The organism is Pseudomonas hamedanensis (assembly GCF_014268595.2).
In the GTDB taxonomy this organism is placed as follows: domain Bacteria; phylum Pseudomonadota; class Gammaproteobacteria; order Pseudomonadales; family Pseudomonadaceae; genus Aquipseudomonas; species Aquipseudomonas hamedanensis.
Genome location: NZ_CP077091.1, coordinates 4,978,820 through 5,094,162, shown reverse-complemented (window position 1 = coordinate 5,094,162; position 115,343 = coordinate 4,978,820). Strand labels below are relative to the sequence as shown.

The window sequence follows — 115,343 nt, the reverse complement described above, 5'->3', positions numbered from 1 at the left end:
CCGGCCTTCACCGACGAACGCAATTTGTCCACCGAGTGCAGCGGTTGCAGGCGCGCGCTGACAATCAGCTTGCTGCGCACACAGACCCACAGCGTCGAGACGTCCGAGGAGACCATGCTGCTGAGGTTGAACACCACGTCATTGACCACCGCCAGCAGCGCCGAATCGACATGCTCGATGCGTGTCGAACGCGAGCCTTCGTGCAGCGCTTCGAAGAACTCCTCGGGCAATTGCAGATGGCTTTTCATCCAGCGCTCACACGCGGCATGGGCCAGGTTCAGGTGTAGCCAGAGAAATTCGCCGTTGTCGTGGTCGTTGTCGTCCTGCAAGCAGCGCAGCGCGGTCGCCGAATCGATTTCACGGCCACGCTCGCCGGGCAAAAAACGAAAGCCGTACAACAAGCCAAACAGGTCCGGATCGCGATGGCTGATGTCGAGGCTGTGGTTCATGGCGGCTCGCTGCGAGAAGGGTGTCTGGTGCGGGATTTTCAGGTTCACCCGTGCGGCATCATCGCAACCTGACATGACCGTTTTATGACAACAAAATGACGTCAAATCAAAGCGTTACCGACTGTCGGAAGTTTCTCAAGAAACGCTCTGGCGCGCCGACTTCAGGTGCGTTAGGTTGCGCGCCATTGGCTTTCGCCAAGGTTCGTCGACAGGGAAGTCCGGCCCTTTTTCACGCCCGTTCGAAGCGTGTCTCATCCCTGTCTTGAGTACCTTGCAATGCTGCAAAAATCCCTGAGAGCGCAAATTCTCGCCCTGCTGAGCGGTAGCCTGTTGGCGGTGCTGTTGATCGCGCTGGCCTGTTTTCATTTCCTGTCCAGCGGCGTGCACAGCTATAGCCAGTTGATCGCTGGACCGCTGCACACCTCGCAGCTCATCGATGAGGCCAACCTGCAATTCAAAGTGCAGGTGCAGGAATGGAAAAACGTTCTGCTGCGCGGCAAGCAACCGGCGGACCTGGCCAAGTACTGGGGCCAGTTCGAAGAACGCCAGCGCGATGTGCAGAACCTGCTCGGCGAACTCGCCAGCCAGAAGGGCATCGACCCAAGCCTTAAAACGCGCATCGACCGTCTGCGTGACGAGCACCGTCAGTTGGGCGGCGCTTACCAGAAGGGCCGTGACGCCTACGTGGCGGCCGGTGGTGAAGCGGCGGCCGGCGACGCCGCTGTCAAAGGCCTCGACCGTGCCACCAGCGAGCAAATGAGCGAGCTGGTCGCCGAGTTGCGTAAGCAAGGCACCGCGCAGTCGGCGCTGATCAGTGCCAACGCCGATCGTACGGTGTGGCTGGGGCTGCTGGTGATGCTGGCGTCGGGTCTGCTGATCGGGTTGCTGAGCCTGTGGCTGATCAATCGCAATCTGATCGAGCCGATCGGCAAGCTGATTGATTACGTCAGCCGATTGAGCCGTGGCGAACTGGCCGAACGAGTGGTCAGCGACCGTCGCGATGAGCTGGGTAATCTCGCCGCCGCCGCGAACACCCTGCGTGATTTCCTTGCCGATACCTTCACCCGATTGCAGCGCAGCGCCAGCGAGCTGGACAGCGCCAGTGGCGAGTTGAACGCGATCGCCACGACCATGGCCGGCGGCACCAACGAGCAGTTCAACCGTACCGATCAAGTGGCCACGGCGATGAACGAAATGTCCGCCACGGCCCAGGAGGTTGCCCGTCACGCCGCCGATGCCGCGCGTGCCGCTGACGATGCCGATCAGTCGGCGCAGCAGGGTGAAAAGGTCATGCAAACCACCATTCGCTCTATCACACAGATGCGTGGCGAGATCGCCAACACCGCGACGGTCATCCGTCGTCTGGAAGCCGACAGCGGCCGTATCGGCAAGGTGCTTGAAGTGATTCGCGGCATCGCCGAGCAGACCAATTTGCTGGCGCTCAACGCGGCGATTGAAGCCGCACGGGCCGGTGAGGCCGGGCGTGGTTTCGCCGTGGTCGCCGATGAAGTGCGCAACCTGGCGCAGCGCACCGCCGAGTCGATCATCGAGATCAACCAGATCATTCAGAACGTGCAGACGGGGGCGGTGGACGCCGCGCAGGCAATCGAAAGCGGCCAGTCGCGCAGCGATGAAAGCGTCGAGCAGGTGACGCAGGCCGGAGCGATGCTGGAGCGCATCACCCTGGCGGTGGAAGCGATTCGCGACATGAACCGTCAAATCGCCACGGCGGCAGAAGAGCAGACTTCGGTGGCCGAGGACATCTCGCGCAACCTGACTGAAATCACCGCGATTGCCAGCACTAACCTGGACAACGTGCAGCGCACCGAGAGTGCCAGTCAGAATCTGCACGGTTTGTCGGGGCAGTTGAATGAGGTGACGGCGCGGTTGAGTGCTTGATTGCGAGTCTAAGCGTCTGCGCAACCCTTTGTAGGAGTGAGCCTGCTCGCGATAGCGGTGGAACAGTCAATACTGATGTCGCTGACTTACCGATATCGCGAGCAGGCTCACTCCTACAATGATTTTTGCCGGCCATAAAAAAACCGCACGATCATTAAATCGTGCGGCTCTTTTTATCAGCGGTCTATCAAGTGTCTTGCTTGTCGCTCAGCACTTTACCGGTGGTGGCATCAAAGTCTACGTCGAACTCTTTGCCGTCAGCGGTTTTCAGTTCAACTTCGTACTCATAACCGTTGAAGTGGTTATCGATATCGGTGTCGGTAATCGTGGCGCCCGGGTGCAGTTTCAGCGCTTCGGCGTTCATCGATTCCAGCGATTTGATTTTGCCGTCCTTGACCAGTTGCGGCACTTGGTCGATGCGAACATCAGCCTGAGCCAGGCCAGCGGTGAGGGTCAGGGCAGCGGCAGTAAACAGGGCAGTCAAAGTTTTCATCGGGTCATTCCTTGGTTGTGCGTTGAAGTGGTTGATCTGTGTAAGTGGGTTCAGATTAACCAGCGCAACTTAATTCACCCTTAATCCCGGCATCGCGAGCAACTTGCTCTTGTGGGAGCGAGCCTGCTCGCGAAAACAGGCAACTCGATTGCTGATCAAAAACCGTTGTTCTTCAATACCTGATCAACGCTGCTAAACGCTGGACGCTTATAAAACTTCAGCAGTTCGCTGGCGCGATTAGTAAAGATGCCGTCGACGCCGGCGGCCATGACTTTCTCGAAGTCCACCGGCTCGTCAACCGTGTAGACATGCACCAGCAGGCCTTGGTCATGGGTGTACTGGTTCATCCACGGTTGCACCAGATCGGCGTAACTCTGATCGCCGCCATGGGTCAGCTTCGCCGACGGGCCGGTGCCGATGGCGCCCTGGGCCTTGGCGTAATCGATCCATTGCTTGAACTCGGCTTCGGATTTCGGCTCCTGCTTGCCGTAGAACACGTCTTTGTCCTTTTCGCCGGACGCGGCAAAGGTCACGCTGGATTTCGGCTCGATGCTGCCTTCGCCGACCCACAGCAGGAGGATTTTCGGCACTTGCGGCATTTCTTTTTCCAGCAGTTCGAGGCTGGACTTGTCGAAGGTCTGCAAGATCACCTTGCCTTTGCCCTGACCGACGCCTAATGCGCTTTTCGCCAGTTTGGAACCGGCCGGGCTGAGCCAGCCGCGATCCTGCAGCTTTTCCTTCAGGTCATGTTCGATGCCGGGGAACAGTTGCGGCTCTTTGGTTTCGATGTACAGGCCCGGCTTGTGCTGCGGATTGGCGCGGGCGATGTCGATGATTTCATCGAGGGTGAGGATTTTCAGCCCGGCGTAGGACGCACGCGCGCGATCCGGGTACTTGGTGTTGAACCAACTGCCGGCATCGAGGGTTTTCAGTTCGGCCATGGTGAAGGCCGTGGCCGGGCTGTCTTTGCGCTCTGGAAACTTGCTGGCGACGTCAGTGGTGCGTTGCAGGTTGTCGTCGTGCAGGGCGAAAAGCACGCCGTCCTTGCTGCGCTGCAAATCCAGCTCCAGATAATCGGCGCCGAGGTCGCGGGCCAGCCGGTAGGCGGCCGCGGTGGACTCCGGAGCATCGAAGGACGCGCCACGGTGGGCGATCACCGCCGGGTGTGGGATGCCATGCGTCGCAGCGATGGCCTTGGGCTCGGGGTGGGTGTCGGCGTGCGCCTGACCGAGGCCGAGCAACAGACTCAGCACCAAGGCGCTTTGGGTAAAAGTGGCAGGCATGGTCGAGTTCCTTTCGCAGGTTTTTTCAAGACGTACGTTTTAACAACTGAATCGATGGCGTGCTAGCGCAGGACCGACATAAACGTATTAAAAGCGATTTTTCCTGCACTTTTGTGGCGCCGTTTGCAGTACGCTTGCCCTCGGCAGACGCCCCGGCAGAGGGCGCGCCGCAGTTGCCCTGCGTGTAAACCATCGATCATCTTTCGTGAGGTTTACCATGCGCATCACCTCCCAACTCATCTGCCAGGCCGCCGACGATCTCAAGGGCTTCGTCGGCCTCAACCGCAAGACCGGCCAGTACATCGTGCGCTTCAGCGAGGATTCGTTCGGCATGGACGTGGCCGATGACGGCATCATTGCGGCCAGTGAATTTGTCTGGGCGCCCGTTTCGGCAACGACCATGACGTTGAAGCGTGAGTTGATTCAGCTACTGCTGGACCAACACATCGACGACCGAATCAACATCACCGAGCCGTTGCGGGTTTACATGAGCAAAGTCGAGGTGCCGGAGATCGTTGCGGTGCGCAGTCTGGTGCGGGGCTGAGGTTTTGTAGTGCGGATGCGGGCCTCTTCGCGAGCAGGCTCGCTTCCACAGTGGATCTGTGGCGTTCACAAAAATCCCTGTGGGAGCGAGCCTGCTCGCGAAGGCGGCTTGGTTGGCGCCGCCATCCTTACTGTCCGAATGCATACTCCCGCTCAACCCGGCACACCCGCGTATGAAACGCTGAATACCACTGCGAGCGCCCACGCGCCTGGATCAACCGATGCTCGGGATGATCCCGCCACGCCAGAATGGCCGCCTCGCTCTGCCAATACGACACGGTGATGCCATGGCCGTCCGCGCCTCGAACCGATTCCACGCCAAGAAAACCCGGCTGCTCGCGCACCAACTCAGCCATGCGCTGCGCCGCCGCAGCATAACCGTTGTCACCCTCGGTGCGGGTCGAGGTGAAAATCACCGCAAAGCACGCCGTCATCAACGTCGCTGCCCGCAGGCTTCGACAAACGCCCGAACCAGCGGCGGCACTTGCCCCTTCAGTGCTGCGCGTTCCGGCTGGAACAGCGTAGCAACAAAGAACGGATAATCTTTCAGTTCGACAGCGCGCAGATCACCTGCCGAATCATGGCCGACCGCATGTAGCCGATCGCTCAACAATGTTTGTTCGAACTGTGGATTCACACCGTAGCGACAGCGATAGCCTTCCTCGATTTCAGACGTTTCGTACGCCTTGGCGATCAACGAACCGGGCCGCAGATGGATGCTGTCCACGGCTTCAACCAGCGAGCAGGCCAGTGGCGTGAGTACCGCGCGTTCTGATTCTGGCGATGTTTCGCCATGTACTGCATCGGCCCAACCCAGAACATTGCGCGAATATTCCAGAATCGCGTGCTGAAAACCGCCGCAGGTACCGAGGAAAGGACGCCGTTGTTCGCGGGCAAAGCGAATGGCGCGCAGTGCGCCTTGTTCACTTTTGTAGGGGCTGGCCGGCACGCACCAAAAACCATCGTAGAGATCGAGTGCTGTGTCGGCGTTAATCTGATCGGTGGCCAGCCACTCAAATTGCACGGTGTGCCGCCGATCTTCGGCGATCCGTTCGAGAGCAACCGGGATGGCTTGGTGGGCGGTGACCTGCGGGTCGTAGTCGCCAATCAGGGCGATGCGAATGGCGCGATTTTCCATAGGATTTCCCTGCGCTTGCTGATGGATGGTGCTCCACTATAGATTGGCGTTCACGCACTCAATATTGGCGTTTACCCAAGTGATCAATGCACCGACGCACTATCGACTCGACTATGCCGACCTGGCGCTGATTCTCGCATTGGTACGCGGCACCTCACTGGCACGCGCTTCCCAGTTGCTGCGCGTTGACGTGTCGACGGTGTTTCGCGCCGTACGCCGACTGGAGTCAGCGCTTGGCCAGCAACTGTTCGAAAAAAGCCGCGCCGGTTACCTGCCCACCACCCTGGCGCAAGCGCTCGCCGAGCAGGCCGAACGCGCCGAGCAGGCACTGGAAGCGGCGCGGATCGGGGTTGAGCAGGGCGGACGGGTGGTCAGTGGCACGGTGCGCCTGACCTGCACCGATTCGGTGTTGCAAGGCTTGTTGCTCCCGGCGCTGGCGCAGTTCATGCCCAACTACCCGGCGCTGACGATCGAATTGAGTACCTCGAACGATTTCGCCAACTTGAGTCGTCGCGATGCCGACATTGCCTTGCGCTTGACGCGTACACCCCCGCAGCATCTGGTCGGACGGCAATTGGCGGAGATTTCCTACCGGGTCTGCGCCAGTCAGCGTTATCTGGAGAATGTTGAGGGGGCGGATCTGACGACGCTTGCCTGGATTGCCCCGGACGAGTTCTTGCCGGATCACCCAACCGTGGCCTGGCGGCGCCAGCACCTGCCCGGGGTGGTGCCGGCTTATCGCTGCAACAGCATGCTGAGCGTGACGCAACTGGTGCGCGCCGGCCTCGGCGTGGCGGCATTGCCTGACTTTCTGATCAACGACGGATTGCAGGCGTTGAGCGAACCCCTGCACGGTTACGACACGGCGCTGTGGCTGCTGACCCGGCCCGATTGCCGGGCGTTGCGTTCGGTGGTGACCCTGTTTGATGAACTGGGGCGGGCGTTGCGCCTGCCATAAAGCGTTGCTCATGCTGGCCTCTTCGCGAGCAGGCTCGCTCCCACAGGGGATTTGTGGACGCATGTGGGAGCGAGCTTGCTCGCGAAGGCGGCACCTCGGTTGATTGCTGGCCACCCTCTTGATCCCACCTGCGAACCCAAGCCAGTCCACGTCAGCCCGGCACTCGCTCGTTGGCAAACATACTCACCGCATCCACCGCCTCACTGGCGCCATCGCGAATCTGCAGAATCACCGTCCCCGCCTGATTCGCCAGCGCCACGCCTTCAGCCGCGCGTTCGCGGGTGCCTTCCATGCTCTTGATGGCCTGCCGGGTTTCGCTCTGGATCAAGCCGATCATGCTGGATATCTCGGCCGTGGAGCCGCTGGTGCGCGCCGCCAGTTGGCGCACTTCATCGGCGACGACGGCAAAACCACGGCCCTGTTCACCGGCGCGCGCGGCTTCGATGGCCGCGTTGAGGGCGAGCAGATTGGTCTGGTCGGCGATCGCACGGATGGTATTGACGATGGCGGTGATCTGCTCGGAGCGCTCGCCGAGTTGCGCAATCAGGGTTGAAGACTGGCTGATGTCGTCGGCGATTTCGCGCATTTCGCTGGCGGCTTGCTGGATGACCTGAGTGCCTTGCTCGGCGACTTTCCGGGTCGCTATCGATATGTGATAAGCGGCGCTGGCGCTGCGCGCGTCCTGTTCGTGCTGGACGACGCGGGTGGTTACGTCGGAGGCGAATTTAACCACTTTGTACAGCCGCCCCGAGGCGTCGTAGACCGGGTTGTAGTTGGCCTCCAGCCACACGGTCTGGCCGCGTTTGTCCACGCGCTCGAATTGCCCGTGGAAGAATTCGCCGAGATTCAAACGCCGCCAGAAGTCCTGATAAGCGCTGCTGTTGACCATTGCCGCTGGGCAGAACAAGCGGTGATGCTGGCCGCGGAGTTCGGCCAGGGTGTAACCCATGCGCGTCAGAAAATTCTGATTCGCGGTAAGGATATTGCCGTCGAGGTCGAATTCGATCACCGCCATTGCCCGGTCGATGGCCTGCAGCTTGGCATTGGCTTCGTTTTCCTGCTGGACCTTGGCGGTGACATCCATCGCGTACTTGACCACTTTCGTCACCCGTCCTGCCGCATCCTTGATCGGGTTGTAACTGGCTTCCAGCCAGATCGGCTGGCCTTTGCCGTTGACCCGCTCGAACGTGCCGGACTGAAATTGACCGTTCTTCAGGCGAGACCACAACTCACTGTACTGGGCGCTGCGGCCGAATTCCGGGGTGCAGAAATGCCGGTGCGGCTGACCGATGGCTTGGTCCGCGGTGTAACCCATGGTCTTGAGAAAATTGTCATTGGCCCGTAACACCACGCCATCAAGATCGAATTCGATCACCGCCATTGAGCGGTTGATGGCTTCAAGCAGTCCGGATTGCTCAGTGAGGGTGCGCTGCTGATCTTCGAGGGCGGCTTTGTAACGGTTGAAAAACATGCTTGCGATACTCGGAAAGTGGGGGAAATCGAAGGATTCAGTCCCTATTCCTGCGCCGGCAGACCGAAGTGCGCACAGGGCATTCGGCGATGACTGCTCAATGCCAGCGTTCCGTTACTGGCAGTTGGCTACTTATACAAAACTTCATAAACTTGTACAAGAAAGGAATTTTTCGCGAGTTTGTATAACTTTTTGCGAATTTAGTTGTACACCATCGGACCTTTCCTTGGCGACAAAATGATTCAGCGCTGATAACGCGCCAGGAACATGTCCAGTGCCGATTCCGCCACGCTGTGCTGCATCTCGATATCAAGCACCGCGCGCCCCATCGACACCTGTGGCCAGAACGCGAAGGTCTTGAGCAAGCCCTGCACCTGATGCGCGGCAAACTCCGGATCGACCGCCTGCAAGCGGCCATCGGCCTGAGCGGCGCGAATCCAGACGGTCAATCCTTCCTCACGTTCGCCCATGCGCTCGATCATGTTTTGCGCGCGCTCCGGAGAATGAATGGTCGCTGCAATCGCCACCCGAGCCAGGGTGAGGAAATTCTCATCGGCCATCATCTGCATTTTTTCTCGGAGCATTTGCCGCAACTGCTCGCGCAACGGCTGCTCGCGGTTGTAGCTGACCGATGGCTCGGCAATGATCCGCGCCCACAGCTGATTGAGGATCTCGGCGAACAACTCTTCCTTGCTGGGAAAGTGGTTGTACACCGTGCGTTTGGACACACCGGCGGTGGCGGCGATCTTGTCCATGCTGGTGATTTCGAACCCGTGACTGCGGAATTCGCTGATCGCTGCCTGAATGATGGCTTCGCGTTTACGGTCGGTGAGTCGCTGTGGGGCTGTCATGAGCAGGCTTCGGCAGGGGAAAGGAAATTACACTTGGCAGTTTACTTGGCATCGGCTTTGATGCAACCTAGGAAACTACACCGCTCAGTGTAATGCTGCGTTAATCCGCGCAGTCTAAAAACCGGGCAGTTCGGCCTATGCGTGCAGCTTGGCCTATTATCGTCCCAGCGTGAAAAACCGTGCGTGACACGGTTTTTCTGGAGTCATTCAGTCATGGCCAATCCAGTTTCTCTTCCGGATAACACTTCCACGCCTGAAGCCTCTCGTCAGGATCAGGGGTCGTTTCGCAACCACGCGCCCGTGCAGCGTGAAGGCGTGCGAAAAATGCTGCGGATTCTGTGGAACATGATCTTCCACAAACCACACAACACACGACCTGCTGCGGCGATCCCGGTGCAGCCGTTGACCCGCGAAGACCTGCTGGCAGCGCCAAACCACAGCGTGTATCGCCTCGGCCACTCGACCCTGTTGCTGAAAATGCGCGACAAATTCTGGATCACCGATCCGGTCTTTGCAGAGCGTGCCTCGCCGGTGCAATGGGCTGGCCCGAAACGTTTCCATCAGCCACCGATCAGCATTGACGAACTGCCGCCGATCGAAGCGGTGATCCTCTCGCACAATCATTACGACCACCTCGACTACGAGGCCGTACTCAAACTCGCGGCCAAAACGACTTACTTCCTGACGCCGCTGGGCGTCGGCGACACCCTGATCAAATGGGGCATCGACGCCAGCAAGGTGCGCCAGTACGACTGGTGGCAGGGCACCGAAATCGCCGGCATCCGCTTCATCGCCACGCCGTCGCAGCACTTCTCCGGCCGCGGCCTGTTCGACGGCAACAGCACCTTGTGGGCGTCATGGGTGATGATCGACGCCGACACACGCATCTTCTTCAGCGGCGACAGCGGCTACTTCGACGGCTTCAAACGCATCGGCGAACAATACGGCCCGTTTGACTTGACCCTGATGGAAACCGGCGCCTACAACGTCGAATGGCCTCACGTGCACATGCAGCCGGAAGAAACCCTGCAAGCGCACATCGACCTCAAAGGCCGCTGGCTCTTCCCGATCCACAACGGCACGTTCGATCTGGCAATGCACGCCTGGTATGAACCGTTCGACCGCATCCTCGCACTGGCGTGGGAGCGCAGCGTCGCCATCACCACGCCGCAGATGGGCGAGGCGTTCAACATTGCTCAACCGCAACGCGGCAGCGCTTGGTGGTTGGCGGTTGAAGGGGAAAGTGAGGTGGTGGCTCAGAATGCCTGATGGGTTCGCTTCAAGCGAATACCACCTCAATACGGCCCTCTTTTCGTGATCGGGGGGCCGATTTGACGACGATCTGCACATCTCGTCCGAGACGAGAGAGGCACTCCATCATTTTTGCCTCACTGATTCCGCGAAATTTTCCACGCAGCATTTCGGAAAGCTTGGGTTGTGAGAGTCCCAAGATTTCCGACGCCTGAATCTGAGTGAGATGACGCGCCTTAATGATTGCGCCAATTTTTGCTGCGAGCTGCGACTTGACCTGCATTTCACTTGCATTGGGTAAGTCCAGATCTTGATAGACGTTTGCGCTGCCTACTTCAATTTCCATGGTTTTCTGATCCTTTCGCATGTTCCTGGGCGGCTCGAAGTCTGTTTCTGATCAGATCAATGTCTGACTGGGCGGTTTTGATCCCGCTTTTCGACTTTTTCTGAAAGCAGTGCAAAACGTAGATAGCACTGCCAAAACGAACCGTATAAATGGCGCGGTAGGTGTCAGTGTCGAAGTCTTCTATCAACTCCAGGACACCCGCGCCTCCAAACCCTTTCAATGGTTTTGCATCTGAAAACCTCAAGCCACATTGAGCCAGATCCAGTGCGTGACCAAAGACATCTTGTACCTCTGTGGGCATCTGCTTGAGATCTTTCTTGCTACTGCAGACCCACAAGAGCGGCTTCCTTGCACTCATGCGAAAATATACCTATTTAGGGATAAATACCAACCTTGTCTTTTCAATCAGCCATCGCATAATCTCCACGCCCCACCGATTCCGGATTCACCTCGTTCAAGCTTGCACGACGCCCCGGCCGAAATCCCGGAAAGAACACCAACCCCAGCGCCTCGAAGCGATAGGCCAGCGCCAGCCGCGCTGCATCCGCGACTTCTTGCTGTGCCTCGAATCGTTGAATGTCTTCAACCGGCACCTGCGCCTCGCGCGATAGCTGTTCCACGCTCCAGCCCAGCATCGCTCGGGCCTGGACACAGTGAGTGGGGGTGAACTGGAAAAGGGCAACGCGTTCGAGAATGTGGTTCATCGCAAGAGAGGCCATGGTGTGCTCCGGGCTCAAAAGTGCTGATTGAAAATGTACTGTATTTTTGTACAGTTGTTTTTGGCCGGGATCAAACGCATTTTTTGATTTGCCCTAATTCGCCGCCTCCAACCAGACGGACGGCGCCTGACCAAGTACCCGTCGAAACATCGTCGAGAACGCCGCCGGGCTTTCGTAACCGAAGTCCAGCGCGATCCGTGTCACCGCTTCGCCCGCCGCCAACCGTGCCAGCGCTTGCACGACGCAGGCTTGTTGCCGCCACTGACGAAAGCTGAACCCGGTCTGCTGACGAAACAATCTGTTAAAGGTTCGTAAGCTTATGTGTAACTGCTCGGACCATTGCTGTGGTGATTGATGGGCGTTGGGCTTGTTCAGAAAGGTCTGACACAGACTGAGGAGTTTTCCTTCGGTCGGCATAGGAATGTGCAAGGGCAGGGGCGTACTCCGCTTCAGCTCATGTAACAGCAGGTTGATCAGCGCTCCGTCGCGGCCCGCCAGGTCATAGTTCAACGGCACTTCAACCGCTTCCATCAGCAAATGCCGCAGCAGCGGCGACACGCTAACTACCTGACAACGCCCACCCAGATCCACCGTCCCAGGCTCGATGTACAAGCTGCGCGTACTCACCCCGAGCATCAGCACCTCATGGGCCATGCCCGGCGGAATCCACACCGCCCGCTGCGGCGGCACCACCCAGTTACCGTCATGGGTGCTGACCTGCATCACACCGCTGGCGCCATACAACAATTGCGCCCGACGATGCGTATGAAACGGGAGTAGGTGGCCGTGGGAATAATCCGTACCGATTGCCACGACCGAGCGGGGCGTGTCGTCCAACTGATTGATCGAGATATTGCGCATCGAACGGCTTCCAGCGATTGGCGTGAACGCAAACAGTATTGGCCGACTTGCTGAAGCAGGCCAGCCCTTGTCGGCCTATCGTCGTGCGCTCGCCATTCGCGGACGTTCGCCATGTTCTATCTTTTGCTCACGTTCTTTGGTTGCTTGACCGGTATCAGCGCCGTGCTGTTCGGCTTCGGCGGCGGCTTCGTCGTCGTGCCGCTGCTCTACCAGATGCTCACCGCCAGCCACGCCGTCAACGACCCCATCGCGCAATCGGCGATGCACATCGCCGTTGCCACCTCGACCTGTGTGATGACCGTTAACGCCCTGGTCGCCACGCGCAAACACCACCGCGCGGGTAATCTCATGGCTGACTATCTGTGGCCATTGGGTGGTTTCATCGCTGCGGGCGCAGTCGTCGGTGCAATCGCCGCGATGTGGGTCAGCGGTGCAGTGATCCGTTATGCCTTCATCGCCTACCTGGGCGTGACCATCGTTGACTGCTTGCTACGTCGCGGATTCCTTACGCAGTCCGAAGGTGTCGTACCACGGCGATTGAGCGCAACGGAAATATCCGCGGGCGGCGTAGGCATCGGCGCCATCGCGACGTTCCTCGGCGTAGGAGGAAGCGTCATGACCGTGCCGCTGCTACGCCGTTGCGGGCTGAGCATGTCGCAAGCCACGTCCATGGCCAATCCGCTGAGCGTGCCGGTGGCATTGGCCGGGACGTTGACGTACATGGCGCTGGCCGGGTTCACCGGGCCTGAACTGGGTGTCTGGTATGTCGGGTACGTGGACACGCTGGCGTTTGCGGCGCTGACGCTTGGCTCGTTACTGGGCATCAAATTGGCTGCGCCGTGGATAGGGCGGATACCTGACCGGACACATGCCCGGGTCTATATTGGATTGCTGGTTATAGTGATGCTCGGTATGTGGACACGATGAGCTATCGCTTGATTTCAACATTAACCCGAGGAACCATTCCCGAGGTTAAACAGAAAATGGGGGAAACTCATGTCGATCAGTGAGAGTGACTGGAAGAAATTCAAACAATTGCGCAAGATCGCGCTCGACCGATTTTGCCAGGGCGTGCTCGCCGACACCAAGACAATCACCCAGCACGGTGCGCTGTCGGCCCATGCCCGTTACGGCATGATTTACGGCTTGATCAATGATCGAAACCACGACATGGCCCGCATGTTCGATGGCCTGGCTCGCTCCTCCGCATTGTGGAAACTGACCCTCATTGTCTCGCATGACTTATTGACCGACGCGGAGTTGTCGATTCTGAGCGAAGAAACGCAGAAACTGACCTCCGGTATCGAACGTCGGCAATACGAAATTGAATGGGTAGAAGAGATTGTTCGAGATGACTGACCCAGTGCCACCCGCGCTTCCAAGAGAACCCGTATGTTGATCTTCAATTGCACCGAAGCCGCCGGCAAGTTTTTCAGCCGTGTCCATAAAGGCAAAACAATCACGCCGGTGAGCGCTAAACCGCCGTCGCCAGTTATAGAAGACGATGAACCGAACAGCTTTGACGAACAGTGGCTAGTGCACGCGATCACCGTCCAGCGTAAACATGTGCTGTTTGTCATTCATGTCAGAACGCGTTATTGCATGATCTTTGCCGATGCCAAAAAGGCTGACGCCGAAGGGTTTGTGGCGTGGTTTATCGAGCGCTGGCGGGAAGGGTTGATACGTGATGCGATCAATCATGACCTCATGCAATGGGCTGATGCCGGGTCGATGACGGACCGTTTTGAGCCGAGCTGCGCAGAGCATCGTTTTTATCGCCGCAGCCATCGCGGTGCACAAAAGCACATCGAACAAATCGCCTGGTTTTTCGAGGACTGCGCTGCGGAGTGGGGCTGTTTGCCCCAAGGCGAACGTGCTGCCATCGGTTTCGATGCACAAATGAACGCGCAAATTCGAAACACCAAGGAGCGCAAGGATTACTTCAGGCCGGATGAAGAAATGATCGCCCACTGGTTGCGTCAGTACTGTGCTGTCGATGACGCGGGTGTTCAGGCTGCGCTTGCTCGACGCACGGAAGCAAAGCGGGAGATTAGTGCGTTTGAGGACGGGTTGCGTGTGAACTGATCGAGTGATGGCGCTCGATTCCAGAACAACTCCTCGCCATAATCCGCTTCCTTATTTTCGGCCCCGACGTTCCAGTGTCGGGGCCGCCCTGCCTCTTTCAAGGATCGATCAATGCTCAAGGGATTGATGCGCCAGGCGCTCTGCGTCGCGGCGCTGTTCTCGGTGATTTACACCGCTCATGCTGATGACCGTCAACGCGTATTCACCGGCACACTGGGAAAAACGCCGATCGTGCTCGAACTCAATACCCAGCAACAGGACGAAGTCGTCGGTCGCTACTTTTACGAGAAATACCATCGCGACCTGCTCCTCAGTGGCACGTTGCATGAAAGCACGCTGAGCCTGATAGAAGGTGAAAACCGCTATGGCGAAGAGCAGCCGCTGCCAACGTTAAAGCTGGAAGCGACCGCCGATGGCTTGCAGGGCGAATGGCAAAGTCCGAAGGGCAAGAAGCTCCCTGTGAAGTTGGTCGAGGCCAAAGTTCCTGCGCCGACATCAACAACGTTGCCGTTCATTGCTACGTTGCAGCACAGCAATCCGTACGAGTATTTGCGCTTACAGGGGCTCAAGCTCAAAGCCGCGAAGAAAGAGCACTTCATGGGTTACGAACTGCAGTGGTGGACGGAACCTGAAACAACGATCTCGCTGTTCAGCATTGAGTCCGGGTTACCCAAAGATGAGCGACAGCAAGTCAATCAACAGTTGCTCGCCAGACTCTGGCAAGAGGTTATCCGTTATCACGGTTGCCTGATGCAAGGCGGCGTCAACACCGACTTCCTGCAGCAAGTCGAACCAAAACTGATCTCCCCCGCAGTGGTCAGCCTGAACGTTTCCACCAGTTATTATTGCGGTGGCGCGCATCCGGATTTTGGTGACTCACCGCTCAACATCGATGTAAAAACCGGTCATCCGCTATCGCTGGGCGACGTGTTATGGGCAGGAGAAGGCGCGCCAATTCTGCATGCCGACCGCGACAGCCCAGGTGACCAGCCGCTGAGCACCGCGCAAAGCGATGCTTACTCAACGTATCAGCGCGAAGTGCTGGTGCCTTGGCTGATCAAACAGTTCACCACACTCCACCCCAATGAAATGAAGAAGCCCGCAGAGGGCGATGACAACGCCTGTGACTACAGCGATGAAAGCATCTGGGGCTATTCACCTTGGTACTTCACCGAGAGCGGCCTGTACCTCAGCCCGTATTTCGCCCGAGTGGCCCGCGCCTGCGATGCGCCCGACTGGTCAATCCTGCCGTACTCACTGGTCAAACAACATCCGGGCGCCGTCAAACTGCAACTGCCCTGAACTAACGTTCACTCCAGACCCGGCGCTTCACGAATGATGAAGTGATCCAGGTTCTCGATATCGGCATTGAAGACCTCGAAAGGCTTTTCGGGGTTCTTCTTGCCCGGCACCTGCTTCAACTCCGGCGTCACCCCATAGAAGAAACAGAACAACGCCTTGTCGCTATCCACCGCGTGCTTGATCTCTTCCAGAAACGCCTTGCGCTTGCGGTAGTTGTCGATCAGCTTCTTGTTCAGATAAACGCTGACCGGATACGGCTTCTTCTTACTGTCCTCCGGTTTCTTGAACCAGACCTTGTCCTCGAAATCGATGCGAAAACTGGCACTGTGAAAGTCCTCAATCTTCTTGATCCGCCCCCAATAAATCAGCCCCTTGTTGTCCGTCAGATACTCGATCTTCTTGAAGAACGAACTGTACGGCGCCGTATGCTCGCCAATCTTCAACGGCATGCGCTTGAGCAAATCCTTGTCGGCGAAGTTAGAAACAAAACACTCCACCGGATGCGCAAACACACTGGTCTTGTCGGGCGCCGACTCCCGCCCGGCAGACTCTTTACCACTGTCCACCGCCGCCCGAACCGGATCATCGCGCAACACATCAGCCACGCCCGCCGGCGCGGCAGGCTTGCGCACATACTCACGCCGGGTCAGCAGCAGCTCAGATGGGAAGTGCTCCTCACGACCATCGTCCACCTCACCATCCACCGTCTCAACGCCAGACGCAGACGCCTTCAAACTTACATACGGACAGCCCGCCACATGCTGAGTAGTCGGCAGATTCTTGAAGTGCGGCGTGCGAACGTAATTCACATTCTTGGCGTTGAACGTACCCAACTCATTGGAAGCCTCGAACGCCGAACGACAGGCATCGTTGGGGCACTGGAAATGTTCCTTCGCCGAGTCAAACGCCACCGTCTCATCGAAATTGAGATCGCGAACATCATAGATCGACAACTTGTCGTCGAGGCTGAGGCAGTAGGCGAGATCGAATTTCATGGTGGGGCTCGGATCCTTGAGTGGGGGAGGGGTATTAATAGCGGGAGGCGGGGTGGGTTGCACTGATTGTTTTCGGGAAGATGCGGAATCTGTGGGAGCTAGCGTGCTGGCGATTTTCGGCATCAGCCAGATTTCAATATTCACACCGACATTGCAGGCCACGCTTCACCCTGTGGCGAGGGAGCTTGCTCCCGCTGGGGGGCGAAGCAGTCCCAAGAACAGCAAATACGGTTAGTCAGATAACCCGCGATTATTCCTTTTCGAGTCTTCCAACGTTGTCATACAGCCAAGCAGTGAAAGCCTCTCTGTCGTCAGAATGGTGGCAGCGTCGATGACAGTTTGGGCACAGCGCTACGGTGTTGGTCTTGAAGTCCGTCCCGTTGTCCGACAAATGCTTAACGTGGTGAACCTCAAGGTAAGGTTCTCCATTCATTTCAAACGGACCTGGTTGCCCACATCCCTCACAGACACCCTTGGCGTTGAACAGAATCCAATCTTTGACTTTGGATATGCGGGCGTAGGTTTTGGTTGTCCTGACGATTTGCTGAGGTATCTGCACACCCTCTGGCTCACTCACAAAATCACGTTGTTTCGCTCGTTGTACATTTCGAAGTGATGATTTTTCTTGCGTGGAAGGTGTACCGGAATCCAGTGTAATGAGGCCTTTCGATTCTAGGATTTTGATCAGGCGCGCGGTAATCCCTGAACCGAGATTCACCTTTGGTTTGTAGCTAGAGATCGTTTTCAGCCCAAGATCTTCGAACAGAGCGGTAATGTTCTGCAGTCGATAGTCAATCGACTTTGTGTTTCGCCCGGCGAGTACGCCGCTCTGCAGACGCCTGTGCTCCAAGGACTTATTAAATTTTTGATCATTTGGGTAGCGAGTCTGAATATCGAGATAACCATCAACCGAAGCTTCAAGCTCCTCGTCCGTCCAGCCACTATTTTCCTTTTCCGTATCCATAAAATCGCCGAGGGTTGAAAACCTTCGGACGATACTGAGTGGCCATCACGGCTGTCTAGGAAAATTCCTACAGTAAATAGCGATGGCTCTCACGAGACCTGACAACCACATCGCTAACCCATCGAATGCTTCGAAGACTGAAACACCTGCGCAACCCTCCGCCACCAAGGAACCGCCGCCGTAGCCCGCCGTTGGGACTGATCGTTCAATAGGTAGGGCATATCCCGAAGCCTAATCCAGCTCTCATCCTGCCAATGCAGCAGGCTCAGCGACATTTCGGGCCAGTTCAGCAAGCTCAACATCGGCTGATCTGTATTTACCGAGCGTTCCGCATCGCGCAACGTCGGCACAACCAGATGAGTAAGCCACTCACGCAACAACCGATTTTCCGGGACATAGTGATACACAAGTAGCGCATATACGCCGGACTCGCTGAGCATCAATAGCTTTTCAGGCTGCCGGTAATAATCAATCCACAAAAAACGATGTTGATCTTTGTCCAGCTTGGCGACCATGCGATCACTGAGATGGACGCCCATCAAGCGACCGATGTCGCGGGCGCTGAACCATGGTTCGTTTTCGAGAAGGAGACCGTGCAGATGAAGGCTATGGCGGGTAAATACTGTGGGAGTGTGTGCGTCAGGCATGATCAGCCTCCCGAATAGGAAGCATAATTTCAGCAGCAGAGCTGTAGGCGATTTCCTTCATGCAGAAGAGAAAATACTTAGGCATATCCATTACCTTTACTTGATAGCTTTCTTAGGGCTAAGGCGCCGGGAGTTAAGAAACCCCAAGTAGAAGGCCGGACATATTCCCCTTACGGGTCTTGTATTAGCCCACTCCCGACATAGCAGAGGTGTTTTACGCCCACGAGGAATCCATAGGCACAAAAAAGCCGCATCTTTCGGGAGCGGTCAGGCCGCTACTTGAGGCGTTTCTTAGGCGCCGGAGTGAAGAGAGTATTAAATAGACCTAGATCGGTCAAGTTATCTATTGAGGATGTTTGAAAGTTTTCTATTCGGGTCTGGTATTTCAGAGCTAATTTCCAGGTGGAGCCCGTGCGGGAGTTCCACCTGGTGAGACTTCTTAGTTGACTTCTGATGTAAGTTTTGTTCCTCGAACATATTTCATGCCGAGAGAACTTTTAAATAACCTTCCAACTCGCCATTGCTCGGAAAATCCAGGTCTGAGTTCAAACATGCCTATGTCTTTCATTATATTCATTGACTCCCTGACCAACGACGTCTCAATGCGAGTCTTTTCATGAAGTAGTCGAACACATACTTCAACGTTGAAAGGTGTTGAAAGTCCATTGAAGCCCTCAGTAAACTTTTGAATGTCTACTTCAGGGTTTAACATGTACTTGAGTTCCGCAGAAACTTCGCTGAGGTAATATTCAGAAGCTGCTTGATGTGCCTGTGATATTAGCTTTTGGCCAAGTCGATGGCTTTCAAGTATTTCACTTTCTTTTACTCGGACTTTTTCGCGATCTGTCAAAAATTCTAAGAAGCGATCATAAAGTCTTGGTGAGTAGGTTGAGTCCACAGTGTCGGAAAAATATGTTCGTAGAAAAGTGATTGTTTGAATGTTGCTTGCTCTCAGTTTTAATGGAAAAAACTCCATTAATAAAGGTTCGTACTCATCGGCAGTAATGTTTCCGCTTTTGAGCCTGTCTTCGTGGAGCTTAAGTTTTTCGCATGCCTCTGGGAAACGAGTTCTAAACCAGTTTTTTTGATTTATTCTAAGCAGTACAAAGTTGAATATAGACTGCTCATCCCATACGAGATTTATAGTTCGTCCGTCTAATTGCTGTTCTATGTTTTCTATGGCATTTTTTGCTAAGTCGCTACGAATAAATAAGCGGATCGTAATTTTTTGAGAAAGAAATGAATCCGATTGTATTGTCAGTAAGAAGCTGAATAGTGATTCAATGTTCTTTTTTATTTCGTTCGATGGAAAAGCAGTTTCAATGCCATCAACTAAAAATGTAAAATGATCGGTTTGGTAGTTTTGGTCGTTTAATAGTGTTTTTATGTCTTGAAAAGTTATTTCTCTGTCTATGTTTTTTGTGATTGACTCTTCCATGGTGAGTGTTTGAGCGGTTGCGTAGTTTGATTCAATTGCTGCGTGAAGTAATGCGCACCAAATGGATTGCGGAGATCCTCGGCGGCGATCTACTAGGGTTTTGAAACAGGCAGCAGCAGAGCCAATGCCTCCATCGTGATTGTAATCTGCTGCAGTTAGAATAGGACGCCCCAGTCCGCGAGCGTGCAGCTCTCTAACGAGCCTGGTTTTGCCAGTTCCCTTGCGACCCAAAATGTAATTAATAGGAGAGTTTGGTGAAAGCAGGCGTTTCAAAAAATCTGCTTCTAGATATATTCCAGGATCTGTCGAACCACTGCTGGTTAATGGCTGATCTATTGGCGGGGTCTCAGGTTTACTCAGGTGTGGTGGCTCATTGGAGAGGCCAAGAACGGAGGAGATTTCCCTAATCGCAGAAAGGTTTTCAGGGTTTAATTTTCTTATGTCTGGGATGGTTCCACTAACGAGCGATTTATTGTGGAACCAATCAATCCAGTAACTATCAATGGCATCTTCCACATCCGCGCGAAAGCCCTCCGGGAACTGCATCAGGAGTTCTTCTTGGATCTTAAGTGCTTCTTGGCTTAGGCCGGTTCTTTTAAATTCCGGGTCAAGAGAGAAACTTACATAAATTCCGGGGGGGCCACTATTTAGGTTGAATAGCGATTTAAAAATTCGAGCTCCAGATAGAGACTGAGTGTCTCTTCGAGCAAACGAAATGACCGGGCCCGGAAGGCTGAGTGCGAGAGGGATAACGGAACCAGAGATTCCCGTGCGATGATCTATAAAAACAAAATCGTAGCCAAAACTCTCGGCGAAATCGCCAATTCTTGTTAGCCCATTCTTTAAGATTACGGGATCTAAAGATGTGTGCAGTGAGAAAGTGGAAAAATCAATATCAAATGTTTCGTTGTCAGGTCGGCACGCTATGAGATCAATTTTTCCATTTTTTTGTGTGTAAGCGTTTGCTGTGCTTACTTCTGTTCTGAAGTGACAAATTCCCAGCAAGGTTTCTGAAAGTCTTGTGGTTTTGGTTTGGAAGATTTTGTCGAGGGAAGGTGCTTCAATATCTGCATCTATGATGAGTATTTTATAGCCTTGATCTGCAAGAAATTTTGAAAGAACGCCAAGAACGGTAGAGCGCGCTTGACCTCCTTTGTAACCATAAAAATGCAAGGTTTTGAAGCTTCTTGCAGTATTAGTGTTTTCTTGTTTTGCGCCAGATAGGACTTCGATCCAGTGATGTCTTTTGTTTTCTTCATCTAGGAATGAATAATCAGAGTTACGCTCTTCTGGCGTGACTAAACATAACTGAATACTGCTATTGTGTTCAAGCTCAATGAAATCCTGCGTAGCAATGTTAACTTGCGCTGCAAATAGCTCTATTCTTTGGTCGTTTTCAGTGTTGCTGTATCGCTCGTCGACATTGATGATGTAAAGGTTGGGGTGGAGGTATTTAACAGAGAACTCGACTCCGCTCTCGTTAAGCTTAGCAATAAGTTCGTGAGTAGTAATCATCGTGGCTCTCTAGAAATTTTTCTTTAGAAAGGCTTGAATTTGTTTTGCATCATTTAGTAGAGCAAATATTTCATCTTCGGCTTGGCTTGGTGATGGCCAGTCTGAGTTATGTCTGAAATATCTTATGAATGGGTATGACTCGCTCGGAGCGGGCCGAGAGCCGCCATATTTGTCTTGGACGTAGATTGATTGCAGGGAGTTTCTAAGTTGGCGAGAAAATGTTGTGAGCTGAATTTGGTGTTTCGGTTTTACTGAGCAGGCATTTTTCAACATTGCAGGAATGTCATGATTTCCTGAGATGCTTAAAACTCTTTTTAGTATTAGCTCCACCGTAACCAATGTACAGTAAGTAACGGCCAAGAGAGTTTTTTGATTTTTCCCTGTGGCTGTTTTACCTAATTCATAAAATGAATATTCGTTATATAAAAACATATCCGCCCTCAAAAAAGCGGCCCATAGGGCCGCTTGATTTTATCAATCCCAGCTCAACGCCCCACCAGTCTGATACTCAATAACCCGAGTCTCAAAGAAATTCTTCTCTTTCTTCAAGTCCATAATCTCGCTCATCCAAGGGAACGGGTTAGTCGTCCCTGGATATTCCTCTTTCAAACCAATCTGCGACAAACGACGGTTAGCAATGAACTTGAGGTAGTCCTCCATCATCGCCGCATTCATCCCCAACACCCCGCGAGGCATGGTATCCCGCGCATATTCAATCTCCAGCTGAGTCCCTTGCAGGATCATCTGGGTCGCTTCTTCCTTCATTTCAGCATCCCACAAGTGCGGGTTTTCGATTTTGATCTGGTTGATCACGTCGATGCCGAAGTTCAGGTGCATGGATTCGTCGCGCAGGATGTACTGGAACTGCTCGGCGACGCCGGTCATTTTGTTGCGGCGGCCCATGGAGAGGATTTGGGTGAAGCCGCAGTAGAAGAAGATGCCTTCCAGAACGCAGTAGTAGGCGATCAGGTTGCGCAGCAACTCTTTGTCGGTGTCCGGGGTGCCGGTTTCGAACTTCGGATCGGAGATCGAACGGGTGTACTTCAGGCCCCAGGCGGCTTTTTTCGCGACCGACGGGATCTCGTGGTACATGTTGAAGATCTCGCCCTCATCCATGGCCAGCGATTCGATGCAGTACTGGTATGCGTGGGTGTGGATCGCTTCCTCGAAAGCCTGGCGCAGGATGTACTGGCGGCATTCCGGGTTGGTGATCAGGCGGTACACGGCCAGGACCAGGTTGTTGGCAACCAGGGAGTCGGCGGTGGAGAAGAAGCCGAGGTTGCGCATGACGATGCGGCGCTCGTCGTCGGTCAGGCCTTCCGGATCTTTCCAGAGGGCGATGTCGGCGGTCATGTTGACTTCTTGCGGCATCCAGTGGTTTGCGCAACCGTCCAGATATTTCTGCCAGGCCCAGTCGTACTTGAATGGCACGAGTTGGTTGAGGTCGGCGCGGCAGTTGATCATGCGCTTTTCGTCAACGGCGACACGGGCGGAAGCGCCTTCGAGTTCGGCAAGGCCTTCGGCGACGTCGAGGGAGTTCAGTGCAGCCTTGGCGCGGGCCACGGCGGCCGAGTCGTCGGCGGTCACGGCGCGGGCTTCGAGCGCCGCGGCGCCGCCAGCGTTGTCGAGGCGGTCCATGTTGGCTTCGCTTGCGTGGCCGGCGTTGGCGCCTTTCACGGTTGCGACTTCACTGTCTTCTTTATCGAATTCGTCCCAGCTCAGCATGACGTGTCGTCTCCTGCGTGAGGGCCTGTCGCCCGTGTGAAACCTGATTGGTTGGTTTTTCACACGGTCATACAGACCGCGTTGGATGTCGTTTTTTGCAGCGATGCACGCAGGCAAATAAACAGAAATTTTGACGGGCTCCGAGAGCCTCTGATGGGCGCAATCAGCGTCGGGCGCTGCTGCGGGGCTTCAGATTGGCTTTTGATCCCTGTAAGGGAATATTGCTGACCCGTATAGGGCGGCATTATAGGGAAATTTTTACCGCCGTGGTGCGGCGAATCGGCTCATGGAGGGGCCGAGGAGGGGGGCGATTTGGGTCCGACCGAGGGTTTACAGGGCTTTGCGTGGAGTGGACGCCGTCAGATTTTTTTTTGTTATTTTTTTGGCAAGCGGTTTTTTGCTCAAAAAATAGTCAAAAAATCGCTCGATTCACTACATCTAGTGTTTTGCAAGCCTTTTTGCAGGCTTCAGACACAACTGAGCCCGACCGAAGCCGGGCTGAAATCGACCTTTAATGTTGCGCTGAACGGTCCGATTCGGTGCAGTCTGATTCAATTGGTGCAGCCGTTGCCCATGATGCTGTAGCGCAGAATGTGGCGCTGACCTTTGGAGTCGTCGTATTCCATTTTTGCCGGTACTACTTCGCAGACATTCGGAACTTCACTCATCGAAACAACTTTGGCGATGTCCAGGTGCGTGGAGTAAGTGTATTGCTCGATAACCGGTTGCTGCTGTGCGACATCAGTCTGGGCCTCGTCTGCCATGGCGGTTGCGCACAGACTGCTGAGGGCCAGAACTAATAAAGCTTTCATTTCTGATTCACCTTTTTGAGGTCGAGTGGGGTCACGCAACCTTTTTAGGGTTGCGTGTGGAGCTTCATGCTTGGTGCGTTACTTGGAGAGCTGGATTAACGGCCTTCGTGGGGGCTGTAACGTTGTTAATCGCGTTTGCCTTGTTGGCGAGGTGAATTTTAGGGGGACGAGGCGAGGGTAAACAGAGCGGGTTTTGATAAACACTTTTCGCAGATTTGGTAACAATCGGCTGGGTGGGTTTGTCTGACACACCGTGGTGTTTGCATCGCTTGCAGGCAAGCTCCCACAAGGATCGCATGTGGCTCGAAAGGGTATTTCAAGTCAGCAAAGGTGGATGTCTGGATATTTTGTAGGGGCTTGTTACTACCATCGTCGAATGGTTCTATGGGGCCCACCCGGCTACAACGGGGTTATACAAAAACAACTATTACACCGAGGTAGGAAAGATGAGTGCGGCTTCTCTGTATCCCGTTCGTCCCGAGGTTCTGGCTAACACGCTGACTGACGAGGCGACCTACAAAGCCATGTACCAGCAGTCGGTCGTCAACCCTGACGGTTTCTGGCGCGAGCAGGCCAAGCGTCTCGACTGGATCAAGCCTTTCACCACGGTGAAACAAACGTCGTTCGACGATCACCATGTCGACATCAAGTGGTTTGCCGACGGCACCCTGAACGTTTCCTACAACTGCCTCGACCGTCATCTGGCCGAGCGCGGCGATCAAGTCGCGATCATCTGGGAAGGTGACGACCCGTCCGAAAGCCGCAACATCACCTACCGCGAACTGCACGAACAAGTGTGCAAACTCGCCAACGCCCTGCGCGGTCAGGACGTGCACCGTGGCGACGTGGTGACCATTTATATGCCGATGATTCCCGAAGCCGTGGTCGCCATGCTGGCCTGCACCCGGATCGGCGCGATTCACTCGGTAGTGTTCGGCGGTTTCTCGCCGGAAGCGCTGGCCGGTCGCATCATCGACTGCCGTTCGAAAGTGGTGATCACTGCTGACGAAGGCATCCGTGCCGGCAAAAAGATCTCCCTCAAGGCCAACGTCGACGACGCGCTGACCAACCCGGAAACAAGCAGCATCCAGAAAGTCATCGTCTGCAAGCGCACCGGTGGCGACATCAAGTGGAACCAGCATCGCGACATCTGGTACGAAGACCTGATGAAAGTCGCGGGCACCGTTTGCGCGCCGAAAGAGATGGGCGCCGAAGAAGCGCTGTTCATCCTTTATACCTCCGGCTCGACCGGCAAGCCGAAGGGCGTGCAGCACACCACCGGCGGTTATCTGCTGTATGCCGCGATGACCCACGAGCGCGTGTTCGACTACCGCCCGGGCGAAATCTACTGGTGCACCGCCGACGTCGGCTGGGTTACCGGCCACAGTTACATCGTCTACGGCCCGCTGGCCAATGGCGCGACTACGCTATTGTTCGAAGGCGTGCCGAACTATCCGGATATCACCCGGGTGGCGAAAATCATCGACAAGCACAAGGTCAACATCCTCTACACCGCGCCGACCGCGATCCGCGCGATGATGGCTTCGGGTCAGGCCGCCGTTGAAGGCGCCGATGGCAGCAGCCTGCGTCTGCTCGGTTCGGTGGGTGAGCCGATCAATCCGGAAGCCTGGGACTGGTACTACAAGAATGTTGGCAAGTCGCGTTGCCCGATCGTCGATACCTGGTGGCAGACCGAGACCGGCGGCAACATGATGAGCCCGCTGCCGGGTGCTCACGCGCTGAAGCCGGGTTCGGCGGCGCGGCCGTTCTTTGGTGTGGTGCCGGCGCTGGTTGACAACCTCGGCAACATTATCGAGGGCGAGGCTGAAGGCAATCTGGTGATTCTTGATTCGTGGCCAGGCCAGGCACGTACGCTGTACGGCGATCACGATCGTTTCGTCGACACTTACTTCAAGACCTTCCGTGGCATGTACTTCACCGGCGACGGCGCGCGTCGTGATGCCGATGGTTACTACTGGATCACCGGGCGTGTGGACGACGTGCTCAACGTCTCCGGCCACCGCATGGGTACGGCCGAGATCGAGAGCGCGATGGTGGCGCACCCGAAAGTTGCCGAAGCCGCGGTGGTGGGCGTGCCGCATGACATCAAGGGGCAGGGCATTTATGTCTATGTGACCTTGAAAAACGGTGAAGAGCCGACCGAGCAGTTGCGTCTGGAACTGAAGAACTGGGTGCGCAAGGAGATCGGGCCGATCGCCTCGCCGGACGTGATCCAGTGGGCGCCGGGGCTGCCGAAAACCCGTTCGGGCAAGATCATGCGGCGCATTCTGCGCAAGATTGCCACGGCGGAATACGACGGGTTGGGCGATATCTCGACCTTGGCGGATCCGGGTGTGGTGCAGCATTTGATTGATACGCACAAGACCATGAATGTGGCTTGAGCCATAGCAGTGTGAAAAGCCCTGTCTGGTGATGCCGGATGGGGCTTTTTTGTGGCTGGGTGTTTTATGGTGGCTGGGCTGGCCTCTTCGCGAGCAGGCTCACTCCTACAATGGATCGAGTTTCTTCAGTTGGAATGCCGTCAACTGTAGGAGTGAGCCAGCTCGCGATAGCAATCTGTCAGACACCGCTGTGGCCGCCTGTAGGAAACCGAAACCGCCCAACCAATAATTATCGACCTGCGCTGCAGGACCTTTCCCGTTGTTACCCAGCACAGCCCAATGTGTAACCGCCCGCCCCGCAACGGGGCGAAGGGAAACGCCACGCCCCGGTTTAGAGCCTTAAACCCCCCGGTGAAAAATTAGACATAACGCTACGCTTGCCGGATTAGAAGGGTTTGCGAATAATAGGCCCGCAATTTGCAGCATAGATCGGTTCACTGTCTTTCGCTCTTGCATGAAATTGCAGGGCTGTCAATGAGCTCAAGTCGCTTTCTCAGTGCATCTGTAATTAGTTGTCGCATTGAAGAAATATCGGCTTCGGGCCTGTCGTTAGAATGCCGATCACTCGCTCATCGTGGCTGATGTTGAAACCTCCTTCGGTTTCAATCGGAAATTTCCCACCGATGCGGCACCGATTTCCTGATTCACCATTCGCATATTGGGCTGTTGCTCACTCTGCCGTTTTTGCCCTTTACCGATGGAGTCCCAAGATGAAGAAACTTGTGCTGCTTGGCGCCCTGGCACTGTCCGTGCTGTCGCTGAATGCCGTCGCTGACGAAAAGCCTGTGAAGATCGGTATCGAAGCGGCTTACCCTCCGTTCGCCTCGAAAGCGCCGGACGGCAGCATCGTCGGTTTCGACTACGACATCGGCAACGCGCTGTGCGAAGAAATGAAGGTCAAGTGCGTGTGGGTCGAGCAAGAGTTCGACGGCCTGATCCCGGCACTGAAAGTGCGCAAGATCGACGCGATCCTGTCGTCGATGTCGATCACCGAAGATCGCAAGAAGTCGGTCGACTTCACCAACAAGTACTACAACACCCCGGCACGTCTGGTCATGAAGGCCGGTACTCAGGTCAGCGAAGGTCTGGCTGAGCTCAAAGGCAAGAACATCGGCGTACAACGCGGCTCGATCCACGAGCGTTTCGCCCGCGAAGTGCTGGCTCCGCTGGGTGCCGAAATCAAGCCGTACGGTTCGCAGAACGAAATCTACCTCGACGTCGCCGCCGGTCGCCTCGACGGCACCGTGGCCGATGCCACCCTGCTCGATGACGGCTTCCTGAAAACCGACGCCGGCAAAGGTTTCGCCTTCGTTGGCCCGGCGTTCACCGACGTCAAATACTTCGGCGACGGCGTTGGCATCGCAGTGCGCAAGGGCGACGCCCTGAAAGAGAAAATCAACACGGCCATCGTGGCGATCCGCGAAAACGGCAAATACAAAGCAATCCAGGACAAATACTTCGCCTTCGATATCTACGGCAAGTAAGACGTCTCTGCGACAAGTCCGAAATGGCGCAAGCAACAGAATCTCTGCGGTTTGCGCCATTTTTTCATCCCAACTTTCGAGGACCTGAATCATGTTGAAAGGCTACGGGGCTGTCATCCTCGATGGCGCATGGCTGACGCTTCAGCTCGCCTTGTCGTCCATGGCCCTGGCCATCGTTCTCGGGCTGATCGGTGTCGCGTTGCGCCTGTCGCCGGTGCGCTGGCTGGCGTGGCTGGGCGATTTGTATTCCACGGTGATCCGCGGGATTCCCGATCTGGTGCTGATCCTGCTGATCTTCTACGGCGGTCAGGATCTGCTCAACCGCGTCGCACCGATGCTCGGCTATGACGACTACATCGACCTGAACCCGCTGGCCGCCGGTATCGGCACCCTCGGTTTCATCTTCGGTGCGTACCTGTCGGAAACCTTTCGCGGCGCGTTCATGGCGATCCCCAAGGGCCAGGCCGAAGCGGGCGTGGCGTACGGCATGAGCAGTTTTCAGGTGTTCTTCCGGGTGATGGTGCCGCAGATGATTCGTCTGGCGATTCCGGGCTTCACCAACAACTGGCTGGTCCTGACCAAGGCCACCGCACTGATTTCCGTGGTCGGTCTGCAAGACATGATGTTCAAGGCCAAGCAGGCGGCGGATGCCACGCGTGAGCCTTTTACCTTCTTCCTCGCAGTGGCGGCGATGTACCTGGTGATCACCAGCGTGTCGTTGCTGATCCTGCGTCAACTTGAGAAGCGCTACTCGGTAGGCGTAAGGGCGGCTGATCTATGATCTTCGACTACAACGTCATTTGGGAGGCGCTGCCGCTGTACTTCGGCGGGCTGCTGACCACCCTCAAACTGCTCGCGCTGTCGCTGTTCTTCGGTTTGCTCGCCGCACTGCCGCTGGGCCTGATGCGCGTCTCCAAGAACCCGATCGTCAACGGCGCCGCGTGGCTGTACACCTACGTGATTCGCGGCACGCCGATGCTGGTTCAGCTGTTCCTGATCTACTACGGTCTGGCGCAGTTCGAAGCAGTACGCGAGAGCTTCTTGTGGCCGTGGCTGTCCAGCGCAACGTTCTGCGCGTGCCTGGCCTTTGCGGTCAACACCAGCGCCTACACCGCCGAGATCATCGCCGGCAGCCTCAAGGCTACGCCGAACGGTGAGATTGAAGCGGCCAAGGCCATGGGCATGTCGCGCTTCAAACTGTACAAACGCATCCTGCTGCCGTCGGCCCTGCGCCGGGCGCTGCCGCAGTACAGCAACGAAGTGATTATGATGCTGCAGACCACCAGTCTGGCGTCCATCGTGACCCTGATCGACATCACCGGTGCGGCGCGTACGGTCAATGCGCAGTTCTATCTGCCGTTCGAGGCCTATATCACCGCCGGCGTGTTCTACCTGTGCCTGACCTTCATTCTGGTCAAGCTGTTCAAGCTGGCCGAGCGTCGCTGGTTGAGCTACCTCGCGCCACGGAAGCACTGATATGCAACGCATCGATCACGTATTGCCTTGGAGCCATCTGGGCAGCGAGCGCAAGGTTTCGGTATTCCGCTTCGGACAAGGCGAGCGCAAGGCCTATATTCAGGCCAGCCTGCACGCTGATGAGTTGCCGGGCATGCGCACCGCCTGGGAGCTGAAAAAGCGCTTGGGCGAACTCGAAGCCCAAGGCCTGCTCAATGGCGTGATCGAGCTGGTGCCGGTCGCCAACCCGCTGGGTCTTGGGCAATTGCTGCAAGGCAATTTCCAGGGCCGTTTCGAAGCGGGCAGCGGCAAAAATTTCAACCGTGATTTCGTCGAACTCAGTGCGCCGGTTGCGGCGGCACTGGGCGCCAAGCTCGGTGACGATCCGCATGCCAATGTGCGGCTGATCCGTCAGGCCATGGCCGATCATCTGGCCGCATTGCCTGAGGCGAGCAGCCAGTTGCAAGGTATGCAGCGCGTGTTGCTCAGCCATGCCTGCACCGCCGACGTCGTGCTCGACTTGCACTGCGATGCCGAAGCCGCGCTGCACATGTACGCGTTGCCACAGCACTGGCCGCAGTGGCGTTCGCTGGCGGCGCACCTGAACGTCAAGGTCGGTTTGCTGGCGGAAGATTCCGGCGGCAGCTCGTTCGACGAAGCCTGCTCGCTGCCGTGGCTGCGCCTGTCGCGGCAGTTCCCCGATGCACAGATTCCGCTGGCGTGCCTGGCGACGACCATCGAACTGGGCGGACAGGCCGACACCGGTCGCGTTGAAGCCGAGGCCTATGCTGAGGGCATTCTGGCGTTCCTCGCCGAGCAAGGCCTGATCACCGGCGAGTGGCCGAACCCGGCCTTCGAGCCGTGCGAAGGCATGCCGTTCGAAGGCACCGAATTGTTGTTTGCACCGCACCCCGGTGTGGTGAGCTTTTCCCGCAGGCCCGGCGAATGGGTCGAGGCGGGCGACGAGATTTTTCAAGTGATCGACCCTGTGTCCGATCGGGTCAGCACGGTGTGTGCTGGTACGTCCGGGGTGCTGTTTGCCATTGAACGGCTGCGCTATGCCCAACCCGGTTTCTGGCTGGCCAAGGTGGCGGGGCGCGAAGCGCTGCGTCACGGGCGCTTGCTCAACGACTGACTGACTGTTTTTGTGAGAACCGACCGCATGTACAAACTTGAAGTCCAAGACCTGCATAAACGCTATGGCAGTCACGAAGTGCTCAAGGGCGTGTCCCTGAAAGCGGCCGCCGGCGATGTGATCAGCATCATCGGCTCCAGTGGCTCCGGCAAAAGTACTTTTCTGCGTTGTATCAACCTGCTCGAGCAGCCGCACGCCGGCAAGATCCTGCTCAACAACGAAGAGCTGAAACTGGTGGCGAACAAGGACGGCGCACTGAAAGCTGCCGATCCGAAGCAGCTGCAACGCATGCGTTCGCGCCTGTCGATGGTGTTCCAGCATTTCAACCTGTGGTCGCACATGACCGCGATTGAAAACATCATGGAAGCGCCCGTGCATGTGCTCGGCGTACCCAAGTATGAAGCCCGCGAAAAGGCTGAGTACTACCTGAACAAAGTCGGCGTGGCTCACCGTAAGGACGCCTTCCCGGGGCACATGTCCGGCGGCGAACAGCAGCGCGTGGCGATTGCCCGTGCGCTGGCGATGGAACCAGAAGTGATGCTCTTCGACGAACCGACCTCGGCCCTCGACCCGGAACTGGTTGGCGACGTGCTCAAAGTCATGCAGGCGCTGGCTCAGGAAGGCCGCACCATGGTTGTGGTGACCCACGAAATGGGCTTCGCCCGTGAAGTGTCGAACCAGCTGGTGTTCCTGCACAAAGGCGTCGTCGAAGAAAGCGGCAACCCGCGCGAAGTGCTGGTCAATCCGCAGTCGGAGCGCTTGCAGCAGTTTCTGTCGGGTAGCCTGAAATAAAACAGGGCTGCCGTTGTGCACTTCAATAGTGCATGCTTCGCAGCCCTTGGGGACAAACGAAGTCCCCTGTAGGAGTGAGCCTGCTCGCGATAGCGGTGTAACAGTCAACACACTGGTTATCTGAAAGACCGCTATCGCGAGCAGGCTCACTCCTACAATGGATCTGCATTGTTCGCGATGTGTATTCATTTCCGGGCTAGCATTGGCCCATGCCTTCATCACCGTTGTTCGTTTCGGATTGCCCGCCCATGACTGCCCATCGAATTGGTTTCCTGATTTGGCCCAGCACTAAAGCGTTGACGCTGGCGCTGGCAGAGGAGGCCTTGCGTGTTGCTCAGCGGGTGCACCCGGACGTGGTTTACGAACTTTCGTTTCTGCAGGCCGAGCCGCCGGCCGACGGCGCCTGGCAATTGCCCGGTGAGCCTTGGGCCGGCAAGCTGGAAAACTTCCAGAAACTGTTCCTGCTCGCCGATGAGCCGCCGACCACGCTGGCGCCGGCACTCAGCAGTGCGCTCAAGCAACTGGTGCGTGCTGGCTGTGTGATTGGCGGTCTGTCGGCCGGTGTCTATCCGTTGGCGCAACTCGGTTTGCTCGACGGTTATCGCGCCGCCGTGCACTGGCGCTGGCAGGACGATTTCGCCGAGCGTTTCCCCAAAGTCATCGCCACCAGCCATCTGTTCGACTGGGACCGCGATCGCCTGACTGCCTGTGGTGGCATGTCGGTGCTTGATCTGCTGCTGGCTGTGTTGGCCCGCGATCACGGTGCGGAGCTGGCCGGTGCGGTCTCCGAAGAACTGGTGGTCGAACGTATCCGCGAGGGTGGCGAGCGCCAACGCATTCCGTTGCAGAATCGCCTCGGCTCCAGCCATCCGAAGCTCACCCAGGCGGTGTTGCTGATGGAAGCCAACATCGAAGAGCCGCTGACCACCGACGAAATCGCCCAGCACGTGTGCGTGTCTCGCCGGCAGTTGGAGCGGATCTTCAAGCAATACCTCAACCGTGTGCCGAGCCAGTACTACCTGGAACTGCGCCTGAACAAGGCCAGGCAAATGTTGATGCAGACCAGCAAGTCGATCATCCAGATCGGCCTGTCCTGTGGCTTCTCCTCGGGGCCGCATTTCTCCAGCGCCTACCGCAACTTCTTCGGTGCCACGCCGCGGGAAGATCGCAACCAGCGGCGCAGCAGCAGCCCGTTCGAATTGTCGTCGGTGCCGCCCGAGCGCGGTTAGGCGCCAGACTCTGCGGATGAGACCGTTGAAACGCTCGAGGTGCGTGAACCACTGCTTCCGACGCGAGAGTCAGCGTCTTCGAAACCCTCGACTGGTTCGCTCCGGTCTTGTCCCCCTCTTGCACGTTGCCTTGCCAGGCGCTGATTGGCCACGTATTGCTGGCTCGGCGCAGAGAGATCGTTGCCGCTGAAGTTGAAGTCCACTGTCCTGATGTTCGACAACCTGGAGGGCAGTTCGCTGATGGCGTTATTGGACAAATCTGCATACGTCAGGAACGGGCGATCCAGTAAGCCTGCGGGAAACTCGCGCAATCCGGTGTTGCTCAGGTCCAGCCAGAACAGCGCCGTCATCCGTCGCAGGTCAGGGGTCCGCCCCAACGGATTGTTGCGCAAAGTCAGGCTGCCAAGGTTATTCATGCGACTCATGGAATCGACGGCATGCGGTGTGAGAATAACCGCGCAATCCGGCAGGCTGAGTGTCGTCAGATCCGCCATCTGCCATATCGCTTCAGGGATGCTGCCCAACTGATAACCGTGTATTGCCAGCGTCTGCAAATGCGGGAACCGATCGAGCCATTGGCCAAGGCGCGGGCGGGTCGCCGAGGTGTTGAGCAACGTCAGCCTTTTGACATGGCCGAAGTCTGCAGACAGGCTGGGCAGCTCTCCCCGCAGCGGCAGGTTGAATGAAAATTCGGAGGCCGCTGTACCCTGTGCGACGATCCGTCGCCAGCAGCGCTCCAGGCTTTCCTTGAACTGCAGGCGGTTGGCGGTCTCCTGCTCAAGCATCTCACCGCGCAGCGGCTCACCCGTGACGGGATCAGGTGGCACTGCGCTGGCCCATGATTGAAGGTCGCTGACAAGCATGGCAATTTCGCTTTGCCGACGCAGCAGTTCCGCGCGTCCCTCAGCCAGAGTGCCCGGCAGCTTGTAAACGATATCGCTCAGGCTTTGCGGGCTGGAACGCGGGTAAAGCGTACGGGCCAGCTGAATATCCTCGGGGATCACCCAGACACCGAAATCGCCGCCCTTGTTTTGACGATAGGTTTTGATCCGCTCCCGTGCAGTCGACGACAATGGATTGTTGCTCAAGTCAAAACCCTGACTGACGGCGCCGGGTACCTGGAAAAGCGCGTCCGGAAGCTCGCGGATATTGTTTTCGCTCAATATCGCGGTTTTAAGTTTGCTGCGTTCCGGCAACCCGACGGGAATCTGCTCAATCCCGGTACTGGCGAGGTCGATATATTGGAGTGCCGGCAGCAAGCTTACGTCCGGGACGCCCCGCAATGGATTGTCGTACAGTTCCAGTGTCTCGAGCTTTGTCAGCGAGGACAGTACCGCCTGTGCCGTCTCATCGAACACGATGCCGCAGTTGCTGAGTATCAGCGTGTCGACAGCAGGGGCGATATTGTCGAGGAATCGACCCAAAGCGAAGTCGCGCATTTCCAACGTCTTCAGATCGGTGAAACCGCGCAGGAAACCGTCAACGGCCTTTAATCCTTTATTTCCCGTCAAGACCAATTGACTGACGTGGCTGAAGTCCGCCCCCAGTGCCGGCAAATCACCGTAGAACCGCAACTCGGTGATCGGGTTATCGGGGCCGTCGAGAAACCGATTGCGCCAGAGCTGTTTGACTTCCTGGCTGAAAATCTTCCTGTGCCTGAGTTGTATTGTCCGCTCGGCCAGGCTCATGACTTGTCCGTCAAGGTTGTACAGTGCTGCGCGCTCCGACCAGACATCCAGATCGTTGTGCATTCGAGCGAATTCGTCACGCCAACGCAGCAGTTGCACATGGCTGTCCGCCAAGGTTCCCGGCAGTTGATAGATGATGCGGATGGCGTCGCCATTGCTCAGCCCGGGGAACAGCAATTTAACCAGGTCGACGTCGTGCTGATCGGGCAGCACGCCGAAGTGCAGGCCGGTATCGCGGTAATACGCCTTGATGCGATCACGGGCAGTCACTGACAGAGGATTGTTGCTCAGGTCAGTGTCATTGGCGAGGTCGATGTCCAGCGTGAAAAAATCTTCGGGCAGTTCGCTGATAGCGTTGCCGTCGAGCATGGCGGTACGCAGGTTCGGGTGCAGGGCGATGCCGTTTGGCAGTGTGTCGATTGCCGTGCCGGACAGGCGCAAGTCATTGAGTTGCGGCATATTGACGATATCGGGGGCTTGTCCCAGTACGTTGTGGCTCAGGTTCAGACGTTCGAGATCAGACAGCGCCTCCAGCACTGACTGTCCGTCGGTGGTAAGTGTCAGGTTGCAGTGGGTCAGGGTTACCTCCTTGAGTTCCGGCAAACGGAGAAGGGCTTGCGGTATCTCGCCCAGGGTGAAGCGGTGCAGCTCGAGAACGTCCACATACGGGAACTGTTCAAGGAATGGCCCCACCCGGGTAACGGCCGGGTTGCCGCGCAGGTTGAGTCTGGCCACGTGATCGAAGTTCGCGCGCAGCACGGGCATTTCGCCCTGGAACGTCAGGGTTGCCTCGAAAACGTCTTCGCGCCCGTTGGCATCGCCCGTCAGGCTGCGCCAGAAATTCACCAGTTGTTGCGCGAAATCCGCTCGCGAAGCGCGGTTGGCCTGGATCTCGTAGGCGTCGAGTGCCGCGCCGATCACCGGGTCTCGACGGGGTACCTGATCGGCCCATAAGTTGAGATCAGCCTGCAAGTCGCTGAGCTCGGCGCGCCATGTCGTCAACTGGGCGCGGCTGTCGGCCAGGGTTCCGGGCAACGAATAAATGAGGTCTGTGGCCGTGACCTTGTCGAGGCTGGGAAACAACTGCCGGGCCAGGGCAATGTCGGCCGGATCTGCCAGTACATCAAAGTCCTGCCCGGTCTGGCGGTGGTAGGTCTTGATTCGCTCGCGCGTCGCCGGGCTCAGTGGATTGTCAGCGAAATCCATTCCGTCAGCCTGCGTGGCGGGCAGGTCGAACAAGGCGTCGGGCAGTTCGCTGATCAGGTTGCCGCTGAAATTTGCCACTCCCAGCCCGCTATGATCCGCCAGCCCCGCCGGCACCTGCGACAGGCCGGTGCTGGACAGATCGACGTGGGTCAATTCAGGCATCAGATTGAGATCGGGGAACGTTCCCAGTGGGTTGTTACTTAGCTCCAGCAGGGTCAGGTCCGTCATCGACAAAAGTCTGGCCTGGTTTTCCGGCGTCATCACCACGCCGCAATCGTTCAGCTTCAGCGTGTGAAGCGCGGGCAGGTCAATGATGGACAGCGTGGCCGGGTCAAAGTCGAAGCGGCGCAGATCCAGTAGCGTCAGGTTCTGGAAGCGTTGCAGGAACGCCAGCATGCCGGACACGTTTTTATTGCCGCGCAGTGTCAGGTTCAGCACGTGGCTGAAATCAGTATCGAGGCGCGGCATCTCGCCCATGAAATTGAGGTTGGCCTCCAGAGCGATGCTCCTGGTGTACGGCGGAAAGGACCATCTTTCACGCCAGAAGCCCTGCAGTTTGTCGCTGAACTCGGCCCTGGCGAGCAATTCGCGGGTCTGCTCATCAAGGTTCAGCGGCTCGCCGGTCGCCGGCGCGTATTCAGGAACATCCTTGATCCAGACGGCCAGATCGCTTTGCAACCGGCCGAATTCGCTTTCCCAACTGGCGAGTTGAGCACGGCCTTGCGCCATTGAGCCGGGCAATTGGTAAAACAGCTCAACCGCGTCATCGACACTGAGCGAAGGGAAGAGGCTGATCGCTTGATCGATGTCGATTTGTTCGGGCAAGACCCCGAAGTGTTTTTGTGTGCGCCGATAGTAGTTTTTGATCAGATCCCGGCTGGCGGGGGACAGCGGATTGTTCGCCAGAACGAAGCCGCCGCTGAGCTGGCCGCTCAGGTCGGCAAATGCTTGGGGAATTTCACTGATCCGGTTGCCGGCGAAGCGCCCGGTGACCAGGGCCGGATGTTCCAGCAGGCGCTCCGGCAGGGCGGTAATGCCGGTGTTGTCGAGGTTGAGATAACCCAGCGCTGGCATGGTGTGCACATCAAACGGCATGCCGAGCGGGTTGCTCGCCAGGTCTAGAAAGGACAGCTGCGGCAGCGACGCGAGGATCGAGCGATTGGCCGGCGTCATCGTGATGCCACTGTTCCGGATGACCAGGCGTCGCAATGCAGGCATCGACGTCAGGGCTTGCGGCAAGTCGGGCAGGCGAAGATTGCGCGCATCGATCGATATCAGTTGCGCGAAGCGTTGCAAGAACGGATCGATGGCACCGGTGCTGACACTGCCATTGATCACCAGCGATCTGACATGGCTGAAGTCGGCGTTCAAAGTGGGCAGTTCGCCAACAATCGGGTCGCGAATTTGTAACGAGTAACCATAACCGTCGCGGGTTTCGCGGCGCCAGCAGCGTTCCAGCGCGTCCCTGAGCGCGGCGCGGCTGCGCTGGGCGGCGCGACGTTCCGGCACTGTCAGGCGACGCCGGGTGTGTGGATCGGTCGCCGGAATCTCGGCTTCCCAGCGCCGCAGGCTGGCGCTCATTTCGCTGAACTCGCTGCGCAGACGCGCAAGCTCGTTGGTCAGGCCCCGGGGGACTCGCGTAAACCGGGTGGCAAAGGCCTGGGCTTCTTCGGTGCTGAAACCACGTAGAATTTCCTGGATTCGCTGCGCAAGCGTAGGTTCTCGCGCCCCTTGCCCTGGGCCAGACACGTCGATCCGATGGGGCGTCTGCCCGTAGCCTTCGCGGCCCAGCAGGCGCAGCGTCTCCAGCTCAGGATCACGCACCGGCTCCAGGGCCATCGCCACGCGCAGTTCACTGCGCTCGAACGGTCGGGCGCGGATGGCGTTTTTAAGCTGGTCGCCCTGGCCGATGTGAATGTTCAGTGCCTCACGCTCGGCGTCCGGCAAGGCGTACAAAATACTGGAGTAAAAATCCGTCGCCGAGTGCAAGGACTGGCCGCGGTCATCGAACGGCTGGTAAGTGCCATCGCGCTGGCGCACCAGTACTTTTTGCGCCGGCGCGTCGGCGCGGCCGGTACTGTCGAGCATTCTGCCCTCATACCGGCCCTCGCGGATTTCCAGGCGCACTTCGCCACTCCAGCCTGGCACATACCTGAGACTGTGCAGGGCCAGGCTGTCGGTATCGGGATTGTTCACCGAGTCCAGGTGCAGGCCTTCGAAAGCGCGGGTGACACGCACCTCTTCACTGGCCATGTGCATGAGGTTTTGCTGGCGCTGGGGCAGGCGACCTTCGCTGATCTGAAGCAGTTCGTCGCTGGTGGTGGTATTGAGCAATTCCTGAGTGACGCGCGGTGGCAGGACCGGTTCGAATTCGGCCAGCTTGCTGTGCAGCGGATCGTCAACGGCGGCGAGCGCCTGATAGCGAGCCTCGAACAACGCACCGCGCTGAGCCCTGGCCAATTGCAGCAATTGCGCGCGCAGCTTGCCGGCGCGCACGTCGAGCGGCAGGTCGGGATCGCCGAATGCTTCGCCCAGCAATTCCTTGGCCTGCGCTTCGTCTAGGGAGCGCAGCAGCGTCTTGAGCAGGTCGCCCTCGAACAGGTTGTCCTGGCGCAGGTCGATGAGTGGCAAGCTGGCGTCACTGGACGACTCCCACAGCGTTGCACCTTGGGGGTCGCGTAAGCGCAGGCGTTTATCCGCCGGCCAGCGACCATGCTCGACAAGCAGTTGCAATTGGGTCAGCGGATCGGCGGCGCGATACTGTTCTGCCTGGTCGCTGGCCAGTTGGTCGATGAACTGTTGCAGGTCCTGGTCGATCCGGAAGCGCGCAATGCTGTCGGCCAGCAGTGGCGGCAGTGGTTCCTGATCGACGTGCATCTTGCGCAGGGCGTTTTCGTTGTAGCCGCTGACCTGCAGGATCTGTTCACGGCGGGCGGGGGTGAAACCTTCCATTTCATGGCCGATCCGGCGCAACGCGGTGGCTTTGTCCCATTGCAGCGGCGTTTCGAGTTCAGTGTGCCAGGCGCCGTCGCCGTTGTGCCGCACGACGGGTTTGTAGGCGTCAGGGCGGGTCGGGTGCTCGATGCGATATTGGCCGGGTGTCGCGGATTGGCGCACGGCATAGTGCGCATCCTCCAGCGGCAAGATCTGTTTACCCTGAACCTCATGCAAACCCAGTTTCGACGGTTTCGAACCAGCGGGTGGCAAGGACTTTTGCTGATAACGGCTCAGGTCGGCATCCCAATAGCGGGTTTGCCCGTTGTCGAGTTTGACCGGCTTGAAACGGTCGATGAACGCGACCACTTCTTTGGGCAGCACTTTGCGAAATTCACCCACGGCAATCGCACCGCCGACGGCAAACATGCCCAGTTGCAGCAGCGAGTCCACGGTGCCGATCAGATGCTGGATCGCCTCGGCGGTCTGCCCTTGCGCCCACTCGACGATGCCTTCAAACACTTCGTCGAGAAACTGATACGCCATGTACGCCATCATCATTTCGCCCAGCACGGGTACGAACGGCGCGATGACGAACGCCGCGGCCTGGAGGATGGCCGAGGCAATGTCGACGAAGGAATCCCACAGCGCCCAGCGCGCTTTGCTGTCGACGCTGGCCGTCGCGACGGCAATGACCCGCGCATCATTGAGGATCTTGTTCATTTTGCTCTCGTACAGGTGTTGCCAGAGGTCCGTACTGATCAGCGTCGAATTCAATTGCAGGTCGGGCCTTTCGAACGGTTCGTCGCGCCAGACCGGTTCTGAGCTGCCGTACACAGGGTCGTGCCACTTGATTCGCCCAAGCCGCACGTTGAGGCCGGCGAAAAAAGTGCCGCGGTGTTCGTGATTGATGAAGCGACTGAAGAACATCTGGTAATCGCTGGCGCGCAACTGCCGGGTCAGTTCCTTTTCGAAGTCGGCGGAGGAGGCGTATTCCTTGACCGGATGCAATGGATCGTCCGGCACGTAGGCAATCACCCGTGCCGTCTTGCCGGATGTATCGGCGTCATCAGCCACCGGGCCGAACACGATCGGGCCGGTGAGCGGTGCGGACATCATGGTCAAGCCATGGCACAACAGACGCTGTCCATTGATGCGCAGATGCGGCACGCCGTCGATCAGTGCATTGAGGCTGCGGTAGTAAGTGGCGCTGATGTCGCCGCTGATGCGCGCGAATTGCAGGGCGGTCTTGAGTGCGGCCTTCTGGCTTTTGTCGATGGCGGTGTGCAGGGCCGCGCCTTTCTCGGTGTCGGTGATGCCCAGGTGATCGTCCAGATAGGTCTTGTACTGCGCACCAATGTCCAGCTCCCGGCACATTGCGGTGAAGGCGGCGATGCTCATTTTTGCCTTGACCCAGGGCTGCGTGTCGAACTGCCCGCTCGCCGAGGGTTCGGTGATAAACGTCGACAGGTCTTCGAAGGCGTCCTCGCCGGTCTCCTTTTCTTCAAAGTTATGCAGCGCCGCGTCCAGCAGCGACAGCGTCCAGGTGCGGGCGCCGGTCTTGATCGCAAACAGCCCCGTTGTTTGCGCAACATACAGGCGCAGGAACGTTGACTTGACGTCCAGATCGAGATCGAAGCGGGCCTTGATCTCGGCCTTGAGCAGCGGTTCGGCGAAGGCCTTGACGTCGCGAAATTGCGACAGCAACTGGTCGACATCGTTTTGCACGGTCCAGTGCTCTACGCCCAGTGTGGTCAGTTGCGCAAGCCCGGTCGCCGAAGCTGACTGCAGCTTGGGCGGGAGGGCCGGCTGGGACTCTTTCAGGGCAAGACGTCGGGGCGTCGACGCCTTGTGCAGCCAGGCGGGCAGGCTGGCCTGCCAATGCAGATAGTGGCTGTCAGGCTGGAGCCCGTTGGGTGCGTCGAGGCTCGATTGAACTCGTTCGATTGATGGCATGGGCCAGTCCTTGGCGTTGGGAAAGCATCCAGCAAATCAAAATGTTGCCGCGCCCGTGCGGTACATATGTATGCCAGTGCCGCGCCCGCCAATTGATATCTTCCAAAGCCTGCCGCAAACCGGCGACGGCAGTTTAAACTGCGCCTTTGCGACGCTATATGTCGCATTGCCGTAAACCCGGGAAAATCCGGGGTTTGCGCTATAACAAGTTGTCGCTTGGCGACAAGGCCGGGCCGAAAACTGTCCTTACAATCCCCCCATCGCTCGCCAGTTTCAGGCGGGTGGCCCTCATCAGGAGACTCCGATGTCCGTTGAGCACGCTGCGGTACAACGCGCCGATTTCGACCAGGTAATGGTTCCCAACTACGCGCCTGCCGCTTTCATTCCGGTGCGTGGCGCCGGGTCCCGGGTCTGGGATCAGGCCGGCCGCGAGCTGATCGACTTCGCTGGCGGGATTGCCGTCAACGTACTGGGCCATGCGCACCCGGCGCTGGTCGGCGCACTGACCGAACAGGCGAACAAGCTGTGGCACGTGTCCAACGTGTTCACCAATGAGCCGGCCCTGCGCCTGGCGCATAAGCTGATCGATGCCACATTCGCCGAGCGCGTGTTCTTCTGCAACTCGGGCGCTGAAGCCAACGAGGCCGCGTTCAAGCTGGCCCGTCGCGTCGCGTTCGACCGTTTCGGCACTGAAAAATACGAGATCATCGCCGCGCTCAACAGCTTCCACGGCCGCACCCTGTTCACCGTCAATGTCGGTGGCCAGTCGAAGTATTCCGACGGTTTCGGCCCGAAAATCACCGGCATCACCCACGTTCCCTACAACGACCTGGCCGCGCTGAAAGCGGCGGTGTCCGAGAAGACCTGCGCGGTCGTGCTCGAGCCGATCCAGGGCGAGGGCGGCGTACTGCCGGCCGAGCTGGCCTACCTGCAAGGTGCCCGCGAACTGTGTGACGCGAACGACGCGCTGCTGGTGTTCGATGAAGTGCAGACCGGCATGGGCCGCAGCGGCAAGCTGTTCGCCTATCAGCATTACGGCGTGACCCCGGACATCCTGACCAGCGCCAAGAGCCTGGGCGGCGGTTTCCCGATCGCGGCGATGCTGACCACCGAAGCGCTGGCCAAACATCTGGTGGTCGGTACCCACGGCACCACCTACGGCGGCAACCCGCTGGCGTGCGCGGTGGCTGAAGCGGTCATCGACGTGATCAACACCCCTGAAGTGTTGAACGGCGTGAACGCCAAGCACGACAAGTTCAAGACCCGCTTGCAACAGATCGGCGAGAAGTACGGCCTGTTCACTCAGGTCCGTGGCCTCGGCCTGCTGATCGGCTGCGTGCTGAGCGAAGCCTGGAAAGGCAAGGCCAAGGAAATCTTCAACGCCGCCGAACAGGAAGGCCTGATGATTCTGCAAGCCGGTCCGGACGTGATCCGTTTCGCCCCGAGCCTGGTGGTCGAAGACGCCGATATCGATGCAGGTCTCGACCGCTTCGAGCGTGCCGCGGCAAAACTGACGCAAGCCTGATAGACCCTTCGGCGCTTGAGGATTTTCAGGTGCCGAACCCAATTTTTGATACCGGTCAGTTTCGACTGTCGAAGTGAGCCCTGTGGCGAGGGGATTTATCCCCGCTGGGGCGCGAAGCACCCCCAAAAAAAGGGGCCGCTACGCAGCCCAGCGGGGATAAATCCCCTCACCACAAAGGCTCACTCCTACAAGGTCCGGTGTTTTTTCTGTGATTTTTTTGAAGAGAAAAGGAGTGACACCATGCTGGTGATGCGCCCCGCGCAAATGGCTGATCTGGGCGAGGTACAGCGTCTGGCTGCGGACAGCCCGATTGGTGTCACTTCCTTGCCGGATGACGTGGAACGTCTGAGCGACAAGATCGCCGCGAGCGAAGCGTCGTTCGCCGCCGAAGTGAGCTTCAACGGTGAAGAGAGCTATTTCTTTGTCTTGGAAGACACGGCCACCGGCAAGCTGGTCGGGTGCTCGGCCATTGTCGCTTCGGCCGGTTATTCGGAGCCGTTTTACAGCTTCCGTAACGAGACCTTCGTTCACGCCTCTCGCGAGCTGAAGATTCACAACAAGATCCACGTGCTCTCGCAGTGCCACGACTTGACCGGCAACAGCTTGCTGACCAGTTTCTACGTGCAGCGCGAACTGGTCGGATCGCCCTGGGCCGAGCTCAATTCCCGTGGCCGTCTGCTGTTCGTTGCCAGCCACCCGGAGCGTTTTGCCGATTCGGTGGTGACCGAGATCGTCGGTTACAGCGACGAGAATGGCGACTCGCCGTTCTGGGACGCCATCGGGCGTAACTTCTTCGACCTCAACTACGCCGAAGCCGAGCGCCTGTGCGGGCTGAAAAGCCGCACGTTTCTCGCCGAGCTGATGCCGCATTACCCGATCTACGTGCCGCTGCTGCCGGACTCCGCGCAAGAAGCGATGGGTCAGGTGCACCCGCGTGCGCAGATCACCTTCGACATCCTGATGCGCGAAGGCTTCGAGACTGATCACTACATCGACATCTTCGATGGTGGCCCGACCCTGCACGCACGGGTTTCCGGGATCCGCTCGATCGCCCAGAGCCGCGTGGTGCCGGTGAAGATCGGCGAGCCGGTCAAAGGTGCCGGGCGCCAGTATCTGGTAGCGAACGCGCAGTTGCAGGATTACCGCGCGGTGTTGCTGGAGCTGGATTACGCGCCGGGCAAACCGGTGACTCTGGATCTGCAAGCGGCCGAAGCCCTGGGCGTCGGTGAAGGTGCCAGCGTGCGCCTGGTGGCGGTTTAACGCCTTAGCGAGTTTCACGGGTGGCGCGAGCGGCCCGTTTGAGGAGATAGCATGATTGTTCGTCCCGTACGCAGCAGCGATTTATCCGCGCTGATCGACCTGGCCCGCAGCACCGGCACCGGCCTGACTACCTTGCCGGCCAACGAAGAGCGCCTGACTCACCGGGTCGGCTGGGCCGAGAAGACCTTTCGCGGCGAAGCCGGGCGTGGCGATGCGGACTACCTGTTCGTGCTCGAAGATGACAACGGTCGTGTGGTGGGGATTTCCGCCATTGCCGGCGCGGTCGGTCTGCGTGAGCCGTGGTACAACTTCCGCGTTGGCCTGACCGTCAGTGCTTCGCAGGAGCTGAACATCTACCGCGAGATTCCGACGCTGTTTCTGGCCAACGACCTGACCGGCAATTCCGAGCTGTGCTCGCTGTTCCTGCACGCCGATTACCGCAATGGCCTGAACGGGCGCATGTTGTCCAAGGCGCGCATGCTGTTCATCGCCGAGTTCCCTGAACTGTTCGGCAACAAGATCATCGCCGAGATGCGCGGTGTGTCCGATGACGCCGGGCGTTCGCCGTTCTGGGAGAGCCTCGGTCGGCACTTCTTCAAGATGGAGTTCAGCCAGGCCGACTACCTGACCGGCGTTGGCAACAAAGCGTTCATCGCCGAACTGATGCCGAAATTTCCGCTGTACACCTGCTTCCTTTCGCCGGATGCGCGCAACGTCATTGGCCAGGTGCACCCGGACACCGAGCCGGCACTGGCGATGCTCAAGAGCGAAGGTTTCAGCTATCAGGGTTACGTCGATATCTTCGACGCAGGTCCGGCCATCGAATGCGAAACCAGCAAGATCCGCGCAGTGCGTGACAGCGAAGCGCTGGTGCTGGCGGTGGGCACGCCGGGCGATGACGCCACGCCGTTCATCATCCACAACCGCAAGCGCGAAGATTGCCGCATCACCGCAGCGCCTGCGCGTCTGGCTGCCGGCACGCTGGTGGTCGATCCGCAGACCGCCAAACGCCTTCAACTCAACGCCGGCGATCAAGTGCGCGCCGTGGCGTTGTCCGCAGCACGGGAGTCGAAATAATGAACTCGCTATACATCGCAGGTGAGTGGCTGGCCGGTCAGGGCGAAGCCTTTCAATCGCTGAATCCGGTGACTCAGCAAGTGCTGTGGTCGGGTGAGGGCGCTACGGACGCGCAGGTCGAGTCGGCGGTGCAGGCTGCCCGTCAGGCGTTTCCGGGCTGGGCCCGTCGTACGCTGGACGAGCGCATCAGCGTGCTTGAGGCCTTCGCCGCGTCGCTGAAACACCACGCTGACGAGCTGGCTCGCACCATCGGTGAAGAAACCGGCAAGCCGTTGTGGGAATCCGCGACTGAAGTGACCAGCATGGTCAACAAGATTGCTATCTCGGTGCAGAGCTACCGCGAGCGTACCGGCGAGAAGAGCGGTCCATTGGGCGATGCCACTGCTGTGTTGCGGCACAAGCCGCACGGTGTGGTCGCGGTGTTCGGCCCTTACAACTTCCCCGGTCACCTCCCTAACGGTCATATCGTCCCGGCGCTGTTGGCCGGTAACAGCGTGCTGTTCAAGCCCAGCGAACTGACGCCGAAAGTCGCCGAGCTGACGGTCAAGTGCTGGATCGAAGCCGGTCTGCCGGCAGGCGTGTTGAACCTCCTGCAAGGCGCGCGCGAAACCGGCATTGCGCTGGCGGCGAACCCGGGCATCGACGGCCTGTTTTTCACCGGTTCCAGCCGTACCGGCAATCATCTGCACCAGCAATTCGCCGGGCGTCCGGACAAGATTCTTGCCCTGGAAATGGGCGGCAACAACCCGCTAGTGGTCGATCAGGTCGCTGATCTGGACGCCGCGGTGTACACGATCATTCAGTCGGCATTCATTTCCGCCGGCCAGCGCTGCACCTGTGCGCGCCGTCTGCTGGTGCCGCAGGGCGCGTGGGGCGACAGCCTGCTCAAGCGTCTGGTGGAAGTCAGTGCAACGATTGAGGTCGGTGCATTCGATCAACAACCGGCGCCGTTCATGGGCTCGGTGATTTCCCTCGGCGCGGCGAAAGCGCTGATGGATGCTCAGGAACAACTGCTGGCCAACGGCGCGGTGTCGCTGTTGGCGATGACGCAGCCGCAGGCGCAGTCGGCGTTGCTGACGCCGGGCATTCTCGATGTGAGCGCTGTGGCCGAGCGTCCGGACGAAGAACTGTTCGGGCCGTTGCTGCAAGTGATTCGGTACGTGGATTTCGCCGCCGCGATCACTGAAGCCAACAACACCGCTTACGGGCTCGCCGCAGGTTTGCTCTCGGATTCCGAAGCGCGCTATCAGCAGTTCTGGCTGGAAAGCCGTGCCGGCATCGTCAACTGGAACAAACAACTGACCGGCGCCGCGAGCAGCGCGCCGTTCGGTGGCGTCGGTGCCTCGGGCAACCATCGCGCCAGCGCCTACTACGCGGCGGATTACTGCGCCTACCCGGTGGCGTCGCTGGAAACGCCGAGCCTGGTGTTGCCATCTGCACTCACGCCAGGCGTGAAAATGGCGTAACGGCCGATCGCGAGCAGGCTCACTCCTACAGTGGAATGCATTTCCCTGTAGGAGTGAGCCTGCTCGCGATAGCCGCGACGCGGTCTGACTGAATTGTTACCTGAAGCCTATAACAACAGATTCTCGTGGAGCCTCGCTGATGAAATCCTATGAAGTCAATTTTGACGGTCTAGTGGGGCCGACCCATAACTACGGTGGTCTGTCCTACGGCAACGTCGCCTCGCAGAGCAACAGCCAGCAATCGTCGAACCCGAAGGAAGCGGCGCTGCAAGGCCTGGCGAAAATGAAAGCGCTGATGGACATGGGCTTTCAGCAAGGCGTGCTGGCGCCGCAGGAACGTCCCGACGTGGCCGCGCTGCGCCGTCTGGGCTTCAGTGGCACTGATGCGCAAGTGATCGAGCGCGCTGCCAAAGAAGCCATGCCGCTGCTGGTCGCCAGTTGCTCGGCGTCGAGCATGTGGGTAGCCAACGCCGCCACAGTCAGCCCGAGTGCCGACACAGCCGACGGTCGCGTGCACTTCACCGCCGCCAACCTCAACTGCAAATACCACCGCAGCATCGAGCACCCGACCACCAGCCGCGTGCTCGGTGCAATGTTCGCCAATCAGCAGCACTTCGCCCATCACGCCGCATTGCCGGCGGTGGCCCAGTTCGGCGACGAGGGCGCGGCCAACCACACGCGTTTCTGCCGTGAGTATGGCGAGGCGGGCGTCGAGTTCTTCGTGTTCGGCCGTAGCGCGTTCGACAACCGTTTCCCGGCACCGCAGAAATACCCGGCGCGCCAGACCCTCGAAGCCTCGCAAGCCGTGGCGCGTTTGCACGGTCTGCGTGACGAAGGCGTGGTCTACGCGCAGCAGAACCCCGATGTGATCGATCAGGGCGTGTTCCACAACGACGTGATCGCCGTGGGCAACGGTGAAGTGCTGTTCTATCACGAGGACGCGTTCCTTGAGACCGACAAGATGCTCGCCGAGCTGCAAGGCAAGCTCGCCAAGGTCGGCGGTAACTTCCAGTCGGTGTGCGTGCCACGTTCGGCGGTCACCGTCGATGACGCGGTGCGTTCCTACCTGTTCAACAGCCAATTGCTGTCGCGTCCTGACGGTTCGATGCTGCTGATCGTGCCGCAAGAGTGCCAGGCCAACGAACGTGTATGGGCTTACCTGCAAAGCCTGACCAGCTCCGGCGGCCTGATTCGCGAGGTGAAAGTCTTCGATCTCAAGCAAAGCATGCAGAACGGCGGTGGCCCGGCGTGTCTGCGTCTGCGCGTGGCGCTGAATGAAACCGAACTGGCGGCGGTCAATCCAGGGGTTATCATGACCGCCCCGTTGTACGGTTCGTTGACCGCATGGGTTGAAAAGCACTACCGCGACCGCCTGAGCGAAACCGATCTGACGGATCCGCAGTTGCTGCTTGAATGCCGGACGGCATTGGATGAACTGACGCAAATCCTTAAACTGGGCGCGGTTTATCCTTTCCAGATCAATTGATGGCCGGCGCGTCGCCTGAACGCGACGCGCGGCGTGTCACCCCAAGAGAGTAAAAACATGAGCGATTCCCTGCAGCTGATCCTTGAAGACACCGACGGCACGCAACTGCAAACCTCGTGCACCCGCGTCGCGGTCATGTGGCAAGGCAAAGAGCTGTGGATCCAGCAGGATGGCCGCGGCCAGTTGCTGATCGGCGTGGACGTCGAGGAAGGTGACGACGAGTACGCCAACCTGCTGCTGCGCCCATTGGCGACTAATCTGGTAAGTCTGCAACTGGAAATGGAACCGGCTGACCTCGGCGCTGACGAGGATCATGTACACGGCCCGGATTGCAACCACGACCACTAAGGAAACCGCTCTATGCTCGCCCTCGGCAAACTGCTTGAACTGACCCTCGCCGGCCGCGAACCGGCGGAGAAGACTCAACTGACTGTCGAAGGCGTGCGCATGCGCTGGTTGAGCGAAGGGGCGTTGGAAGTCCGGCCCCCGGAAGCGCGCGACAATGGCCTGGACCTGCTGCTGTCGGCAGGCATCCACGGCAATGAAACCGCACCGATCGAGTTACTCGATCGACTGCTGCACGACATCGCACGCGGTGATCTGAAGCCGCGCGCACGCATTCTGTTTCTATTCGGCAACCCGGAAGCGATTCGCAAGGGCGAGCGTTTCGTCGAGCAGGACGTCAATCGGCTGTTCAACGGCCGTCATGAACAAAGCAGTGGTTCGGAAGCTTTACGCGCCTGTGAACTGGAGCGTCTGGCAGCGAGTTTTTTCAGCAAGCCTGATCGCCAGCGTTTGCACTACGACCTGCACACAGCGATTCGCGGCTCGAAGATCGAGCAGTTCGCCTTGTACCCATGGAAGGAAGGGCGTCAGCATTCCCGCCGCGAACTGGCGCGCCTGCGCGCGGCCGGCATGGAGGCGGTGCTGTTGCAGAACAAACCGTCGATCGTGTTCAGTTCCTACACGTATGACAAGCTCGATGCCGAAGCTTTCACTCTGGAACTGGGCAAGGCGCGACCGTTCGGGCAGAACGACGGCGTCAACGTCTCGCTGCTGGAAACCCGGCTGAAGCAGATCATCGAAGGCACCGAGCCGGAGACTGAAGAAGGCTTGGACGGCTTGCAGCTGTTCAGCGTCGCGCGGGAAATCATCAAACACAGTGATGCGTTCCGCCTGAACCTGCCGGCGGACATCCAGAACTTCTCCGAGCTGGACGTCGGTTACGTGCTGGCCGAAGACATCGCCAACACCCGCTGGGTCATTGAAGAGCAGGGCGCGCGGATTATCTTCCCCAACCCCAAGGTCAAGAACGGCTTGCGCGCTGGCATCCTGATTGTCCCGAGCACGGACGAAAACCTCGCCTGAGCCAATCTTGGCCTGGAAAATACCCAATGTGGGAGCGGGCTTGCTCGCGAAAGCGGTCTATCAGCACCTCATGTGCTGACTGATACACCGCCTTCGCGAGCAAGCCCGCTCCCACATTTTCGTTCGATGTCGGTCGTTACACCGCTACAGCACGCGGCTCGGTTCGGCGCAATGCACGGATCTTCTGCAGCGTATCGGCGCAAGTCCGCGCCGCTTCCTGACCCTTGTGCACAAAGTGCTCGAAGAAGAACTTCTGATGCTCTTCACCCGCATGGAAGTGATGCGGGGTCAGCGATACCGAGAACACTGGCACTTCGGTTTCAAGCTGCACCTGCATCAGGCCGCTGACCACCGATTGGGCGACGAACTCGTGGCGGTAGATGCCGCCGTCGACGACCAGGGCTGCCGCGACGATGCCGGCGTAACGGCCGGTCTTGGCCAGCAGTTTGGCGTGCAACGGCATTTCAAAGGCGCCGCCGACTTCGAAGAAGTCGATGTCCGATTGTTGATAACCCTGCACGAGCATTTCGGCGACGAAGCCTTTGCGGCTCTGGTCGACGATTTCCTTGTGCCAGCAGGCCTGGATGAACGCGACGCGCTCGCCCTGAGGGTGTTTGCTTTTGCTGTCGATAGCGGTGGGTTGCATGTTCTGACTCCTGTTTGTGTGAAAAACAGGGCGTTATGAATCGAAAGGGATTCAAGGGTACGAGCGCACGCACGAATGCCCGCGGACGGCCCTTTGGCGTCAATCCCGTTCTCTCTTCATCCGGACTATGACCGTCGGCCCCGGAATCACACCGGGTCTGCTGACCTTGCCGCCGTTCACCGACCAATGCCGGGTGCGTCGCCAAGCGCTCGCGGGCTATGCGCATTGCGCGCAATTACCGCCGGTGGGGAATTGCACCCCGCCCTGAGAACGTGTTTGCCGCCCATAAGCCGGGCGGCGGCAAGTTTGTAACACATATTTTCCAGCCGTGCACACAACCTGTGGGAGCGAGCCTGCTCGCGAAAGCGGCTTCACATCCAACGAATATGCTGACTGTTACTCCGCTTTCGCGAGCAGGCTCGCTCCCACATGGATTGTGCTTTTTCTGAGGACGGTGATTTTTCCTCGTTGAAGGCTTGATTAATCCGCCCGATGACCGCAGTAATCCCACTTCACAAAGGGATTCCCCCTGCTGACCAGAGGCCAGGTTCATGAGCGTTATCGATCTTCGCAGCGACACCGTTACCCAACCGACTCCCGCCATGCTCGATGCCATGACCGCAGCGGACACCGGTGACGACGTTTACGGCGAAGATCCGACGGTCAATCGTCTGGAGGCCGAATTGGCCAAGCGTCTGGGTTTCGCTGCCGCACTGTTCGTGCCGACCGGAACCATGAGCAACCTGCTGGGCTTGATGGCGCACTGTGAACGCGGCGACGAATACATCGTCGGTCAGCAGGCCCACACCTATAAGTACGAGGGGGGCGGCGCGGCGGTGCTCGGTTCGATTCAGCCGCAGCCGCTGGAGGTACAAGCTGACGGCTCGCTGGATCTGGATCAGGTGGCGGCAGCGATCAAACCCGATGATTTCCATTTCGCCCGCAGCCGCCTGCTGGCACTGGAAAACACCATGCAAGGCAAGGTGCTGCCGCTGGACTATCTGGCGCGTGCCCGACGGTTCACCCAGGATCATGGCCTGCAATTGCACCTGGACGGCGCGCGGTTGTACAACGCGGCGGTCAAGCTCGGTGTCGATGCGCGGGAGATCACCCAGTATTTCGACTCGGTGTCGGTGTGCCTGTCCAAAGGCCTTGGTGCCCCGGTCGGTTCGGTGTTGTGTGGCTCAGTCGAACTGATCGGCAAGGCGCGCCGGTTGCGCAAAATGGTCGGCGGCGGCATGCGTCAGGCCGGGTTGCTCGCGGCGGCGGGCTTGTACGCGCTGGATCACCATGTCGAGCGTCTGGCCGACGACCACGCTAATGCCCAGCGCTTGGCCGATGGTCTGCGTGAGGCCGGTTTCGTCGTCGAACCCGTGCAAACCAACATGGTTTATGTGCAAATGGGCGACAAGGCCGAAGCGCTCAAGGCCTTTGCCGGCGAACGCGGAATCAAGCTCAGCGCCGCTGCGCGTTTGCGCATGGTCACGCACATGGACGTCAAGCGCGCGCAAATCGAGCAAGTGATCGCGACATTTATCGAGTTTTCGCGCCAGTGACAGCGTCAGCCGTCCAATTGAGCGTTTCTATCGTATAAACACGCTGTACCCCGCGCGCAGGGCCGATATAATGCGGCCCTTTGCCGTCGCTTCGTCTGTAGACGTTTCGAACAGGCCTTTGGCCGCAGCCTCCGTGGAAGAACCTAATGAAAAGCGCAGAAATCCGTGAAGCCTTCCTTCGCTTCTTCGAAGAGCAAGGCCACACCCGTGTAGCCTCCAGCTCTTTGATTCCGGGCAACGACCCCACCCTGCTGTTCACCAACGCGGGGATGAACCAGTTCAAGGACTGCTTCCTGGGCCAGGAAAAACGTGCATACACCCGTGCCACCAGCAGCCAGAAATGCGTGCGTGCCGGCGGCAAGAACAGTGACCTGGAAAACGTCGGTTATACCGCGCGTCACCACACGTTCTTCGAAATGCTCGGTAACTTCAGCTTCGGCGACTATTTCAAGCACGACGCGATTACCTTCGCCTGGACCTTCCTTACTGGCGTGCTGAAGCTGCCAAAGGAAAAACTCTGGGTCACTGTCTACGCCACTGACGACGAAGCGTATGACATCTGGACGCAAAAGATTGGCGTCCCGGCCGAGCGCATGATTCGCATCGGCGACAACAAGGGCGCGCCTTACGCATCCGACAACTTCTGGACCATGGGCGATACCGGCCCGTGCGGCCCGTGCACCGAGATTTTCTACGATCACGGCGACCACATCTGGGGCGGCCCGCCGGGCTCGCCGGAAGAAGACGGCGACCGTTACATCGAAATCTGGAACAACGTGTTCATGCAGTTCAACCGCACCGCCGATGGCGTGTTGCATCCGTTGCCAGCGCCGTCGGTGGACACCGGCATGGGCCTGGAGCGGATCAGTGCGGTGATGCAGCACGTCAACTCCAACTACGACATCGACCTGTTCAAGAATCTGCTGAAGGCTTCGGCTGAAGCGATCGGCTGCGAAAACGGCGATCAGTCTTCCTTGAAAGTGGTGTCCGATCACATCCGTTCCTGCGGTTTCCTCATTGCCGACGGCGTGCTGCCGTCCAACGAAGGTCGCGGTTACGTGCTGCGCCGGATCATTCGTCGCGCCTGCCGTCATGGCAACAAACTGGGCGCCACCGGCAGCTTCTTCTACAAGATCGTCGCGGCGCTGGTCGCGGAGATGGGCGAAGCTTTCCCGGAGCTGAAAAAGCAGCAGAGCAACATCGAGCGCGTGCTCAAGGCCGAAGAAGAGCAGTTCTCCAAGACACTGGAACACGGCCTGAAAATCCTCGAACAGGATCTGGCCGAGCTCAAAGGCACCGTGGTGCCGGGCGATGTGGTGTTCAAACTCTACGACACCTACGGGTTCCCGATGGACCTGACCGCCGACATCGCCCGCGAACGCGGCCTGACCGTCGACGAAGTTGGTTTTGAGCGCGAGATGGAAGCCCAGCGTGTTCGCGCGCGTTCGGCCAGCTCGTTCGGTCTGGACTACAACACCCTGGTCAAGGTTGATGTCGCCACCGAATTCACCGGTTACGCGGCCACCAGCGGTTCGGCGAAAATCGTCGCCATCTATAAGGATGGCCAGTCGGTAGACGTTCTGAGCGAAGGCCAGGAGGGCGTGATCGTCCTTAACCAGACTCCGTTCTACGCCGAATCTGGCGGTCAGATCGGCGACTGCGGTTTCATTCAGGCCGGCAACAGCCGTTTCGACGTGCGCGATACCACCAAGACCGGCGGCGCGTTCCTGCACCACGGCGTGCTGGCTTCGGGCAGCCTGATCATTGGCGCGCCGGTGGAAACCCATGTCGATGCCGAAGTGCGTCACGCCACCGCGCTGAACCACTCGGCCACCCACTTGCTGCATGCAGCCTTGCGCCAGGTGCTGGGCGAACACGTGCAGCAGAAAGGTTCGCTGGTCGACAGTCAGCGCCTGCGTTTCGACTTCAGTCACTTCGAAGCGATCAAGCCGGAACAGATCAAGCAACTGGAAGACATCGTCAACGCCGAGATCCGCAAGAACTCCGCGGTTGAAACCGAAGAAACCGACATCGAGACCGCGAAGAACAAAGGCGCGATGGCGCTGTTCGGCGAGAAGTACGGCGACAGCGTGCGCGTGCTGAGCATGGGCGGCGATTTCTCCGTCGAGCTGTGCGGCGGTATCCACGCCAACCGTACCGGCGACATCGGCCTGCTGAAAATCATCAGCGAAGGCGGTGTGGCCTCGGGCGTGCGCCGTATCGAGGCGGTCACCGGGGCGCAAGCACTGGCCTACTTGAACGCTGCCGAAGAACAACTCAAGGAAGCGGCCAGCCTGGTCAAGGGTAGCCGCGACAACCTGATCGACAAGCTCTCGGCCGTGCTGGAGCGCAACCGTCTGCTGGAGAAACAACTCGAGCAGTTGCAAGCCAAGGCAGCCAGCGCTGCGGGCGACGATCTGTCGGCCTCGGCGGTGGACGTCAAGGATGTGAAGGTGCTGGCCGCCCGTCTGGATGGTCAGGATGGCAAGGCGCTGCTGGCGCTGGTCGATCAGCTGAAAAACAAACTCGGCCGCGCAGTGATCCTGCTCGGCAGTGTCCATGAGGAAAAGGTCGTACTGGTTGCAGGCGTAACCAAGGACCTGACTGGCCAACTCAAAGCCGGTGATTTGATGAAACAGGCTGCTGCGGCAGTGGGCGGGAAGGGCGGTGGTCGTCCGGACATGGCGCAAGGTGGCGGGATTGACGCCGCCGCGCTGGATGGCGCGCTGGCGCTGACCGTTCCATTCGTCGAGCAGGGTTTATAAGACGGCCCGCCGGGTCCGCAGTCTAGTGGCGGATCCGGCGGCTGTTCGAAAGATTATTGGGCGCCCTTCATGGGCAGAGGCGGCTTTGAAATGGCTTTGATCGTACAGAAATTTGGAGGCACCTCGGTCGGCACTGTCGAGAGAATCGAGCAGGTCGCCGACAAGGTTAAGAAATTCCGCGATGCCGGCGATGACCTGGTGGTTGTGCTGTCTGCAATGAGCGGCGAAACCAACCGTCTGATCGATCTGGCCAAGCAAATCAGTGGCGAGGCGCAACCGGTTCCACGTGAACTGGACGTGATCGTTTCCACCGGTGAGCAGGTGACGATTGCCCTGTTGGCCATGGCGCTGATCAAGCGCGGTGTGCCGGCGGTGTCGTACACCGGTAATCAGGTGCGGATCCTGACGGACAGTGCCCACAATAAAGCGCGTATCCTGCAGATTGATGACCAGAAAATTCGGGGTGATCTGAAAGCCGGACGCGTGGTGGTTGTCGCTGGTTTCCAGGGCGTCGACGAGCACGGCAATATCACCACCCTCGGGCGTGGCGGTTCCGATACGACAGGTGTGGCGCTGGCCGCAGCACTGAAGGCAGATGAATGCCAGATCTACACCGACGTCGATGGTGTCTACACCACCGACCCGCGTGTCGTGCCGGTCGCTCAGCGTCTGGACAAGATCACCTTCGAAGAGATGCTGGAAATGGCCAGCCTCGGTTCCAAGGTCTTGCAAATTCGCGCTGTGGAATTCGCCGGCAAGTACAACGTTCCGCTGCGCGTACTGCACAGCTTCAAGGAGGGTCCGGGCACCCTCATTACTATTGATGAAGAGGAAACCATGGAACAGCCGATCATTTCCGGCATCGCTTTCAATCGCGATGAAGCCAAGCTGACCATCCGTGGCGTGCCAGACACCCCGGGCGTGGCGTTCAAGATTCTCGGCCCGATCAGTGCCGCGAACATCGAAGTCGACATGATCGTGCAGAACGTCGCGCACGATAACACCACCGACTTCACCTTCACTGTGCACCGCAACGACTACCAGGCCGCACAGACCGTGCTGGAAAACACCGCTCGCGAGATCGGTGCCCGGGAAGTGGTAGGCGATACCAAGATTGCCAAGGTCTCGATCGTCGGTGTCGGCATGCGTTCCCACGCAGGCGTGGCCAGCCGTATGTTCGAATCCCTGGCCAAGGAAAGCATCAACATCCAGATGATCTCGACCTCGGAAATCAAGGTGTCCGTGGTGATTGAAGAGAAATACCTGGAACTGGCCGTGCGCGCCCTGCACACGGCTTTCGAACTGGATGCTCCGGCCCGCCAGGGCGAGTAATTCCAATTCTGTGAAGGGCGCGGTCTGACCGCGCCCTTTATTTTTTGAATGGCGCGAGCCCCTGAACTGTTCTTTTGCTCGCGCTGGTCAATACTCAGGCATGTAGGGCTACGATCGCTCCGGTTGTAGGTCGGGTGCCTTTTTTTTGCAGACTGTTGTCCCTGAACTGAAATGCATTAGGAGAAAGGTATGCTGATTCTGACTCGTCGGTGCGCAGAAAGCCTGATTATCGGTGATGGCGAAATCACCGTGACCGTGCTCGGCGTTAAAGGAAACCAAGTGCGTATCGGCGTCAACGCCCCGAAAGAGGTTGCCGTGCACCGTGAGGAAATTTACCTGCGTATAAAGAAAGAGAAGGACGAAGAACCAAGCCATTAATTTTTATCGATTTTTATGTTTGCAAACGGGGAAGAAGCTGGTTAATATACGCCCCGTGTTGCGGAGAGCTGGCCGAGTGGCCGAAGGCGCTCCCCTGCTAAGGGAGTACACCTCAAAAGGGTGTCGGGGGTTCGAATCCCCCGTTCTCCGCCATTATTTGCTTAGTACGTCGTAATCTGGCTTTTTCTGTAAGTTGTTGAAATTATTAGAAAAAGTGGTTGGCATAGAGATTAGACGGCCTATAATGCGCGGCAACAAATGCACTCGTAGCTCAGCTGGATAGAGTACTCGGCTACGAACCGAGCGGTCACAGGTTCGAATCCTGTCGAGTGCACCATTTAAAGTTAGTTGCAGCGATGTAAATAACTGGCTTCAACCAGCGGTGATCTGGTCTAAAAACACACAATGCACTCGTAGCTCAGCTGGATAGAGTACTCGGCTACGAACCGAGCGGTCACAGGTTCGAATCCTGTCGAGTGCACCATTTAAGAGTTGGTTGCAGCAATGCAGGTAGCTCGGCTTCATCCAGTTGTGGTCTGGGCTAAAAACACAAATGCACTCGTAGCTCAGCTGGATAGAGTACTCGGCTACGAACCGAGCGGTCACAGGTTCGAATCCTGTCGAGTGCACCATATACCGAAAAGCCCGCGTTTAACGCGGGCTTTTTGCTGTCCGGGATTTGGCTTTTCCTTTCACACAGCCTCTTTCATCAAAATCAATTTGAGCACTGCGGCCTCGCTTGAGGTCGTAACGATAGCTTGTGGTTGATGTGCGCGTATTGATCTTGTCCGGCTTGCCCAGCGCACTTTCGACGTCCCGCTGGCTCATGCCGGCAATGACCTGCCGGTTGATGATCGCTTCACGCCGCTGGCTGCTATCGATCAGGTTTCCACATTTATGTTCGGCGCCGCCGATGATGCCCGGTTCGCGCCCCCTGTCTTTCATGCCTGTCACGGCTTCGTGATTGAACTCCGGCATGATCGCGACCCAGCCGGGTGAATAGGAATGAACCTCCTGAAGAGAAAGCTGCTCGCCGGCTGCGCAGCTCATCGAAGTAAAGGTGACGCTGCCGTCAGGCGCTTGGCAACGATGAAGTGTAGTGGCTTTGGAAAGCGTGGTGTGGAGAAGGGCGGTCAATAGAATAAGTGCTGATTTTGATGGCATTCGATGTCCTCCTTGACGATCTACGCTCAAGGGTAGTCGCTACTTTTTCCATTGCCGGTGTGTTTTCTTTTCAGGATGAGTCGTCGCATTTGCACGGATCAGGAAGGCGCTCAGGTTTGTTGTGCAAGCGCTTGTTTCAGCCGTGATTTTTTAACGTTTTAAACCGTCAGGCGTGTATCATTGCGCCCGTCAGCCCCGCCGGGGCTTGTGGAAAACTTCCATGGACTTACCCAGTAGATATTCAGTACCCCGTTTTACCAATCATGAATTGACTGATTGATCCTTCCGGCGTGCCCCGCTGCTGGGAGTGGAGTTCGCCTATGTCCGAAATCGAAGTAAAGAAAACACAGGAAAGCCTGCAGGATCGCCTGGCTCAAGTCGTTGAGCTGCTGCAGCGTCAGCGTGTTGTTGAAGACCTGACTCATCGCCAGGAAGGCCCGCATCACGACCGGGTCGAAAACCTGGTCCACCGGCAAAATCTCGTCGAGTTGCAGCGCAAGCTCGACGATTTGCACTCCGCCGACGTCGCCTACATTCTCGAAGCCTTACCGCTGGACGATCGCCTGACGCTCTGGCAACTGGTCAAGGCTGACCGCGACGGCGACATTCTGCTTGAAGTATCCGATTCCGTTCGGGAAACACTGATCGCCGACATGGACGATCACGAGCTCCTGGCTGCGGCCAAGGACATGGATGCCGACGAACTCGCTGACCTGGCCTCCGAGCTGCCGCGAGACGTCGTCCATGAGCTGATGGAAAGCCTGGACAATCAGCAGCGCGAGCGTGTCCGCTCGGCACTCTCCTACGACGAGGATCAGGTCGGTGCGCTGATGGACTTCGAGATGGTGACTATCCGTGAGGATGTCAGCCTCGAGGTGGTGCTGCGTTACCTGCGTCGTCTCAAAGAACTGCCGGGGCACACCGACAAATTGTTTGTGGTCGACTACGACGGCGTGCTCAAAGGCGTTCTGCCGATCAAGCGTTTGCTGGTCAACGATCCGGACAAGCAGGTCGCCGAAGTAATGGCCAGCGATCCGGTGAGTTTCCATCCTGACGAAGACGCCTACGACGCCGCGCAAGCGTTCGAGCGTTATGACTTGATCTCGGCCCCGGTGGTCGACAAGAACGGCAAGCTGATCGGCCGTCTGACCATCGACGAAATGGTCGACCTGATTCGTGAGGAGAGCGAAAGCGAAGTCCTCAACATGGCGGGTCTGCGTGAAGAGGAAGACATTTTCGCGTCGGTGTGGAAATCCCTGCGCAACCGTTGGGCCTGGCTGGCAGTCAACTTGATCACGGCATTTGTCGCCTCTCGGGTGATCGGTCTGTTCGAAGGCTCGATCGAGAAGCTGGTGGCGCTCGCCGCGCTGATGCCCATCGTGGCGGGTATCGGTGGCAACTCGGGTAACCAGACGATCACCATGATCGTGCGCGCAATGGCGCTCGATCAGGTCAGCACCGGCAATACGTCGCGCTTGATGCGCAAGGAGCTGGCGGTCGGCTTGATCAATGGTCTGGTCTGGGGCGGAGTGATTGGTGTCGTCGCCTATCTGCTGTACGGCAGCTGGTCGTTGGGCGTGGTGATGACTGCGGCGATGACGCTCAACCTGTTGCTGGCGGCGCTGATGGGTGTGTTGATCCCGATGACCTTGGCGAAGATGGGGCGCGATCCGGCCATGGGCGCCAGTGTGATGATCACCGCGATGACCGACAGTGGCGGCTTCTTTATCTTCCTGGGCCTGGCGACAATCTTCCTGCTCTGACTTGCCGCAATGAAAAAGCCCGTCAACACGACGGGCTTTTTTGTGCCCATTCGATTGGTGGTGATTACCTGTGGCGAGGGGATTGTGGTCTGCGCGCCAAATCGCAGGCAAAAAAAAGCCAGCAATCATGCTGGCTTTGAGGTGTTCGGTACAGCTCAGGACGCGTCTGCGGCCATTTCGGCGTCGTGGGCGATCAAGGACACCAATGCATTTTGCTGACGGTGAGACAGCTGACGGAAACGTTGCAGCAGCTCGCGCTCGTGCAACGACAGCTCCGGGCTGTCCAGGCGCATGCTCAGCTCTTCGCCCAGTGCGCCTTCCTGAATAAGACTCTGCTCAAGGCGCGCAATGATTTCGGAGTTCATGCTGCGATGGTGATTGCGAGCCACTTCGGCAATGCGCTCACGCATTCCGTCTGGCAGACGTACGACAAACTTGTCAGCCGTACGGCTGGAATAAATTGCCTGTTTCATTGGGCGCATATATTTAACCGGTTAGTTCAGGGGAGCGGTTCTCGGAATTGGCCGCAGGATGTGTGGTAGGACAAGCATCCGCGCCAAATGGTTCAACCTGAATTGTTAAGAGGCGCGCATCATGCCTCAAAATTGCCAGATCATTGGCGTCAATTCTGTGACAAATATTGAGCTGGGTAAAGGCGTAATGCCAGCACCAATCATCAGAAATGCGGACTGGTTTGAAAGTTTCGCTGAGTCCGTGTCGCTGATCGCTTCCTGCTGCACATCAATGGATGCCCAAAGGCGCCAGAACGTGCATGCTATGCGGCCTTCTGTCCTGTCTGTTCACTTGTACAGGATAGTGGCAATTTGCCGATTTACTAGGGCGAACACGCGTCAGAGGGCGTTTTCAGGATGGATGGCAAGGTTATTTATCTGATGGGGCCTTCTGGTTCAGGCAAAGACAGCCTGATTGACGCGGCGCGTGAGCCACTGGGGGCGTTGGGTTGCCAAGTGATGCGCCGGGTCATTACCCGATCAGCGGAGTCGGTGGGCGAAGAGGCGGTTGGGGTGAGCCCGGAAGAGTTTCTGCGCCGTCAGGATGCGGGTGAATTTTCTCTGGCCTGGGAAGCCAACGGCCTGTCTTATGGTATTCCGGTAGAAATGGATGAACGGTTAAAAAGCGGCTGCCACGTGTTAGTCAACGGCTCACGCGCACACCTGCGGCTGGCGATGGAACGTTATCCGACCCTTGTGCCAATTCTGCTGACTGTCAGGGATGAAGTGTTACGTGAGCGCCTGCTTCGGCGTGGCCGCGAGACCCCTGAGCAAATCGATGCGCGGCTGGCGCGCAATGCGCTGTTCAGGGACCGCAGAGCAACGGATACACCGGTGCATTTGATTGATAATTCCGGCGATCTGGCAGACGCCGTCAAGCAGTTGCTGGACTTGATCCGGCTTAGCGCAGGACCGGATCGAACTTGATTTTGCGCCCGGCCACCAGCGCCAGCACGAACAACACCGCAAACACGCCGCAGCCAACCAGCGGCAAGGTGATTTCGGTGTCCTCGAACAGCGCAAAATGCATGACGCCACTCAATAAGGCGAGGATCAGAAATCCTGCGGCTGATTTGGACATGCTGTACTCCTGAAGATGTTTCAAAAAACCAGACGTTCGGTCGTTTGTGTCGAGGCGTGCTCGGACTCGCTGACCACTTGAGCGGTTGAGTTGCCCTGATCGCTCAATACCGCCCACTGCGGCGCCTTCTGCACCTGTAAATAATGCGGCACGCGCTTGGCCAGAGGCTCGGTTGTCTCGGGAACAAAATGAAAGCCCAGCAGAATCGCCAGAGCAATTGCGTTGGCAAGCAAGAGGCTAGTGTTCATGAGCGCAGCTCCGATGTTCTTTTATAAGAACAGGCAAAGCAGCCGTCGTGCCAACAGTCTAACTGCTCTGAACTCCTTTAAAAACAAGCATTTGAGAGGGTTTTCAGCCGGCGTCGGGTTGCAATCTGCATTGATGGCCTTCTGCGGCAGTGCAAATTGCACGGTAAATCTTCCCGCAGGATTGCAGGGCGCCTGCCTACACTTAAAAAGCCCTACGGACGACATGACAAAATCAGGCCCTGCCGTTAACATGCACGCCGTCTGTCGCGCCACGTTCCATGCGCGCTGCGCCCGTGTCTCAGTAGCTCAATTGGATAGAGCATCCCCCTCCTAAGGGGAAGGTTGGCAGTTCGAACCTGCCCTGGGACACCAATCAAATCAATGTGTTAGGTCGTTTCGCCCGGCCCACTTTTTTCTTGCGGGTGCGCCATGGGTGCAACCGCAGTCAAGGATGGTGGGTATGAGCGAACAGTTAGACCAGATTATCGATGAGCTCAACGCTATCAACGAAGCGTTGAAAACCGCGATCTCCACCGCTGCGCCCTTGAATGTCAGCGGTGGTAATTGGTCGTTTCCCGGTATTTCGAAAGGTGAGCTCAGCAACAGAGTAACCGCTTTGCGCGGCCTAGTAGCCGACGCTGAGGAGCCTGGCGAAGGATCTGAAAAATACCTGACAAGCGTCGTTGAACGCCTTGAGTTCCTCAAAAACCACACTGTCCCCCAGTTGGCTTCTAATCCAGGTCAAGCGGTACCGGCGTTTCTCATCACGTTGGAAGCAATTGAAAAAGGGCTTTCTCCTATCTTCACCGATTCAAAAGCTCTAGCCCTTAAGAACTCCCAAGCAGTGAAGAAAGCGGCAAACCAGGTCCGGTCTTTGGAGACAAAGCTGCGCGCGCTCACGCCGCGAACCACCACCTTGGATGAAATGGTCAGCCGCATTGAGAAAGCATACGAAGCCGCGGATCAGCTTCCCACTGATCTCGAAAGTCTTGCCGAAGCAAAAAGTTCTGTAGGGGAGCTACTAGACCAAGCCGCCGCTGAAAAAGGCGAGATTGCCGAACTTCTCAAGGCAATCCGGGCTCATGAGGAAGACTTACGATCCAAGTCGCAGGAAGCTGATGAGGTGCTACAAAAATGTGTGTCAGCGTACTCATCGGCTACAAGTCTCGGGCTCTCTGCTGCCTTTTCAGAGCGTTCGAAGTCCCTGGATTACTCCATGTGGGGATGGGTGATCGGTTTGATTGCTGCTCTACTGGTTGGTGGTTTTGCGGGTTCCATCCAGCTGCACAATCTCGCCAGGGAGTTGTATAACCCCGAAGCTCAAAGTATGAGCATCGGCATCAACCTTGTTCTTTCGATCCTGTCGGTAGGCGGGCCCGTTTGGTTTGCTTGGCTCTCTACGAAGCAGATTGGGCAGCGCTTTCGGCTTTCAGAGGACTACGCTTTCAAGGCGTCGATCTCTCGTGCATACGAGGGATATCGAAGAGAGGCTGCTCGGATTGATGAGGACTTGGAGAGGCAGCTACTCGGTTCAGCACTGGCTAGGTTGGATGAGCAGCCACTTCGACTGGTTGAAAGCAATAGCTTTGGTAGCCCATGGCATGAATTGCTATCTTCTGAACTGGTGAAAGATGCAGTGCGTACAGTGCCTGGCTTTGTGGAGAAGATGACCTCTATGGCTTCATCCGCTTTGCAACGAAAGGGGGCAGCCCATCAGCCGCCAACCCCTAGCCCTACAGTCGCTGCAAATGATATGGCATCTGAACGTACGGAAGAAAAGGCTTAGAGGTTGCGGATTCTCAGCAATGTAGTGGTTGAGCAGTTAGCGTGCCTGGCTGTAGCGCGAATACCAAGACCAGCAGCGAGCAGCTCGTTGACCCTCTTGTGCAGGCTCTCATCGACTGGGCGGCCCTGGTATTTTCCCGCCGCCTGGGCTTTCTGGATGCCTTGTGCCTGGCGCTCGCGGCGCTGCTCGTAATCCTTGCGCGCAATCGCGGCCATCATTTCCACCAGCATCGAATTGATCGCGCCCAGCATCCGGCCGGTGAATTCGTCACCCTTGGTGTCCTGCATTCCCTGATGGCTGGTCGGGAGGTCGAGCGCGACGATGCGCAAGCCCTTCGAGTCGATCACAGCCTTAAGCTTCTGCCAATCCTCCACAGGAAGGCGCGAGAGGCGATCTATCGACTCCACCAGCAAGACGTCCCCCTTGCGCGCGTCTTTGAGTAGGTGCAGCAGCTCAAGCCGATCTGCCGAAGCACCACTGCGTTCTCCAGGTACACACTCGCAATTACCTTGTTATGGTCTGTGGCGAATTGCTCGAGCGATCCCCGGGCGCGGCCGGCGTCCTACTCTTCAGTCGATGCTCGAAGGTATGCGCGTATGAACATGGTGTGCTGTCCATATCAGTTAAGGTGTTCTATTAATGCTGTTGCACTATGGGTGTAACTTATCAAGCGGAGTGCGTAAATAAACGTGAATTTGCGCGTATCAGCTCAGGCATACCCTAGCGATTCGCCCAATGTGCCAGTACATTGCCTTATAGCTTGGCATCATGAGGGTAGATCCGGGATTTGGCTCGACTATTCACTTAATAAGGGGAACGCACTTGACCGACGGCATACAAGACATCATGGACGGGATCGATAAGCTGGAGGCCTATCGGGAAAAGTCCAATAAAAAACTAGAGGCGGCGCGGAAATTAAAAGAGGCCGCGGAGTATGTGGCAAAGTCGTTCTGCGGCTCATGGATGGGGTATCACTCTCGAATTTATTACCTCGATTTGCAAGCTCCACCACCAGGGGAGCATTTTGATGCGCAGTGGGGGTTTCAAGATGCTTATAGCAACAAGACTTCTGGCCAGTGGCGGGAGTACGCATTTGATGACGTTGTAGACACTGTGAAAGGCCTCGCCGGAAATCCCGACATGAGTGCTGCCGAAAGCTTTAGTAAAAAAGGGGAGGAGCTTTTCAATGAGGTCAAACGGGACGCCGAATTGGCCATTAGACTTTTTTCCAAAAATGGAGATTCTTACGGGCAGACTCTGCTCAATGAGCTAGAAAAGTTCTCCCCGCTCAGTGAGGGTGTATTTGTAGACTTGCTAAGACCGAAAGGGGCGCGCTTGGTCGGAGACGTGCTCGCAATGTCTCAAGGGACGCAGAAGCCTCCCCATGTAAAGGTCTTCATAGACGCAGTCGTGTTACTTGAGCCCGCTGCAGCGATGGAAAGGCTCATTCCTTTTTTGAGAAAGGCTTATTCGTATATGCACCGATCGGCAAAAAAAGACGTGCGCTCGAGTCTTGTTGGAACGAACGTATTCATTGGACATGGTCGATCTCACGTATGGCGCGATCTTAAGGACTTCGTCACGGAAAGACTTAGGTTGCCGTTTGATGAGTTCAATCGCGTTCCAGTGGCTGGCATTACTAACATAGCGCGATTGTCAGAAATGTTGGATTCAGCTGCGGTCGCCTTCATAGTGATGACAGCGGAAGACGAGCAGATGGACGGTAAAATGGAGGCCCGGACTAACGTAATCCACGAAGTAGGCCTCTTCCAAGGGCGCCTAGGATTCACCAAGGCAATCGTTTTATTAGAGGAAGGTTGCGAAGAGTTTTCTAACATACAAGGATTGGGACAAATTCGCTTTCCTAAGGGTGATATTAGGGCCAAATTTGAAGAAATTCGTTTGGTGTTGGAGCGAGAGAAGATTCTAGAGTCGTAAGCTGAGTCGGAAATGCCTCACTGCGGTATTTCCTACGAAACGGTCGTTTAAATCGAGCTGGGACGGATATCGGTGCCGTTCTGCGTGCCTGATATACGGTATTTTTGCACTTCGCCGGCTGAGACGTCAGTCGCGGTCTCTTTAACCGGCTGGCCGATCTGCATTGCGCACAGGCCACTACCGTCATCATCACCGCCGATGCCGACGATATGTCTACCTGGCTTGATGTGGAATTTTACCACCTCTCCAGTATCCAGGCGGGCCGCTCTCTTCCCAACGATGAGCAGGGTAGCGAAGCAACCACCAGATGCCCAGAATTCATTGTCACGACTGACAACAAGCGTCGCACCGCCTGGCGTCTCAGTCTGATAGTGGTATCGTGGACCTCATATTTCTGGCCAGTTATCTGCAGGACGCCAGCAGCTTGGCGGTGAGCTTCTCTTTCAATTTGTTCCCATGGGTGCATCGTGGGTGCAAAAAGAACTATACGGCCTCGTTTTCCCGGACACAACCGGACGTTAAGCCCAATAAATACGGGGTTTACCTAGTGGTTGTGATCGCTTGGATAGCCCTCCTAATGGGAAGGTTGCAGGTTCGAACCCCGCCTGGGACACCATCCATTCCACACCCGAAAGCCCCGTCGCCATCACTGGCGACGGGGCTTTTTGCATGGCGCGCAGGCGACGAACTGCTGTGGCGGATCGCCAGATCTGTGCCTTACTTTTTCGCTCGCGGGAGAGGAGAGCCAATGATGCGACGTCGCGGTGCCCAGTATTGGTTGTGGACCAACAGCCGTTTAGCGCTGCACAGCCATGAAGAAGTTTTGAACAACGGCTGGCAGATCGAAGTGCAGGTGCGTGTCAGTCCCGCTGGCGTGACGCAGGTGTTTGTCGGCGTTTACACGCAGGAGGGGCGGGCGCTCGCTGAGGAGTTTCACGATCGCGGCGACGAGGTGTGCTGTGCGCTGTCATTGCGCTGGGGCGCCCAGCGCGCGCGTGAGATCGTGCTCGATCACCAGGTATTTGTCGCGCCGCACCGCACGCAGTGTGTTCTCAGCACCGTGGTGACCGATCCGCTGCTGCTGGCGCTGCGTCGGATGGACATGAACGAAGGCGAGCGCCTGAAGCTCAAGGCGGCTGATGCCTGGTCGGAATACCTTGAGGCCAAGGCGGCCGTGCTGGCGCTGATGCGGCGTACGCGCATCGATCCCGATGTCTGGGCCGACAGCAAGGCGCGTCTGCAGCAGGCGATCGATCGTCGGGTCTGCATTCAACGCGCCTATCTGCGTTGAGCGTCGTTACAGCAACTGCGAGCGGCGCAGGGCGTCGATGGCCTCTATCAGGTCGTCGTAGGCCACCGGTTTGCCCAAGTGCTGATTGAACCCGGCTTCGCGGGATTTCTGCACATCGCTTTGGGTGCCGTAGCCTGTCAGGGCGATGGCCGGGACGTTTTTCACCATTGGTAATTTGCGCAGCGCGTCCATCAGCTCATAGCCGCTCATCACCGGCATGCCCAGGTCGGAAATGATCAGGTCGAATCGGGTGTTTTCGGCGGCTTTCAAGGCTGCCACCGGATGATCGAACGCCGTGACCGTGGCGTCTTCCATTTCCAGCAGCATTTTCAGGGTGTCGAGTACTTGCGGCGAATCATCCACCAGCAGGATCTTGAGGCCGTCGAGCTTGCCGGATGCCGGTTCGATCTGCGGTGCCTCGGCGGTTTCGATGTTCTGCGCCAACGGCAGGCACACGGTGAAGGTGCAGCCGGCGCCCAGTCCCGGCGAGCTCACCAGAACCGTGCCGTGTTGCGCCTCGGTCAGTTGCCGCACCAATGACAAACCGATGCCAAGCCCTTGGCGCTGATGATGGGTGTGTTGCTTCTCCGCCTGTCCGAACAGGTCGAAAACATGTTCGAGATTGTCGGCCGCGATGCCGACGCCGTTGTCCTTGATCGCCAGTTTTGCCATGTGCCCGGCCTTGCTGGCGATCAGTTCGATGCGCCCGGTCGGGGGGGTGAACTTCAGCGCGTTGTTCATCAGGTTCCAGATGATCTGTTCCACCCGGGTCGGGTCGGCATGGATGATCAGCGGCTCTGTCGGCAATTGCAGCTCGACTCGGGTGGCGTGCTGCTCGTTCAACACCACAGTATGAATGTCGCGCAGCACGGCGCTGAGATCGACGTGGGTCATTTGCAGTTTGAGCTTGCCGGTGCGCACACGCGCCACGTCGAGCAAATCATCGATGATCCGTGCCTGGCTGTTGACTGCGTCACAGATGGTATTGACGGCCTTGGTCGCCGGCCCAGCCGTGCGAATCATCGGCAGGCGACGCAACAGCTCGGCGTTGAGCTGAATCAGATTCAATGGATGCTTGAGTTCGTGGGACATCACCGCGAAGAATTCATCGCGCAGGGAAATGCTGTTGCGCGTCTGCAACAGCTCCTTGTTCTGCTCGTCCTGCTGACGTTTGTGCCCGGTCAGGTCGCGGGCGATCTTGACGTAGCCTTGCAGGTAATCGCCACTGAGCAGGGTGACTTCGCCGCTGCAGAAGAAGCGGCTGCCATCCTTGCGCTGATGCCAGCGCTCGTCTTCGGCGCGCCCTTGCGCCCGGGCTGTAGACAGCTCGCATTCAGGCATGCCGGCGGCGCGGTCTTCAGAGGTGAAAATGAAATCGTAAAACGCGCCTTCGGCCTCGGCCTTGCTGTAGCCGAAAATCAGTTCGGCGCCTTTGTTCCAGCTGGTAATCACGCCTAATTCGTCAAGAATGATGATCGCGTAATCGCGGGTGCTCTCGGCCACCAGGCGCATGCGCTCTTCGCCCAGGCGCAGTTCTTCCTCGGCGGCGCGGCGTTTGGTGATGTCGATGAAGGTCAGCACGGTGCCATCGATATGGTCTTCGCTGGAGCGATACGGCAGCAGGCGGGCGATGTACCAGCGGTTATCAGTGCTGTTGACCTCGCGTTCGATCATGCTCAGCGACTCGAACACCTGCGCCGCGTCTTCGGCCAGGTTGGCGTAGTTGAGCCGATGTGTGATATCGAGTAGCGAGCGTCCGGTGTCCACCGGCAGCATGCTGAAAATATCCGTGGCCCGCGGGGTGAACCACTTGATGCGCATGCTGCGGTCGACGAACACCGTGGCGATGTCGGTAGAGGCAATCAGGTTGGTCAGGTAATCGTTGATCTTGTCGGTTTCTTCGACCTTCGTCTTGAGCTCGTAATTGACCGTCAGCAGCTCTTCATTGATCGATTGCAGCTCTTCCTTGCTGGTTTCCAGCTCTTCGGTGGCCGAGCGCAACTCTTCGTTGATCGCCTGCATTTCTTCGTTGGAGGCCTTGAGCTCTTCGCTGGAAACCTCCGATTGTTCGATGGTGTCTTGCAGATGCAGCTTGGTGCGTTGCAGTTCGCGTTCCAGGTTCGACAGCACCTGGCTTTCGGTTTGCAGCAGCGTGGTGGAGGCGAATTCGTCGGGGTCGATTTCGGTTTCTTCGAAAATCACCAGCACGCATTCGCTGTCGGACTCTTCGTCCTTGTACGGCTGCGCGATCAGATCGACGCGGAACTGGCGGTCTTCACGCTTGAGTATCACCTCGCGCGAGCGCACGGTGAGGTTGCTCTGTTGCACCTGAAACAGCGTGGTGCGAATTTCCAGGCGCAGTTCCGGCAGGATCAGCGTCAGTACGTTGCGCGACAATTCACCGCCGACATGGCGCAGAAAACGCCCGGCGCTTTCGCTCATGTGCAGGATATCGGCGTTGCTGTCGACAATGATGCTCGGCGGCGCCGAACGTTCGATGGCGCGTCGATGAATGTCGGCGAAGGACAGCTTGGGTTGTTCGCTCGGCTTGGTCTGCGCAGGCGTCACGCTGTTGCGCACGTAACCGCCGCGGGGCATGGTCGGGGTGCGGCGGCTGTTCGGCGTACCGGTCCTGGCGCGGAAGATACGATTACGTTTGTCCACCGGGGCGAACAGTTCATGGCAGGCGTCAGCGCTTTCCGAGGTGCCGAGAAACAGAAAGCCACCCGGTCGCAGGGCAAAGTGAAACAATTGCAGGATTTCGCGCTGGACTTCGCGATCCAGATAGATCAGCAGATTGCGACAGCTAATCAGGTCGATCTGCGAGAAGGGCGGATCGGATAACAGGCTGTGTTTGGCGAACAGGACTTTTTCGCGGATTTCCTTACGGATCCGGTAATGCTCATCGTCCTTGACGAAATAATGCCGCAAGCGCGTCGGCGGAACGTCGGTGACAATGGCTTGCGGATACAGGCCGGCACGGCCGACGGCGATCGCGCGTTCATCGATGTCCGTGGCGAAGACTTGCAGGTTGGCCTTGCTGCTTTGCACCTGCAACTGGTCGTCGAGCAGAATCGCCAGGCTATAGGCCTCTTCGCCCGTCGAGCAACCGGCCGACCAGATACGTACTTCCTCCTTGTCATTGGAGTCCGCCACCGCTTGCACCAATTGCGGCAGCACGTCGCGCTCCAGCGCTTCGAAGGCTTCGCGGTCGCGGAAGAAATTGGTCACCCCGATCAGCATGTCGCCGAGCAAGGCCTTGGCTTCATCCGGGGTATTTTGCAGATAGGCATGGTATTGCGAAAGGTCGGCCTGGGCTGTGACCTGCATGCGCCGCTCGATGCGGCGCAGCACGGTCGCACGCTTGTAATGTTTGAAGTCGTGACCGGTGCTGCTGCGCAGGTGGATCAGAATATCGTGCAGACGTTGTTCGGCGAGGGTCGCTTCGTGTTCGTTGGCCGGTTTCAAGGCTTTCAGATCCGGATCGTTGGCGCAGGGCAATTTAATGACTTGGGAATTGCGCCACAACTCCATGAGTTTTTGTGGCATGTCGACCACCGGCAACACCAGGTCGGCCATGCGCGTTTCGATGGCGGCGCGCGGCATGCCGTCGAATTCGGCGTCTTCCGGCACTTGCACCAGCGTCACGCCGCCCTGTTCCTTGATCCGCGACAGGCCGACCGCGCCGTCGGAACCGGTGCCCGACAGCACCACGCAGAAAGCCCGTTCACGGTGCACATCGGCGAGGTCGCGGAAGAACAGGTCGATGGCCGTGTGGCGGGCCAGTGGCGAGCCGGCGTCGCTGACGCGTAAATAGCCATCACTCATCGACAAGGACTTCGCTGGGGAAATCACATACACCCGGTTTTTTTCAATCGGCATGGGCTGGGTCACCTGCACCACCGGCATGCGCGTCGATTCCTGGATGATATTGTCGGCAATGCTTTGATGGTCCGGAGACAGATGCAGAATGATTACAAACGCCATGCCGGTGTCTTGGGGCATGTTGTCGAAAAACAGTTTGATCGCCTGCAAGCCGCCCGCAGAGGCGCCGATGCCGACCACCGGGAAATCCAGATGGCTGGGGCTCACGCCTTTGCGCTCAGGCGCTGCACGCGAGGAAGGTGTTTTCGAGGTCATGACTTCGAGCCTTTGACGGCGACACGTCAGGTCGCGAGTGGATCATAAATCGCACGGGTAACTGCGCAGGATAATCCTGTTTGCCGATTTTTTCCTTCCACAGTTTGCTCGGCGCGATTGCCGGCTGTTTCTGGGTGGACCCTGTCGAAGGCAGAAACGCACCAACAATCTTCAAGAGATTGCCCTGAGCGGCCGATAACCCGATCGGTCACTGCAGCGTCGCGCAAAAATGGTTGATAGCGTTTTACCGGCAGCTATCATCTGCGCGCCTGAAATTGCCTTCTCTTCAATTGTCTGGAAATCTTCGATGTCGTCGTATCACCAAAAGCGTTTTCTGATCGTCGATGATTTCTCGGATTTCCGCAGTTCCGTGCGCTCGATGCTGCGTGAACTGGGCGTCAAGGACGTCGACACCGCCGACACCGGCGAGCAGGCGCTGAAGATGTGCTCGCAAAAGTCCTACGATTTCATCCTGCAGGATTTCCATCTCGGCGACGGCAAGAAAAACGGCCAGCAAGTGCTTGAAGACCTGATGTCGGAAAAGCTCATCAGCCATGAAGCGGTGTTCGTCATGGTCACCGCCGAGACCAGTCAGGCGATGGTGCTCAGCGCGTTGGAGCATGAGCCGGATGCGTACCTGACCAAGCCGTTCAACCGTTCCGGCCTGGCCCAGCGGCTGGAGCGTCTGGAGCAACGCAAGACGTTGCTCAAACCGATTTTGCAAGCCCTCGATCGCGGCAAGCCGGCCGAGGTGCTCAATGCCTGTATTGCGCTGTGCAAGCAGGACATCCGTTATTCGCCGCTGTGCCTGCGTTACCGCGCCGATGCGTTGCGCGACATGAATCAGAACGAAGCGCTCGAGCGTCTTTACGACAGCATCATTGCCGACCGTCCGCTGCCTTGGGCCTTCGCCGGGCTGGGCAAATTGCTGTTCAAGCGCGGGCAAGTCGCTCAGGCCAAAGCGGTCTATGAAAAGGCTTTGAAAGTCTTTCCGATGATGCCGGCGCTGTACGACGGCATGGCCGATGTGCTGGTCGCCGAAGGTGACAGCAAAGGCGCGCAACGGGTGCTGGAAGAAGCGATTCGTCTGTCGCCGCTGGCGGTCCGGCGTCAGGCGCTGCTGGGCAAACTGGCGATGGCCAACGAAGATTTCGAAACCGCCTCGCGCGCTTATCGTCAGGCCGTGGCGCAGGGTGCGCAATCACGTTTCAAGGATCCGGAAAGCAATCTGGGCCTGGCCCATGCGCTGATCAGCAAGGGCAGTGACCGTGGCCTCGACACGCGCACACGCCTGGAGATCAACACCACCCTCAGCGCGGTGGCCAAAGAGAACCCGAGCGATCCCGGCCTGCAAATTCGCGCGCGCCTGATGAAGGCCACCAGCCTGCTGCTCAACGATGCCGAAACCGCCGACAAACTCACCGAACAAGCGCTGATGCGCCTCGACGGCATGGAACAGTTCATGAGTCCGGAAGCCGCGTTGCTGGTTGCCAAACAATTGCAAATGCTCGGTCAGGCCGAAGCGGGCACTTCCATGCTCAAAAGCTGCGCGGAGATTTATGGCGACGACCCGGCGGTAATGAAAGACATCGCCAAGCTCACCGATGACCCGACGATTCTCAGCTCCAGCAACGCGGCGGCCGACCTCAACCGACAGGGCGTGCGGGTCTACAAGACCGGCAACCTGGTGGAGGCCCGCGAAGTGTTCCGCAAGGCACTGAAGCTGCAACCGAAGAACATCAGCATCGCGTTGAACATGGCCCAGTCGCTGCTGCACGGTACCGACACGAGCGTGCCGTCGGCAGAGCTGGAAGAATGTCGGGCCTGCCTGAAAACGGTCGGCCTGATGCCCGACACCGACGCGCGGTTTGCGCGTTATCAGAAGCTGAAAAGCAAGGCGTTTGGCGAATGAACCACGACAAGCAGGCGCTGGATTTTTCCACGGTGATTGCCTCCACCGTCCACGACATGAAGAACTCTCTGGCGATGCTGATGCAGGCTCACAGCCAGTGGCTGGCGCGCTTGCCCAAGGAGCTGCGCGAAGGCAGCGAGCAGGGCGTGATCGACTTCGAGTTCGCCCACCTCAACGGCATGCTGGTGCAGTTGCTCGGGCTGTACAAGCTGGGCGTCAACCAGATGCCGCTGCAACCGGCCTATCACGAACTCGATGACTTTATCGAAGCGCAACTGGCGGCGCATCAGGACGTCTTCGCCAGCCGCGGCATCATTGCCACTTACGAAGTCGACCCGTTGAGTCCGCTGGGTTTCTTTGACCGCGAACTGATCGCCTCGGTGCTCGGCAATTGCATCAATAACGCGATCCGCTACGCCCGCGAATCGCTGCTGATTACCGTCAGCGACGAGGCGGGGCAACTGGTGCTGAGCATCAACGACGACGGCGACGGTTATCCGGCCGAGATGCTCGAGCGTCAGGCCGATTACGTACAGGGCATCAATCACAGCAGCGGCAGCACTGGCTTGGGGCTGTATTTCGCCCACCGCATCGCAGCCCTGCATCAGCGCAACGGGGTGGAAGGGCGCACCGAAATCAGCAATGGCGGCCCGTTGGGCGGTGGGGTGTTCAGCCTTTATCTGCCGTGATATCCACCGAGGCAATGTGTTTTTAATTGACACAAGGTCATTGGGAGATAAAGCCGGTCATGTTGCTTATCAAAATCGTCCGGACGTCATAGACGTCACTTTCACTTACTACTGTCACCATTGAGGTGTCTTTTGCCTGCAGGCTGCCTGACAACACGCGGCGCTCCAGTTGTCCTGTTGAAGCGTCCTTAGCAGAATCCTTAAAGGTGTACTCAACCGTGACTTTCTGGCCAACACTGGCGTTTGCCACTTTCTCCTTCATCGTCTCTGTGCTCATGATTTCCGATCTCTCTGATAAAGATTGCAAGTTCAATAACATCGAGTCGTCATGTTCATCGTTCGGGATCAGCTTGACCACTGTCAGATATGACAGGCTTTAATACCGGTTCCGAATTAGCAAGCGAACAATCCGGTCTAACCATGTTCCTCGACTTATGGTTATTTGCGAAGCGGTGACATAGCCAGAAACGACAAGGCCCAGAGCCAGTGAAGCTGCTGAAGACTGCGATCCTTTCTTGAAGATCAAAGTCAAAAGATCGCAGCCTCGTTGCACTCGTCAGCTCCTACAGCTCCCACAGAGTTTCGGATTTTGCTTGACGTTGCTTGATATTCCGAACAGCCGGAGCCTATTTTGTACGGGTCGCCGTTCGCGGCTCGCACAATAACAAGGATTGCGTCATGACAAGCGATGGCCAGGGTTCACTCGCGCAGCGATTGACCGGCATTGATGAGATTGAGTGTGTCACCCCGGATCTGAACGGTGTGCCACGGGGCAAGGTAATGACCGCCGAGGGTTTCCTCGAAGGGCGGCGTTTGCAGCTGGCGCGGGGCGTGCTGCTGCAATGCATCATGGGCGGCTATCCGCCGGCGCGGTTCTACGGCAGCGATGACGGCGATCTGGCGCTGGTGGCCGACCCTGTGCAAGTCCATCGCTTGCCGTGGAGCGACACGCCGCGTGCCCTGGCAATCTGCGATGCCGACGAGTTGGACGGAGGGAGCTCCAGCCTGTCGACCCGAGGGCAGCTCAAAGCGGTCATCGCCCGTTACGCCGCGCGCGGGCTGGCGCCGGTGGTGGCGACGGAGCTGGAGTTTTTCGTTTTTGCGCCCAACACCGATCCGACCCAGCCGTTCCGCCCGCCGGTCGGTCTGGATGGGCGTCGCGAGGACGGCCAGTCGGCGTTCAGCGTCAGTTCCAATAACGGTCTGCGGCCGTTCTTCAGTGAAGTCTATAAATGCATGGCAGCCCTCGGCCTGCCGCGCGACACCTTCATGCACGAAATGGGCGTCAGCCAGTTCGAGATCAATCTGCTGCACGGTGATCCGCTGCTGCTGGCCGACCAGACTTTCCTGTTCAAGCATTTGCTCAAAGAGGTCGCGCTCAAGCACGGCCTGACCGTGGTGTGCATGGCCAAACCGCTGGCGCACACGCCGGGCAGTTCGATGCACATTCACCAGAGCATCGTTGAAATCGCCAGCGGCAGGAATGTCTTCACGGACTCGTACGGCGAGCCGACCGCCATGTTCCGCCATTTCATCGGCGGGCAGCAGGCCGGGCTGGCCGATTTCACCGCACTGTTTGCGCCGAACGTGAACTCCTATCAGCGCCTGTGCCATCCCTATGCATCGCCGAACAATGCGTGTTGGTCCCATGACAATCGCGCCGCCGGCTTGCGTATTCCCGCCAGCTCACCGGTTGCTCGTCGGGTCGAAAACCGTTTGCCGGGTGCCGATGCCAACCCCTACCTGGCCATCGCCGCCAGTCTGGCCGCGGGTTTGCATGGTATCGAACACGCGCTGGAGCCGACCGAGGCGATCCAGGGCGAATTCGCCGTGCCGGACAATCTTGCGCTGCCATGTACCTTGCACGCGGCGCTCGAACGTCTGAAACGTAGCCCATTGGCCGGGGAACTGTTCGGATCAGAGTTCATCGAAGGCTACATCGCTTCGAAGACCATGGAGTTGACCAGCTTCTTTGATGAAATCACTCCCTGGGAGCGCCGTGTGCTGGCCGCCCAGGCCTGACGAACTGTCGCCACCGGACTATCGTTTTGATCGTCCGGTATTTATTGCAAGGAGCCGCTCGGAACGCCGATGCGCCAAATCTGGAAATCCTTTCGAGCGCTGTATTTCGCCTCACTGATGATGTTGATCGGTTCGGGCTTGTTATCCACCTATCTGGCACTGCGCCTGGCCGCTGACAACGTCGACGGCCTGTGGGTCGGTGCGCTGATGGCGGCGAATTATTTCGGCCTGGTGCTGGGCGGCAAGATCGGTCACCGGCTGATCGCCCGGGTCGGGCATATCCGCGCGTATTCGGCGTGTGCCGGGATCGTCGGCGCGGCGGTGCTCGGGCATGGCCTGGTGGACTGGCTGCCGGCGTGGCTGGTGCTGCGGACCATCGTCGGTCTGGGCATGATGTGCCAATACATGGTGATCGAAAGCTGGCTCAACGAGCAGGCGGACGCTAACCAGCGCGGCCTGGTATTCAGCGGCTACATGATTGCCTCGTACCTGGGCCTGGTGCTGGGGCAACTGATTCTGGTCATGCACCCCGGCCTGGGCCTGGAGCTGCTGATGCTGGTCGCCCTGTGTTTTGCGCTGTGCCTGGTGCCCGTGGCCCTGACACGGCGGATTCATCCGGCGCCGCTGCATCCGGCGCCGATGGAGCCGCGCTTCTTTATCAAGCGCGTACCGCAATCACTGAGCACGGTGCTTGGCGCCGGGCTGATCATCGGTTCGTTCTACGGTCTGGCGCCGTTGTATGCCTCCCAGCAGGGGCTGTCGACCGAACAGGTCGGTCTGTTCATGGGTAGCTGCATTTTTGCCGGATTGCTGGTGCAGTGGCCGCTGGGCTGGTTGTCCGACCGCTATGACCGGGCGCTGCTGATTCGCTGCTTCGCCGGGTTTCTGGCGGTCGCGGCACTGCCGCTGGCGATTTTGCCGCAGGTGCCGCTGGAGGTGTTGTTCGTTGTCGGCTTCTTGTGCTCGCTGGTGCAGTTCTGCCTGTATCCACTGGCGGTGGCCTTTTCCAACGACCATGTCGAGGGCGACCGACGCGTGTCGCTGACGGCGATGTTGCTGGTGACTTATGGCGTCGGCGCGAGTATCGGGCCGTTGCTGGCCGGTGTGTTGATGAAGTTTCTCGGCAGTCAGAGCCTGTATGCGTTTTTCAGTTTCTTTGCGCTGGTGCTGGTGTGGCGGATTCGCCCGAAAGCGGTGACCAATCTGCATCAGGTCGACGACGCGCCGCTGCACCATGTGGCGATGCCGGACAGCATGTCGAGTTCGCCGCTGGTGGCCGCGCTTGACCCGCGGGTGGACGAGCAGGTGGTGCAGGAGCAGATGGTGCAGGACCCGACGCCTTCAAGCTCTGAGCCGGAACCCGCCGCGCAACCTGAATCGGTGGACGAAGATGATTTGACTAGCCGCGATGACAAACCTGCGCCGGATATCAGTGGCGCCAGACCCTGAGGTTTGCGGCTCTAACTGTGGCGAGGGAGCTTGCTCCCGCTGGACTGCGTAGCAGGCCCTGCTTTTGCGCAAGAAAAGGTGCCGCTTCGCGCCCCAGCGGGAGCAAGCTCTCTCGCCACAGAAGCTTTTCAGGCATGAAAAAAGGGCAGTCCTGCGAGGGACTGCCCTTTTTTGTTGGTCGCTGCGACTCACATGTCGTCTTTGTCGAACCGGCGCGCTTCACGCTGCAACTGATAGACGAAGCGCTCAACGTTGCGCGCAGCCTGACCACTGATGTTGTGGAAACGCAGGCCGGCGAAGGTGATGTTGAGTTTTTCTTCGAAATGCAGGTAACGCAGCTCGACGGAGATGGGTTGGTTGCCGAACAGCGGCGGGGCGATCAGGCGATCGTAGACCTGGCCCAGTTGCAGGCGGTCAGTGATGTCGCCTTCGAAACGAAACTTGCAACCGGTCGCGGAAATATCCAGCAGCTTGCCATGGAGAGGGGTCTTGAGCTTTTCGCCGCCCAGTTCAACGCTGACCAGATCGGTCAGTTTCAACGCTGCGCGAAAGGCATTGCGCCGCTGGTGGTAGACCACTTCGGTGGGCAGTGCGCCGGTGTAGAAACGGTCACCGTCTGACTCTTCGATATTCAGCGTGCCGGTGCATTCCCAGGCGATGCGCACACCGTCGTGAAAACCTTCGACCTTGAACGGCTCGCCGGCCTGCAGAAAGCGTTCGCCGTCACGCGGGATCATCTCATCGAGCGCGATCGAGGCGGTGTCACGGTCAACCTTGATCAAGTAACTCTGAAAGCGCTGGCTGCGCTCGTGGAAGGTGATGATCAGCGGATCATGGCTGTCTTGCAGCTGGCGCAGGTTGCTGGAGATTTCCAGTGGCGTGGTGAGCACCTTCGGAGGCTGCGGAGCATCATCCGCGCTTAGGGTGTTGGACACGGTTCTTCAATCTCCAGACAAAATAAGACTACGACTGGCCAGTATTTTGCCAGTATGTTTCGCAGGTTGATAGTGCGTGGCCACCGAATGGCTCATGCCTGGCTGAGCGTACGCGGCTTGATCGGCTTGGCGAAGGTTCCGCTGGCGTCATACAGCGCTGGCGGCTCGCCGCCGGTGAGGATTTTCAGTTGGTTGGCCGTGGAGGCCTGCTGGATCTGGATCGACTGGCCATTTTTGACGTTGGCCGCCTGGCACTGCGCGATCAGAGCGGTCAGTGCGTCGCCTTGCTTGAGCAACTGTTCGCCAAGGCTTGACTGGCTGGCCAGTTGCGCAAGACCTGTGCGATCCGTCGGCAGGTTGAGGCTGGCGAGGATTTCGCTGCGCTTGCGGCCATGCTGTTCAAGCAGAATGATCAAGGCCTGTTTGGTCGCCAGAATTTCTTCCAGCAGCGGCATGTCACGACCGTGCAAAGCGAGGGACTCGGTTTGCAGCAACTCCAGCAATTGTTGCGCTGGAGCAAAGTCGTCGTTGATCAATTGCAATAAATTAGTGTCGTGCATGGCTGGCCTTGGGGTTTAAGCGTCCAAAAGCCTGGCGCCGGCAAAAGCCTAGCGCTGGGCTTCGAAGTTGAGCAGTTTGCTGGCTACACGGTTGCTGTCGACTTTATAGCTGCCATCGGCAATCGCGGCTTTCAACTCGGCCACACGGGCTTTATCGACAGCAGGCTGATCGCGCAGCTTGTCAGTGACCTTCTGCAACTGTTGAGCCTCATTGCTGAGGTGTACCGATTCCCCGCTTTTTGCGGTACTGGCCGTTTCGGCCTGGGTATTCAGCGGCGCGGAGGGGCTGTTTTCAGCGCTTTCCTTGGCGTTGCTGGTACGTGTATTGCCGGTAAGTGGCGAGGAACTGTTCAAACGGTTGAAATCGATAACCATGATAAAAAACCTCTGGGAATTTGGACGCTTGCCATGTTTTCGGCTATCCCCTGGAAAACTTTAGGCACATTTATGCAATGAGCCTTGCCTGCGCCGGCGCGTGTTCTGCTGCGGCACAGTTTAGGGAACAGCCGGGGTCAGCGCCAGTTTTCTACATTGCCACTTCCACTTGGCCGGGCGCGGTGACTTGCGCCTTGATGACCCGCTGGGAGTTGAGGTTTTTCACCCGGATCTGTTCTTTCAGGCCGCCGTTGGCCAGCGCTTCGCCGGGCATCCGCACGGCCAATGTGCCGCTGCGGGCGGTAATGACGACTTGATCACCCTTGCGGATGACTTCGGCCTGTTCGAGATGGACCAGCGTAATCACCTGATCGGCGACCGTTGGTCGGGTCAATTTTTGTCCGATCGCTTCGTCCACCGACGTCAAAAAACCTTGATTGATCACGCTGACGTCGCGCTCGCGCAGGGTGACATCCTGCGGCTCGATAATCCCGGCGCGCTTGAGCGGGCGGGTGGTGGTGACAATCTCGCGAAACAGGCGGACTTGAGCGGGCACGAACACGGTCCAGGGCGAACTGCCTTCGCAGCGAACCTTGACGGTGACGCGGCCCAGAGGGCGTGCCGGACTCTCCAGGGACGCTGTCAATTCCTTGTCGCACATGGGCATGCGCAGCCGCGGATCGAGCTGGTTGACTTCGATTTCGTAGCGGCCTTCGGTTTGACTGGTAGCCAGATAGTCTTCTACGGTGAATTCAAGAAAGCCCTGAGTCACGCCGATAAGCATATCAGGCAAGGTAACCGCATCAGCATTGGCAGGACTGCCGGCAAATACGCAAAAAACGGCGGACACCGCGCAAAGCCCTTTGCAAAGGGAGGATGTCAGGCGTCGGGAAAATGTCGTTTGAGCGTTCATACAGGTTAAAAAGCAAGCGCCGTGCCGTTTAGCAATAAATGTGCGTCGCAACAACACTTGGCGTTGGTGTAGGAGTCTGGGCATGGCTGGTGTAATGGATTCGGTGAACCAGCGCACGCAACTGGTAGGGCAGAATCGCCTGGAGCTGTTGTTGTTCCGTCTCGACGGCCAGCAGCTCTACGGGATCAACGTGTTCAAGGTTCGGGAAGTGCTGCAATGCCCGTCACTGACGTTGATGCCCAAATCCAGTCCTGTCGTGTGCGGGGTGGCGAATATTCGGGGGGCGACCATTCCGATTCTGGATCTGGCGATGGCGACTGGCTCCGGTGCGTTGAAAGACAAGAAAAATCCGTTCGTGATCATCACGGAGTACAACACCAAGACCCAGGGTTTCCTGGTCCGCTCGGTGGAGCGCATCGTCAACATGAACTGGGAAGAGATCCATCCACCACCCAAGGGCACGGGGCGCGATCATTACCTGACCGCTGTGACCCGGGTGGACAACCAGTTAGTCGAAATCATCGACGTCGAGAAGGTGCTGGCCGAAGTCGCGCCGACGCCGGAAGCGATCTCGGTGGGCGTGGTCGACGTCGAGACCCAGACCAAGGCGTTGTCACTGCGGGTGCTGACGGTCGATGACTCGTCGGTGGCGCGCAAGCAGGTCACGCGTTGCCTGCAGACGATCGGTGTCGAAGTGGTGGCGCTGAACGACGGCAAGCAGGCGCTGGATTACCTGCGCAAGCTGGTCGATGAAGGCAAGAAGCCGGAAGAAGAGTTCCTGATGATGATTTCCGACATCGAGATGCCGGAGATGGACGGGTACACCCTGACGGCGGAAATCCGCGGCGACGCACGCATGCAAAAACTTCATATCATCCTGCATACTTCGTTGTCGGGGGTATTCAATCAGGCGATGGTCAAGAAAGTCGGTGCTGATGACTTCCTGGCCAAATTCCGTCCTGATGACCTCGCATCCCGGGTAGTCGACCGGATCAAAGCAGCAGATATCAGCTAGGGGCCTTTTGTCCCTGGCGATCAACACGATTTAAGAGGCGGCATCATTGTCTACGGGTAATTTGGATTTTGAACAGTTCCGGGTCTTCCTGGAAAAAGCCTGTGGCATTCTGCTCGGTGAAAACAAGCAGTACCTGGTCTCGAGCCGTCTCAACAAACTGATGGAGCAGCAAGGCATCAAGTCCCTGGGTGAGCTGGTTCAGCGCATCCAGACCCAGCCGCGCAGCGGTTTGCGCGAGCAGGTGGTCGATGCCATGACGACCAACGAAACCCTGTGGTTTCGTGACACCTATCCGTTTGAAGTCTTGAAGAACAAGGTACTGCCTGAAGCGATCAAGGCCAGCCCCAACCAGCGTCTGCGGATCTGGTCGGCGGCGTGCTCGTCAGGTCAGGAACCCTATTCGCTGTCGATGTCGATCGACGAGTTCGAGCGCAGCAACCTCGGTCAGCTGAAAATGGGTGTGCAGATCGTTGCCACCGATCTGTCCGGCCTCATGCTCAACAACTGCAAGACCGGCGAGTACGACAGCCTGGCGATCGGCCGTGGTCTGTCGCCCGAACGGCTGCAACGCTACTTCGATCCGAAAGGGCCGGGGCGCTGGGTCGTCAAGGCGCCGATCAAGAGCCGCGTGGAGTTTCGCTCGTTCAACCTGCTCGACAGCTACGCGGCGTTGGGCAAGTTCGACATCGTGTTCTGCCGCAACGTGCTGATCTACTTCTCTGCCGAAGTGAAGAAAGACATCCTGTTGCGTATTCACAGCACGTTGAAGCCGGGTGGGTATCTGTTCCTTGGCGCTTCGGAGGCGCTGAACGGTTTGCCGGATCATTACCAGATGGTCCAGTGCAGCCCGGGGATTATTTACCAGGCGAAATAACCGGTTCGCGGCGACACAAAAAACGGCAGTCCTTTTAGGCTGCCGTTTTTTTGCGCCTGAATATTCTCTTCGAAACGCCACTAATCCCCTGTAGGAGTGAGCCTGCTCGCGATTGCGGTCTATCAGACAACACATCAGCGACTGACACACGGCTATCGCGAGCAGGCTCACTCCTACAATGGATCTGTGGTGGGAGGGAGAACGGGGGCAAGCGGCAGAAAAGCGGCATCCGGCGGAAACCGGTTGCCGCTTTTCTGGCATTGCCGCTTTGCCCGTTCGACGCAAAGCCCCGGAATACGGGGCTTTGTCCGTTTGGCACGGCGCTTGCTAAAGCTCAGTTACGAAAAACCGGTCACCTGAAGGTTCCCGACATGAGCATCAGCTTCGACAAAGCGCTCGGCATTCACGAAAAAGCACTGGGCTTCCGCGCCCAGCGTGCCGAAGTGCTGGCCAACAACATCGCCAACGCCGATACCCCGAACTACAAGGCGCGTGACCTGGATTTCTCCAAAGTGCTCGAAGCACAGACCGAGAAGACCAAGACCGGCGGCCACTTTGCCCTGAACATGACCAACAGCCGTCACATCGAGGCTGAAGGCTTGGGCAATGGCGACGAATCGCTGATGTATCGCACGCCGATGCAGCCTTCGATCGACCAGAACACCGTGGACGCTCAACTGGAACAGTCGAACTACGCGGAAAACGCCGTCGGCTTCCAGGCCAGCTTCACGCTGCTCAACAGCAAATTCAAAGGGCTGGTGTCAGCCCTGCGCGGAGAATAATTCATGTCCCTGTCCAGCGTTTTCAACATTGCCGGCAGCGGCATGAGCGCCCAGACCACGCGTCTGAACACCGTCGCATCGAACATCGCCAACGCCGAGACGGTCTCGTCGAGCATCGACCAGACCTACCGCGCCCGTCACCCGGTGTTCGCCACCATGTTCCAGGGCGGCCAGGCTGGCGGCAGCAATTCGCTGTTCCAGAACCAGGACGCGGCCGGTCAGGGCGTGCAAGTGCTCGGTGTGGTCGAAGACGACAGCAACCTCGAAGCGCGTTACGAGCCGAACCATCCGGCGGCTGACGCCAAAGGCTACGTCTACTACCCGAACGTCAACGTGGTGGAAGAAATGGCTGACATGATTTCCGCGAGCCGTTCGTTCCAGACCAACGCCGAAATGATGAACACCGCCAAGACCATGATGCAGAAGGTACTGACCCTCGGTCAGTAATAAGGGGCGACTGCCATGAGCGTTACCGATACCACCAGCTCCCTGAGCATGAATGACATCCTGGCGAACTCGTCGAAAAAGACCAGTTCGACCACCGATGGCATTGCCTCGGCGACCAACAGCAGCACCGGCGGGCAAGCGCTGGGCAAGGACGCGTTCCTGCAGTTGCTGGTGACCCAGCTGAAAAACCAGAACCCGCTCGATCCGCAGGACAACAGCGCATTCGTTGCACAGTTGGCGCAGTTCAGCAGCCTCGAAGGCATCACCACGTTGAACTCCACCGTGAGTGGCCTTGCCGGCAACTACAACTCGTCGCAGGCGCTGCAAGCGTCGTCGCTGGTCGGTCGCAACGTGATCGTGCAAACCAATACCGCGCAACTCGACGATCCGAGCAAAGGCCTGACCGGTTCGGTCAACGTGCCATCGTCCATCGCGGGCGGCACCGTGACCATCACCGACAAGGATGGTAAAGCTGTCCGCACTATCGATCTGGGCAGTCGCGCTGCTGGCAGTGCCAGCTTCACCTGGGACGGCAAGGACACCGCCGGCACCGTGGTGCCCGTCGGGACTTACACCTTCAAGGCGAGCGCGCCGATCAACGGCACCGCGACGGACCTGGCGACTTACCTGCCAGCGACCGTCAACAGCGTGACGATCAGCCAGACCGGTGGCGAGCTGATGCTCAACCTGGCTGGCAAGGGCACCGTTGCCCTGTCCAAAGTACAAACCATTGGTATATAGAGCCGACTAACCCGGCATAAAGGAGTGGAATATGTCTTTCAATATCGGCCTTAGCGGTCTCTATGCAGCCAACAAGCAACTGGACGTGACCGGCAACAACATCGCCAACGTCGCGACCGCCGGGTTCAAATCCTCCCGCGCAGAATTCGAAGACGTGTACTCGTCGACTCGCCTGGGCAGCGGCAGCAAAGTGATCGGCAACGGCGTGCGCCTGGCCAACGTTTCCCAGCAGTTCACCCAGGGTGACATCAACAACACCGGCAACGTGTTGGACATGGGCATCAACGGTTCCGGTTTCTTCACCATGAGCAACAATGGCTCGATCTCGTACACCCGTGCCGGTACGTTCAAGGTCGACAACGCCGGTTACATCACCAACACCGACTACACCTCGCGTCTGCAGGGTTACGGTGTGGATGCCAACGGCAAGATCATCAACGGCGTGTTGACTGATCTCAAGATCGATACTTCGAACCTGGCGCCGAAGTCGACTTCGGCGGTGACTTCGAGCATCAACCTGAACTCCTCGGCCCCCGTGATTGTTGATACCGGCGCTACTGCCGTGAAGTTCGACCCGTCGAAGCCTGAGACTTACACCAAGTCGTTCAGCACACCGATCTATGACACTCAGGGTAACTCCCACGTCATGGATCAGTACGTGGTCAAGACTGGCGAGAATACCTGGAAGGTTTACACCCTGGTTGATGGACGCAACCCGGATGCCACCGGTAGCGATCCAACCAACGCCGCCACGCCTCCGGTTGCTTCGACATTGACGTTCGACAGTTCCGGCAAGTTGCTTCAGGTGAGTACACCGAGTACTTTGCCGCCGCCGGCGCCGAACCCGCTCATCAGCAGCGACTTGACGTTGAGTAACTGGAAACCAGGCACCGTGACCAATGGTGTTTTTACGCCTAACGGCGCGGCAGCAAATCCGGCTGGCGTGACCATTTCGATGGCCAAGACCACCCAGTACAACGCTGATACTTCGCGCACGATCCCGACTCAGGATGGCTACGCCACTGGACAGATCACCAACCTGACCATCGACGGTACCGGTACGCTGTTCGCCAACTTCAGCAACAACCAGAGCAAGGCGATTGGTCAGGTTGCACTGGCCAGTTTCACCAACGAACAGGGCTTGCAGGCTGTCGGTGGTACTAGCTGGAAAGAGACTTTCGCTTCCGGCATTCCGGGCTACGACGCACCGAAGACCGGTACGTTGGGTGAGGTGGTGTCCAACTCGCTGGAAGAGTCGAACGTTAACCTGACCAACGAGCTGGTTGATCTGATCAAGGGCCAGAGCAACTATCAGGCGAACGCCAAGACCATTTCGACTCAGAGCACGATTATGCAGACCATTATTCAGATGACTTGATTCGGGTTTCTGCGTGGTTTGATTGGGCCCCTCGTTTTGAGGGGCTTTTTTTTGGCGCCTTGGCGGCCTTTGGGCCGACCAGGCTTTGGGTTGTTTGGGGGGGATATCCGTTGCTGCGGTAACGGCTTCTTAAGGTTTCGCCCTTACGGCGACTCACTTTTTTTCAAACGCCAAAAAAAGTAAGCAAAAAACGCTTGCTCCTGCGTTCGGCCCTCGCAGGCTCGGGTTCCTTCGCTGCGGGATCGATCCGGGCGCAGCGTCTCCGGTTTGCTTCGCTGCACCTCCTTCCGCTGTGTACGACTTCGTCGTACGGTCGCTGCGCTCCCACGCCCGGATCAATCCCTCCGCTCAGCCTCCCGAAGTCGCCCGTGGATCAAAAGCACTCGAGCTAACGCTCATTGTTGAGTGGAGCGGCTTCGCCGCGGGCAGCTGCGCTGCTTTGCTTTTCTGTGGGAGCGAGCCTGCTCGCGAAGGCGGCCTGACAGCCGACCTGTTTCTCACTGGTGTATGCATTCCAAATGTAGGAGTGAGCCTGCTCGCGATGGCGGCCTAGCGGCCGACCAATTTCTATCAGGTATCCGTGATCCAACTGTAGGAGCTGCCGAAGGCTGCGATCTTTTGATCTGGCTTCTGCTTCTGCTTTTGCTCTGGCTTTTGACCTTTAGCCCCTTCGGCAGGCTTCGTTACGGGATCGATCCGGGCGTGGGAGCGCAGCGACCGTACGACGCAGTCGTACACAGCGGGAGGAGGTGCAGCGAAGCAAACCGGAAACGCTGCGCCCGGATCGATCCCGTAACGAAGGAACCCCGAGCCCCAGCGAGCGGGCCGAACGCCGGGGCAAAGCCTTTTGCTTACTTTTCGGCGTCTGGAAAAGTGAGTCGCTGTAAGAGCGAAACCGCCAGCCGCAGCACCGAGAAAACGGATATTCACCCAAAACCCCGAGAGCCTGGTCGGCCCAAAGGCCGCCAAGGCCCCCCAAAAACAAAACCCCCAACAAACCAGAAGTCTGTCGAGGGTTTTCTTTTGTCTCAAGATCTCAGGCGTCTCGCAACGCCTGAAATCCAGCTCAGCTTATTGGCAAGCTTCGCAATCCGGCTCGTCAATCGCGCAGGCCTTTGGCACTGGCGCCGGACCTGCCGGAGCGGCCAGAACCGAATCATCACCATGGTTGCCGCCGCTGGAAACAGCGTTCAGCTTGCCGGTGTTGATGGTCGACTTCTCGGTGCTGGTCGCGGCCAGGGCACGGAGGTAGTAAGTGGTTTTCAGACCACGGTACCAGGCCATGCGGTAGGTCACGTCAAGCTTCTTGCCCGATGCGCCAGCGATGTACAGGTTCAGCGATTGAGCCTGGTCGATCCACTTCTGACGACGGCTGGCGGCGTCAACGATCCACTTGGTGTCCACTTCGAACGCAGTCGCGTAGAGCTCTTTGAGCTCTTGCGGGATGCGCTCGATCTGCTGAACAGAACCGTCGTAGTACTTCAGGTCGTTGATCATGACCGAGTCCCACAGACCGCGAGCCTTGAGGTCGCGAACCAGGTACGGGTTGATCACGGTGAATTCGCCCGACAGGTTCGATTTCACATAGAGGTTCTGGTAGGTCGGTTCGATCGATTGCGACACGCCGGTGATGTTGGCGATGGTCGCGGTCGGTGCGATGGCCATGATGTTCGAGTTGCGAATGCCTTTCTGTACACGGGCGCGAACCGGTGCCCAGTCCAGGGTTTCCTTCAGGTCGACATCGATGTACTGCTGGCCGCGCTGTTCGATCAGGATCTGTTGCGAATCCAGTGGCAGGATGCCTTTGGACCACAGCGAACCGTTGAACGTCTCGTAGGCACCGCGCTCGTCAGCCAGGTCGCAGGACGCCTGGATCGCGTAGTAGCTGACCGCTTCCATCGACTTGTCGGCGAACTCGACGGCAGCGTCGGAGCCGTAGGCGATGTGCTGCAAGTACAACGCGTCCTGGAAGCCCATGATGCCCAGGCCGACCGGACGGTGACGGAAGTTGGAGTTCTTCGCTTGCGGCACCGAGTAGTAGTTGATGTCGATCACGTTATCGAGCATGCGCACGGCAGTGTTCACGGTGCGTTGCAGCTTGGCGGTGTCCAGCTTGCCGTCGACGATGTGGTTCGGCAGGTTGATCGAGCCCAGGTTGCAAACGGCGATCTCGTCCTTGTTGGTGTTCAAGGTGATCTCGGTGCACAGGTTCGAGCTGTGGACCACGCCGACGTGCTGCTGCGGGCTGCGCAGGTTGCACGGGTCTTTGAAAGTCAGCCATGGGTGGCCGGTTTCGAACAGCATGGACAGCATCTTGCGCCACAGGTCTTTGGCCTGGATGGTCTTGAACAGCTTGACCTTGCCTGGGTATTCGGTCAGCGCTTCGTAGTACTCGTAGCGCTCTTCGAAGGCTTTACCGGTCAGGTCGTGCAGGTCCGGTACTTCGGATGGCGAGAACAGGGTCCACTTGCCGTCATCGAAGACGCGCTTCATGAACAGGTCAGGGATCCAGTTGGCGGTGTTCATGTCGTGGGTACGACGACGATCGTCACCGGTGTTCTTGCGCAGCTCGATGAACTCTTCGATGTCCATGTGCCAGGTTTCCAGGTAGGCACACACAGCGCCTTTGCGCTTGCCACCCTGGTTCACGGCCACAGCGGTGTCGTTCACCACTTTGAGGAACGGCACCACGCCTTGCGACTTGCCGTTGGTGCCCTTGATGTAGGAGCCCAGTGCACGAACAGGCGTCCAGTCGTTGCCCAGGCCACCGGCGAATTTCGACAGCATGGCGTTGTCGTGGATCGCGTGATAGATGCCCGACAGGTCATCCGGCACGGTGGTCAGGTAGCAGCTCGACAGCTGTGGACGCAGGGTACCGGCGTTGAACAGGGTCGGGGTCGAAGCCATGTAGTCGAACGAGGACAGCAGGTTGTAGAACTCGATCGCACGGTCTTCTTTGTTCTTCTCTTCGATCGCAAGACCCATGGCCACGCGCATGAAGAAGATCTGCGGCAGTTCGAAACGCACGCCATCCTTGTGGATGAAGTAGCGGTCGTACAGGGTCTGCAGGCCCAGGTAGGTGAATTGCTGATCGCGCTCGTGGTTGATCGCCTTGCCCAGTTTTTCCAGGTCGAAGGTGGCCAGCACCGGGTTCAGCAGTTCGAACTCGATACCCTTGGCGATGTAGGCCGGCAGGGCCTTGGCGTACAGGTCGGCCATTTCGTGATGGGTGGCGCTTTCGGCGACTTCAAGGAAGTTCAGGCCTTCGGCACGCAGGGTGTCCATCAGCAGGCGGGCGGTGACGAACGAGTAGTTCGGCTCGCGCTCGACCAGGGTACGGGCGGTCATCACCAGGGCGGTGTTGACGTCGGTCAGGGCCACGCCGTCGTACAGGTTTTTCAGGGTTTCGCGCTGGATCAGGTCGCCGTCGACTTCTTCCAGGCCTTCGCACGCTTCGGTGACGATGGTGTTCAGGCGGCCCATGTCCAGCGGCGCGAGGCTGCCGTCGGCGCGGGTGATGCGGATCGACGGGTGCGCGTTGACCGCGGCTTCGGCCGGGGCGTGGGCTGCGCGTTCTTTCGAACGGCCGTCACGGTAGATCACGTAGTCACGCGCGACTTTCTGCTCGCCGGCGCGCATCAGGGCCAGTTCAACCTGGTCCTGGATTTCTTCGATGTGGATGGTGCCGCCCGATGGCATGCGACGCTTGAAGGTTGCGGTGACCTGTTCGGTCAGGCGCGCAACGGTGTCGTGGATTCGCGACGAAGCGGCAGCGGTGCCGCCCTCAACTGCGAGAAACGCTTTGGTGATAGCGACGGTGATCTTGTCATCGGTGTAAGGAACGACAGTGCCATTACGCTTGATCACGCGCAGTTGGCCAGGCGCGGTGGCTGCCAGATCCGAAGTCGAATCGGCGGCCTGCGGCAAGGTGCCCTGCGGGTTCTCGCGAGTTGTGTCGGTTTGCATGGGGGGTGGTCTCCACATTCTCTATGTTTGTTTGGCACCGTCATGGTGCTCACCGTTCTGTACCGAAGCACTGCAACCGACGGGCGTCGGCTTTACAAACTTCGGAACAGTAGGAAAAAGGCTGCAACGCCGCATCCTTGCCGAAGTTTTGGCTGCGAGCCAATGCTCGCAACCGGATTCCTTCGCGGGTGACAGTCATGACTGCAACACCCATACCGTTTTGTCCGATTCGGACTAAAAAAACGGCGCCATCCGCCAGTGCGGTTTGGGCTTCAAAAAACTTTCTCGTTCAACCGGAAACTCGCCATAAAGCGCTTGAGTTTCAGGCTTGAAATGTGGTTGGGCGTTTTGGTCGAAAACCCTATATGTAGGGTCTCCGTTTTCGCCGTGCTACAAGATAATGCGTTTCAGGGGAGGATTGCAACGTACTACCTGTGGATAAGCCTGTGCGTAATTTGTGTAAGAAACAGGGAAAACGCGTGTAGGCCGCGAACCTGCTGAGCCAGACCGTTTGTCACTGTTTTTTCATCCGGAAAAACGCTTCAGCGGTTTTTTAAGGGCGCGAACCCTATCACAGAATTCCGCAGTGTCCGAACGCATTTACCGACTTGTTTTCCGAGTGATCGCCGTTTATACAATCGCTGGGTGTGCAGGTATTTTTATCCTCCTGAAACATGACAAAAAGACGGGAGGATTGCGCAAAAAGCTGTAGGAGTGAGCCTGCTCGCGATAGCGTCTTTCCCTACAGCATCTTTATTGGCTGATCCACCGCTATCGCGAGCAGGCTCACTCCTACAGTGACCGTGTTAGCCAGATATTCTTCTTTCATCAATAAAAACAGCAAGCAGAGGTCACCGGTGGAGCAACAAACCTGGCAGGTACTGATCGTCGAGGATGACCAGCGGCTGGCCGAGCTCACGCGCGATTACCTGCAAGCCAACGGACTGCGCGTGGAGATCGAAGGCAATGGCGCGCTGGCGGCGGCGCGGATCATCAAGCAGCAGCCGGATCTGGTGATCCTCGATCTGATGCTGCCCGGCGAGGATGGTCTGAGCATCTGCCGCAAGGTGCGCAGCCAGTACGACGGGCCGATTCTGATGCTCACCGCGCGCACCGACGATGCCGATCAGATCCACGGCCTCGATCTGGGCGCTGACGATTACGTCTGCAAACCGGTGCGGCCGCGTCTGCTGCTGGCGCGGATCCAGGCGTTGCTGCGACGCAGTGACACACCGGAGCCACTCGCTGAAAAATCCCGCCGCCTGCAATTCGGTCCGCTGATCGTTGATAACGCCTTGCGCGAAGCCTGGCTGAGCGACAACGGCATCGAGCTGACCAGTGCCGAGTTCGACCTGCTCTGGCTACTGGTGTCCAATGCCGGGCGCATTCTGTCCCGCGAAGAAATCTTCACCGCATTGCGCGGCATCGGCTATGACGGCCAGGACCGCTCGATCGATGTACGCATTTCGCGCATCCGTCCGAAAATCGGCGATGACCCCGACCATCCGCGCCTGATCAAGACCATCCGCAGCAAGGGCTATCTGTTCGTCCCGGAAGCCTGCGCAGACCTGGCCCTGTGAACTCGATCTTCCTGCGCATCTACGGTGGCATGTGCGCCGCACTGATCCTCGTGGCGGTGCTCGGCGTACTGGCGCTGCACCTGCTCAATCAGGTGCGCAGCGAGCAATACCGCGAGCGTCTCGCGCATGGCACGTTCTCGCTGATGGCAGACAACCTGCAACCAATGAACCAGACCGAGCGCCATCGTGCGCTGCTGGTGTGGGAGCGCTTGCTCGGCATTCCGCTGACGCTGAAAAAGTTCGCCGAAACCGACCTCGATATGACCCAGCGCACCCGTGTGCTGCGCGGTCAGGCGCTGGTCGAGCAGACCGGTCCGCACGCGGCGAAGGTCTATCGGCTGGTGAGCGAACAGGAACAGATGATGCTGGTGGGCGAGGTGCAGCAAATCAGCGAGCAACTGGCCCGGGCGACGATTTATCTGCTGGCCGATGAATTGGTGCGCGTGCCGGTCGCTGATCAGCCGAAACGTCTGGCGCAAATAAAGAAAGAAAAGGGCTTCGGCTTCGACTTGCGTCTGGTCACGGCGAATGATGCCGACATGGACGAAGACCAGAGTCGCCGCGTGTCCGAGGGCGATACGGTGATGGCGTTGGGCAAGGGCGGCGATTCGATCCGCGTGTTTGCCGGCATGGTCGGCACGCCGTGGGTGCTGGAAATCGGCCCGCTGTATCAGATGAATCCCTATCCACCGGAATGGCTGGTGCTGATTGCCGCCCTCGGCCTGACCCTGATCGGGCTCATCGTTTATTTGCTGGTGCGGCAACTGGAGCGGCGTTTGCGTGGGCTGGAAGCAGCGGCCACGCGCATCGCCAAGGGCAGCCTGGAAACCCGCGTGCCGGCGCGCGGAGCCGACTCGGTGGGGCGTCTGGCGTCGGCCTTCAATGGCATGGCCGAGCACTTGCAGCAGTTACTGGCGATCCAGCGTGAACTGGTGCGCGCGGTGTCCCACGAATTGCGCACGCCGGTGGCGCGGCTGCGTTTTGGTCTGGAAATGATCGGCTCGGCGACCACCCCGCAAGCGCTGGAAAAGTACCGTGAAGGCATGGACCACGATATCGAGGATCTCGACAAGCTGGTCGACGAAATGCTCACTTACGCCCGGCTGGAGCAGGGTTCGCCGGCCCTGACGTTCCAGCGCATCGACCTTGATGCACTGGTCAATCAAGTGATCGAAGAGCTGGCGCCGCTGCGCGCCGAAGTCACCGTGCAGCGCGGGTTGTGCCTGTCTTCTGCCGATAACGACGACGCCTGGGTCGAAGCCGAACCGCGTTACCTGCACCGGGCGCTGCAGAATCTGGTGAGCAACGCCATGCGCCATGCGCAATCGAAGGTCACGGTGAGCTATCAGGTCGGGCAGTTGCGTTGCCGCGTTGACGTCGAGGATGACGGGCCGGGCGTGCCGGAAGTGGCCTGGGAGCGGATTTTCACGCCGTTCCTGCGTCTGGACGATAGTCGTACGCGAGCGTCGGGTGGCCATGGCCTGGGGCTGTCGATTGTGCGGCGGATCATTCACTGGCATGACGGCCGGGCGATCATCGGCAAGAGCAAGAGTCTGGGTGGGGCTTGTTTCAGTTTGAGCTGGCCGAGGAATCAGGAGCGCCGGTAAATTGTGTGGTGGCAGGGCTGGCCCCATCGCGAGCAGGCTCACTCCTACATTTGGAATGCGTTTCCCCTGTAGGAGTGAGCCTGCTCGCGAAGGGGCCATGGCAGGCAACGCAAATCCTCAGGCAGCAATGCTGACCAGACTCAACAACTGCCCATCCCCAACCGAAAACTGTGCCTCCAGCTCAGTACCGTTGCGCCACTCGGAAGACAGATCGGTCAACAACCGCAGCCTGACCTGACCCGCCGCCGTCCACTCCAACACTTCGGCATGCTCGAAATAAAAGCGCTGCTGCACGATCGGGTACAGCGCCTTGAACAGGCTTTCCTTGACCGAAAACGTCAGGGTCACCAGTAACGCCAGATGATCCTGCGACCCGGCCGCCATGCGCTGGATCTCCGTCGGCGTGAGGATTTCCCCGGCCAGACGCTCGGCGCGCTCGTGGCTCAGCAGATTTTCCAGATCCATGCCCAAGCCGCGCCAGTCTTGCTTGTTGGCAACGATCGCGGCGGCGTGACCGGTGCTGTGAGTAATCGAGCCGCAGATGTGCGCCGGCCAGACCGGGGCGCGGTCTTCGCCAATGGCCGGGATCGTGTCCGTGCCGTCGAGTTGCGCCAGCGCGGCGCGGGCGCAGATCCGTCCGGCAAGGAATTCGGCCTGACGCTTGGCTACCGAGCGCTGAATGCTTGGCGGCGCGACGACGGCGCTGCGCTGAAAGTCATCGGCGAGCAGTCGCGCCGGATCAAACCGGGTGCTGAGCAGTACGGTGCCAGGCAACACCGTTGGCAATGGCCAACGACTGTCGAGCGCGGTGCAGCAGGCGGGCAGGGCGGGGGTGAGATTCATGGCGGGCATTTTGCCGGTTAGTCGGGGCAAGGTCGAGAATCGCGGTGAAGCTTTTCGCGAGCAGGCTCACTCCTACATTTGAAATGCATTCCCCTGTAGGAGTGAGCCTGCTCGCGATCGCCGCGCCGCGGTGTCTCTGATTAACCGAAAATCTTCTTCAAGAATGCCTGCATATCCGCCCAGGATTTTTCATCCGCCGCCTTGTTGTAACCAATGTCCGGCCCACCATGCTCGCCATGGCTCAAACGGTCGGCGTCCGGATTGCTGAAGCCATGCTTGGCACCCTCGAGACTGACGAACTTATAGTCCGCCCCGGCCTTGTCCATTTCCGCCTTGAACGCGGTGACATTGTCCTGAGTGACCATGCTGTCCAGCGCGCCATGCTCGACCAGGATCTTCGTTTTCACGCTGCCCGGGGTTGCCGGGGTCTTGGTCGCCAGCGCGCCATGGAAACTCACCACACCCGCCAGTGGCACGCCCTGACGCGCCGCATTCAACACCACGGCGCCACCGAAGCAATAACCGATGGCAGCGAGTTTGTTGACGTCGGTTTGCGGCTGTTTTTTCAGAAGGTCCAGCCCAGCGGCAAAACGTTTGCTGGCTGCATCGGCGTCCTTGGTCGCCGCTTGCATGAAGGCCATCGCGTCTTTCGGGTGCTCGGTGTTCTTGCCTCCGCCATACATGTCGATAGCCAGCGCGCTGTAGCCGAGTTCAGCCAAATCCCGTGCGCGACGCTTCGCATAGTCATTCAGCCCCCACCATTCGTGGACCACAACGACGCCAGGGCGTGGGCCTTTGATCGCGTCGTCATAGGCGTAGTAGCCGATCAGTTTTGTACCGTCGGCGCTTTGATAGGGGATTTCTGCGGTCTTGATCGCAGCCTGGGTCAGGCTGCTGACGGCCAGCAAGGTGAGGGCGAGGAACAGGCGCATGGTCGGGTCTCCTTGATGTAAGTGGTCAGAACAGCCTAGACGATCTGGTTCAGCTTGGGTTCAGAGACGGTTCAGGGGCGGTACAGGGGTGGGTCAGTAACCTTGCGCCATACCCAAACAGCACTGTGAAAGAGGAAATACCCATGACTCGTTTAAACAAACTGCTGCTGGCTTTGACCGTAATGAGCGCCAGCATCGCGGCCCACGCCGACACCACTTCGAACTTCGCCGGCCTGAGCTTCGGCCAGACCAGCGACAAGATCAAAAAGTCCCACGCTTTGAATGACAACCTCGACCACCCCAACGCCACCGGGGCCATCGACGGCAACAACACCTACGGCGTGCGCCTCGGTCAGCAGAACAGTCAGGGTCGCTACTACGCCACCTACGACAACGTATCCGGTTCGCACAATGGCGTTAAACTGCGCCAGGAAAACCTCCTGGGCAGCTACGATCTGTTCTACCCGGTGGGCGGTAGCACCAAACTGTTCGGCGGCGCCACGGCGGGCCTGACCAAACTGACCCAGGAGTCGCCAGGCTTCAGCCGTGACAGCGACATCGGTTATGCAGTGGGTGGGCAGTTCGGTGTGTTGCAGCAAGTCTCGCAAAACACCTCGGTGGAACTCGGTTACCGTTACCTGCGCAGCAACGCCAGCACCGAGATGAGTGAGCGCGGCGGCAGCAAGCAAGGCTCGCTGGACTTGACCAGCAGCGCCCAGACGTACCTGTCGGCCAACTACTATTTCTAAGTTTCGCCTGGCCTGTGTGGGAGCGAGCTTGCTCGCGAAGGCAATGGTTCATTCAACACATCGTTGACTGAACAGACGTATTCGCGAGCAAGCTCGCTCCCACAGGTTGTGTATGTAGAGTTCAAGCGATGGGGAGAAAGGCATGAAACTGTTGGTCGTCGAAGATGAAGCGCTGTTGCGCCATCACCTGCAAACCCGCCTCACGGAGAGCGGTCACGTGGTCGAATCCGTGGCCAATGCCGAAGAAGCGCTGTACCAGACCGGACAGTTCAACTTCGATCTGGCGGTGATCGACCTCGGCCTGCCGGGCATGGGCGGCCTCGACCTGATCCGGCAGTTGCGTTCGGGCGGCAAGATTTTTCCGATCCTGATCCTCACCGCGCGCGGCAACTGGCAGGACAAGGTCGAAGGCCTCGCCGCCGGCGCCGACGATTACGTGGTCAAGCCGTTCCAGTTCGAAGAACTCGACGCACGCCTCAATGCGCTGCTGCGCCGCTCCAGCGGTTTCACTCAGTCGACCATTGTTGCCGGGCCGTTGCTGCTGGACCTCAATCGCAAACAGGCGAGCCTCGATGAACAACCGCTGGCGCTGACCGCCTACGAATACCGCATCCTCGAATACCTGATGCGTCACCACCAGCAAGTGGTGCCCAAGGATCGCTTGATGGAGCAGCTCTACCCGGATGACGACGAGCGTGATCCGAACGTGATCGAAGTGCTGGTCGGCCGTCTGCGCCGCAAGCTTGAAGCCCCGGCGGGGTTCAAACCGATCGACACCGTGCGCGGTCTCGGCTATCTGTTCAACGAGCGCTGCACTTGATTCGTTCCCTTCGCGTTCGTTTGATGCTCGCCGCCACCATGTTGGCGGTGTTGTTCATGCTCGCCTTGCTCCCGGCGATGCAGGGCGCATTCAGTCTGGCCTTGCAGGATTCCATCGAGCAGCGTCTGGCCTCTGATGTCACTACGCTGATCTCGGCCGCGCGCGTGGAAAACGGTCGGTTGGTGATGCCTTCACAATTGCCCGATGAGCGCTTCAACCTCACCGATTTTCGCCTGCTCGGCTATATCTACGACCGCGACGGCAAATTGGTGTGGCGGTCGAAAGCCACCCAGGAAGAGCAGATCAACTACAAGCCGCGCTATGACGGTCTCGGCAACGAGTTCGCGCGGATTCGCGAAAGCAACGGCCAGGAATTCTTTGTCTACGACGTCGAAGTCAAACTGCTCGGCGGCAAGAGCGCGGCGTTCAGCATTGTCGCGCTGCAACCGGTGCGCGAATACGAAACCACCCTCGAAGGCCTGCGTGAAAACCTTTATCTGGGCTTCGGCGCGGCGTTGCTGGTGCTGCTCGCGTTGTTGTGGATCGGCCTGACCTGGGGCCTCAAGGCCTTGCGCCGACTCAGCCAGGAACTCGACGAAATCGAAGGTGGAACCCGCGAAAGCCTGACTGAAAAACACCCGCGTGAACTGCTGCGCCTGACCGGTTCGCTCAACCGCTTGCTGCTCAGCGAGCGTCAGCAGCGCAGCCGTTACCGCGATTCGCTCGATGACCTTGCTCACAGTCTGAAAACGCCACTGGCGGTGTTGCAAGGCGTCAGCGAAGACATGGCGCAGCGGCCTCAAGAGCGCGATCAGGCCTGGGTGCTGCAAAGCCAGATCGAGCGCATGAGCCAGCAGATCAGCTACCAACTGCAACGGGCCAGCCTGCGTAAAAGCGGCCTGGTGCGCCATCAGGTGCGTCTGCAACCGGTGCTCAAAAGCCTTTGTGACACGCTGGACAAGGTCTACCGCGACAAACACGTACGTGTCACGTTTGATCTGCCGGAGCATTGCTATGTGCCGATCGAACAGGGTGCCTTGCTGGAGATGCTCGGCAACCTGCTGGAAAACGCCTATCGCCTGTGCCTGGGCGAAGTGCGCGTCAGCGTGCGCGAGTCGCTCGCCGGGGTCGAGTTGTGCGTAGAAGACGACGGGCCGGGTGTGCCACTCGATCAACGCGCACGGATACTCGAACGCGGCGAACGCCTGGATGCGCAGCATCCGGGGCAGGGCATCGGGCTGGCGGTGGTCAAGGACATCATCGAAAGCTACAACGCCCGGCTGGCCCTGGGCGATTCGCCGATGGGCGGGGCGGCGTTCAGGATTCATTTTCCTGCGGTTTAGGTGGTGCCCTTTATGACGCTATCGCGAGCAGGCTCACTCCTACATTTGGAATGCGTACCCTTGTAGGAGTGAGCCTGCTCGCGATAGCGCCGGGCGCTTCAATGCAAGATTCGAGGCTGCCTCATTGCTCCTGCGCCCGATAAGCCCCCGGCGTCAGCCCCGTCCACTTCTTGAACGCCCGATGAAACGCCGATGGCTCGGAGAACCCTAGCTGCTCGGCAATCTGCTGCAACGACAGCTCCGCGCGCCCCAGATGATAGATGGCGATATCCCGCCGCAGCTGATCCTTTAGCTCCTGAAAACTCGTAGCCTCCTCACGCAGGTGCCGCCGCAACGTTTGCGGGCTGATGTGCAGATCCGCCGCGACCGCTTCCAGATCCGGCCAGCGCGCTGCGTCGCGGCTGAGCAAGCGGCGCAGGCGGCTGCTGAGGCTGTCGCCGTCGTCCGGGCGTGAGAGCAGGTCGGCGGGGGAGCGTTCGAGGAAATGTTTGAGCGTGCGTTCGTCCTGCAACAGCGGCATCGGCAGGTAGCGGCTGTGAAACAGCAGGCTGCTTCGTTCGGTGCCGAAAACCATAGGGCAGGGAAACAGCAGGTCGTATTCAGCGCCGTGGTCGGGGCGCGGGTAGCTGAAGGATGCCTGTTCGAGGCGAATCCGCTGGCCGATCAGCCAACTGCCGAGGCGATGCCAGATCACCAGCAGGCTCTCGGTGAGGAAGTGATCCGGGTCCCATAGCGGCGAATCGTCGAGGCTCAAACGCACCCATTCGTCTTCGCGATTCAAGGTCAGGCGCGGGGCATCGGGGAATAAGCTATAAAAAAGTAAACCGCGTTGCAGGGCCTTTTCCAGATTGCGGCAATGAATCGAGGCGTGGCACATCATGGCGAAAGTGCCGGGCTTGCCTGGCGCGTTGCCGAAGCCCAGGTACTCGTCATCCAGCGCCAGCCACAGCCCTTGAATCAGCCGGGTGAATTGCTCTGGAGCAATGCGCGCGCGCGGTTCGTCGAGCAGCTCCGGGCTGATGCCCAGTTGCAGCAGCAGGCCCGAATAATCGAAGCCCAGACGGCGTGCGCCACCGAGGGCGGCACGGGCGAAATGACTGGCAATGGTGCGTTCACGCATAAGCGGCAGATCCTTCCTCAGGCGCCGGATGGTAGCCGGGTGGCGCTGCTTGCAACAAGGCGGATTTCCGCCAAATTGCAGGACGCGAAACGGCAAGTTGGCGGGAATCCGCCACACACAGGTCGCCGTCCGGTGACATGGAAAAACCCGCAGACCCTGATATCAAAAGGCTTGCTGGCAATCGCACCAATCTGGCACGGCGTTTGCGATAGAAGCGACAGAAGCGTGCATTTCTCCTTCGCGGAAAACGCCGCTCCAACAACAAATCCCTCCAGTGCAGGAGGGTTCGCAATTAAGGTTCGGCGCTCGACAGATGGATGTCGCCCGCTGGACGCTTGAGGAAACCTGCAATGACGACTCGTCAGCCACTGTACAAATCCCTGTATTTCCAGGTGATCGTTGCCATCGCCATCGGCATCCTGCTTGGTCACTTTTATCCGCAGACCGGTGTGGCCCTCAAGCCACTGGGTGACGGTTTCATCAAACTGATCAAAATGGTCATCGCGCCGATCATCTTCTGTACCGTTGTCAGCGGCATCGCCGGCATGCAGAACATGAAATCCGTGGGCAAGACCGGCGGCTACGCGCTGCTGTACTTCGAAATCGTTTCGACCATCGCCCTGCTGATCGGCCTGATCGTGGTCAACGTCGTGCAACCGGGCGCCGGCATGCACATCGACGTCACCACCCTCGATGCCTCGAAAATCGCCACCTACGTGACGGCCAGTAAAGACCAGAGCATTGTCGGTTTCCTCCTCAACGTAATCCCGAACACCATCGTCGGCGCGTTTGCCACCGGTGACATTCTACAAGTGCTGATGTTCTCGGTGATCTTCGGCTACGCCCTGCATCGCCTCGGCTCGTACGGTCGTCCGTTGCTGGACATGATCGATCGCTTCGCCCACGTGATGTTCAACATCATCAACATGATCATGAAGCTGGCGCCACTGGGTGCGTTCGGTGCCATGGCGTTCACCATCGGTGCCTACGGTGTCGGCTCGCTGGTGCAGTTGGGCCAGTTGATGATCTGCTTCTACATCACCTGCATACTGTTCGTCGTGCTGGTGCTGGGCGCGATCTGCCGTGCTCACGGTTTCAGCGTGTTTAAGCTGGTGCGTTACATCCGTGAAGAGCTGTTGATCGTCCTGGGTACGTCCTCGTCGGAATCGGCGCTGCCACGCATGCTGATCAAGATGGAACGTCTGGGCGCGAAGAAATCGGTTGTTGGTCTGGTGATCCCGACCGGTTACTCGTTCAACCTCGACGGTACTTCGATCTACCTGACCATGGCGGCCGTGTTCATCGCCCAAGCGACTGACACCCACATGGACATTACCCACCAGATCACCCTGTTGCTGGTGCTGCTGTTGTCCTCCAAAGGCGCGGCGGGCGTGACCGGTTCGGGCTTCATCGTTCTGGCCGCTACCCTGTCGGCGGTCGGCCACCTGCCGGTTGCCGGTCTGGCGCTGATCCTCGGTATCGACCGCTTCATGTCCGAAGCCCGCGCGCTGACCAACCTGGTCGGTAACGCCGTAGCGACCATCGTCGTGGCCAAGTGGGTCAAGGAACTGGACACCGACGTGCTGCAAGCCGAGTTGGCTTCCGGTGGCCGTGGTATCTCCGAAGAGCGTGAAGAAGACGACCTGGGTGTAGCTGAAGGCCCAACCCCGAGCAATGTGAAATAAGCTGTATCTGGTAATACCTTGTGGTGAGGGAGCTTGCTCCCGCTGGGGCGCGCAGCGGCCCGCTTTCAAAAAGGGGCCTGCTCCGCAGTCCAGCGGGAGCAAGCTCCCTCGCCACATGAATAGAAAAAACCCGCTTCGGCGGGTTTTTTCTTGCCTGCGATTAAACACAGGGTTTGAGCACAACGGTCACACTCGCTGACATTTGCGGTGATTGCCGCATCGACGATGGCTGCCTAGGCTGAATGGATCGCCCAAGGAGTTCGCCCATGTCCGCACCGCTGGCCTCACTGAAAATTCTCGATTTCTCGACCCTGCTGCCGGGGCCGTTCGCCTCGTTGCTGCTGGCGGACATGGGCGCCGAGGTGCTGCGCATCGAATCACCGACGCGCATGGACCTGTTGCGCGTACTGCCACCCCACGATGGCGGGACATCGGCCAGCCATGCGTATCTGAACCGCAACAAGCGCAGTCTGGCGCTGGATCTCAAACAGCCCGAAGCGCTCGAGATCATCCAGCAATTGCTGGGCGAGTACGACATCGTTCTGGAGCAGTTTCGGCCCGGGGTGATGGAGCGACTGGGCCTGGGCTATGAAGCGTTGAAAGCGATCAATCCGCAGCTGATCTACGTCTCGATCAGCGGCTACGGCCAGACCGGGCCGTATCGTGATCGCGCCGGGCATGACATCAATTATCTGGCGCTGGCGGGACTTGCCAGTTACACCGGCCGCGCCGACAGCGGGCCGGTGCCGTTAGGCATGCAAGTGGCGGATGTGGCGGGAGGCTCGCTGCACGGGGTGATCGGCTTGCTGGCAGCGGTGATCGCCCGGCAGCAGAGCGGGCAGGGCACGCACCTGGATGTGAGCATGACCGACTGCGCATTCAGCCTCAATGCCATGGCCGGCGCGGGTTACCTGGCCTGCGGCGCGGAACCGGGCCGCGAAGACCAGATGCTTAATGGCGGCAGCTTTTATGATTATTACCGTACGCGAGATGGGCGCTGGATGTCGGTGGGCAGTCTCGAGCCGGCGTTCATGCAGCAATTGTGCGCAGCGCTTGGCCGGCCGGAGCTGGCGGCGCAGGGATTGTCGCAAAGGGCTGAGCAGCAACAGGCGCTGAAGCACGCATTGCAGGTCGAGTTTGAGCGGCATGACTTTGCCGAACTGTGTGAGTTGTTTGCCGGGGTTGATGCCTGTGTCGAACCGGTGCTGAGTCTGGGCGAGGCGGTACGCCATCCGCAGTTGCAGGCGCGGGGGCTGGTGACGCAAGTGCCGCGCGGCGATGGCACGATACAGGCGCAGATGGCTTGTCCGTTGAAGTTTTCTCAAGCGCTGCCGGCACCGCGACATGTCGGCGCGGGGTTGGGGCAGCACACGGATGAAGTGTTGGCGGAGTTGGGGTTTAGTGCTGAGCGGATTGCTGAGCTGCGTTCCACCAAAGTGATTCTTTAATGCATGTGCTGGCCCCTTCGCGAGCAGGCTCACTCCTACAGGTGGAGCGCATTCCAAATGTAGGAGTGAGCCTGCTCGCGATGGGGCCAGTCAAGGCAACACAGAAACCAGCTATTCCACCCGCATCTCACCACTGAACACCAACGTCGTGCGGCACCGCCGGCAGAAATACCGCCGCCCTTGTCTGACCAGGCTATGGCGCTGTGCCGAAAATGCAAAGTCGCTGTCCGGACATGGGCATTTATAGATGTAGCGGGTGACTCTGCGCCGCTGGATTTCATAGGTGTGGCAGCGGTCCGGCGGCAGTTCGTAAACCCCACGCATGATCAGTTGCCACTCCTCGCCGTGAGGCTGGATGCGGTCGCCAAACAATTGATGAGCGATCAGGTGCGCGACTTCGTGGGCCACGGTCTGCTTGAGGAAGTGTTCAGTATTTTCGCGGTACAGCTGCGGATTAAAGCGCAGCAGGTTCTCGTGCAGATGCGCGACACCGGCTTTCTGCCCGCGCAGCTTGAGGCTGACCACGGGACGTTTGAAGGAACGTTTGAAAAAGGATTCAGCGAGTTGGTAACAGTCTTCGACGCGGGTATTGAGTTGCTCGGGCATGCTTGATGGATCTCCAGAGACGCCGAGTATGCCGCAACCCCGCCGACTTGCGAATCGCCGACCTGCCGAATGGTCATCGCCCCAAGAAGAAGGCCGCCTTGCGGCGGCCTGTGTGGGCAGATGTTGTTTTTTTCAGGCGTGAATCAAGCTAGTTGGTATACACCGGGCCAACGCCCAGGCCCCAGACGATCACGGTGAACGCCATGATCGCCACCAGAACCACCAGGCCCACCGCCAGCACCGAACTGGAGAACAGAAAACCTTCGTCCGGCGGGATGTTCATGAATGTCGGCAATCCCACATACAGCAGATACACCGTGTAGCAGATGGCCGCCGTGCCAACGATCATGCCCAGCCACATGTGCGGATACAGCGCCGCCAGACCGCCGACGAACAGTGGCGTGGCGGTGTAGGTGGCAAAGGCCACGCAACGGGCCAAGCTCGGATTGGCGTCATAGGTACGCGCCATCCAGTGCACAAAAGCGCCCATGACCGCGACCCCGCCAAGCATCGCCAGGTACGACATGATCGTCATCCACAGCGCGCTCTCCAGAGTGAGCATCACCGGCGCGCGGTTGCCGATCACCCAGCCGACCTGAGTGGTGCCGATAAACGCCGAGACGGCAGGAATCGCCGCGAGAATCAGCGTGTGGGTCAAGTACATGTGGCTGATGCTTTCTTCTTGGTCGCCACGGATCTCCTTCCATTCCTGATCGGGGTGGGTAAACAGTCCCACTACGTGATGGATCATGCCATTCACTCCTCTTGTTATTGCCATCGCCCCCCAGCGGAGCGCCTACGGGCCAAGGTGGCCGAGCAAATACAGGTCTTCAGATGTGTGCGACCTTATGTCGCAGTATAGAAAGGACTCCAGCGCACCGGTATGGCCAACTTAGAGCAAATTGCGCTGTAAACATGAGGCTTAATCGCCTTGGGGTCTTGCGGGGAAGGCATTTTTGAGGTTGAAATACTTTTGTGGCGAGGAAATTTGTCCCCGTTCGGCTGCGCAGCAGTCGCCAAGCCATTCACCGCGCAGTGTCAGGCAATACGAGTTCTCAGGTTTTGGGGCTGCTTCGCAACCCAGCGGGGATAAATCCCCTCGCCACAGATGCTTCGCGCTACTGGGGTTTTTGCGTAAAATGCCGGCCCTTCGTCACACCTCACGGATTCCGCGTCATGGGCACTCTTACGGTCAATCAGAACAAACTGCAAAAGCGCCTGCGCCGCCTGGCGGGCGAAGCGGTCGCCGATTTCAACATGATCGAAGACGGCGACAAGGTCATGGTCTGCCTGTCCGGGGGCAAGGACAGCTACACCATGCTCGACGTGCTGCTGCATCTGCAGAAGGTGGCGCCGATCAAGTTCGAGATCGTCGCGGTGAACATGGACCAGAAACAGCCGGGCTTCCCCGAGCACGTGCTGCCGGCCTACCTGAAAGAGCTGGGCGTCGAGTACCACATCGTCGAGAAAGACACCTACTCGGTGGTCAAGGAACTGATTCCGGAGGGCAAGACCACTTGCTCGCTGTGCTCGCGCCTGCGCCGCGGCACGCTGTACACCTTTGCCGATGAAATCGGCGCGACGAAAATGGCCCTCGGTCATCACCGCGACGACATCGTCGAGACGTTTTTCCTCAACATGTTTTTCAACGGCACGCTCAAGGCGATGCCGCCGAAACTGCGCGCCGACGACGGCCGCAACGTGGTGATCCGTCCGCTGGCGTACTGCAACGAGAAGGACATCCAGGCCTACTCGGACCTCAAGCAATTCCCGATCATCCCGTGCAACCTCTGCGGCTCGCAGGAAAACCTGCAACGCCAGGTGGTCAAGGAAATGCTGCAGGATTGGGATCGCAAAACTCCGGGCCGCACCGAATCGATTTTCCGCAGCCTGCAGAACGTGGTGCCGTCGCAACTGGCCGACCGCAATCTGTTCGATTTCACCAGCCTGAAGATCGACGAGACGGCGGCTTCGCGTTTCGTCAATGTCGCCAACCTGTAAACCCGATTTGTAGGAGTGAGCCCCTGTGGCGAGGGGATTCAGCGAAACGTCGCACCGCCCCGCTGGGCTGCGCAGCAGACCCTGAGATTTGGGGGCCGCTTCGCGCCCCAGCGGGGCGGTGCGACGTTTCGCTGAATCCCCTCGCCACAGGGGCAGCTTCTGCATGTGTTATTCATTCCAAACCTCAGGAGAGGGCATGCGCGATTACAAGTGGCTGCACGAATACTGTCTGAACCGTTTCGGTTCGGCGGCTGAACTGGAAGCCCATCTGCCCGTTCCCAAGACGCCTGCACAACTGCGCAAGATCAGCGACGACCGCTACCTCTCGACCATGGCGCTGCGGGTCTTTCGCGCCGGGCTCAAGCACAGTCTGGTCGACGCCAAGTGGCCGGCGTTCGAAGAAGTGTTCTTCAAATTCGATCCGGAAAAAGTCGTGCTGATGAGCGCCGAACACCTTGAGCGCCTGATGCAGGATGCGCGGATCATTCGCCACTTGGGCAAGCTCAAGAGCGTGCCGCGCAATGCGCAGTTCATCCTCGATGTGGAAAAGGACAAAGGCAGTTTCGGCGCACTGATCGCCGACTGGCCGGTGACCGATATCGTCGGTCTGTGGACCTACCTGAAAAAGCACGGCCATCAATTGGGCGGGCTGTCGGCACCGCGGTTTTTGCGCATGGTCGGCAAGGACACCTTCGTGCCGAGCTACGACGTGGTCGCGGCACTCAATGCGCAGAAGATCGTCGACAAGGTGCCGACCAGTCAGCGTGACCTGGCGATTGTGCAGGAAGCGTTCAATCAGTGGCACGAACAGAGCGGTGGGCGGCCGATGAGCCAGATTTCGATGATGCTGGCTTACACCGTCAACCATTGAGACCGCGTCGTCCCCTTCGCGAGCAGGCTCGCTCCCACATTTTGGAATGCGTTTTTCTGTGGGAGCGAGCCTGCTCGCGAAGGCGTCAGATCAGGCGACGCTGACGTCACCTTCACCAGCCAATTTGCGATTCAACTGGTACCGCCAGCGCACATACAACAGCGCCGAGCAGAACACCGCCAGACTCGCCGCCATTTCCAGCAGGCCGAACAGCTGCCGGTGCGGGTCATACGCCGCCAGTGCGCCTTTGATGAAATACAGGTTCACCACAAAACACATCCACGAATGCCCGCGGGCGCTGCCCATGATCATCCCCGGGGCGAGGACCAGCCACGGGATCAGTTCGACCAGCAGAATCACCCACGGCCGGGCGCCATGCAGGTCGGCGAACAGCAGGTAATAGGTCGCCAGCAACCCGGCGAGGGCGAAAAAGCTCAACAGGCTGAGCACGCGCATGGCCTTCACCCGAGGTTCAAGCCACGCCACTGAGGGCAAAATCTTTGCCTTCTTCGCCATCTCAGCCCACCAGCTTTTGCGCGGTTTTCGCCAGACGCAGACCCAGTGCGCGACACAGCGCCACTTCGTGCTGATCCAGCCCGTTCTTGCCATCGGAACCGGCGTGATGGCTGGCCCCGTATGGCGTACCGCCGCCTTCGGTTTCCAGCAAGGCCGATTCGCTGTAGGGCAGGCCGGTGATCAGCATGCCGTGGTGCAACAGCGGCAGCATCATCGACAGCAGGGTGGTTTCCTGACCGCCGTGCAGGCTGGCGGTGGAAGTAAACACGCCGGCCGGTTTGCCAACGAGGGCGCCGGTCAGCCACAGGTTGCTGGTGCCGTCGAGGAAGTACTTGAGCGGCGCGGCCATGTTGCCGAAACGTGTCGGACTGCCCATGGCGAGGCCAGCGCAATTCTTCAGGTCATCGAGCGTGGCGTAGAGCGCACCTTCATCAGGGATGTCCGCCGCCACGGCTTCGCATTCGGTTGAAATCGCCGGCACGGTACGCAAACGCGCTTCCAGGCCAGCCTGCTCGACACCACGGGCAATCTGCCGGGCCATCTCGTTGGTCGCACCGCTGCGGCTGTAATACAGGACCAGAATGTACGGCGTGCTCATGGCAACAACTCCAATACGTTTTCCGGTGGGCGACCGATGATGGCTTTGTCGCCGGCTTCAAGAATCGGCCGCTCCATCAGTTTCGGGTGCGCGGCGATGGCGTCGATCAATTGCTGCTCGCTGAGGCTGGCGTCCGCCAGGTTCAAGGTTTTGTATTCCTCTTCGCCGCTGCGCAGCAACTGCCGCGCGCTGATCCCGAGCTTGCCGAGCAGGGCCTTGATCTGCACGGCGCTGAGCGGTGTTTCCAGGTAACGCACGATAGTCGGCGTCAGGCCGCGGGCTTCGAGCAGTTCCAGCGCGCCGCGGGATTTCGAGCAGCGCGGATTGTGATAAAGCGTCAGATCGGTCATGGCGGGTCGCTTCTGGCGTAAAGTGGCGGCTATTCTAACTGTGCGGCGCGCAATCCAGAACCGTCAGAGGCGATGGGTCGCAGGCGCTTTCTCATTTTCACAAGGAACACGGCATGACACGGCGATTGGCAGCGGCATTGACGATTCTCGGGGCGTTGATGCTGGGGGGCTGCGGCAATGATTACGGGATCGACCAGAACGGCCAGAAGGTCGCGTCCGAGCGTCTGGACAAACAATGGGTGGTGCTCAATTACTGGGCGGAGTGGTGTGGTCCGTGCCGCACGGAAATTCCTGAACTCAACCATTTGGCTGAGGAACTCAAGAGCAAGAGCGTGGGTGTGTTCGGGGTCAATTTCGACAACGTGCAGGGTGAAGAATTGAAGAGCGCCAGCGAGAAACTCGGCATCAAGTTCACCGTGCTGGCGCAGGATCCGGCGGAGTTGTTTGACTTGCCGCGCAGTGAAGCGTTACCGGTGACGTACATCATCGACAACAAGGGCAAGGTGCGTGAACAGTTGCTGGGTGAGCAGACGGCGGCGGGGGTGATGGCGAAGCTGGAGGCTTTACAGTCCAGCCAATAAGCCGGACGAGTTCTGTGGCGAGGGGATTTATCCCCGTTGGGCTGCGTAGCAGCCCTGAGTTTGCAGTTTGCCTGGAACTGCGCAGGGGGCCGCTTCGCGACCCAACGGGGATGAATCCCCTCGCCACAGGTAACCCCTGTGGGCATAAAAGGGGTTTAACCCTCTTCCAGCCACCAGCGCAGCGGCTTGCCTTCTGCCGGCCAGAAACGCATCTGTTCGATCGGCGAGATGTCCCAGCGCTCGACCTTTTCCAGCGCCTGCAGGAAGCGTTGCTCCTGCTCCATCAACGCCGGCGCGCAGAGTTTGCGGGTCTTGCCGATCTTGCCGAAGGTCAGTTTGTCGCCCTCCAGCGTATACGGCGCGAACCAGTGGTTGCAGCCGCCGTTGCCGTAGGCGCGACCATCGTCGCCAAGGGTCACGGTCAGATGGCTGTAGTCCATCAGCGGCCGTTCGCCGATCCATTCCAGAATGTAGCTGCGGTTCTGCTGCAGTTGTACAGGGTCGGCGGCGCAACCGGCGAGACCAGCACCGACCAGAGCGGCCAGGGCCAGGCGTTTCATCATGCAGGCTCCTGGCATTTCGGGCACAGGTGCTTGTCATCGATGGCTTTCCAGCCCAGCTCGGCGATGCGCGCCGTGGCTGCCGGTTTTTCTGCGGATTTGCCCAGCTTGGCGTCCACCGCGAATTCGAAGCTCAGTTCCTTGGCGCAGCTGTCGCAATTGACCTGCCAGGTGTGAATCGCCAGTTCGCCGAAGAGCGGGCCGGTGGTCATCGCGGTCCATTGGCCCGGCGGGTTGATCAGGTGGCGGACGGTGTCGACGGTCAGGCGCATGGACAAATCCTTGCTGCCTTTGAGCGTGACCAGCAGGACATCACCGATGCGGATCGAGCCACCGTTGCCGGTGACCTGATAGCGGCCCGGAACCAGGGCGCGGCATTCGGTGAGGGTGTGTTGCGGGTTCATCAGGGTGTAGCGAAAATCGTGTTCGACCATGGGTCCTCCAAATATGCGCGACATGCTAGCACGGGCTCGATGACAGAATGAGGGGCACGTGCGACCTTCGATCCGGTTCAAATGAGCCGACAGTCATGGCAAACTGCCGGCCCCGAATCTGAAGGAACGGAACATGGCGCTGATCGAATGTTATGAATGCAAGCGGAGCATCAGTTCCGAAGCTCTGGTGTGTATTCATTGCGGAGCGCCGATGGCCGAACACGCCGCCATGCAAGCGCAGTCCGTTGCGGCATCCCCCCAGGCGTCGACGATTTCGTTCGGCAGCCTGCCACGCAACAATGCCGTGCCCGAGGCTTTTGTCGCGCCGCTGGCCGAACCTCTGCCCAAAGTCATGCCGGCAGCGGCCGGGCGCCGCCGCCGTCAGCAGGCCGCAGAGCAGGCGCGTCAGGCGCAGCAACCGGTCAACGCTGACGGCAGCCGTCCGGTGGAAGGCTGGCTGAAAATCATGGTGTTCCTGTTGCCGGCGTTTTTCGTCTGGTTCCTGTTGCGCAAGGGCCATTCGAGCAAGCAACGCCTGCTCGGTTTCGGTTGGCTGGGCTTGCTGATCCTGGCGTCCTCGCTGAGCAAATAAGGCGCTCAGCCCTCGACCTGGTTCTGCGGCTCACCCGCCGCCCAGGCTGCGATGTTGTGCAGCGTGGTTGACGCGATCGCGCCCAGCGCTTCGCGGGTCAGGAATGCCTGGTGCGCGGTGATGATCACGTTAGGAAAAGTCAGCAAGCGCGCCAGTACATCGTCCTGCAACGGCAGATCGGAACGGTCCTCGAAAAACAGCTGCGCCTCCTCTTCATACACATCCAGTCCCAGATAACCGAGCTGGCCGTCCTTCAAGGCGTCGATCAGCGCCGGTGTGTCCACCAGACCGCCGCGTCCGGTGTTGATCAACATGGCGCCCGGCTGCATGTGCGCCAGCGAGTCGCGGTTGATCAGGTGTCTGCTTTGCTCGTTGAGCGGGCAGTGCAGGCTGATGATCCGCGATTGCGCAAGCAACTCCGGCAGGCTCAGGTACCGCGCACCCAAGGCCAGGACATCAGGGTTGGGATACGGATCGTGAGCCAGCAGTTCGCAACCGAAACCGTGCATGATCTTCGCGAAAGTCGCACCGATCTGTCCGGTGCCGACGATGCCGACGGTTTTGCCGACCAGATCGAATCCGGTCAGACCGTGCAGGCTGAAATCGCCTTCGCGGGTGCGGTTGTAGGCGCGGTGCAGGCGCCGGTTAAGGGCAAGAATCAGCGCCACGGCATGTTCGGCCACGGCATGGGGCGAGTAGGCCGGAACGCGCACCACCGACAACCCCAGACGTTTCGCCGCCAGCAGGTCGACATGGTTGTAACCGGCCGAACGCAACGCGATCAGCCGCGTGCCTCCGGCTGCCAGACGTTCCAGCACCGCAGCGCTGAGGTCATCATTGATAAAGGCGCAGACCACCTCGTGCTGCTCGGCCAGTGCGGCGGTGTCGAGGCTGAGCCGCGCGGCCTGGAAATGCAGGTCGATGGCGGCCGGGCAGTCGGCGGCGAGAAAGCTGTCGCGGTCGTAGGTCTGGCTGCTGAAAACGAGGGTGCGCATGGAATCCTCCTGGAACATCGGCGCGGACGGAAAGGTCCGCGCCCACTGTAGTGCAATCGGCGCAGCCGGCATTGCCGTGGATCAGGCGCCGATTCTGGCCTGCGCCGCGAGGCGGTTGATCGAACGCTCCAGTTCGTCGAGGGCGGCGGCGGATTTCGGATCGTCCTGCTTGAGCAGTGTTTCGCTGCGCTGGCAGGCGGCGCGCAATTGCGGCACACCGCAGTAGCGGGTGGCGCCATGCAGGCGATGCACGCGTTCGAGCAGGGCGTTGTGGTCGTGACTGTCACGCGCCGCCCGGATGGCTTCGCGGTCGGCTTCCAGTGACGCCAGCAGCATCGCCAGCATGTCCGCTGCCAGATCCGCCTTGCCGGCCGCCAGACGCAGGCCTTCTTCGTGATCGAGGACGGGCAGCTCATGGTTGCCCACCGCACTTTCGCCGGGCCGCTCCGGCGCTTGATTACGCAAGGCCAGCCCGGTCCACTTCAGCACCACCTGCGCCAGTTGCCGCTCGCTGATGGGCTTGGTCAGGTAATCGTCCATGCCGCTTTGCAGCAACGCGCGTTTTTCGTTGGCCATGGCGTGGGCGGTAAGGGCGACAATCGGCAGTGGCGTGCAATGCCGTTCACTTTCCCACTGGCGAATGGTTTCGGTGCTTTGCCGACCGTCCATGCCCGGCATCTGCACATCCATCAGCACCAGATCGAAGGACTCAGTCTGCACCGCCTTGACCGCCGCGTAGCCGCTTTCCACGGCGAGTACCCGCGCGCCCATGTCTTCAAGCAGGGTTTGCACCAGCAGCAGATTGGCCGGATTGTCGTCGACACACAGCACCCGCGGCGCCCGGCTCGACAACGGCTCGCTCGGTTCATTGCGCGGCTGGCGCGGATTGACCAGATCGGACAGGGCACGCCGCAGCTTGCGGGTGCAGGCCGGTTTGGCCTGCAACTGGCTGTGCGGGTTGGGCACCGACAGGTGAAACAGCGTCTGCTCGGTGGTCGGGCACAGCACCAGCACCTTGCAGCCGAGGTGTTCGAGGTCCCAGATATGCTGATTCAAGCGCTCCGGCAGCATGTCGTTGCTGGTGATGCCAATGACCGCCAGGTCAATCGCCTGATCGGTCTGGTGCGCACCGGTGACCCCGTTGCTCAGACTCTCCAGGGTGTTGAACGGCGTGACGTCGAGGCCGCAGTCTTCCAGTTGATGCTGCAACGCCTGACGCGCCAGTTCGTGATTTTCCAGCACCGCGACGCGCCGTCCCAGCAGCGGCGCGGCAGGCAAGTCTTCGGCATCGTCGCGGGTCTTGGGCAGGCTCAGGCTGATCCAGAACTCCGAGCCTTCGCCCGGGGTGCTGTCGACGCCGATCTCGCCGCCCATTTGCTCGATCAGGCGCTTGGAAATCACCAGCCCCAGACCGGTGCCGCCGGGTTGGCGCGACAGCGAATTGTCGGCCTGGCTGAAGGCTTGAAACAACGCGCGCACGTCCTGACTCGACAAGCCGATGCCGGTGTCCTGAATGCTGATGCGCAATTGCACGCTGTCTTCGCGTTCGTCTTCAAGCATCGCCCGGGCGACGATGGTGCCTTCGCGGGTGAACTTGATCGCGTTGCTCACAAGGTTAGTGAGAATCTGCTTGAGCCGCAGCGGATCGCCGACCAGCGACAGCGGCGTGTCGCGGTACACCAGACTGACCAGCTCCAATTGTTTGGCATGCGCGGCCGGGGCGAGGATGGTCAGGGTGTCCTGCAACAGATCGCGCAGATTGAACGGAATATGGTCGAGCACCAGTTTGCCGGCCTCGATTTTCGAGAAGTCGAGAATCTCGTTGATGATGCCCAGCAGGCTGTCGGCGGATTTTTCGATGGTGCCCAGGTAATCGAGCTGACGCGGGGTCAGTTCGCTTTTCTGCAACAAGTGAGTGAAACCGAGGATACCGTTGAGCGGCGTGCGGATCTCGTGACTCATGTTGGCGAGGAATTCGGATTTGATCCGGCTGGCTTCCAGGGCTTCTTTGCGGGCCAGGTCCAGTTCGATGTTCTGGATCTCGATGGTCTCCAGATTCTGCCGCACGTCTTCGGTGGCCTGATCGACGCTGTGCTGCAATTCTTCGCGGGCGTTCTGCAGGGTACCGGCCATGCGATTGATCCCCGAGGCCAGCTCATCCAGTTCGTGGCTGCCCAGCGGTGGCAAACGGGTCTCCAGGTGACCATCCTTGAGTTGCGCGACGGCCTGTTTGATCTGGCTCAGCGGATGGTTGATGGTTCGGCCCATGCGCAATGCCAGCAGGGCGGCACCGGCCAGCCCGGCAGCGATGAGCAGCAGACTGGCGAACAGGCTACGATAACCGCGCAGCAACATGCCGTTGTGTGACAGTTCCAGCTCGACCCAACCGAGCAGGCGGTCGGATTCGGCGGGAATGACTTCTCCGGCCAGGTTGCGGTGCTTGCCGAAGACCGGCATCAGGTAGCGGGTGGCATCGTTGCCGCTGCGCCGTTGCAGTTGCGCACTGTCGCCGTTCGGCGCCTGGTTGAGCATGGTCGGGCCAGCATGGGCCAGGGGCGAGCGGTCCGGAGCGAGGAAGGTCACTGCGCGCACGTCGGGTTGTTCAAGCGATTGAGTGGCGATGCGTTCGAGCAGATTGGCATCGCCGTGCCCCATCGCCGGTGCTACCAACGGCGCCAGTTGCTCGGCAATCATTTCGCCGCGCTGCATCAATTGGCTCTGCAGGTCGGTCTGCTGCGTCCAGGTGAAATAGCCACCCAGCACCAGCGCCATCAGGCTGGTCGGCAATAAGGTCAGCAACAGTACGCGACCTTTGATTCCCAGTTTCTTGAGCACGCCTATCTCCCGCATCCCGCTGATCTGTTGACACATGCGTGCATCCGGCACGCGACATGGTCGCAGTGTAGCGATTTGCAGGCGGGCAATCTTGCGGAAAATGCAGGGTCACGTTCGCGCTCGTTCGTCCGGCAGACGAACCTTGTGTTGCCCGCTGTCGGACAATCTTGAATAATCCGCCAACTGAGAATTACTTGCAGATACTCATGACTCCTGTTTCCGCCACCCAGCCACGCATCCTTTCCATTGAAGACGATCCGGTCCTCGGCGCCTATGTGCACGACCATCTGGGCCGTAGCGGCTTTCAGGTGACCTGGTGCCAGAACGGCCAGGAAGGCCTGAACATCGCCCAGCGCCAGCCGTTCGACGTAGTGCTCATGGATATTCTGCTGCCGGGGCTCGATGGCCTGAACCTGCTGACGCAACTGCGCCAGAGTCATTCGACGCCGGTGTTGCTGATGTCGGCGCTGGGGGCCGAGGCCGATCGCATCAGCGGTTTTCGTCTCGGCGCCGACGACTACCTGCCCAAGCCGTTCAGCATGGCCGAGTTGCACGTGCGCATCGAGGCGATCCTGCGCCGGGTGGCGCTGGATCGGCGTCCGCCCGTCGTGGCCGCTGCGATGGCCAGCGGCACCTTGCGTTTCGATGAGGAACAATGCGAGGTGTTTTTCCGCGAACAGGCGGCCGGGCTGACCCGCAGCGAATTTCGATTGCTCGAAACCCTGCACCGCAACAACGAGGAAGTGCTGAGCAAAGCCTTCCTTTATCAACATGTCTTGCAGCGCGGCTACGCCGCCCATGACCGCAGCCTCGACATGCACATCAGCCAGATTCGTCGCAAACTCAAAGCCATCGGTTACACCGAGCGCGAAGTGCGCACGGTGTGGGGCAAGGGTTATGTCTTGAGCGCCGCCGATGAAACTGTCTGAGCTGCCGGGGCGGCATTCGCTGTTCTGGAAGCTGGCATGTCTGCTGGTGGCGTTCTGTCTGCTGATGATCTGGCTGAGCTGGTCGTGGGGCCGCTACATGGAGGAGCGCAATCAGTTTCTTTCCAATGAAGCGCGCAGCACCCTCGCTCGTTATGCCGCACAGGCCGAGCAGGCGTGGCAGCGCGGCGGACGCGATGGCGTCGACGACTGGTTGCAGGGCATGCAACTGCGCGAGGCCAGTTGGGTCGGCGTCATTGGCGCTGATTTGCAGTCGCTGAGCAGCGAGCCGTTGAACGCGGCAGAAGTGCAGCACCTGACGTTTCTGCGCGGCCTCGATTGGCCGATTCACAAGAAAGGCCGGCCGTGGCTGCGCGTGCCGTTTCCCCTGGATCCTGCCGCCGGCATCCTCGTTATCGAATTGCCGGAGCGCTTTATCCCGGGCAAATACCGGGTGTTCTGGCGGGTCATTACCAACGGCGTGATTCCCGGGCTGTTCACCTTGATGCTCTGCGTCGGCCTGTATCGGCTGCTGGTGGTGCCGCTGAACAACCTGCGCGAACAGGCCAACGCCTGGCGCGCCGATCAGTTGAACGTGCGCCTGTCGAGCGGCATCACCCAGCGCCCGGATGAACTCGGCGAGCTGGCGCGAGCGTTCGATTCCATGTCCGAACGTCTGCAATCCACCGTCGCCCTGCAACAGCAATTATTGCGCGACCTGTCCCACGAACTGCGCACGCCGCTGAGTCGCTTGCGCGTGGCCAGCGAGAGCGAGCAAGAACTGCTGCAATTGCGCGAACGCATCGGCCGTGAAGTCGACGGCATGCAGCGGCTGGTCGAGGACACCCTGCAACTGGCCTGGCTGGACACCGACCGCTCGCCGTTGCCGGACGAAGCGATACAGATTCAGGCACTGTGGGAAATGCTCACCGACAACGCCTGTTATGAAAGCGGCTGGCCGAGCTTGCAGTTGCAATGCACGGTTGAAGCGTCGTGCTGGGTGCGCGGCAACCTCAATACACTGGCGCAAGCGCTGGAAAACATTCTGCGAAACGCCATTCGTCACTCACCCGAGGGCGCGATTGTGCGCCTCGATGGTCGGCGCGATGGCGAGTATTGGCATTTGTGGCTGGAGGACCAGGGCGGCGGCGTGGCTGAAGAGGATCTGGAGAGGATCTTTTCGCCGTTCATTCGACTCGATGGCTCGCGGCCGGGGGATGGTGGGTTTGGGCTGGGCTTGAGCATTGCGCGCAATGCGGTGCAACGGCAGGGTGGGTTGCTTTGGGCGCAGAACAGCGGGGCGGGGTTGCGGCTGAATTTGCGGTTGCTGGCGGATGATGGTGTTGCGCCGAATGACGCTATCGCGAGCAGGCTCACTCCTACAATGGATTTGCGTTCACCGCAGATCAGTTGAACAACATAAATCCCCTTGTAGGAGTGAGCCTGCTCGCGATGTAGTCCATTCGCGCGCCCTATCCTGCTGACTTGACGGAGCGCTCGTCTTTTTCTGTATGACATTTCCCAAGCTGCACCAGCGGTCATTTTGAGCTTCCCGAACGGTTTAGGCTCGTGCTTCACCTAACCTTCAAGGAATTGCGCATGAATGCATCCAGCCTTACCGGCAGCTCAGATGGCGATCGTTTCAATGAAGTGCTCGCATTGATCCACAGTTCCAGACACAAGGCCATGCAGGCGGTCAATACTCACCTGATCGAGCTTTACTGGCAGGTGGGGGCGCATATCAGTCGCAAGATTGAGCGGGCGGAGTGGGGGGATTCGGTCATCGCTCAACTGGCAGCGCATCTCGCTCAGACCCAGCCAGGTCTGCGTGGATTCACCCGACCCAATCTGTTCCGCATGCGCCAGTTTTATGAGACTTATCGAGACGAAGCAATTGTCTCACCACTGGTGAGACAATTGCCGTGGACTCATAACATGATCATTTTGAGTCAAAGCAAATGTCCTGAGGAGCGGGCTTTCTACCTGCGAATGGCCGTCCAGGAAAAATGGTCAAAGCGCGAACTGGAGCGACAGCTGAAAGCCGCTCTGTTCGAGCGAACCATTGCCGATCCAGCGAAAACCTCCGCCGCGCTCAAACAAACGCACCCAGCAGCGCTTGAAATATTCCGCGACTCCTACATGGTCGAATTCCTCGACCTGCCTTCTGCTCATTCTGAAACCGATCTGCACCAAGGGCTCCTGACAAGGCTGAAGGACTTCCTCATCGAGCTTGGTCGGGACTTCTGCTTTGTCGGCTCCGAATATCCGCTGCAAGTCGGCGGTCGGGATTTTGCGCTGGACCTTTTGTTCTTCCACCGAGGGCTCAATTGCCTGGTCGCTATCGAGCTCAAGGTCGGCCGCTTTGAACCGGAATATCTGGGCAAGCTGGATTTCTATCTGGAGGCGCTGGACCGCAATGTCCGCAAGCCCCACGAAAATCCGGCCATCGGTGTGTTGCTCTGCGCCAGTAAAGAGGACGAGGTCGTCGAGTACGCCCTCAACCGCAGTCTCTCGCCGGCATTGATCGCGCAATATCAAACATGCTTACCGGATAAACAATTGCTGCAAGCCAAGCTGCATGAGTTTTATGCCTTGGATACGGCCCACACGGAAAACACCGACTAGCGGGCGCTTATTCCCATAAACCATAAGCACCGCACTTTGCGTGATATGGCCTGCGTGGGATTGCCGGTATGATAGGCGCCCCCGCACGTCTGGATTGCGAATACGCCATGACCCTGCAGTACCCAACCATCGCCGATTGCGTCGGCAACACGCCGCTGGTGCGTTTGCAGCGCCTGCCCGGCGCCACCAGCAACACCCTATTGCTCAAGCTCGAAGGGAACAACCCGGCGGGTTCGGTCAAGGACCGTCCGGCGCTGTCGATGATCACTCGCGCCGAGTTGCGCGGGCAAATCAATCCCGGCGACACGTTGATCGAGGCGACCTCCGGCAACACCGGTATCGCTTTGGCCATGGCCGCTGCGATCAAGGGTTACAAGATGATCCTGATCATGCCGGACAACTCCAGCGCCGAGCGCAAGGCGGCGATGACCGCTTACGGCGCCGAGCTGATTCTGGTGACTCAGGAAGAGGGCATGGAAGGCGCCCGGGATCTGGCCCAGCGTATGGAAGCCGAAGGCCGCGGCAAGGTGCTCGATCAGTTCGCCAATGGCGACAATCCTGAGGCGCACTACACCACCACCGGTCCGGAAATCTGGCGTCAGACCCAGGGCAGCATCACGCACTTCGTCAGCTCGATGGGTACCACCGGCACCATCATGGGCGTCTCGCGCTACCTCAAAGAGCAGAGCGACAGCGTGCAGATCGTCGGCCTGCAACCGATGGAAGGCTCGGCCATCCCGGGCATCCGCCGCTGGCCTCAGGAATACCTGCCGAAGATCTATCAGGCCGAGCGCGTCGATCGCATCGTCGACATGGCGCAAAGCGAAGCCGAAGACGTGACCCGTCGCCTGGCGCGTGAAGAAGGCATCTTCTGCGGTGTGTCCTCGGGCGGTGCGGTGGCGGCGATGCTGCGTTTGTCTCGGGAAGTTGAGAATGCGGTGATCGTCGCGATCATTTGCGACCGTGGCGACCGTTACCTGTCGACCGGCATTTTCGACGCACCCAACTGATGGCCAAACACGAGAGAGGCCTGCGCTTCCAGCCCACCGGCGGCAGCAAGGCCCCGCAAGTCCCGACCGGAAAAAAGCAGCGCTTGAGCATCGAGCGCCTGGCCAATGACGGTCGCGGTATCGCGTTTTTCGAAGGCCGGACCTGGTTCGTCCTCGGCGCCCTTGCGGGCGAAGACGTCGAAGCGCGGGTGCTAGGCGCCCACGGCAAAGTGGTCGAAGCGCGCACCGAACGCGTGTTCACCGCCAGTGCATTGCGTCGCCCGGCGCCGTGCCCGCACGCCGGCCGTTGCGGCGGTTGCAGCGTCCAGCATTTGCCCCACGACGAACAGCTCGCCCTGAAACAGCGCATGCTCGCCGAGCAATTGTCGCGGGTTGCCGGTGTCGAACCAGAAGAATGGGCAGCGCCGCTGACCGGCCCGGAATTCGGCTACCGTCGCCGTGCGCGTATTGCCGTGCGCTGGGACATGAAAGCGAAAAAGCTGGAAGTCGGCTTCCGCGCTGCCGGCAGTCAGGACATCGTCGCGATCAGCGAGTGCCCGGTGCTGGTACAGCCCTTGCAACCGATCATGACCCGGTTGCCGGAGATGTTGCGGCGCTTGAGCAAACCGCAGGCGCTGGGGCATGTCGAGTTGTTCAGCGGCTCGTCATTGGCACTGTTGCTGCGGCACATGGCGCCGTTGTCCGAAGCGGACCTGACGATCCTCAAGGAGTTTTGCCAGTTTCATGAGGCGCAACTGTGGCTGCATGGCGAGGGTGAACCTCAACCGGTCGAGGCGGGTCAGACGCTCGGTTATCGCCTTGAGCAGTGGGATCTGGAGCTGGCTTACCGGCCGGGGGACTTCGTTCAGGT

At 58.7% G+C, this 115,343-nt stretch carries 100 protein-coding genes, 5 tRNA genes, 1 pseudogene and 1 riboswitch (2 of these 107 running past the window's edge); of the genes and pseudogenes, 62 read left to right on the top strand and 44 right to left on the bottom strand.

All coding sequences use genetic code 11. From position 1 onward, the window contains the following. A protein-coding gene (locus HU739_RS22250; protein WP_186551504.1) for a transporter crosses the window boundary here: on the bottom strand, positions 1-449 show its start. 580 nt of this gene lie to the left of the window's left edge; only the first 449 of its 1,029 coding nucleotides appear in the window; it begins with the start codon at positions 447-449; its stop codon lies beyond the left edge, outside the window. A gap of 276 nt (positions 450-725) precedes the next feature. On the opposite strand from HU739_RS22250, the gene HU739_RS22245 reads away from it, so the two are divergent. Continuing rightward, positions 726-2,348: a methyl-accepting chemotaxis protein gene (locus tag HU739_RS22245; protein WP_186551486.1), complete on the top strand. Its 1,623-nt coding sequence runs from the start codon at positions 726-728 to the stop codon at positions 2,346-2,348. Between the two features lie 187 nt (positions 2,349-2,535). On the opposite strand, the gene HU739_RS22240 is transcribed toward HU739_RS22245, so the two are convergent. Both HU739_RS22240 and HU739_RS22235 read right to left on the bottom strand, forming a co-directional pair. Next, complete coding sequence (locus HU739_RS22240; RefSeq protein WP_186551485.1) at positions 2,536-2,841, bottom strand: PepSY domain-containing protein; 306 nt, start codon at positions 2,839-2,841, stop codon at positions 2,536-2,538. A gap of 155 nt (positions 2,842-2,996) precedes the next feature. Then, positions 2,997-4,124 carry a glycerophosphodiester phosphodiesterase gene (locus HU739_RS22235; protein WP_186551484.1) on the bottom strand — a complete coding sequence of 376 codons (1,128 nt, stop codon included), beginning with the start codon at positions 4,122-4,124 and terminating at the stop codon, positions 2,997-2,999. Between the two features lie 217 nt (positions 4,125-4,341). Between HU739_RS22235 and HU739_RS22230 the strand changes: the two genes are divergently transcribed. Then, positions 4,342-4,668, top strand: coding sequence for a DUF2025 family protein (locus tag HU739_RS22230; protein ID WP_186551483.1), 327 nt, complete (start codon positions 4,342-4,344; stop codon positions 4,666-4,668). A gap of 127 nt (positions 4,669-4,795) precedes the next feature. Here the strand turns inward: HU739_RS22230 and HU739_RS22225 are convergent, their stop codons facing one another. Continuing rightward, on the bottom strand, positions 4,796-5,101 hold the full coding sequence (locus HU739_RS22225; RefSeq protein ID WP_186551482.1) for an antibiotic biosynthesis monooxygenase family protein: 306 nt from the start codon (positions 5,099-5,101) through the stop codon (positions 4,796-4,798). Beyond that, on the bottom strand, positions 5,101-5,805 hold the full coding sequence (locus HU739_RS22220; protein WP_186551481.1) for a CTP synthase C-terminal region-related (seleno)protein: 705 nt from the start codon (positions 5,803-5,805) through the stop codon (positions 5,101-5,103). Before HU739_RS22220 ends, HU739_RS22225 begins: the two co-directional genes overlap by 1 nt. Before the next feature lie 25 nt (positions 5,806-5,830). Between HU739_RS22220 and HU739_RS22215 the strand changes: the two genes are divergently transcribed. Continuing rightward, positions 5,831-6,763 carry a LysR family transcriptional regulator gene (locus HU739_RS22215; RefSeq protein ID WP_186551480.1) on the top strand — a complete coding sequence of 311 codons (933 nt, stop codon included), beginning with the start codon at positions 5,831-5,833 and terminating at the stop codon, positions 6,761-6,763. Between the two features lie 151 nt (positions 6,764-6,914). Here the strand turns inward: HU739_RS22215 and HU739_RS22210 are convergent, their stop codons facing one another. Both HU739_RS22210 and HU739_RS22205 read right to left on the bottom strand, forming a co-directional pair. Continuing rightward, positions 6,915-8,234, bottom strand: coding sequence for a methyl-accepting chemotaxis protein (locus HU739_RS22210; protein ID WP_186551479.1), 1,320 nt, complete (start codon positions 8,232-8,234; stop codon positions 6,915-6,917). Between the two features lie 242 nt (positions 8,235-8,476). Then, positions 8,477-9,085, bottom strand: coding sequence for a TetR/AcrR family transcriptional regulator (locus tag HU739_RS22205; RefSeq protein WP_186551478.1), 609 nt, complete (start codon positions 9,083-9,085; stop codon positions 8,477-8,479). A 213-nt stretch (positions 9,086-9,298) separates the two neighbouring features. Here HU739_RS22205 and HU739_RS22200 point away from each other — a divergent pair, with 213 nt between their 5' ends. Further along, entirely contained in the window at positions 9,299-10,354 is a 1,056-nt protein-coding gene (locus tag HU739_RS22200) for an MBL fold metallo-hydrolase (protein WP_186551477.1), read from the top strand. A gap of 10 nt (positions 10,355-10,364) precedes the next feature. Here HU739_RS22200 and HU739_RS22195 read toward each other — a convergent pair whose 3' ends face one another. The 4 genes from HU739_RS22195 to HU739_RS22180 form a co-directional block, all read right to left on the bottom strand. Then, positions 10,365-10,682, bottom strand: coding sequence for a helix-turn-helix domain-containing protein (locus HU739_RS22195; protein ID WP_186551476.1), 318 nt, complete (start codon positions 10,680-10,682; stop codon positions 10,365-10,367). After that, positions 10,672-11,040 (bottom strand): type II toxin-antitoxin system RelE/ParE family toxin, encoded by a 369-nt coding sequence (locus HU739_RS22190; RefSeq protein ID WP_186551475.1) that lies wholly within the window; start codon positions 11,038-11,040, stop codon positions 10,672-10,674. Before HU739_RS22190 ends, HU739_RS22195 begins: the two co-directional genes overlap by 11 nt. A gap of 43 nt (positions 11,041-11,083) precedes the next feature. Further along, positions 11,084-11,401 carry an XRE family transcriptional regulator gene (locus HU739_RS22185; protein WP_186551474.1) on the bottom strand — a complete coding sequence of 106 codons (318 nt, stop codon included), beginning with the start codon at positions 11,399-11,401 and terminating at the stop codon, positions 11,084-11,086. A 93-nt stretch (positions 11,402-11,494) separates the two neighbouring features. Beyond that, entirely contained in the window at positions 11,495-12,262 is a 768-nt protein-coding gene (locus HU739_RS22180) for an AraC family transcriptional regulator (protein WP_186551473.1), read from the bottom strand. 111 nt (positions 12,263-12,373) lie between these two features. Between HU739_RS22180 and HU739_RS22175 the strand changes: the two genes are divergently transcribed. The 4 genes from HU739_RS22175 to HU739_RS22160 all read left to right on the top strand — a co-directional run bounded on the left by HU739_RS22175 (position 12,374) and on the right by HU739_RS22160 (position 15,649). Beyond that, positions 12,374-13,189 (top strand): sulfite exporter TauE/SafE family protein, encoded by an 816-nt coding sequence (locus HU739_RS22175; RefSeq protein WP_186551472.1) that lies wholly within the window; start codon positions 12,374-12,376, stop codon positions 13,187-13,189. A 69-nt stretch (positions 13,190-13,258) separates the two neighbouring features. Then, entirely contained in the window at positions 13,259-13,621 is a 363-nt protein-coding gene (locus HU739_RS22170; protein ID WP_186551471.1) for a hypothetical protein, read from the top strand. A 33-nt stretch (positions 13,622-13,654) separates the two neighbouring features. After that, positions 13,655-14,347 carry a DUF6933 domain-containing protein gene (locus tag HU739_RS22165; protein WP_186551470.1) on the top strand — a complete coding sequence of 231 codons (693 nt, stop codon included), beginning with the start codon at positions 13,655-13,657 and terminating at the stop codon, positions 14,345-14,347. 111 nt (positions 14,348-14,458) lie between these two features. Next, positions 14,459-15,649: a hypothetical protein gene (locus tag HU739_RS22160; RefSeq protein ID WP_186551469.1), complete on the top strand. Its 1,191-nt coding sequence runs from the start codon at positions 14,459-14,461 to the stop codon at positions 15,647-15,649. 8 nt (positions 15,650-15,657) lie between these two features. Here the strand turns inward: HU739_RS22160 and HU739_RS22155 are convergent, their stop codons facing one another. The 7 genes from HU739_RS22155 to HU739_RS22125 form a co-directional block, all read right to left on the bottom strand. After that, the gene (locus tag HU739_RS22155) at positions 15,658-16,644 is read right to left on the bottom strand and encodes a hypothetical protein (protein ID WP_186551503.1); all 987 of its coding nucleotides are present in this window, start codon (positions 16,642-16,644) and stop codon (positions 15,658-15,660) included. A 250-nt stretch (positions 16,645-16,894) separates the two neighbouring features. Then, positions 16,895-17,608 (bottom strand): HNH endonuclease, encoded by a 714-nt coding sequence (locus HU739_RS22150; protein WP_186551468.1) that lies wholly within the window; start codon positions 17,606-17,608, stop codon positions 16,895-16,897. A gap of 113 nt (positions 17,609-17,721) precedes the next feature. Beyond that, complete coding sequence (locus HU739_RS22145; RefSeq protein WP_186551467.1) at positions 17,722-18,255, bottom strand: BRO-N domain-containing protein; 534 nt, start codon at positions 18,253-18,255, stop codon at positions 17,722-17,724. 439 nt (positions 18,256-18,694) lie between these two features. Beyond that, positions 18,695-21,208, bottom strand: a complete 2,514-nt coding sequence (locus HU739_RS22140) for a MinD/ParA family ATP-binding protein (protein ID WP_186551466.1) — start codon at positions 21,206-21,208, stop codon at positions 18,695-18,697. Between the two features lie 9 nt (positions 21,209-21,217). Continuing rightward, the gene (locus tag HU739_RS22135; protein ID WP_186551465.1) at positions 21,218-21,640 is read right to left on the bottom strand and encodes a hypothetical protein; all 423 of its coding nucleotides are present in this window, start codon (positions 21,638-21,640) and stop codon (positions 21,218-21,220) included. Positions 21,641-21,682: 42 nt separating this feature from the next. Beyond that, positions 21,683-22,933 carry a ribonucleotide-diphosphate reductase subunit beta gene (locus HU739_RS22130; protein ID WP_186529840.1) on the bottom strand — a complete coding sequence of 417 codons (1,251 nt, stop codon included), beginning with the start codon at positions 22,931-22,933 and terminating at the stop codon, positions 21,683-21,685. A 551-nt stretch (positions 22,934-23,484) separates the two neighbouring features. Then, positions 23,485-23,745 carry a DUF2790 domain-containing protein gene (locus HU739_RS22125; RefSeq protein WP_186551464.1) on the bottom strand — a complete coding sequence of 87 codons (261 nt, stop codon included), beginning with the start codon at positions 23,743-23,745 and terminating at the stop codon, positions 23,485-23,487. Positions 23,746-24,191: 446 nt separating this feature from the next. On the opposite strand from HU739_RS22125, the gene acs reads away from it, so the two are divergent. The 7 genes from acs to argR all read left to right on the top strand — a co-directional run bounded on the left by acs (position 24,192) and on the right by argR (position 32,242). Beyond that, positions 24,192-26,147 carry an acetate--CoA ligase gene (gene acs / locus HU739_RS22120; RefSeq protein WP_186551463.1) on the top strand — a complete coding sequence of 652 codons (1,956 nt, stop codon included), beginning with the start codon at positions 24,192-24,194 and terminating at the stop codon, positions 26,145-26,147. A gap of 710 nt (positions 26,148-26,857) precedes the next feature. Beyond that, positions 26,858-27,631 (top strand): ABC transporter substrate-binding protein, encoded by a 774-nt coding sequence (locus tag HU739_RS22115; RefSeq protein WP_186551462.1) that lies wholly within the window; start codon positions 26,858-26,860, stop codon positions 27,629-27,631. Positions 27,632-27,722: 91 nt separating this feature from the next. Further along, on the top strand, positions 27,723-28,412 hold the full coding sequence (locus HU739_RS22110; RefSeq protein ID WP_186551461.1) for an ABC transporter permease: 690 nt from the start codon (positions 27,723-27,725) through the stop codon (positions 28,410-28,412). Continuing rightward, positions 28,409-29,107 carry an ABC transporter permease gene (locus tag HU739_RS22105; RefSeq protein WP_101155916.1) on the top strand — a complete coding sequence of 233 codons (699 nt, stop codon included), beginning with the start codon at positions 28,409-28,411 and terminating at the stop codon, positions 29,105-29,107. The genes HU739_RS22110 and HU739_RS22105 overlap by 4 nt, the downstream gene beginning before the upstream one ends. Before the next feature lies 1 nt (position 29,108). Beyond that, positions 29,109-30,221 (top strand): succinylglutamate desuccinylase/aspartoacylase family protein, encoded by a 1,113-nt coding sequence (locus HU739_RS22100; RefSeq protein WP_186551460.1) that lies wholly within the window; start codon positions 29,109-29,111, stop codon positions 30,219-30,221. Between the two features lie 27 nt (positions 30,222-30,248). Further along, positions 30,249-31,013, top strand: coding sequence for an ABC transporter ATP-binding protein (locus HU739_RS22095; RefSeq protein WP_007912705.1), 765 nt, complete (start codon positions 30,249-30,251; stop codon positions 31,011-31,013). Between the two features lie 248 nt (positions 31,014-31,261). Next, the gene (gene argR / locus HU739_RS22090; protein ID WP_186551459.1) at positions 31,262-32,242 is read left to right on the top strand and encodes a transcriptional regulator ArgR; all 981 of its coding nucleotides are present in this window, start codon (positions 31,262-31,264) and stop codon (positions 32,240-32,242) included. Here the strand turns inward: argR and HU739_RS22085 are convergent. Continuing rightward, a complete protein-coding gene (locus tag HU739_RS22085; RefSeq protein ID WP_186551458.1) occupies positions 32,239-40,026 on the bottom strand; it encodes a leucine-rich repeat domain-containing protein in 7,788 nt (2,595 codons plus the stop codon). The two genes, argR and HU739_RS22085, sit on opposite strands and share 4 nt — an antisense overlap. A 304-nt stretch (positions 40,027-40,330) precedes the next feature. Here HU739_RS22085 and HU739_RS22080 point away from each other — a divergent pair, with 304 nt between their 5' ends. From HU739_RS22080 to astE, 7 genes are all read left to right on the top strand, one after another. Continuing rightward, positions 40,331-41,551: an aspartate aminotransferase family protein gene (locus tag HU739_RS22080; RefSeq protein WP_186551457.1), complete on the top strand. Its 1,221-nt coding sequence runs from the start codon at positions 40,331-40,333 to the stop codon at positions 41,549-41,551. A gap of 240 nt (positions 41,552-41,791) precedes the next feature. Further along, entirely contained in the window at positions 41,792-42,811 is a 1,020-nt protein-coding gene (aruF, locus tag HU739_RS22075; protein WP_186551456.1) for an arginine/ornithine succinyltransferase subunit alpha, read from the top strand. A gap of 51 nt (positions 42,812-42,862) precedes the next feature. Next, on the top strand, positions 42,863-43,888 hold the full coding sequence (gene astA / locus HU739_RS22070) for an arginine N-succinyltransferase (protein WP_186551455.1): 1,026 nt from the start codon (positions 42,863-42,865) through the stop codon (positions 43,886-43,888). Continuing rightward, positions 43,885-45,354, top strand: a complete 1,470-nt coding sequence (astD, locus tag HU739_RS22065) for a succinylglutamate-semialdehyde dehydrogenase (RefSeq protein ID WP_186551502.1) — start codon at positions 43,885-43,887, stop codon at positions 45,352-45,354. The genes astA and astD overlap by 4 nt, the downstream gene beginning before the upstream one ends. Positions 45,355-45,493: 139 nt before the next feature. Further along, positions 45,494-46,840: an N-succinylarginine dihydrolase gene (gene astB, locus HU739_RS22060; RefSeq protein ID WP_186551454.1), complete on the top strand. Its 1,347-nt coding sequence runs from the start codon at positions 45,494-45,496 to the stop codon at positions 46,838-46,840. Positions 46,841-46,897: 57 nt separating this feature from the next. After that, positions 46,898-47,188: a topoisomerase II gene (locus tag HU739_RS22055; RefSeq protein WP_122612066.1), complete on the top strand. Its 291-nt coding sequence runs from the start codon at positions 46,898-46,900 to the stop codon at positions 47,186-47,188. Positions 47,189-47,200: 12 nt separating this feature from the next. Beyond that, positions 47,201-48,208: a succinylglutamate desuccinylase gene (astE, locus tag HU739_RS22050; RefSeq protein ID WP_186551453.1), complete on the top strand. Its 1,008-nt coding sequence runs from the start codon at positions 47,201-47,203 to the stop codon at positions 48,206-48,208. Positions 48,209-48,344: 136 nt separating this feature from the next. On the opposite strand, the gene HU739_RS22045 is transcribed toward astE, so the two are convergent. Continuing rightward, on the bottom strand, positions 48,345-48,854 hold the full coding sequence (locus tag HU739_RS22045) for a 6,7-dimethyl-8-ribityllumazine synthase (protein ID WP_186551452.1): 510 nt from the start codon (positions 48,852-48,854) through the stop codon (positions 48,345-48,347). A 103-nt stretch (positions 48,855-48,957) separates the two neighbouring features. Next, positions 48,958-49,130: riboswitch (FMN riboswitch) on the bottom strand. A 275-nt stretch (positions 49,131-49,405) separates the two neighbouring features. Here HU739_RS22045 and ltaE point away from each other — a divergent pair. From ltaE to HU739_RS22005, 8 genes are all read left to right on the top strand, one after another. Continuing rightward, positions 49,406-50,410, top strand: coding sequence for a low-specificity L-threonine aldolase (gene ltaE / locus HU739_RS22040; RefSeq protein ID WP_186551451.1), 1,005 nt, complete (start codon positions 49,406-49,408; stop codon positions 50,408-50,410). A 146-nt stretch (positions 50,411-50,556) separates the two neighbouring features. Then, the gene (gene alaS / locus HU739_RS22035; RefSeq protein ID WP_186551450.1) at positions 50,557-53,175 is read left to right on the top strand and encodes an alanine--tRNA ligase; all 2,619 of its coding nucleotides are present in this window, start codon (positions 50,557-50,559) and stop codon (positions 53,173-53,175) included. Between the two features lie 90 nt (positions 53,176-53,265). Continuing rightward, entirely contained in the window at positions 53,266-54,507 is a 1,242-nt protein-coding gene (locus HU739_RS22030) for an aspartate kinase (protein WP_016773595.1), read from the top strand. 189 nt (positions 54,508-54,696) lie between these two features. Beyond that, positions 54,697-54,885, top strand: coding sequence for a carbon storage regulator CsrA (csrA, locus tag HU739_RS22025; RefSeq protein WP_002554426.1), 189 nt, complete (start codon positions 54,697-54,699; stop codon positions 54,883-54,885). A 62-nt stretch (positions 54,886-54,947) separates the two neighbouring features. Next, a tRNA-Ser gene (locus HU739_RS22020) sits at positions 54,948-55,038 on the top strand. Positions 55,039-55,145: 107 nt separating this feature from the next. After that, positions 55,146-55,222: transfer RNA gene (locus HU739_RS22015), tRNA-Arg, on the top strand. Between the two features lie 70 nt (positions 55,223-55,292). After that, a tRNA-Arg gene (locus HU739_RS22010) sits at positions 55,293-55,369 on the top strand. 71 nt (positions 55,370-55,440) lie between these two features. Next, positions 55,441-55,517: transfer RNA gene (locus HU739_RS22005), tRNA-Arg, on the top strand. Between the two features lie 19 nt (positions 55,518-55,536). On the opposite strand, the gene HU739_RS22000 is transcribed toward HU739_RS22005, so the two are convergent. Next, the gene (locus HU739_RS22000; RefSeq protein ID WP_186552342.1) at positions 55,537-56,049 is read right to left on the bottom strand and encodes a cell envelope protein SmpA; all 513 of its coding nucleotides are present in this window, start codon (positions 56,047-56,049) and stop codon (positions 55,537-55,539) included. A 320-nt stretch (positions 56,050-56,369) separates the two neighbouring features. On the opposite strand from HU739_RS22000, the gene mgtE reads away from it, so the two are divergent. Further along, positions 56,370-57,812, top strand: coding sequence for a magnesium transporter (gene mgtE, locus HU739_RS21995; RefSeq protein WP_186529805.1), 1,443 nt, complete (start codon positions 56,370-56,372; stop codon positions 57,810-57,812). Positions 57,813-57,967: 155 nt separating this feature from the next. On the opposite strand, the gene HU739_RS21990 is transcribed toward mgtE, so the two are convergent. Beyond that, positions 57,968-58,294, bottom strand: a complete 327-nt coding sequence (locus HU739_RS21990; RefSeq protein ID WP_010226671.1) for an Arc family DNA-binding protein — start codon at positions 58,292-58,294, stop codon at positions 57,968-57,970. Between the two features lie 387 nt (positions 58,295-58,681). On the opposite strand from HU739_RS21990, the gene phnN reads away from it, so the two are divergent. Continuing rightward, positions 58,682-59,251: a phosphonate metabolism protein/1,5-bisphosphokinase (PRPP-forming) PhnN gene (gene phnN, locus HU739_RS21985; RefSeq protein ID WP_186552341.1), complete on the top strand. Its 570-nt coding sequence runs from the start codon at positions 58,682-58,684 to the stop codon at positions 59,249-59,251. Here phnN and HU739_RS21980 read toward each other — a convergent pair. Further along, positions 59,226-59,405, bottom strand: a complete 180-nt coding sequence (locus HU739_RS21980) for a PA3371 family protein (protein WP_186552340.1) — start codon at positions 59,403-59,405, stop codon at positions 59,226-59,228. The genes phnN and HU739_RS21980 overlap by 26 nt on opposite strands. A 20-nt stretch (positions 59,406-59,425) precedes the next feature. Continuing rightward, on the bottom strand, positions 59,426-59,653 hold the full coding sequence (locus HU739_RS21975; protein ID WP_186552339.1) for a hypothetical protein: 228 nt from the start codon (positions 59,651-59,653) through the stop codon (positions 59,426-59,428). 295 nt (positions 59,654-59,948) lie between these two features. Between HU739_RS21975 and HU739_RS21970 the strand changes: the two genes are divergently transcribed. Next, a tRNA-Arg gene (locus HU739_RS21970) sits at positions 59,949-60,025 on the top strand. 88 nt (positions 60,026-60,113) lie between these two features. Then, positions 60,114-61,439 (top strand): hypothetical protein, encoded by a 1,326-nt coding sequence (locus HU739_RS21965; RefSeq protein WP_186552338.1) that lies wholly within the window; start codon positions 60,114-60,116, stop codon positions 61,437-61,439. Here the strand turns inward: HU739_RS21965 and HU739_RS21960 are convergent. Beyond that, positions 61,436-62,043: pseudogene (locus HU739_RS21960) on the bottom strand (recombinase family protein). The gene HU739_RS21965 and the pseudogene HU739_RS21960 sit on opposite strands and share 4 nt — an antisense overlap. A gap of 218 nt (positions 62,044-62,261) precedes the next feature. On the opposite strand from HU739_RS21960, the gene HU739_RS21955 reads away from it, so the two are divergent. Together HU739_RS21955 and HU739_RS21950 are read left to right on the top strand one after the other, a co-directional pair. After that, the gene (locus HU739_RS21955) at positions 62,262-63,377 is read left to right on the top strand and encodes a TIR domain-containing protein (protein WP_225922762.1); all 1,116 of its coding nucleotides are present in this window, start codon (positions 62,262-62,264) and stop codon (positions 63,375-63,377) included. Between the two features lie 751 nt (positions 63,378-64,128). Continuing rightward, positions 64,129-64,668 carry a hypothetical protein gene (locus HU739_RS21950; protein ID WP_186552345.1) on the top strand — a complete coding sequence of 180 codons (540 nt, stop codon included), beginning with the start codon at positions 64,129-64,131 and terminating at the stop codon, positions 64,666-64,668. Between the two features lie 6 nt (positions 64,669-64,674). Here HU739_RS21950 and HU739_RS21945 read toward each other — a convergent pair whose 3' ends face one another. Then, positions 64,675-68,808, bottom strand: coding sequence for a CheR family methyltransferase (locus HU739_RS21945; protein WP_186552337.1), 4,134 nt, complete (start codon positions 68,806-68,808; stop codon positions 64,675-64,677). A gap of 307 nt (positions 68,809-69,115) precedes the next feature. On the opposite strand from HU739_RS21945, the gene HU739_RS21940 reads away from it, so the two are divergent. Both HU739_RS21940 and HU739_RS21935 read left to right on the top strand, forming a co-directional pair. After that, positions 69,116-70,720 carry a tetratricopeptide repeat-containing response regulator gene (locus tag HU739_RS21940; RefSeq protein ID WP_186552336.1) on the top strand — a complete coding sequence of 535 codons (1,605 nt, stop codon included), beginning with the start codon at positions 69,116-69,118 and terminating at the stop codon, positions 70,718-70,720. Beyond that, entirely contained in the window at positions 70,717-71,409 is a 693-nt protein-coding gene (locus tag HU739_RS21935; RefSeq protein ID WP_186552335.1) for a sensor histidine kinase, read from the top strand. The genes HU739_RS21940 and HU739_RS21935 overlap by 4 nt, the downstream gene beginning before the upstream one ends. Positions 71,410-71,446: 37 nt before the next feature. Here HU739_RS21935 and HU739_RS21930 read toward each other — a convergent pair whose 3' ends face one another. Further along, positions 71,447-71,686, bottom strand: a complete 240-nt coding sequence (locus tag HU739_RS21930) for a hypothetical protein (protein ID WP_186552334.1) — start codon at positions 71,684-71,686, stop codon at positions 71,447-71,449. Positions 71,687-72,189: 503 nt separating this feature from the next. Between HU739_RS21930 and HU739_RS21925 the strand changes: the two genes are divergently transcribed. Both HU739_RS21925 and HU739_RS21920 read left to right on the top strand, forming a co-directional pair. Beyond that, positions 72,190-73,431, top strand: coding sequence for a glutamine synthetase family protein (locus HU739_RS21925; protein ID WP_186552344.1), 1,242 nt, complete (start codon positions 72,190-72,192; stop codon positions 73,429-73,431). 69 nt (positions 73,432-73,500) lie between these two features. Then, positions 73,501-74,880, top strand: coding sequence for an MFS transporter (locus tag HU739_RS21920; protein WP_186552333.1), 1,380 nt, complete (start codon positions 73,501-73,503; stop codon positions 74,878-74,880). Between the two features lie 188 nt (positions 74,881-75,068). Here the strand turns inward: HU739_RS21920 and HU739_RS21915 are convergent, their stop codons facing one another. The 4 genes from HU739_RS21915 to flgA all read right to left on the bottom strand — a co-directional run bounded on the left by HU739_RS21915 (position 75,069) and on the right by flgA (position 77,663). Then, a complete protein-coding gene (locus HU739_RS21915) occupies positions 75,069-75,815 on the bottom strand; it encodes a flagellar brake protein (RefSeq protein WP_186552332.1) in 747 nt (248 codons plus the stop codon). Between the two features lie 92 nt (positions 75,816-75,907). Beyond that, complete coding sequence (locus HU739_RS21910; protein WP_186552331.1) at positions 75,908-76,375, bottom strand: flagella synthesis protein FlgN; 468 nt, start codon at positions 76,373-76,375, stop codon at positions 75,908-75,910. 48 nt (positions 76,376-76,423) lie between these two features. Next, the gene (gene flgM, locus HU739_RS21905; protein WP_186552330.1) at positions 76,424-76,750 is read right to left on the bottom strand and encodes a flagellar biosynthesis anti-sigma factor FlgM; all 327 of its coding nucleotides are present in this window, start codon (positions 76,748-76,750) and stop codon (positions 76,424-76,426) included. A gap of 151 nt (positions 76,751-76,901) precedes the next feature. Then, positions 76,902-77,663, bottom strand: a complete 762-nt coding sequence (flgA, locus tag HU739_RS21900) for a flagellar basal body P-ring formation chaperone FlgA (RefSeq protein WP_186552343.1) — start codon at positions 77,661-77,663, stop codon at positions 76,902-76,904. A gap of 82 nt (positions 77,664-77,745) precedes the next feature. Here flgA and HU739_RS21895 point away from each other — a divergent pair, with 82 nt between their 5' ends. From HU739_RS21895 to flgE, 6 genes are all read left to right on the top strand, one after another. Next, on the top strand, positions 77,746-78,678 hold the full coding sequence (locus HU739_RS21895; protein WP_103304087.1) for a chemotaxis protein CheV: 933 nt from the start codon (positions 77,746-77,748) through the stop codon (positions 78,676-78,678). Positions 78,679-78,724: 46 nt separating this feature from the next. Next, positions 78,725-79,552 carry a protein-glutamate O-methyltransferase CheR gene (gene cheR / locus HU739_RS21890; RefSeq protein ID WP_186529772.1) on the top strand — a complete coding sequence of 276 codons (828 nt, stop codon included), beginning with the start codon at positions 78,725-78,727 and terminating at the stop codon, positions 79,550-79,552. A 371-nt stretch (positions 79,553-79,923) separates the two neighbouring features. After that, entirely contained in the window at positions 79,924-80,334 is a 411-nt protein-coding gene (gene flgB / locus HU739_RS21885) for a flagellar basal body rod protein FlgB (protein WP_016773613.1), read from the top strand. 3 nt (positions 80,335-80,337) lie between these two features. Beyond that, complete coding sequence (gene flgC / locus HU739_RS21880; RefSeq protein WP_186552329.1) at positions 80,338-80,781, top strand: flagellar basal body rod protein FlgC; 444 nt, start codon at positions 80,338-80,340, stop codon at positions 80,779-80,781. A 15-nt stretch (positions 80,782-80,796) separates the two neighbouring features. Further along, positions 80,797-81,522 (top strand): flagellar hook assembly protein FlgD, encoded by a 726-nt coding sequence (gene flgD / locus HU739_RS21875; protein ID WP_186552328.1) that lies wholly within the window; start codon positions 80,797-80,799, stop codon positions 81,520-81,522. A 31-nt stretch (positions 81,523-81,553) separates the two neighbouring features. Next, the gene (flgE, locus tag HU739_RS21870; protein ID WP_076563858.1) at positions 81,554-82,900 is read left to right on the top strand and encodes a flagellar hook protein FlgE; all 1,347 of its coding nucleotides are present in this window, start codon (positions 81,554-81,556) and stop codon (positions 82,898-82,900) included. A 1,071-nt stretch (positions 82,901-83,971) separates the two neighbouring features. On the opposite strand, the gene HU739_RS21865 is transcribed toward flgE, so the two are convergent. Next, positions 83,972-86,866, bottom strand: a complete 2,895-nt coding sequence (locus HU739_RS21865; protein ID WP_186551711.1) for a ribonucleoside-diphosphate reductase subunit alpha — start codon at positions 86,864-86,866, stop codon at positions 83,972-83,974. An 857-nt stretch (positions 86,867-87,723) separates the two neighbouring features. Here HU739_RS21865 and HU739_RS21860 point away from each other — a divergent pair. Then, on the top strand, positions 87,724-88,446 hold the full coding sequence (locus HU739_RS21860) for a response regulator (RefSeq protein ID WP_186551712.1): 723 nt from the start codon (positions 87,724-87,726) through the stop codon (positions 88,444-88,446). Then, positions 88,443-90,053, top strand: coding sequence for an ATP-binding protein (locus HU739_RS21855; RefSeq protein ID WP_186551713.1), 1,611 nt, complete (start codon positions 88,443-88,445; stop codon positions 90,051-90,053). The genes HU739_RS21860 and HU739_RS21855 overlap by 4 nt, the downstream gene beginning before the upstream one ends. A gap of 117 nt (positions 90,054-90,170) precedes the next feature. Here the strand turns inward: HU739_RS21855 and HU739_RS21850 are convergent, their stop codons facing one another. Next, positions 90,171-90,896, bottom strand: a complete 726-nt coding sequence (locus HU739_RS21850) for a 4'-phosphopantetheinyl transferase family protein (RefSeq protein ID WP_202884248.1) — start codon at positions 90,894-90,896, stop codon at positions 90,171-90,173. Positions 90,897-91,036: 140 nt separating this feature from the next. Further along, positions 91,037-91,828 carry a dienelactone hydrolase family protein gene (locus HU739_RS21845; RefSeq protein ID WP_186551714.1) on the bottom strand — a complete coding sequence of 264 codons (792 nt, stop codon included), beginning with the start codon at positions 91,826-91,828 and terminating at the stop codon, positions 91,037-91,039. Positions 91,829-91,971: 143 nt separating this feature from the next. Here HU739_RS21845 and HU739_RS21840 point away from each other — a divergent pair, with 143 nt between their 5' ends. From HU739_RS21840 to HU739_RS21830, 3 genes are all read left to right on the top strand, one after another. Further along, positions 91,972-92,577: a hypothetical protein gene (locus HU739_RS21840; RefSeq protein ID WP_186551715.1), complete on the top strand. Its 606-nt coding sequence runs from the start codon at positions 91,972-91,974 to the stop codon at positions 92,575-92,577. Positions 92,578-92,719: 142 nt separating this feature from the next. Then, positions 92,720-93,397 carry a response regulator transcription factor gene (locus HU739_RS21835; protein ID WP_186551716.1) on the top strand — a complete coding sequence of 226 codons (678 nt, stop codon included), beginning with the start codon at positions 92,720-92,722 and terminating at the stop codon, positions 93,395-93,397. Further along, positions 93,394-94,740 (top strand): ATP-binding protein, encoded by a 1,347-nt coding sequence (locus HU739_RS21830; protein WP_186551717.1) that lies wholly within the window; start codon positions 93,394-93,396, stop codon positions 94,738-94,740. The genes HU739_RS21835 and HU739_RS21830 overlap by 4 nt, the downstream gene beginning before the upstream one ends. A gap of 121 nt (positions 94,741-94,861) precedes the next feature. Here HU739_RS21830 and HU739_RS21825 read toward each other — a convergent pair whose 3' ends face one another. Next, on the bottom strand, positions 94,862-95,860 hold the full coding sequence (locus tag HU739_RS21825) for an AraC family transcriptional regulator (protein WP_186551718.1): 999 nt from the start codon (positions 95,858-95,860) through the stop codon (positions 94,862-94,864). A gap of 350 nt (positions 95,861-96,210) precedes the next feature. Here HU739_RS21825 and HU739_RS21820 point away from each other — a divergent pair, with 350 nt between their 5' ends. Together HU739_RS21820 and HU739_RS21815 are read left to right on the top strand one after the other, a co-directional pair. Then, positions 96,211-97,545: a dicarboxylate/amino acid:cation symporter gene (locus HU739_RS21820; RefSeq protein WP_186551719.1), complete on the top strand. Its 1,335-nt coding sequence runs from the start codon at positions 96,211-96,213 to the stop codon at positions 97,543-97,545. Between the two features lie 266 nt (positions 97,546-97,811). Further along, the gene (locus HU739_RS21815; RefSeq protein ID WP_186551720.1) at positions 97,812-98,993 is read left to right on the top strand and encodes a CaiB/BaiF CoA transferase family protein; all 1,182 of its coding nucleotides are present in this window, start codon (positions 97,812-97,814) and stop codon (positions 98,991-98,993) included. A 111-nt stretch (positions 98,994-99,104) separates the two neighbouring features. Here HU739_RS21815 and HU739_RS21810 read toward each other — a convergent pair whose 3' ends face one another. Together HU739_RS21810 and HU739_RS21805 are read right to left on the bottom strand one after the other, a co-directional pair. Beyond that, positions 99,105-99,599, bottom strand: coding sequence for a SprT family zinc-dependent metalloprotease (locus HU739_RS21810; protein WP_186551721.1), 495 nt, complete (start codon positions 99,597-99,599; stop codon positions 99,105-99,107). 148 nt (positions 99,600-99,747) lie between these two features. Further along, positions 99,748-100,350, bottom strand: a complete 603-nt coding sequence (locus HU739_RS21805; RefSeq protein ID WP_186551722.1) for a Yip1 family protein — start codon at positions 100,348-100,350, stop codon at positions 99,748-99,750. Positions 100,351-100,775: 425 nt separating this feature from the next. On the opposite strand from HU739_RS21805, the gene ttcA reads away from it, so the two are divergent. Next, entirely contained in the window at positions 100,776-101,600 is an 825-nt protein-coding gene (ttcA, locus tag HU739_RS21800) for a tRNA 2-thiocytidine(32) synthetase TtcA (RefSeq protein ID WP_186551723.1), read from the top strand. A gap of 196 nt (positions 101,601-101,796) precedes the next feature. Then, complete coding sequence (locus HU739_RS21795) at positions 101,797-102,471, top strand: DNA-3-methyladenine glycosylase I (protein WP_186551724.1); 675 nt, start codon at positions 101,797-101,799, stop codon at positions 102,469-102,471. A gap of 90 nt (positions 102,472-102,561) precedes the next feature. On the opposite strand, the gene HU739_RS21790 is transcribed toward HU739_RS21795, so the two are convergent. Genes HU739_RS21790 through arsC form a run of 3 tightly spaced genes read right to left on the bottom strand, consistent with a single transcriptional unit; the run spans position 102,562 to position 103,935 of the window. Further along, the gene (locus HU739_RS21790; RefSeq protein ID WP_186551725.1) at positions 102,562-102,987 is read right to left on the bottom strand and encodes a DUF2069 domain-containing protein; all 426 of its coding nucleotides are present in this window, start codon (positions 102,985-102,987) and stop codon (positions 102,562-102,564) included. A 1-nt stretch (position 102,988) separates the two neighbouring features. After that, complete coding sequence (gene wrbA / locus HU739_RS21785) at positions 102,989-103,585, bottom strand: NAD(P)H:quinone oxidoreductase (protein WP_186551726.1); 597 nt, start codon at positions 103,583-103,585, stop codon at positions 102,989-102,991. Next, a complete protein-coding gene (gene arsC, locus HU739_RS21780; protein WP_186551727.1) occupies positions 103,582-103,935 on the bottom strand; it encodes an arsenate reductase (glutaredoxin) in 354 nt (117 codons plus the stop codon). The genes wrbA and arsC overlap by 4 nt, the downstream gene beginning before the upstream one ends. A gap of 113 nt (positions 103,936-104,048) precedes the next feature. Here arsC and HU739_RS21775 point away from each other — a divergent pair, with 113 nt between their 5' ends. Further along, positions 104,049-104,516 carry a TlpA disulfide reductase family protein gene (locus HU739_RS21775; RefSeq protein ID WP_186551728.1) on the top strand — a complete coding sequence of 156 codons (468 nt, stop codon included), beginning with the start codon at positions 104,049-104,051 and terminating at the stop codon, positions 104,514-104,516. Positions 104,517-104,671: 155 nt separating this feature from the next. Here the strand turns inward: HU739_RS21775 and HU739_RS21770 are convergent, their stop codons facing one another. Together HU739_RS21770 and HU739_RS21765 are read right to left on the bottom strand one after the other, a co-directional pair. Beyond that, a complete protein-coding gene (locus HU739_RS21770; RefSeq protein ID WP_186551754.1) occupies positions 104,672-105,076 on the bottom strand; it encodes an META domain-containing protein in 405 nt (134 codons plus the stop codon). Continuing rightward, positions 105,076-105,510, bottom strand: coding sequence for a hypothetical protein (locus tag HU739_RS21765; protein WP_186551729.1), 435 nt, complete (start codon positions 105,508-105,510; stop codon positions 105,076-105,078). Before HU739_RS21765 ends, HU739_RS21770 begins: the two co-directional genes overlap by 1 nt. A 133-nt stretch (positions 105,511-105,643) precedes the next feature. On the opposite strand from HU739_RS21765, the gene HU739_RS21760 reads away from it, so the two are divergent. Beyond that, positions 105,644-106,102, top strand: coding sequence for a hypothetical protein (locus tag HU739_RS21760; RefSeq protein WP_186551730.1), 459 nt, complete (start codon positions 105,644-105,646; stop codon positions 106,100-106,102). 5 nt (positions 106,103-106,107) lie between these two features. Here the strand turns inward: HU739_RS21760 and HU739_RS21755 are convergent, their stop codons facing one another. Together HU739_RS21755 and HU739_RS21750 are read right to left on the bottom strand one after the other, a co-directional pair. After that, positions 106,108-107,097, bottom strand: a complete 990-nt coding sequence (locus HU739_RS21755) for a 2-hydroxyacid dehydrogenase (RefSeq protein WP_186551731.1) — start codon at positions 107,095-107,097, stop codon at positions 106,108-106,110. A gap of 81 nt (positions 107,098-107,178) precedes the next feature. Further along, positions 107,179-109,932 (bottom strand): response regulator, encoded by a 2,754-nt coding sequence (locus tag HU739_RS21750; protein ID WP_186551732.1) that lies wholly within the window; start codon positions 109,930-109,932, stop codon positions 107,179-107,181. Positions 109,933-110,138: 206 nt separating this feature from the next. Between HU739_RS21750 and HU739_RS21745 the strand changes: the two genes are divergently transcribed. The 5 genes from HU739_RS21745 to rlmD all read left to right on the top strand — a co-directional run. After that, positions 110,139-110,861 (top strand): response regulator transcription factor, encoded by a 723-nt coding sequence (locus tag HU739_RS21745; protein WP_186551733.1) that lies wholly within the window; start codon positions 110,139-110,141, stop codon positions 110,859-110,861. After that, the gene (locus HU739_RS21740; RefSeq protein WP_186551734.1) at positions 110,848-112,272 is read left to right on the top strand and encodes a sensor histidine kinase; all 1,425 of its coding nucleotides are present in this window, start codon (positions 110,848-110,850) and stop codon (positions 112,270-112,272) included. The genes HU739_RS21745 and HU739_RS21740 overlap by 14 nt, the downstream gene beginning before the upstream one ends. 185 nt (positions 112,273-112,457) lie before the next feature. Beyond that, complete coding sequence (locus HU739_RS21735) at positions 112,458-113,483, top strand: PDDEXK nuclease domain-containing protein (protein ID WP_186551735.1); 1,026 nt, start codon at positions 112,458-112,460, stop codon at positions 113,481-113,483. Between the two features lie 107 nt (positions 113,484-113,590). Continuing rightward, positions 113,591-114,493, top strand: a complete 903-nt coding sequence (cysM, locus tag HU739_RS21730) for a cysteine synthase CysM (protein ID WP_186551755.1) — start codon at positions 113,591-113,593, stop codon at positions 114,491-114,493. Continuing rightward, positions 114,493-115,343 carry the 5' portion of a 23S rRNA (uracil(1939)-C(5))-methyltransferase RlmD gene (rlmD, locus tag HU739_RS21725; RefSeq protein ID WP_186551736.1) on the top strand. 526 nt of this gene lie beyond the right edge of the window, so only the first 851 of its 1,377 coding nucleotides appear in the window; the start codon lies at positions 114,493-114,495; the stop codon falls past the right edge of the window. Before cysM ends, rlmD begins: the two co-directional genes overlap by 1 nt.

Coding starts and splice junctions, on each gene's coding strand:
- HU739_RS22245 (WP_186551486.1), top strand. CDS start 726: ATGCTGCAAAAATCCCTGAGAGCGCAAATTCTCGCCCTGCTGAGCGGT.
- HU739_RS22240 (WP_186551485.1), bottom strand. CDS start 2,841: ATGAAAACTTTGACTGCCCTGTTTACTGCCGCTGCCCTGACCCTCACC.
- HU739_RS22235 (WP_186551484.1), bottom strand. CDS start 4,124: ATGCCTGCCACTTTTACCCAAAGCGCCTTGGTGCTGAGTCTGTTGCTC.
- HU739_RS22230 (WP_186551483.1), top strand. CDS start 4,342: ATGCGCATCACCTCCCAACTCATCTGCCAGGCCGCCGACGATCTCAAG.
- HU739_RS22225 (WP_186551482.1), bottom strand. CDS start 5,101: ATGACGGCGTGCTTTGCGGTGATTTTCACCTCGACCCGCACCGAGGGT.
- HU739_RS22220 (WP_186551481.1), bottom strand. CDS start 5,805: ATGGAAAATCGCGCCATTCGCATCGCCCTGATTGGCGACTACGACCCG.
- HU739_RS22215 (WP_186551480.1), top strand. CDS start 5,831: ATGGTGCTCCACTATAGATTGGCGTTCACGCACTCAATATTGGCGTTT.
- HU739_RS22210 (WP_186551479.1), bottom strand. CDS start 8,234: ATGTTTTTCAACCGTTACAAAGCCGCCCTCGAAGATCAGCAGCGCACC.
- HU739_RS22205 (WP_186551478.1), bottom strand. CDS start 9,085: ATGACAGCCCCACAGCGACTCACCGACCGTAAACGCGAAGCCATCATT.
- HU739_RS22200 (WP_186551477.1), top strand. CDS start 9,299: ATGGCCAATCCAGTTTCTCTTCCGGATAACACTTCCACGCCTGAAGCC.
- HU739_RS22195 (WP_186551476.1), bottom strand. CDS start 10,682: ATGGAAATTGAAGTAGGCAGCGCAAACGTCTATCAAGATCTGGACTTA.
- HU739_RS22190 (WP_186551475.1), bottom strand. CDS start 11,040: ATGAGTGCAAGGAAGCCGCTCTTGTGGGTCTGCAGTAGCAAGAAAGAT.
- HU739_RS22185 (WP_186551474.1), bottom strand. CDS start 11,401: ATGGCCTCTCTTGCGATGAACCACATTCTCGAACGCGTTGCCCTTTTC.
- HU739_RS22180 (WP_186551473.1), bottom strand. CDS start 12,262: ATGCGCAATATCTCGATCAATCAGTTGGACGACACGCCCCGCTCGGTC.
- HU739_RS22175 (WP_186551472.1), top strand. CDS start 12,374: ATGTTCTATCTTTTGCTCACGTTCTTTGGTTGCTTGACCGGTATCAGC.
- HU739_RS22170 (WP_186551471.1), top strand. CDS start 13,259: ATGTCGATCAGTGAGAGTGACTGGAAGAAATTCAAACAATTGCGCAAG.
- HU739_RS22165 (WP_186551470.1), top strand. CDS start 13,655: ATGTTGATCTTCAATTGCACCGAAGCCGCCGGCAAGTTTTTCAGCCGT.
- HU739_RS22160 (WP_186551469.1), top strand. CDS start 14,459: ATGCTCAAGGGATTGATGCGCCAGGCGCTCTGCGTCGCGGCGCTGTTC.
- HU739_RS22155 (WP_186551503.1), bottom strand. CDS start 16,644: ATGAAATTCGATCTCGCCTACTGCCTCAGCCTCGACGACAAGTTGTCG.
- HU739_RS22150 (WP_186551468.1), bottom strand. CDS start 17,608: ATGGATACGGAAAAGGAAAATAGTGGCTGGACGGACGAGGAGCTTGAA.
- HU739_RS22145 (WP_186551467.1), bottom strand. CDS start 18,255: ATGCCTGACGCACACACTCCCACAGTATTTACCCGCCATAGCCTTCAT.
- HU739_RS22140 (WP_186551466.1), bottom strand. CDS start 21,208: ATGATTACTACTCACGAACTTATTGCTAAGCTTAACGAGAGCGGAGTC.
- HU739_RS22135 (WP_186551465.1), bottom strand. CDS start 21,640: ATGTTTTTATATAACGAATATTCATTTTATGAATTAGGTAAAACAGCC.
- HU739_RS22130 (WP_186529840.1), bottom strand. CDS start 22,933: ATGCTGAGCTGGGACGAATTCGATAAAGAAGACAGTGAAGTCGCAACC.
- HU739_RS22125 (WP_186551464.1), bottom strand. CDS start 23,745: ATGAAAGCTTTATTAGTTCTGGCCCTCAGCAGTCTGTGCGCAACCGCC.
- acs (WP_186551463.1), top strand. CDS start 24,192: ATGAGTGCGGCTTCTCTGTATCCCGTTCGTCCCGAGGTTCTGGCTAAC.
- HU739_RS22115 (WP_186551462.1), top strand. CDS start 26,858: ATGAAGAAACTTGTGCTGCTTGGCGCCCTGGCACTGTCCGTGCTGTCG.
- HU739_RS22110 (WP_186551461.1), top strand. CDS start 27,723: ATGTTGAAAGGCTACGGGGCTGTCATCCTCGATGGCGCATGGCTGACG.
- HU739_RS22105 (WP_101155916.1), top strand. CDS start 28,409: ATGATCTTCGACTACAACGTCATTTGGGAGGCGCTGCCGCTGTACTTC.
- HU739_RS22100 (WP_186551460.1), top strand. CDS start 29,109: ATGCAACGCATCGATCACGTATTGCCTTGGAGCCATCTGGGCAGCGAG.
- HU739_RS22095 (WP_007912705.1), top strand. CDS start 30,249: ATGTACAAACTTGAAGTCCAAGACCTGCATAAACGCTATGGCAGTCAC.
- argR (WP_186551459.1), top strand. CDS start 31,262: ATGACTGCCCATCGAATTGGTTTCCTGATTTGGCCCAGCACTAAAGCG.
- HU739_RS22085 (WP_186551458.1), bottom strand. CDS start 40,026: ATGCCATCAATCGAACGAGTTCAATCGAGCCTCGACGCACCCAACGGG.
- HU739_RS22080 (WP_186551457.1), top strand. CDS start 40,331: ATGTCCGTTGAGCACGCTGCGGTACAACGCGCCGATTTCGACCAGGTA.
- aruF (WP_186551456.1), top strand. CDS start 41,792: ATGCTGGTGATGCGCCCCGCGCAAATGGCTGATCTGGGCGAGGTACAG.
- astA (WP_186551455.1), top strand. CDS start 42,863: ATGATTGTTCGTCCCGTACGCAGCAGCGATTTATCCGCGCTGATCGAC.
- astB (WP_186551454.1), top strand. CDS start 45,494: ATGAAATCCTATGAAGTCAATTTTGACGGTCTAGTGGGGCCGACCCAT.
- HU739_RS22055 (WP_122612066.1), top strand. CDS start 46,898: ATGAGCGATTCCCTGCAGCTGATCCTTGAAGACACCGACGGCACGCAA.
- astE (WP_186551453.1), top strand. CDS start 47,201: ATGCTCGCCCTCGGCAAACTGCTTGAACTGACCCTCGCCGGCCGCGAA.
- HU739_RS22045 (WP_186551452.1), bottom strand. CDS start 48,854: ATGCAACCCACCGCTATCGACAGCAAAAGCAAACACCCTCAGGGCGAG.
- ltaE (WP_186551451.1), top strand. CDS start 49,406: ATGAGCGTTATCGATCTTCGCAGCGACACCGTTACCCAACCGACTCCC.
- alaS (WP_186551450.1), top strand. CDS start 50,557: ATGAAAAGCGCAGAAATCCGTGAAGCCTTCCTTCGCTTCTTCGAAGAG.
- HU739_RS22030 (WP_016773595.1), top strand. CDS start 53,266: ATGGCTTTGATCGTACAGAAATTTGGAGGCACCTCGGTCGGCACTGTC.
- csrA (WP_002554426.1), top strand. CDS start 54,697: ATGCTGATTCTGACTCGTCGGTGCGCAGAAAGCCTGATTATCGGTGAT.
- HU739_RS22000 (WP_186552342.1), bottom strand. CDS start 56,049: ATGCCATCAAAATCAGCACTTATTCTATTGACCGCCCTTCTCCACACC.
- mgtE (WP_186529805.1), top strand. CDS start 56,370: ATGTCCGAAATCGAAGTAAAGAAAACACAGGAAAGCCTGCAGGATCGC.
- HU739_RS21990 (WP_010226671.1), bottom strand. CDS start 58,294: ATGCGCCCAATGAAACAGGCAATTTATTCCAGCCGTACGGCTGACAAG.
- phnN (WP_186552341.1), top strand. CDS start 58,682: ATGGATGGCAAGGTTATTTATCTGATGGGGCCTTCTGGTTCAGGCAAA.
- HU739_RS21980 (WP_186552340.1), bottom strand. CDS start 59,405: ATGTCCAAATCAGCCGCAGGATTTCTGATCCTCGCCTTATTGAGTGGC.
- HU739_RS21975 (WP_186552339.1), bottom strand. CDS start 59,653: ATGAACACTAGCCTCTTGCTTGCCAACGCAATTGCTCTGGCGATTCTG.
- HU739_RS21965 (WP_186552338.1), top strand. CDS start 60,114: ATGAGCGAACAGTTAGACCAGATTATCGATGAGCTCAACGCTATCAAC.
- HU739_RS21950 (WP_186552345.1), top strand. CDS start 64,129: ATGCGACGTCGCGGTGCCCAGTATTGGTTGTGGACCAACAGCCGTTTA.
- HU739_RS21945 (WP_186552337.1), bottom strand. CDS start 68,808: ATGACCTCGAAAACACCTTCCTCGCGTGCAGCGCCTGAGCGCAAAGGC.
- HU739_RS21940 (WP_186552336.1), top strand. CDS start 69,116: ATGTCGTCGTATCACCAAAAGCGTTTTCTGATCGTCGATGATTTCTCG.
- HU739_RS21935 (WP_186552335.1), top strand. CDS start 70,717: ATGAACCACGACAAGCAGGCGCTGGATTTTTCCACGGTGATTGCCTCC.
- HU739_RS21930 (WP_186552334.1), bottom strand. CDS start 71,686: ATGAGCACAGAGACGATGAAGGAGAAAGTGGCAAACGCCAGTGTTGGC.
- HU739_RS21925 (WP_186552344.1), top strand. CDS start 72,190: ATGACCGCCGAGGGTTTCCTCGAAGGGCGGCGTTTGCAGCTGGCGCGG.
- HU739_RS21920 (WP_186552333.1), top strand. CDS start 73,501: ATGCGCCAAATCTGGAAATCCTTTCGAGCGCTGTATTTCGCCTCACTG.
- HU739_RS21910 (WP_186552331.1), bottom strand. CDS start 76,375: ATGCACGACACTAATTTATTGCAATTGATCAACGACGACTTTGCTCCA.
- flgM (WP_186552330.1), bottom strand. CDS start 76,750: ATGGTTATCGATTTCAACCGTTTGAACAGTTCCTCGCCACTTACCGGC.
- flgA (WP_186552343.1), bottom strand. CDS start 77,663: ATGAACGCTCAAACGACATTTTCCCGACGCCTGACATCCTCCCTTTGC.
- HU739_RS21895 (WP_103304087.1), top strand. CDS start 77,746: ATGGCTGGTGTAATGGATTCGGTGAACCAGCGCACGCAACTGGTAGGG.
- flgB (WP_016773613.1), top strand. CDS start 79,924: ATGAGCATCAGCTTCGACAAAGCGCTCGGCATTCACGAAAAAGCACTG.
- flgC (WP_186552329.1), top strand. CDS start 80,338: ATGTCCCTGTCCAGCGTTTTCAACATTGCCGGCAGCGGCATGAGCGCC.
- flgD (WP_186552328.1), top strand. CDS start 80,797: ATGAGCGTTACCGATACCACCAGCTCCCTGAGCATGAATGACATCCTG.
- flgE (WP_076563858.1), top strand. CDS start 81,554: ATGTCTTTCAATATCGGCCTTAGCGGTCTCTATGCAGCCAACAAGCAA.
- HU739_RS21865 (WP_186551711.1), bottom strand. CDS start 86,866: ATGCAAACCGACACAACTCGCGAGAACCCGCAGGGCACCTTGCCGCAG.
- HU739_RS21850 (WP_202884248.1), bottom strand. CDS start 90,896: ATGAATCTCACCCCCGCCCTGCCCGCCTGCTGCACCGCGCTCGACAGT.
- HU739_RS21845 (WP_186551714.1), bottom strand. CDS start 91,828: ATGCGCCTGTTCCTCGCCCTCACCTTGCTGGCCGTCAGCAGCCTGACC.
- HU739_RS21840 (WP_186551715.1), top strand. CDS start 91,972: ATGACTCGTTTAAACAAACTGCTGCTGGCTTTGACCGTAATGAGCGCC.
- HU739_RS21835 (WP_186551716.1), top strand. CDS start 92,720: ATGAAACTGTTGGTCGTCGAAGATGAAGCGCTGTTGCGCCATCACCTG.
- HU739_RS21825 (WP_186551718.1), bottom strand. CDS start 95,860: ATGCGTGAACGCACCATTGCCAGTCATTTCGCCCGTGCCGCCCTCGGT.
- HU739_RS21820 (WP_186551719.1), top strand. CDS start 96,211: ATGACGACTCGTCAGCCACTGTACAAATCCCTGTATTTCCAGGTGATC.
- HU739_RS21815 (WP_186551720.1), top strand. CDS start 97,812: ATGTCCGCACCGCTGGCCTCACTGAAAATTCTCGATTTCTCGACCCTG.
- HU739_RS21810 (WP_186551721.1), bottom strand. CDS start 99,599: ATGCCCGAGCAACTCAATACCCGCGTCGAAGACTGTTACCAACTCGCT.
- HU739_RS21805 (WP_186551722.1), bottom strand. CDS start 100,350: ATGATCCATCACGTAGTGGGACTGTTTACCCACCCCGATCAGGAATGG.
- ttcA (WP_186551723.1), top strand. CDS start 100,776: ATGGGCACTCTTACGGTCAATCAGAACAAACTGCAAAAGCGCCTGCGC.
- HU739_RS21795 (WP_186551724.1), top strand. CDS start 101,797: ATGCGCGATTACAAGTGGCTGCACGAATACTGTCTGAACCGTTTCGGT.
- HU739_RS21790 (WP_186551725.1), bottom strand. CDS start 102,987: ATGGCGAAGAAGGCAAAGATTTTGCCCTCAGTGGCGTGGCTTGAACCT.
- wrbA (WP_186551726.1), bottom strand. CDS start 103,585: ATGAGCACGCCGTACATTCTGGTCCTGTATTACAGCCGCAGCGGTGCG.
- arsC (WP_186551727.1), bottom strand. CDS start 103,935: ATGACCGATCTGACGCTTTATCACAATCCGCGCTGCTCGAAATCCCGC.
- HU739_RS21775 (WP_186551728.1), top strand. CDS start 104,049: ATGACACGGCGATTGGCAGCGGCATTGACGATTCTCGGGGCGTTGATG.
- HU739_RS21770 (WP_186551754.1), bottom strand. CDS start 105,076: ATGAAACGCCTGGCCCTGGCCGCTCTGGTCGGTGCTGGTCTCGCCGGT.
- HU739_RS21765 (WP_186551729.1), bottom strand. CDS start 105,510: ATGGTCGAACACGATTTTCGCTACACCCTGATGAACCCGCAACACACC.
- HU739_RS21760 (WP_186551730.1), top strand. CDS start 105,644: ATGGCGCTGATCGAATGTTATGAATGCAAGCGGAGCATCAGTTCCGAA.
- HU739_RS21755 (WP_186551731.1), bottom strand. CDS start 107,097: ATGCGCACCCTCGTTTTCAGCAGCCAGACCTACGACCGCGACAGCTTT.
- HU739_RS21745 (WP_186551733.1), top strand. CDS start 110,139: ATGACTCCTGTTTCCGCCACCCAGCCACGCATCCTTTCCATTGAAGAC.
- HU739_RS21740 (WP_186551734.1), top strand. CDS start 110,848: ATGAAACTGTCTGAGCTGCCGGGGCGGCATTCGCTGTTCTGGAAGCTG.
- HU739_RS21735 (WP_186551735.1), top strand. CDS start 112,458: ATGAATGCATCCAGCCTTACCGGCAGCTCAGATGGCGATCGTTTCAAT.
- cysM (WP_186551755.1), top strand. CDS start 113,591: ATGACCCTGCAGTACCCAACCATCGCCGATTGCGTCGGCAACACGCCG.